119 protein-coding genes and 4 tRNA genes (2 of these 123 cut by a window edge) are annotated in these 114212 nt (G+C 40.3%); 66 read left to right on the plus strand and 57 right to left on the minus strand.

Annotated elements, in window-relative coordinates; all coding sequences use genetic code 11:
- Window positions 1-101 carry the 3' end of a 5'-methylthioadenosine/S-adenosylhomocysteine nucleosidase family protein gene (locus MTP09_RS00280; protein WP_243549563.1) on the plus strand. Its footprint begins 478 nt before the window's first position, so 101 of the gene's 579 nt are visible here — the last part of the coding sequence; its start codon lies off the left edge, out of view; its stop codon occupies window positions 99-101.
- 13 nt (window positions 102-114) lie between these two features.
- Here MTP09_RS00280 and MTP09_RS00285 read toward each other — a convergent pair whose 3' ends face one another.
- Together MTP09_RS00285 and surE are read right to left on the minus strand one after the other, a co-directional pair.
- On the minus strand, window positions 115-1155 hold the full coding sequence (locus MTP09_RS00285; RefSeq protein WP_243549565.1) for a GMP reductase: 1041 nt from the start codon (window positions 1153-1155) through the stop codon (window positions 115-117).
- Window positions 1156-1175: 20 nt separating this feature from the next.
- Window positions 1176-1943: a 5'/3'-nucleotidase SurE gene (gene surE / locus MTP09_RS00290; RefSeq protein ID WP_243549567.1), complete on the minus strand. Its 768-nt coding sequence runs from the start codon at window positions 1941-1943 to the stop codon at window positions 1176-1178.
- A 188-nt stretch (window positions 1944-2131) separates the two neighbouring features.
- Here surE and MTP09_RS00295 point away from each other — a divergent pair, with 188 nt between their 5' ends.
- The 5 genes from MTP09_RS00295 to MTP09_RS00315 all read left to right on the plus strand — a co-directional run bounded on the left by MTP09_RS00295 (window position 2132) and on the right by MTP09_RS00315 (window position 7317).
- A complete protein-coding gene (locus MTP09_RS00295) occupies window positions 2132-4252 on the plus strand; it encodes a carboxy terminal-processing peptidase (protein WP_243549569.1) in 2121 nt (706 codons plus the stop codon).
- Window positions 4253-4587: 335 nt separating this feature from the next.
- Window positions 4588-5916: a 2TM domain-containing protein gene (locus MTP09_RS00300; RefSeq protein ID WP_243549571.1), complete on the plus strand. Its 1329-nt coding sequence runs from the start codon at window positions 4588-4590 to the stop codon at window positions 5914-5916.
- Window positions 5917-5918: 2 nt separating this feature from the next.
- Window positions 5919-6224: a 2TM domain-containing protein gene (locus tag MTP09_RS00305; RefSeq protein ID WP_243549573.1), complete on the plus strand. Its 306-nt coding sequence runs from the start codon at window positions 5919-5921 to the stop codon at window positions 6222-6224.
- Window positions 6208-6492 (plus strand): 2TM domain-containing protein, encoded by a 285-nt coding sequence (locus MTP09_RS00310; protein ID WP_243549575.1) that lies wholly within the window; start codon window positions 6208-6210, stop codon window positions 6490-6492. The genes MTP09_RS00305 and MTP09_RS00310 overlap by 17 nt, the downstream gene beginning before the upstream one ends.
- A 60-nt stretch (window positions 6493-6552) precedes the next feature.
- Window positions 6553-7317 (plus strand): LytR/AlgR family response regulator transcription factor, encoded by a 765-nt coding sequence (locus tag MTP09_RS00315; RefSeq protein ID WP_243549577.1) that lies wholly within the window; start codon window positions 6553-6555, stop codon window positions 7315-7317.
- Window position 7318: 1 nt separating this feature from the next.
- Here the strand turns inward: MTP09_RS00315 and MTP09_RS00320 are convergent, their stop codons facing one another.
- The gene (locus MTP09_RS00320; protein WP_243549579.1) at window positions 7319-8443 is read right to left on the minus strand and encodes a Fic family protein; all 1125 of its coding nucleotides are present in this window, start codon (window positions 8441-8443) and stop codon (window positions 7319-7321) included.
- A 126-nt stretch (window positions 8444-8569) separates the two neighbouring features.
- On the minus strand, window positions 8570-9757 hold the full coding sequence (gene mnmA / locus MTP09_RS00325; RefSeq protein ID WP_243549581.1) for a tRNA 2-thiouridine(34) synthase MnmA: 1188 nt from the start codon (window positions 9755-9757) through the stop codon (window positions 8570-8572).
- A 388-nt stretch (window positions 9758-10145) separates the two neighbouring features.
- On the opposite strand from mnmA, the gene MTP09_RS00330 reads away from it, so the two are divergent.
- The gene (locus MTP09_RS00330) at window positions 10146-10688 is read left to right on the plus strand and encodes a hypothetical protein (protein WP_243549583.1); all 543 of its coding nucleotides are present in this window, start codon (window positions 10146-10148) and stop codon (window positions 10686-10688) included.
- Window positions 10689-10745: 57 nt separating this feature from the next.
- Here MTP09_RS00330 and MTP09_RS00335 read toward each other — a convergent pair whose 3' ends face one another.
- Together MTP09_RS00335 and MTP09_RS00340 are read right to left on the minus strand one after the other, a co-directional pair.
- Entirely contained in the window at window positions 10746-11387 is a 642-nt protein-coding gene (locus MTP09_RS00335) for a hypothetical protein (RefSeq protein WP_243549585.1), read from the minus strand.
- 134 nt (window positions 11388-11521) lie between these two features.
- Window positions 11522-13732, minus strand: coding sequence for a TonB-dependent receptor (locus tag MTP09_RS00340; RefSeq protein WP_317618764.1), 2211 nt, complete (start codon window positions 13730-13732; stop codon window positions 11522-11524).
- A gap of 132 nt (window positions 13733-13864) precedes the next feature.
- Here MTP09_RS00340 and MTP09_RS00345 point away from each other — a divergent pair, with 132 nt between their 5' ends.
- A complete protein-coding gene (locus MTP09_RS00345; RefSeq protein ID WP_243549589.1) occupies window positions 13865-14368 on the plus strand; it encodes a superoxide dismutase family protein in 504 nt (167 codons plus the stop codon).
- Window positions 14369-14698: 330 nt separating this feature from the next.
- On the opposite strand, the gene MTP09_RS00350 is transcribed toward MTP09_RS00345, so the two are convergent.
- Window positions 14699-15631 (minus strand): IS256 family transposase, variant Zn-binding type, encoded by a 933-nt coding sequence (locus MTP09_RS00350; protein WP_456237123.1) that lies wholly within the window; start codon window positions 15629-15631, stop codon window positions 14699-14701.
- A 198-nt stretch (window positions 15632-15829) separates the two neighbouring features.
- Window positions 15830-18349, minus strand: coding sequence for an ATP-dependent Clp protease ATP-binding subunit (locus tag MTP09_RS00360; protein WP_243549591.1), 2520 nt, complete (start codon window positions 18347-18349; stop codon window positions 15830-15832).
- Between the two features lie 160 nt (window positions 18350-18509).
- Here MTP09_RS00360 and MTP09_RS00365 point away from each other — a divergent pair, with 160 nt between their 5' ends.
- Genes MTP09_RS00365 through MTP09_RS00380 form a run of 4 tightly spaced genes read left to right on the plus strand, consistent with a single transcriptional unit; the run spans window position 18510 to window position 21256 of the window.
- Entirely contained in the window at window positions 18510-18728 is a 219-nt protein-coding gene (locus tag MTP09_RS00365) for a uroporphyrinogen decarboxylase (protein WP_243549593.1), read from the plus strand.
- Window positions 18729-18737: 9 nt separating this feature from the next.
- A complete protein-coding gene (locus MTP09_RS00370; RefSeq protein WP_243549595.1) occupies window positions 18738-19835 on the plus strand; it encodes a glycosyltransferase family 4 protein in 1098 nt (365 codons plus the stop codon).
- A gap of 39 nt (window positions 19836-19874) precedes the next feature.
- Window positions 19875-20294 carry a SufE family protein gene (locus tag MTP09_RS00375; RefSeq protein ID WP_243549598.1) on the plus strand — a complete coding sequence of 140 codons (420 nt, stop codon included), beginning with the start codon at window positions 19875-19877 and terminating at the stop codon, window positions 20292-20294.
- Window positions 20291-21256 carry a glycosyltransferase family 9 protein gene (locus MTP09_RS00380; protein WP_243549599.1) on the plus strand — a complete coding sequence of 322 codons (966 nt, stop codon included), beginning with the start codon at window positions 20291-20293 and terminating at the stop codon, window positions 21254-21256. Before MTP09_RS00375 ends, MTP09_RS00380 begins: the two co-directional genes overlap by 4 nt.
- 29 nt (window positions 21257-21285) lie before the next feature.
- Here MTP09_RS00380 and MTP09_RS00385 read toward each other — a convergent pair whose 3' ends face one another.
- From MTP09_RS00385 to MTP09_RS00410, 6 genes are all read right to left on the minus strand, one after another.
- The gene (locus tag MTP09_RS00385; RefSeq protein ID WP_243549601.1) at window positions 21286-22368 is read right to left on the minus strand and encodes a mannose-1-phosphate guanylyltransferase; all 1083 of its coding nucleotides are present in this window, start codon (window positions 22366-22368) and stop codon (window positions 21286-21288) included.
- 2 nt (window positions 22369-22370) lie between these two features.
- Entirely contained in the window at window positions 22371-22961 is a 591-nt protein-coding gene (locus MTP09_RS00390) for a SprT-like domain-containing protein (RefSeq protein WP_243549603.1), read from the minus strand.
- 88 nt (window positions 22962-23049) lie between these two features.
- Window positions 23050-24399, minus strand: coding sequence for a TolC family protein (locus tag MTP09_RS00395; RefSeq protein WP_243549605.1), 1350 nt, complete (start codon window positions 24397-24399; stop codon window positions 23050-23052).
- Window positions 24400-24439: 40 nt separating this feature from the next.
- Entirely contained in the window at window positions 24440-24832 is a 393-nt protein-coding gene (locus MTP09_RS00400; RefSeq protein ID WP_243549607.1) for a hypothetical protein, read from the minus strand.
- A gap of 131 nt (window positions 24833-24963) precedes the next feature.
- Window positions 24964-25164, minus strand: coding sequence for a four helix bundle protein (locus MTP09_RS00405; RefSeq protein ID WP_456237124.1), 201 nt, complete (start codon window positions 25162-25164; stop codon window positions 24964-24966).
- A gap of 253 nt (window positions 25165-25417) precedes the next feature.
- Complete coding sequence (locus MTP09_RS00410; RefSeq protein ID WP_243549609.1) at window positions 25418-26821, minus strand: nucleoside recognition domain-containing protein; 1404 nt, start codon at window positions 26819-26821, stop codon at window positions 25418-25420.
- A gap of 133 nt (window positions 26822-26954) precedes the next feature.
- On the opposite strand from MTP09_RS00410, the gene MTP09_RS00415 reads away from it, so the two are divergent.
- The 3 genes from MTP09_RS00415 (at window position 26955) to MTP09_RS00430 (ending at window position 29771) form a co-directional block, all read left to right on the plus strand.
- A complete protein-coding gene (locus MTP09_RS00415; protein ID WP_243549611.1) occupies window positions 26955-28193 on the plus strand; it encodes an MFS transporter in 1239 nt (412 codons plus the stop codon).
- Between the two features lie 120 nt (window positions 28194-28313).
- On the plus strand, window positions 28314-28652 hold the full coding sequence (locus MTP09_RS00420; protein ID WP_243549613.1) for a DMT family transporter: 339 nt from the start codon (window positions 28314-28316) through the stop codon (window positions 28650-28652).
- Between the two features lie 186 nt (window positions 28653-28838).
- Complete coding sequence (locus MTP09_RS00430) at window positions 28839-29771, plus strand: IS256 family transposase, variant Zn-binding type (protein WP_456237125.1); 933 nt, start codon at window positions 28839-28841, stop codon at window positions 29769-29771.
- A gap of 452 nt (window positions 29772-30223) precedes the next feature.
- Here MTP09_RS00430 and MTP09_RS00435 read toward each other — a convergent pair whose 3' ends face one another.
- The 8 genes from MTP09_RS00435 to MTP09_RS00470 all read right to left on the minus strand — a co-directional run bounded on the left by MTP09_RS00435 (window position 30224) and on the right by MTP09_RS00470 (window position 33707).
- Complete coding sequence (locus tag MTP09_RS00435) at window positions 30224-30418, minus strand: hypothetical protein (protein WP_243549617.1); 195 nt, start codon at window positions 30416-30418, stop codon at window positions 30224-30226.
- A 59-nt stretch (window positions 30419-30477) separates the two neighbouring features.
- Complete coding sequence (locus MTP09_RS00440) at window positions 30478-31977, minus strand: GH3 auxin-responsive promoter family protein (RefSeq protein WP_243549619.1); 1500 nt, start codon at window positions 31975-31977, stop codon at window positions 30478-30480.
- A gap of 55 nt (window positions 31978-32032) precedes the next feature.
- Window positions 32033-32353 (minus strand): hypothetical protein, encoded by a 321-nt coding sequence (locus tag MTP09_RS00445; protein ID WP_243549621.1) that lies wholly within the window; start codon window positions 32351-32353, stop codon window positions 32033-32035.
- 67 nt (window positions 32354-32420) lie between these two features.
- Window positions 32421-32963 carry a hypothetical protein gene (locus tag MTP09_RS00450; RefSeq protein ID WP_243549623.1) on the minus strand — a complete coding sequence of 181 codons (543 nt, stop codon included), beginning with the start codon at window positions 32961-32963 and terminating at the stop codon, window positions 32421-32423.
- A gap of 68 nt (window positions 32964-33031) precedes the next feature.
- Window positions 33032-33394, minus strand: a complete 363-nt coding sequence (locus tag MTP09_RS00455; protein ID WP_243549625.1) for a hypothetical protein — start codon at window positions 33392-33394, stop codon at window positions 33032-33034.
- A gap of 51 nt (window positions 33395-33445) precedes the next feature.
- Window positions 33446-33529 (minus strand) — tRNA-Leu (locus MTP09_RS00460).
- A gap of 14 nt (window positions 33530-33543) precedes the next feature.
- A tRNA-Gly gene (locus MTP09_RS00465) sits at window positions 33544-33616 on the minus strand.
- A 9-nt stretch (window positions 33617-33625) separates the two neighbouring features.
- A tRNA-Leu gene (locus MTP09_RS00470) sits at window positions 33626-33707 on the minus strand.
- Window positions 33708-33840: 133 nt separating this feature from the next.
- Here MTP09_RS00470 and MTP09_RS00475 point away from each other — a divergent pair.
- From MTP09_RS00475 to MTP09_RS00515, 9 genes are all read left to right on the plus strand, one after another.
- Entirely contained in the window at window positions 33841-34218 is a 378-nt protein-coding gene (locus MTP09_RS00475) for a DUF3127 domain-containing protein (RefSeq protein WP_243549627.1), read from the plus strand.
- A 54-nt stretch (window positions 34219-34272) separates the two neighbouring features.
- The gene (gene aat, locus MTP09_RS00480; protein WP_243549629.1) at window positions 34273-34923 is read left to right on the plus strand and encodes a leucyl/phenylalanyl-tRNA--protein transferase; all 651 of its coding nucleotides are present in this window, start codon (window positions 34273-34275) and stop codon (window positions 34921-34923) included.
- Window positions 34913-35797 carry a DMT family transporter gene (locus MTP09_RS00485; RefSeq protein ID WP_243549631.1) on the plus strand — a complete coding sequence of 295 codons (885 nt, stop codon included), beginning with the start codon at window positions 34913-34915 and terminating at the stop codon, window positions 35795-35797. The genes aat and MTP09_RS00485 overlap by 11 nt, the downstream gene beginning before the upstream one ends.
- A 171-nt stretch (window positions 35798-35968) precedes the next feature.
- Window positions 35969-36622, plus strand: a complete 654-nt coding sequence (locus MTP09_RS00490; RefSeq protein ID WP_243549633.1) for a CBS domain-containing protein — start codon at window positions 35969-35971, stop codon at window positions 36620-36622.
- 83 nt (window positions 36623-36705) lie between these two features.
- The gene (locus tag MTP09_RS00495; protein WP_243549635.1) at window positions 36706-37572 is read left to right on the plus strand and encodes an NAD kinase; all 867 of its coding nucleotides are present in this window, start codon (window positions 36706-36708) and stop codon (window positions 37570-37572) included.
- Window positions 37573-37647: 75 nt separating this feature from the next.
- The gene (fbaA, locus tag MTP09_RS00500; RefSeq protein WP_243549637.1) at window positions 37648-38715 is read left to right on the plus strand and encodes a class II fructose-bisphosphate aldolase; all 1068 of its coding nucleotides are present in this window, start codon (window positions 37648-37650) and stop codon (window positions 38713-38715) included.
- A gap of 160 nt (window positions 38716-38875) precedes the next feature.
- Window positions 38876-39727, plus strand: a complete 852-nt coding sequence (gene accD / locus MTP09_RS00505) for an acetyl-CoA carboxylase, carboxyltransferase subunit beta (RefSeq protein WP_243549639.1) — start codon at window positions 38876-38878, stop codon at window positions 39725-39727.
- A 54-nt stretch (window positions 39728-39781) separates the two neighbouring features.
- On the plus strand, window positions 39782-40297 hold the full coding sequence (locus tag MTP09_RS00510; RefSeq protein ID WP_243549641.1) for a DUF6973 domain-containing protein: 516 nt from the start codon (window positions 39782-39784) through the stop codon (window positions 40295-40297).
- Between the two features lie 62 nt (window positions 40298-40359).
- Window positions 40360-40863, plus strand: coding sequence for a DinB family protein (locus MTP09_RS00515; RefSeq protein WP_243549643.1), 504 nt, complete (start codon window positions 40360-40362; stop codon window positions 40861-40863).
- 54 nt (window positions 40864-40917) lie between these two features.
- On the opposite strand, the gene MTP09_RS00520 is transcribed toward MTP09_RS00515, so the two are convergent.
- The gene (locus MTP09_RS00520; RefSeq protein ID WP_243549645.1) at window positions 40918-41427 is read right to left on the minus strand and encodes a porin family protein; all 510 of its coding nucleotides are present in this window, start codon (window positions 41425-41427) and stop codon (window positions 40918-40920) included.
- Window positions 41428-41479: 52 nt separating this feature from the next.
- On the minus strand, window positions 41480-42718 hold the full coding sequence (locus tag MTP09_RS00525) for a PQQ-dependent sugar dehydrogenase (RefSeq protein WP_243549647.1): 1239 nt from the start codon (window positions 42716-42718) through the stop codon (window positions 41480-41482).
- 207 nt (window positions 42719-42925) lie between these two features.
- Here MTP09_RS00525 and dnaB point away from each other — a divergent pair, with 207 nt between their 5' ends.
- The 12 genes from dnaB to MTP09_RS00585 all read left to right on the plus strand — a co-directional run bounded on the left by dnaB (window position 42926) and on the right by MTP09_RS00585 (window position 55247).
- The gene (gene dnaB, locus MTP09_RS00530; RefSeq protein WP_243549649.1) at window positions 42926-44512 is read left to right on the plus strand and encodes a replicative DNA helicase; all 1587 of its coding nucleotides are present in this window, start codon (window positions 42926-42928) and stop codon (window positions 44510-44512) included.
- Between the two features lie 115 nt (window positions 44513-44627).
- Window positions 44628-45110: a ribonuclease HI gene (rnhA, locus tag MTP09_RS00535; protein ID WP_243551690.1), complete on the plus strand. Its 483-nt coding sequence runs from the start codon at window positions 44628-44630 to the stop codon at window positions 45108-45110.
- Window positions 45111-45324: 214 nt separating this feature from the next.
- A complete protein-coding gene (locus tag MTP09_RS00540) occupies window positions 45325-45954 on the plus strand; it encodes an NAD(P)H-dependent oxidoreductase (protein WP_243549651.1) in 630 nt (209 codons plus the stop codon).
- Between the two features lie 26 nt (window positions 45955-45980).
- Window positions 45981-46205, plus strand: coding sequence for a hypothetical protein (locus tag MTP09_RS00545; RefSeq protein WP_243549653.1), 225 nt, complete (start codon window positions 45981-45983; stop codon window positions 46203-46205).
- 362 nt (window positions 46206-46567) lie between these two features.
- Window positions 46568-48166, plus strand: a complete 1599-nt coding sequence (gene nadB / locus MTP09_RS00550; protein ID WP_243549655.1) for an L-aspartate oxidase — start codon at window positions 46568-46570, stop codon at window positions 48164-48166.
- Between the two features lie 45 nt (window positions 48167-48211).
- Complete coding sequence (nadC, locus tag MTP09_RS00555) at window positions 48212-49072, plus strand: carboxylating nicotinate-nucleotide diphosphorylase (RefSeq protein WP_243549657.1); 861 nt, start codon at window positions 48212-48214, stop codon at window positions 49070-49072.
- Window positions 49073-49273: 201 nt separating this feature from the next.
- Window positions 49274-51904, plus strand: coding sequence for a TonB-dependent receptor (locus tag MTP09_RS00560; protein ID WP_243549659.1), 2631 nt, complete (start codon window positions 49274-49276; stop codon window positions 51902-51904).
- An 84-nt stretch (window positions 51905-51988) separates the two neighbouring features.
- On the plus strand, window positions 51989-52426 hold the full coding sequence (locus MTP09_RS00565; RefSeq protein WP_243549661.1) for a hypothetical protein: 438 nt from the start codon (window positions 51989-51991) through the stop codon (window positions 52424-52426).
- Window positions 52427-52559: 133 nt separating this feature from the next.
- Window positions 52560-53552, plus strand: coding sequence for an aspartate-semialdehyde dehydrogenase (locus MTP09_RS00570; RefSeq protein WP_243549663.1), 993 nt, complete (start codon window positions 52560-52562; stop codon window positions 53550-53552).
- A gap of 34 nt (window positions 53553-53586) precedes the next feature.
- A complete protein-coding gene (locus MTP09_RS00575) occupies window positions 53587-53844 on the plus strand; it encodes a hypothetical protein (protein WP_243549665.1) in 258 nt (85 codons plus the stop codon).
- Between the two features lie 39 nt (window positions 53845-53883).
- On the plus strand, window positions 53884-54174 hold the full coding sequence (locus tag MTP09_RS00580) for a PIN domain-containing protein (protein WP_243549667.1): 291 nt from the start codon (window positions 53884-53886) through the stop codon (window positions 54172-54174).
- A gap of 65 nt (window positions 54175-54239) precedes the next feature.
- A complete protein-coding gene (locus MTP09_RS00585; RefSeq protein WP_243549669.1) occupies window positions 54240-55247 on the plus strand; it encodes a cation diffusion facilitator family transporter in 1008 nt (335 codons plus the stop codon).
- A 10-nt stretch (window positions 55248-55257) separates the two neighbouring features.
- Here the strand turns inward: MTP09_RS00585 and MTP09_RS00590 are convergent, their stop codons facing one another.
- The gene (locus tag MTP09_RS00590; RefSeq protein ID WP_243549671.1) at window positions 55258-55701 is read right to left on the minus strand and encodes an exosortase F system-associated membrane protein; all 444 of its coding nucleotides are present in this window, start codon (window positions 55699-55701) and stop codon (window positions 55258-55260) included.
- Window positions 55688-56230 (minus strand): exosortase family protein XrtF, encoded by a 543-nt coding sequence (gene xrtF / locus MTP09_RS00595; protein WP_243549672.1) that lies wholly within the window; start codon window positions 56228-56230, stop codon window positions 55688-55690. The genes MTP09_RS00590 and xrtF overlap by 14 nt, the downstream gene beginning before the upstream one ends.
- Before the next feature lie 51 nt (window positions 56231-56281).
- Here xrtF and MTP09_RS00600 point away from each other — a divergent pair, with 51 nt between their 5' ends.
- The 5 genes from MTP09_RS00600 to MTP09_RS00620 all read left to right on the plus strand — a co-directional run bounded on the left by MTP09_RS00600 (window position 56282) and on the right by MTP09_RS00620 (window position 59790).
- On the plus strand, window positions 56282-57298 hold the full coding sequence (locus tag MTP09_RS00600; RefSeq protein ID WP_243549675.1) for an aminoglycoside phosphotransferase family protein: 1017 nt from the start codon (window positions 56282-56284) through the stop codon (window positions 57296-57298).
- A gap of 11 nt (window positions 57299-57309) precedes the next feature.
- A complete protein-coding gene (locus MTP09_RS00605) occupies window positions 57310-57717 on the plus strand; it encodes a RapZ C-terminal domain-containing protein (RefSeq protein ID WP_243549677.1) in 408 nt (135 codons plus the stop codon).
- A gap of 82 nt (window positions 57718-57799) precedes the next feature.
- Window positions 57800-58513, plus strand: a complete 714-nt coding sequence (locus MTP09_RS00610; RefSeq protein ID WP_243549678.1) for a nucleotidyltransferase family protein — start codon at window positions 57800-57802, stop codon at window positions 58511-58513.
- A 6-nt stretch (window positions 58514-58519) separates the two neighbouring features.
- A complete protein-coding gene (locus MTP09_RS00615) occupies window positions 58520-59278 on the plus strand; it encodes an LOG family protein (RefSeq protein WP_243549680.1) in 759 nt (252 codons plus the stop codon).
- 41 nt (window positions 59279-59319) lie between these two features.
- Window positions 59320-59790 carry a DUF6702 family protein gene (locus tag MTP09_RS00620; protein WP_243549682.1) on the plus strand — a complete coding sequence of 157 codons (471 nt, stop codon included), beginning with the start codon at window positions 59320-59322 and terminating at the stop codon, window positions 59788-59790.
- A gap of 75 nt (window positions 59791-59865) precedes the next feature.
- Here MTP09_RS00620 and MTP09_RS00625 read toward each other — a convergent pair whose 3' ends face one another.
- A complete protein-coding gene (locus tag MTP09_RS00625) occupies window positions 59866-61401 on the minus strand; it encodes a YifB family Mg chelatase-like AAA ATPase (RefSeq protein ID WP_243549684.1) in 1536 nt (511 codons plus the stop codon).
- 131 nt (window positions 61402-61532) lie between these two features.
- Between MTP09_RS00625 and MTP09_RS00630 the strand changes: the two genes are divergently transcribed.
- Window positions 61533-62171, plus strand: coding sequence for an SOS response-associated peptidase (locus MTP09_RS00630; RefSeq protein ID WP_243549686.1), 639 nt, complete (start codon window positions 61533-61535; stop codon window positions 62169-62171).
- 2 nt (window positions 62172-62173) lie between these two features.
- Here MTP09_RS00630 and MTP09_RS00635 read toward each other — a convergent pair whose 3' ends face one another.
- From MTP09_RS00635 to MTP09_RS00700, 14 genes are all read right to left on the minus strand, one after another.
- Entirely contained in the window at window positions 62174-63679 is a 1506-nt protein-coding gene (locus tag MTP09_RS00635; RefSeq protein ID WP_243549688.1) for a class I SAM-dependent DNA methyltransferase, read from the minus strand.
- Window positions 63680-63681: 2 nt separating this feature from the next.
- Complete coding sequence (locus tag MTP09_RS00640; protein WP_243549690.1) at window positions 63682-64146, minus strand: GIY-YIG nuclease family protein; 465 nt, start codon at window positions 64144-64146, stop codon at window positions 63682-63684.
- Window positions 64143-65420, minus strand: coding sequence for a restriction endonuclease subunit S (locus tag MTP09_RS00645; RefSeq protein WP_243549692.1), 1278 nt, complete (start codon window positions 65418-65420; stop codon window positions 64143-64145). The genes MTP09_RS00640 and MTP09_RS00645 overlap by 4 nt, the downstream gene beginning before the upstream one ends.
- 26 nt (window positions 65421-65446) lie before the next feature.
- The gene (locus MTP09_RS00650) at window positions 65447-66325 is read right to left on the minus strand and encodes an RpiB/LacA/LacB family sugar-phosphate isomerase (RefSeq protein ID WP_243549694.1); all 879 of its coding nucleotides are present in this window, start codon (window positions 66323-66325) and stop codon (window positions 65447-65449) included.
- Window positions 66322-67152 (minus strand): CotH kinase family protein, encoded by an 831-nt coding sequence (locus tag MTP09_RS00655; RefSeq protein ID WP_243549696.1) that lies wholly within the window; start codon window positions 67150-67152, stop codon window positions 66322-66324. Before MTP09_RS00655 ends, MTP09_RS00650 begins: the two co-directional genes overlap by 4 nt.
- A gap of 2 nt (window positions 67153-67154) precedes the next feature.
- On the minus strand, window positions 67155-69932 hold the full coding sequence (locus MTP09_RS00660) for a type I restriction endonuclease subunit R (RefSeq protein ID WP_243549698.1): 2778 nt from the start codon (window positions 69930-69932) through the stop codon (window positions 67155-67157).
- Window positions 69933-70001: 69 nt separating this feature from the next.
- Window positions 70002-70133 carry a DUF3871 family protein gene (locus MTP09_RS00665; protein WP_243549700.1) on the minus strand — a complete coding sequence of 44 codons (132 nt, stop codon included), beginning with the start codon at window positions 70131-70133 and terminating at the stop codon, window positions 70002-70004.
- The gene (locus MTP09_RS00670) at window positions 70076-70504 is read right to left on the minus strand and encodes an Arm DNA-binding domain-containing protein (protein WP_263008869.1); all 429 of its coding nucleotides are present in this window, start codon (window positions 70502-70504) and stop codon (window positions 70076-70078) included. The genes MTP09_RS00665 and MTP09_RS00670 overlap by 58 nt, the downstream gene beginning before the upstream one ends.
- Before the next feature lie 205 nt (window positions 70505-70709).
- A tRNA-Val gene (locus MTP09_RS00675) sits at window positions 70710-70784 on the minus strand.
- Between the two features lie 53 nt (window positions 70785-70837).
- Window positions 70838-72076, minus strand: a complete 1239-nt coding sequence (locus MTP09_RS00680) for a bifunctional folylpolyglutamate synthase/dihydrofolate synthase (RefSeq protein ID WP_243549704.1) — start codon at window positions 72074-72076, stop codon at window positions 70838-70840.
- A gap of 255 nt (window positions 72077-72331) precedes the next feature.
- On the minus strand, window positions 72332-73204 hold the full coding sequence (locus MTP09_RS00685; protein ID WP_243549706.1) for a ferric siderophore ABC transporter substrate-binding protein: 873 nt from the start codon (window positions 73202-73204) through the stop codon (window positions 72332-72334).
- Window positions 73205-73603: an ExbD/TolR family protein gene (locus tag MTP09_RS00690; protein WP_243549708.1), complete on the minus strand. Its 399-nt coding sequence runs from the start codon at window positions 73601-73603 to the stop codon at window positions 73205-73207.
- A gap of 152 nt (window positions 73604-73755) precedes the next feature.
- On the minus strand, window positions 73756-74436 hold the full coding sequence (locus tag MTP09_RS00695; RefSeq protein WP_243549709.1) for a MotA/TolQ/ExbB proton channel family protein: 681 nt from the start codon (window positions 74434-74436) through the stop codon (window positions 73756-73758).
- 95 nt (window positions 74437-74531) lie between these two features.
- Window positions 74532-74993: a macro domain-containing protein gene (locus MTP09_RS00700; protein WP_243549711.1), complete on the minus strand. Its 462-nt coding sequence runs from the start codon at window positions 74991-74993 to the stop codon at window positions 74532-74534.
- Between the two features lie 340 nt (window positions 74994-75333).
- On the opposite strand from MTP09_RS00700, the gene MTP09_RS00705 reads away from it, so the two are divergent.
- Window positions 75334-77130: a DUF885 domain-containing protein gene (locus MTP09_RS00705; protein WP_396022228.1), complete on the plus strand. Its 1797-nt coding sequence runs from the start codon at window positions 75334-75336 to the stop codon at window positions 77128-77130.
- Between the two features lie 255 nt (window positions 77131-77385).
- A complete protein-coding gene (locus MTP09_RS00710; protein ID WP_243549712.1) occupies window positions 77386-77745 on the plus strand; it encodes a response regulator in 360 nt (119 codons plus the stop codon).
- On the opposite strand, the gene nth is transcribed toward MTP09_RS00710, so the two are convergent.
- The gene (gene nth / locus MTP09_RS00715) at window positions 77742-78362 is read right to left on the minus strand and encodes an endonuclease III (RefSeq protein ID WP_243549714.1); all 621 of its coding nucleotides are present in this window, start codon (window positions 78360-78362) and stop codon (window positions 77742-77744) included. The genes MTP09_RS00710 and nth overlap by 4 nt on opposite strands.
- Window positions 78363-78394: 32 nt before the next feature.
- Here nth and bcp point away from each other — a divergent pair, with 32 nt between their 5' ends.
- Window positions 78395-78850 (plus strand): thioredoxin-dependent thiol peroxidase, encoded by a 456-nt coding sequence (gene bcp, locus MTP09_RS00720; RefSeq protein ID WP_243549716.1) that lies wholly within the window; start codon window positions 78395-78397, stop codon window positions 78848-78850.
- Between the two features lie 316 nt (window positions 78851-79166).
- Here the strand turns inward: bcp and MTP09_RS00725 are convergent, their stop codons facing one another.
- Entirely contained in the window at window positions 79167-80387 is a 1221-nt protein-coding gene (locus MTP09_RS00725) for an aminotransferase class V-fold PLP-dependent enzyme (RefSeq protein ID WP_243549718.1), read from the minus strand.
- A gap of 430 nt (window positions 80388-80817) precedes the next feature.
- On the opposite strand from MTP09_RS00725, the gene MTP09_RS00730 reads away from it, so the two are divergent.
- Window positions 80818-80946 (plus strand): GxxExxY protein, encoded by a 129-nt coding sequence (locus tag MTP09_RS00730; RefSeq protein WP_243551692.1) that lies wholly within the window; start codon window positions 80818-80820, stop codon window positions 80944-80946.
- 62 nt (window positions 80947-81008) lie between these two features.
- On the opposite strand, the gene MTP09_RS00735 is transcribed toward MTP09_RS00730, so the two are convergent.
- From MTP09_RS00735 to MTP09_RS00745, 3 genes are all read right to left on the minus strand, one after another.
- Window positions 81009-82145 carry a serine hydrolase domain-containing protein gene (locus MTP09_RS00735; RefSeq protein WP_243549720.1) on the minus strand — a complete coding sequence of 379 codons (1137 nt, stop codon included), beginning with the start codon at window positions 82143-82145 and terminating at the stop codon, window positions 81009-81011.
- A gap of 83 nt (window positions 82146-82228) precedes the next feature.
- Entirely contained in the window at window positions 82229-82747 is a 519-nt protein-coding gene (locus MTP09_RS00740; RefSeq protein WP_243549722.1) for a GNAT family N-acetyltransferase, read from the minus strand.
- On the minus strand, window positions 82747-83223 hold the full coding sequence (locus MTP09_RS00745; RefSeq protein ID WP_243549724.1) for a YdeI/OmpD-associated family protein: 477 nt from the start codon (window positions 83221-83223) through the stop codon (window positions 82747-82749). Before MTP09_RS00745 ends, MTP09_RS00740 begins: the two co-directional genes overlap by 1 nt.
- 71 nt (window positions 83224-83294) lie before the next feature.
- Between MTP09_RS00745 and MTP09_RS00750 the strand changes: the two genes are divergently transcribed.
- The 9 genes from MTP09_RS00750 to MTP09_RS00790 all read left to right on the plus strand — a co-directional run bounded on the left by MTP09_RS00750 (window position 83295) and on the right by MTP09_RS00790 (window position 88315).
- Entirely contained in the window at window positions 83295-83729 is a 435-nt protein-coding gene (locus MTP09_RS00750) for an META domain-containing protein (RefSeq protein ID WP_243549726.1), read from the plus strand.
- A 27-nt stretch (window positions 83730-83756) separates the two neighbouring features.
- Complete coding sequence (locus MTP09_RS00755; RefSeq protein ID WP_243549728.1) at window positions 83757-84029, plus strand: SemiSWEET family sugar transporter; 273 nt, start codon at window positions 83757-83759, stop codon at window positions 84027-84029.
- Between the two features lie 58 nt (window positions 84030-84087).
- Window positions 84088-85305 carry a GTPase HflX gene (hflX, locus tag MTP09_RS00760; protein ID WP_243549730.1) on the plus strand — a complete coding sequence of 406 codons (1218 nt, stop codon included), beginning with the start codon at window positions 84088-84090 and terminating at the stop codon, window positions 85303-85305.
- A gap of 89 nt (window positions 85306-85394) precedes the next feature.
- A complete protein-coding gene (locus MTP09_RS00765) occupies window positions 85395-85619 on the plus strand; it encodes a UPF0175 family protein (RefSeq protein ID WP_243549732.1) in 225 nt (74 codons plus the stop codon).
- Window positions 85612-85803: a hypothetical protein gene (locus tag MTP09_RS00770; protein ID WP_243549734.1), complete on the plus strand. Its 192-nt coding sequence runs from the start codon at window positions 85612-85614 to the stop codon at window positions 85801-85803. Before MTP09_RS00765 ends, MTP09_RS00770 begins: the two co-directional genes overlap by 8 nt.
- Before the next feature lie 42 nt (window positions 85804-85845).
- Window positions 85846-86070: a DUF3368 domain-containing protein gene (locus tag MTP09_RS00775; RefSeq protein WP_243549736.1), complete on the plus strand. Its 225-nt coding sequence runs from the start codon at window positions 85846-85848 to the stop codon at window positions 86068-86070.
- Between the two features lie 44 nt (window positions 86071-86114).
- Entirely contained in the window at window positions 86115-86834 is a 720-nt protein-coding gene (locus MTP09_RS00780) for a DNA alkylation repair protein (RefSeq protein ID WP_243549738.1), read from the plus strand.
- The gene (locus MTP09_RS00785) at window positions 86834-87160 is read left to right on the plus strand and encodes a DUF6122 family protein (RefSeq protein WP_243549740.1); all 327 of its coding nucleotides are present in this window, start codon (window positions 86834-86836) and stop codon (window positions 87158-87160) included. Before MTP09_RS00780 ends, MTP09_RS00785 begins: the two co-directional genes overlap by 1 nt.
- 78 nt (window positions 87161-87238) lie before the next feature.
- Window positions 87239-88315 (plus strand): calcium:proton antiporter, encoded by a 1077-nt coding sequence (locus tag MTP09_RS00790; protein ID WP_243549742.1) that lies wholly within the window; start codon window positions 87239-87241, stop codon window positions 88313-88315.
- Between the two features lie 3 nt (window positions 88316-88318).
- Here the strand turns inward: MTP09_RS00790 and MTP09_RS00795 are convergent, their stop codons facing one another.
- Together MTP09_RS00795 and MTP09_RS00800 are read right to left on the minus strand one after the other, a co-directional pair.
- Window positions 88319-88702 (minus strand): group III truncated hemoglobin, encoded by a 384-nt coding sequence (locus MTP09_RS00795; RefSeq protein WP_243549744.1) that lies wholly within the window; start codon window positions 88700-88702, stop codon window positions 88319-88321.
- A gap of 53 nt (window positions 88703-88755) precedes the next feature.
- Window positions 88756-91305 (minus strand): DUF5686 family protein, encoded by a 2550-nt coding sequence (locus MTP09_RS00800; RefSeq protein WP_243549746.1) that lies wholly within the window; start codon window positions 91303-91305, stop codon window positions 88756-88758.
- A 136-nt stretch (window positions 91306-91441) separates the two neighbouring features.
- Here MTP09_RS00800 and scpA point away from each other — a divergent pair, with 136 nt between their 5' ends.
- Complete coding sequence (gene scpA, locus MTP09_RS00805) at window positions 91442-93559, plus strand: methylmalonyl-CoA mutase (protein ID WP_243549748.1); 2118 nt, start codon at window positions 91442-91444, stop codon at window positions 93557-93559.
- Window positions 93560-93623: 64 nt separating this feature from the next.
- On the opposite strand, the gene MTP09_RS00810 is transcribed toward scpA, so the two are convergent.
- From MTP09_RS00810 to MTP09_RS00820, 3 genes are all read right to left on the minus strand, one after another.
- Complete coding sequence (locus MTP09_RS00810) at window positions 93624-94277, minus strand: 50S ribosomal protein L25/general stress protein Ctc (RefSeq protein ID WP_243549750.1); 654 nt, start codon at window positions 94275-94277, stop codon at window positions 93624-93626.
- A 111-nt stretch (window positions 94278-94388) separates the two neighbouring features.
- Window positions 94389-95327 (minus strand): ribose-phosphate pyrophosphokinase, encoded by a 939-nt coding sequence (locus tag MTP09_RS00815; protein WP_243551693.1) that lies wholly within the window; start codon window positions 95325-95327, stop codon window positions 94389-94391.
- Window positions 95328-95398: 71 nt separating this feature from the next.
- Entirely contained in the window at window positions 95399-97084 is a 1686-nt protein-coding gene (locus tag MTP09_RS00820; protein WP_243549752.1) for a DUF6909 family protein, read from the minus strand.
- 211 nt (window positions 97085-97295) lie between these two features.
- On the opposite strand from MTP09_RS00820, the gene MTP09_RS00825 reads away from it, so the two are divergent.
- Both MTP09_RS00825 and MTP09_RS00830 read left to right on the plus strand, forming a co-directional pair.
- Window positions 97296-99494, plus strand: a complete 2199-nt coding sequence (locus MTP09_RS00825) for a glutamine synthetase III family protein (protein ID WP_243549754.1) — start codon at window positions 97296-97298, stop codon at window positions 99492-99494.
- Between the two features lie 320 nt (window positions 99495-99814).
- Window positions 99815-100507 (plus strand): C40 family peptidase, encoded by a 693-nt coding sequence (locus tag MTP09_RS00830; protein WP_243549756.1) that lies wholly within the window; start codon window positions 99815-99817, stop codon window positions 100505-100507.
- Between the two features lie 123 nt (window positions 100508-100630).
- Here MTP09_RS00830 and rodA read toward each other — a convergent pair whose 3' ends face one another.
- Genes rodA through MTP09_RS00855 form a run of 5 tightly spaced genes read right to left on the minus strand, consistent with a single transcriptional unit; the run spans window position 100631 to window position 106336 of the window.
- Complete coding sequence (gene rodA, locus MTP09_RS00835) at window positions 100631-101860, minus strand: rod shape-determining protein RodA (protein WP_243549758.1); 1230 nt, start codon at window positions 101858-101860, stop codon at window positions 100631-100633.
- Window positions 101857-103875 (minus strand): penicillin-binding transpeptidase domain-containing protein, encoded by a 2019-nt coding sequence (locus MTP09_RS00840; RefSeq protein WP_243549760.1) that lies wholly within the window; start codon window positions 103873-103875, stop codon window positions 101857-101859. Before MTP09_RS00840 ends, rodA begins: the two co-directional genes overlap by 4 nt.
- 51 nt (window positions 103876-103926) lie before the next feature.
- Complete coding sequence (locus tag MTP09_RS00845) at window positions 103927-104433, minus strand: rod shape-determining protein MreD (protein ID WP_243549762.1); 507 nt, start codon at window positions 104431-104433, stop codon at window positions 103927-103929.
- Entirely contained in the window at window positions 104430-105281 is an 852-nt protein-coding gene (gene mreC, locus MTP09_RS00850) for a rod shape-determining protein MreC (RefSeq protein WP_243549764.1), read from the minus strand. The genes MTP09_RS00845 and mreC overlap by 4 nt, the downstream gene beginning before the upstream one ends.
- Window positions 105282-105310: 29 nt before the next feature.
- Window positions 105311-106336 carry a rod shape-determining protein gene (locus MTP09_RS00855; RefSeq protein ID WP_243549766.1) on the minus strand — a complete coding sequence of 342 codons (1026 nt, stop codon included), beginning with the start codon at window positions 106334-106336 and terminating at the stop codon, window positions 105311-105313.
- Between the two features lie 206 nt (window positions 106337-106542).
- Here MTP09_RS00855 and MTP09_RS00860 point away from each other — a divergent pair, with 206 nt between their 5' ends.
- From MTP09_RS00860 to hemE, 7 genes are all read left to right on the plus strand, one after another.
- Window positions 106543-106752, plus strand: a complete 210-nt coding sequence (locus MTP09_RS00860; protein WP_243549768.1) for a hypothetical protein — start codon at window positions 106543-106545, stop codon at window positions 106750-106752.
- Window positions 106712-106831, plus strand: coding sequence for a T9SS type A sorting domain-containing protein (locus MTP09_RS14480; protein WP_396022229.1), 120 nt, complete (start codon window positions 106712-106714; stop codon window positions 106829-106831). The genes MTP09_RS00860 and MTP09_RS14480 overlap by 41 nt, the downstream gene beginning before the upstream one ends.
- A gap of 37 nt (window positions 106832-106868) precedes the next feature.
- Window positions 106869-107243 carry a hypothetical protein gene (locus tag MTP09_RS00865; RefSeq protein ID WP_243549770.1) on the plus strand — a complete coding sequence of 125 codons (375 nt, stop codon included), beginning with the start codon at window positions 106869-106871 and terminating at the stop codon, window positions 107241-107243.
- Between the two features lie 158 nt (window positions 107244-107401).
- Window positions 107402-108676 carry a glutamyl-tRNA reductase gene (gene hemA, locus MTP09_RS00870; RefSeq protein WP_243549771.1) on the plus strand — a complete coding sequence of 425 codons (1275 nt, stop codon included), beginning with the start codon at window positions 107402-107404 and terminating at the stop codon, window positions 108674-108676.
- A complete protein-coding gene (hemC, locus tag MTP09_RS00875) occupies window positions 108663-109574 on the plus strand; it encodes a hydroxymethylbilane synthase (protein ID WP_243549773.1) in 912 nt (303 codons plus the stop codon). Before hemA ends, hemC begins: the two co-directional genes overlap by 14 nt.
- Window positions 109575-109599: 25 nt before the next feature.
- Window positions 109600-110283, plus strand: coding sequence for a uroporphyrinogen-III synthase (locus MTP09_RS00880; RefSeq protein ID WP_243549775.1), 684 nt, complete (start codon window positions 109600-109602; stop codon window positions 110281-110283).
- Between the two features lie 17 nt (window positions 110284-110300).
- Complete coding sequence (hemE, locus tag MTP09_RS00885) at window positions 110301-111329, plus strand: uroporphyrinogen decarboxylase (RefSeq protein ID WP_243549777.1); 1029 nt, start codon at window positions 110301-110303, stop codon at window positions 111327-111329.
- A 174-nt stretch (window positions 111330-111503) separates the two neighbouring features.
- On the opposite strand, the gene MTP09_RS00890 is transcribed toward hemE, so the two are convergent.
- The gene (locus MTP09_RS00890) at window positions 111504-113045 is read right to left on the minus strand and encodes a glycine--tRNA ligase (protein ID WP_243549779.1); all 1542 of its coding nucleotides are present in this window, start codon (window positions 113043-113045) and stop codon (window positions 111504-111506) included.
- Window positions 113046-113438: 393 nt separating this feature from the next.
- Here MTP09_RS00890 and MTP09_RS00895 point away from each other — a divergent pair, with 393 nt between their 5' ends.
- On the plus strand, window positions 113439-114212 hold the 5' portion of the coding sequence (locus MTP09_RS00895; RefSeq protein ID WP_243549781.1) for a quinone-dependent dihydroorotate dehydrogenase. 234 nt of this gene lie beyond the right edge of the window; only the first 774 of its 1008 coding nucleotides appear in the window; the start codon lies at window positions 113439-113441; its stop codon lies beyond the right edge, outside the window.

Below are 114212 nucleotides of genomic sequence, written 5' to 3' on the forward strand. Positions count from 1 at the left end.
AATACATTTCCGACGGCGCCGATGATTCCGCCGCAAACGATTGGACAGAAGAAGTAAAAAAAGCCGCCAAAAAACTGAGGGAAGTTTTGGCGGCTATCTGAATCGTTTTAGCTTTTAGTCCTTAAAAATCTGGTTCTCCTGCTCCGCAACGCGAATAAAAGTTGTGCGTTTTGAAAGTTCGCGTAATTGCGATGCGCCTACATAGGTGCATGTAGAGCGAACGCCGCCCAGAATATCTTTTACCGTGTCGGAAACGGCACCTTTATAAGGAACTTTCACCGTTTTTCCTTCCGAAGCGCGGTATTCGGCAACGCCGCCTGAATGTTTGTCCATCGCGGTTTGTGAACTCATTCCATAGAAAAGTCGAAACCTTTTACCATTTTCTTCCATAATTTCGCCGCCGCTTTCGTCGTGACCGGCAAACATTCCGCCCAACATCACAAAATCTGCTCCTCCTCCGAAAGCTTTCGCCACATCGCCAGGAATTTTACAGCCACCGTCGGAAATGATATGTCCGCCAAGTCCGTGTGCTGCGTCGGCACATTCGATGATCGCCGAAAGTTGCGGATAACCAACTCCTGTTTTGATTCTCGTTGTGCAAACCGAACCAGGACCGATTCCGACTTTCACAATGTCTGCTCCGGCTAAAATCAGTTCTTCCACCATTTCTCCGGTCACGACGTTTCCTGCAATAATGGTTTTATCGGGAAAAGTTTTTCTCGCTTTTGAAACAAAATCCACAAAATGCTCGGAATAGCCGTTAGCAACATCGATACACAGAAACTGAATTTTCGGATGTTTCTGCATAATCAGCTTTATTTTCTCGTCATCAGCTTTTCCTGTTCCTGTGCTTAATGCGATGTATTCGTAAATAGAATCGTCCTGGTTTTTCAGAAACTCGCTCCATTCCTCAATCGAATAATGTTTGTGGATCGCGGTCATAATTTTCACCTTGGCAAGAGCTTCCGCCATTTCGAAAGTTCCGACTGTGTCCATATTTGCAGCGATGATGGGAACTCCGCTCCATTTTTTCTGCGAGTTTCTAAAGGTGAAGGTCCGCTCCAAACTTACCTGCGCTCTCGATTTCAGGGTAGAGCGTTTCGGGCGGATCATCACGTCTTTAAAACCAAGTTTCAGTTCTGTTTCAATTCTCATTTTGTCAAATTTATGTTGAATTAAAATTGCATTACGGTTTCAAGTTCCTTTAAATATTCGTGCGCCGTCAAATCAAACTTCACGGGGACAATCGAGATATAACCTTCTGCAAGTGCGGTTTCATCGGCATCCTCGCTTTTGTCCATATTGTTGAAATATCCGGTTAACCAGTAATATTTTTTACCGTGGGGATTAATGCGCTCATCGAAATTTTCTTCCCATTTTGCGTTCGCCTGCTTGCAGACTTTCACTCCTTTAATCTCATCTTTGGCGAGTTTCGGGATGTTCACATTCAGCACAACTCCTTTAGGTAAAGGATTTTCGAGAACTTTTCTTACAATACTTTGGATATAGTCTTTCGCCTGAAGAAAATCGGCATCCCATGAAAAATCGAGCAGCGAGAAGCCAATTGCCTGCAAACCTTCGACTCCAGCTTCAACAGCGGCACTCATGGTTCCCGAGTAAATGACATTAATGGAAGAGTTTGCACCATGGTTAATTCCAGAAACGACCAAATCGGGTTTTCTTGGAAGGATTTTGTCTAAGGCAAATTTCACGCAATCAACCGGAGTTCCCGAAAGCGAGAAATCTTTCTGCGGTCCCTCTAAACCGATTTCCTCAAAAGTTAAAGTTTGGTTGATGGTGATGGCGTGACCTTTTCCTGATTGTGGCGAATTGGGGGCAACTACTACGACTTCACCGATTTCATTCATAAATTCTACTAAGTTTCGTATTCCTGGCGCGGTAATTCCGTCGTCATTGGTGACTAAGATCAAAGGTCTCTGCATAACTTGTATTTGTTTAGTATTTCAGAAATTTTCAGCTGAAACAATTTTTTGGTTAAAAAGAACTGTTTTCTACAAAAATACTTAAAAAAATAGTGGTTAAATATAAATAAGGTATTAATTTTGATATTCTGTAAAGTCCTGTAACAAAACGGCAATATTTTTAACAAATCGGTTATTATCAACTTAGCATGTTCAAGAAATTTAAACTCAATACCCTTTTACTTTTCATTCCGCTGACCAGTTTGGTGTTTTGCTTCAACTCGCCAAAAAATGATGATGAGAAGATGTCGACTATTATGGTGAGTGTGAAAAATACACTTTCTTATCTTCATTATTCGCCTAAAGCCATTAACGACGCATATTCACAAGAAGTTTACAAACATTATTTTGAAATGGTGGATGCTTCGAAAAGATATTTTATGCAGTCGGATATGGATGAATTTGCCAAACACAAAACCAAACTCGACGATTATTTGAACAGGGGCGACCTGACTTTTTATAAACTGACCATCGACCGACTTTATCAAAGAGTAGATGAAATCGACAAAATCACACAGGATATCCTGAGCAAACCCATCAATCTCGATGAGGAAGAAACCCTGATTCTGGAACCAAAGCTCAGAAAAAATGCGACTACGAAAGCGGAACTTGCCAATGAATGGAAAAAATACATCAAGTATAATATCCTGCAGGAAATGGAGTCGATGTCGGCTAAAGAAGAGGCTCAGAAAAAGAAGAAAGACTCGGTGCAGAAATTTGGTTTGAAGGACACCATCAAACTTGAAATCTTGAATCCAGAACAGAAAAGAATCAAGGCAACGGATGAAGTTAAAGACCTTATTGGCGATACTTTCCGCAGATTCAAGAAGAGAAACAAAATGGATTGGTTCACAGTCCACATGAATGCCTATACCGAGGTTTTTGATCCGCACACGAACTATTACTCACCAAAAAATAAGGAAGATTTCGACACCCAATTCAAAGGAAAAGTAATCGGAATCGGTGCAATCATCCAGGAGAAAAGAGGATACCTTTATCTCGGTCCTTTAACAATCGGTGCTCCTGCGTGGAAATCCAAACAGCTAACAGAAGGCGACAAAATCCTGAAAGTACGGTCAAAACCAAATGAAGACGCGGTAAACGTTGTGGGAATGCTTTCGGACGAGGCGGTTCGACTGATCCGCGGTGAGAAGGGAACCAAAGTTACCTTGACCGTTGAGAAAAAAGACAAGACCATCAAAGAAGTGACAATGATTCGTGAAGAAGTGGCGATTGAAGATACCTTTGCGAGAAGCATCATCGTAAACTCTGCGGATGGGAAAAAGTATGGCTTTATCAACTTGCCAAGTTTTAATGCAGATTTTGAAGATCCAAAAGGCAGAAATGCTTCCGACGATATCAAGAATGAAATCCTGAAACTGAAACCGCAAGGAGTTCAGGGAATTATCCTCGACCTTAGAAATAATGGTGGCGGAAGCTTGACCGAAGTGGGCGACATCATGGGACTTTTCATGAATGCAGGTCCTTTTGTTCAGGTTAAAGACGGAAACGGGAAGATCAACACACTGAAAAATAAGAACAATTCACCGATTTGGACAGGTCCTGTTGTGATTATGCAGAACGAGCTTTCGGCTTCGGCTTCTGAAATTTTGGCGGGAGCAATGCAGGATTACGGAAGAGGCGTAGTGATCGGTTCGCCGCAAAGTTTCGGTAAAGGAACGGTGCAGACTTTCGTAGATTTAAACAGATTTTTGAGCACCAACGACGATTTCGGTTCGCTGAAACTGACCATTCAGAAATTCTACCGAGTAACAGGTGAATCCACCCAAAGAAAAGGAATCCAGTCCGATATTCAGATGAAGGACTTCTTTACCTATGCGGAAGTTGGCGAGCGATATGACGATTACGCTTTAGCGTGGGACAAAATTCCTGCGGTTGCGTACCAACCGATGAACTATTTCTCCGTAGCCGCGTTGCAGAAAGGAGTTGAAGCCCGACTTCAGAACAACAAGAATTACCAGTTGATGCAGGAATCAGCACAGTGGAAGGAAAAACTCGACAAAGAAGAAAGCATTTCGCTGAACCAGCAAAAATTCAACGAGGTGATGAAAACCAGAAAAGCGCAGATCGAGAAATTCAAGGCACTGGATAAATTCAACAACGGACTGAAATTTACGCTGAATCCAGATGAGGTGATCCGCGAGAAAAACGACGAGGCATTCACCAAGAAAACCCAGAACTGGACAAAAAACCTGCAGAAAGATCTTTACCTTCAGGAAGCAGTAAACGTTATTTCGGGAATGAAATAAAGACGAACTACACTATTAAATAGCAAAACCATCGAAAATTTTCGGTGGTTTTTTGGTTTGTAGGCCACGAATTCACGAATAAAAATTTGAACTAAAAACAGCGATAATACTCTTTTGGTTCAGGAAAGTTTCAAAATAGTTTGAAGTTTCTTGCTTTTATTACATTCAAATTTTTGAAAGCTATTAATGAATATATTGCATATTCGTGCATTTGTGGCAAATAATCTCTGCTCCATTTGTCATTAATTCCCATTCAGTTTCAAAAATTAACCGTTCAGCAGATTTTTATTTTAATTAAATTTAATCCCGAATATCTTTGTTCACGAATTTAAGCCATGACCAAAAAAGAAATCATATCGCTGCTTTGGGTTTCCCTGATTACGGGAGTGTTCTTTTTCACCTTTTTTACAGGTGACAAGACAATCCAGAATCTCATTCTCAGCATTCTCGTTGCTTCGCTGTACAGTTTAGTGATCGGTGGCGGAAACGGTGTGGTCAATAATCTTTTGAGCAGAAAATTTTCCTGGATTGAGCACACCAGAACCAGGGCGGTTCTCGGCGTAATCGCGGTTCTTTTTGTAAACGCGGCTTTGGTTCTGCTGTGCAATTACGTGAATTTCGTCCTAATCCAAAATGTTCCATTTTCCAAGTTCTTCTCGGGTTCGGTTGGGTTTGTCAATTGGTTGATGATTAATATTGCGTTACTAATCTCAGCTTTCCTGCATGCCAAAAGTTTTATGAGTGAATGGAAGAAGGCATCGAAGAAAGAGGTGGTAGAACAGAAGCTGATCGCGAAATCCGCAAACGCACAGTTCGAATCATTGAAAAATCAACTCGACCCGCACTTTCTGTTTAACTCTTTGAATGTTTTGAGTTCTTTAATTGATGAAAATCCAAATCAGGCACAAAGGTTTACTTCCTCAATGTCAAAGATTTACAGATACGTTCTGGAGCAAAAGGATAAAGAATTGGTTACGGTGGAAGAAGAGCTTGATTTTGCCAAAACATACTGCGAATTACTAAAAACACGATTTGAGGACAGCGTGGATTTTGAATTCAATGTCAATGAAAATGACAGAAAATCATTTGTGGTTCCGCTTTCGCTTCAGCTGTTATTAGAAAACTGCATCAAACATAATTTTGCAACATCGGCGAAGCCGCTGAAAATAAAGATCTATTCTGAAAACGGAAACCTGATTATCGAAAACAACCTGCAACAAAGGGAACAGGTGAAAGAAAGCGCCGGAATCGGACTTTCGAATATCGTACAACGGTATGCGCTGCTCACAAAACACAATGTATATGTTGAAAAATCCGACGCGTTTTTCAAGGTAAAAATACCAATGTTAACACAAAAAATTACACCAATGACAACAACCAACGACAACGAAAAAGCAGCTTATGACAAAGCTGTAAAGAGAGTGGACGAATTGAAAGGATTCTACGGAAACCTAATCTCATACTGTATTTTCATCCCTTTTCTTATCTTTATCAACCTGAGAACTGTTCCGGAATACCAATGGTTTTGGTGGCCGCTTTTCGGGTGGGGAATCGGTGTGGTTTCTCACGCCGTTAAAGTGTTCGGAATTGGTAGCGACTGGGAAGAAAGACAAATCAGAAATTATATGAAAAAAGAAGAGGAAAACAATAAAAAATGGAAATAATTATGGAAAATAACATCAACAACGACGAGTTGCTTTATAAAAAAGCGCAGAAAAGAGTAAAAGAAATTTCAAATTTTTATTGGTTTGTTGCAGGTTACATTATGGTTGCTTTTATCTTGCTTTATAAAGATTATAGCAATAATATTTTTAATTTCAAGACCGAGTACATTGTTTTTATGTTGATTCTACAGGGAATTTTTCTTCTTGGCTATGGAATTTACCTTTTTGTTCCCAAGCTTCACAATTGGGAAGAGCGAAAAACAAAAGAGTTAATGGAAAAATATAAAAAAAATGGAAGACAACATTAAATACTTGCAAGCCAAAAAAAGAGTAAAGCAAATCAAGGGATTTTATATTCACGCAATGGTTTACGTCGTAGTCAACGCTTTTATCCTATTACTAAAATTCCAAAAACACGGGAGTATCGAGGTTCACGATTGGGGGATCGGACTTTGGGGAATTGGTTTAGCGATCCATGGACTTTATGTTTTTCTGCCCAACTTCATCCTCGGAAGAAACTGGGAGGAAAGAAAAATCCGTGAGCTGATGGAAAAAGAAAGAAAAAGTAATCACTAAAATTCCCCTTCTCTGAAGCGGTGGCAAAATTTTGTAAGAAATTTTGACGGGTTAGTTAATATGAAACTTGAAACAACAATGAGAATTAAGACCATCATCATCGAAGACGAAAAACCAGCAGCAAGAAAACTCGAACGACTTTTGAGTTTATTCACTGATTTAGAATTGGTTGCGACGATTAATTCTGTGGAAGAGGGAATTACATGGTTTTCTCAAAATGAAGCACCTGACCTGATTTTTTCTGACATCGTTTTAGGTGACGGTTTGTCTTTCGAGATTTTTGAGAAAGTGCCGACAAAGAGCTTTATCATTTACACCACGGCTTTTGACCAGTACACTTTGAAGGCATTTAAGCTCAACTCCATCGACTATCTTCTGAAACCAATTATGGAAGATGACCTTAAGAAAGCCATTGAAAAATACAAGAGTTTCTTGCCTTCGGAACGCTCACATAATTCAATGGAAATCAAATCTTTAATTAAAAATGAAAGACAGAAGCTGTCGAGAATTTTGGTAAAGATTGGCTATAACCTAAAAATTGTGCAGACCGATGAGGTTTCCTGCTTCTTTAGTGAAAACAAGATCGTTTACCTTCAAACCAAAGAAAGGACTTTTCCCACCGATTTTACTTTGGATGAGCTGCAGGAAGTTCTTGATGAAATGAAGTTCTTCCGCGTAAACCGACAGTTCATCATCAGTTCCGAATTTATCAAGAACATCCACACTTCACCGTATTACAAAGTGGAGCTGGAATTCCAACCTGCGGAAGAAATCACGGTGAGCAGGGATCGAGTGAAGGATTTTAAGGATTGGTTGTCGCGCTAAATTATTTTTTGAAAAGATCAATATACTCTTGAAACGCATATATTTTCCCGCGTTGTCCACCTGTGATTTCACTTATGATTCCGAGATTTTCGAGAATTGCAATCTGTTTGTACGCCGAACCGTAAGATTTCTCGATAAGCTTTTCAACTTTGTGAGCGTTGGTCAAAGGATTGATATAAAGTTCAGCAACGATTTTACGAGCATCATCTGTCTTACCTTTGTAACTGTTCAGTTTTTCTTCAATCTCTTTCTGAAGATTTAAGATTCCATCAAAAGTTTCCACCCCAATTCTTGCTGTTTGGATGACGCCAACCAAGAAAAATTTCAACCATTGTTTCAAATCGTTTTCTTTTCTTACTTTCATTAGGTTTTCATAATAAAGACTTCGGTGTTTCTCAAAGAAATCCGACAAATACAGAATAGGTTGCCTTATGATATCCTTGCTTACGAGATAAACGGGAATAAGCAAGCGGCCAATACGTCCGTTTCCGTCCAGAAAAGGGTGAATCGTTTCAAACTGATAATGAATAATTGCCACCTTTAATAAGTCAGGTAAAATATTAAATTCATCATTAGCAAATTTTTCCAAATCAGACATTAATTCGTGAACTGAAGTATGTACAGGCGGCACAAAAACCGCATCATCAATTGTTGCTCCACCAATCCAGTTTTGACTTTTTCGGTATTCTCCTGGAAGTTTGTGTTCGCCACGAACTCCAGAAATTAGAGTTTTATGCGTATTCTTAATCAATCGAGAAGAAATTGGCAAATGTTCCAAATCCCCAACAGCTGCTTTCATCGCAGTAATATAATTCTGAACTTCTTCCCAATCATCACGTTTGTCCAGTGTCAAATCTTCTTTTTGTAAAAAAGCTTCTTCAATATTGGTTTGTGTACCTTCAATCTTTGTGGATTGTGTCGCTTCTTTTACAATATGCATACTGATAAACAAATCGATATTTGCATAGTGAGAATAAGTGTCTAATCTTCCCAACTCTCGATCTGCTTTGCTTAGAAGAGAAAGAATTTCAGGATCATTAATCATCCACTCACGATTAATAAGATTGGGCTGAAAACTTTTGTAATAGCCTTGATTGATATATTGTCCAGATTTGAAATTTTCCATCAATAAAAAATGGAGTTATTTCATAAATGTACAATAATTTTTAAACAAGAAATGTATTATTTAATAAAAACAGCAAAAAACTTAAATAAGGAATTTCTTATTTAAGTTTTGTTAAATAAGAGAAGTTTACGAAATCACCCCACTTCCCAATAATTCCTCACCATCGTACCAAGCGGCAAACTGTCCTTCTGCAATCGCGGATTGCGGATTTTCAAACTCGATGAAAAATCCTTCGTCAAACTGATAAAGAGTCGCTTCTTCCAAAGGTTGTCGGTAACGGATTCGTGCTTTGACCTTCATTGACTCTCCGTTTTTCAACCGTAAATCTGCACGAACCCAGTGAACTTCCGAATTCTCGATCTTTAAAGCTTTTCTGAAAAGTCCGGGGAAATTTTTGCCTTCGCCAACGTAGAGAATGTTGTTTTCCATATCACGATGGATGATGAAGCAGCTTTCTTTGTGACCGCCAATTCCCAAACCTTTGCTTTGACCAATCGTGAAATAGTGCGCTCCGGGATGTTTTCCGATTACTTTTCCATCGGATTTTTGGTAAGATATCTTTTTTGAAAGGAATTCAAGTTCTTTCAATTTTGTTGAAAAAGATGGTTTTTCTTGATGAAATTGTGCGAAATCTTCAAAAATTTCTACAATTTCGCCTTCTTTTGGTTCAAGCTGCTGCTGAAGAAATGTCGGCAAACTCACCTTTCCGATAAAGCATAATCCTTGTGAATCTTTTTTATCTGCGGTTACTAATCCGATTTCTTTGGCGATTTCGCGAACTTCAGGTTTTGTGAGTTCACCGATCGGGAACAGCGATTTCGACAATTGTTCCTGGTTCAGCTGACAAAGGAAATAACTTTGATCTTTGTTATTGTATTTTCCTGCCAAAAGATGGAAGAATTCTTTTCCGTTTTCATCGGTGGTAGAATCCACTCTTGCGTAATGTCCGGTTGCGACTTTATCTGCACCCAGAGAAAGTGCGGTCTTCAGAAAAACGTCAAATTTTACTTCGCGGTTGCAGAGGACGTCAGGATTTGGAGTTCTTCCTTTTTCGTATTCGGCAAACATGTAGTCCACAATTTTTTCTTTGTAGAGCTCGCTCATATCGATCACCTGGAAAGGAATTCCCAATTTCTGGGCGACCATTAAAGCATCGTTGCTGTCCTCGATCCACGGACATTCGTCTTCCAAAGTAACCGATGCATCGTTCCAATTTCGCATAAAGAGCGCGACCACATCGTGTCCCTGCTTTTTTAAAAGATAGGCGGCAACACTGGAATCTACTCCGCCCGATAAACCTACTACTATTTTCATTTGAATGCTACGCTTTCGTCAAGGGAAAGTTTCACCCCGCAAAATTACAACTATTAATTCTAAAATGCTGGGCATTTGTATCTTTGTATATCTTTACTAAGCGGTAGCGCCTTTGTTTATCATTTAATTGGAGCAATAAGAATTAATTAAACTTTGTCTGGCTTTGCGAATATTATTTCTCGCAAAGTCCGCAAAGAATTTTTTACTAAATGACTTCATTTTTTAGGAGCGCAAAGGCATTTCATTTAGCAATGACAGACAACGCCATTAGGAAAGCCCATAATTAGAGATGATAATATTAATTCTAAATCCGCAACAGATTCTAAAAGTTTCATTATGAAATAAATGGTATAAATTTGCCACATAGAAAAACCTAAAATTCAGTACGATGAAAAAAATAGTCTTCCTTTCGCTGATGTTCACTGGCTTTTGCGCATTTTCACAAATCGGAACCAGATTACCTTCCGCGCAAATCGGTGATTCCAAATGGACTTTCGGCGGTTACGCAGGTTTAGGCGGTGCATTCGGAAGCGGTGGAGGTGGAACTACGCTCTACATTACTCCAAGATTTGGGTATAAAGTAACCGAGGATTTCGAAGCTGGAATAGCAGGAAATTTTTCATGGAGCAATTCGCGTTATTATTCTTCGACAATGGTCGGAGTCGGTCCATTCGCCAATTACTATTTTTCCAGAAGCTTCTTTTTGAGCGGGATGTTTCAGGAATATTTCATCAACCAAAAAGACAAAGTTAATGATGTGAAATACTCAGGAAACGAGTCTGCACTTTATCTCGGCGGTGGTTATATGCAAAGGTTGGGCGAAAGAACCTATATGCAGATCGGCGGAATGTACAATGTTCTGTATAACAGAGACAAATCGGTTTTCGCTGGCGGATTTATTCCACACGTCGGAATTGTTTACGGACTTTAACACCAATAAAAAAATCTCCCGAAAGAGGGAGATTTTTTGTTGAACTAAATTTTTAGTTTAAGGTTTTTGTGCTAAGAAATATTCAGCTTCTCCTTTTCCCCAGTTAGGATCCAGCGAAGATTTTGCCTTGTAAACCTTGAACTGGTAAAGTGATTTCTGGAAGAGTTCCAAACCTCTGGATTTGCTTCCACCAAATTGTTCCGGAGTGAAGTAGGTGTCTTCAGCTTTCATTAATGTAATTCTCGGATTTTCGGCATCCAGTTTCTCGGCTTTGCTTAGTGCGTCTGCAGCGAGCATTCCTTCGCTCATAAATCGCTGTTGAGGATTGACCATCATTTTCAAACCGTGAATCATTTTCTGAAGGATCAGAATTTCCGCATTGTCTTTGCTGAGTTCAGAAGCTTTGTCTAAAGACTTCTGTGCTTCGTCCGCAATCGGATCGAGTTCCGCAGTTTTACCGGACTGCATTGCCATTCGACCTTTCTGGATGCTTGCAAAAGCTGCATAATAATAAGGAAGCCACTGTGTTTTTTCTTTGTCGCCGATTCTGGTGAAATCGTTGGCGAGCGCTGTAAATTCGTCGGCGGAAAGATGACTTTCAACTTTGCCGATTTTTTCGGTCATTGTTTTTTCGTAAGCGGTTTGTGCAAAAGCTGTAACTCCGATGAACAGCAGGATTGCTAAGAATAATTTTTGCATTGTCTTAAATTTTTTAGTTTTTGTTTTTTGATGAATCAAAGGTATTTCAAGAATCCGTAGTTTGAAATTATTTTTTTCTGAAAGGTTAATTTTTGTTCCCGAATCGTCATCACTTCTGTCCTCAATCTTATGACTTATAAATTGTTGTTGATCGCATCATTCGTTTTATCGACACCGAAACTGATGAAAGCACCGATGAATACAAACGTATTAACAGGTGGAACCACCGCAGAACTTCTCAAACCGTCGTTGGAAAAATTGTAGCCGTACACATTTTTGTTTCCGAGAATGTTTGAAACGCTTAACACAAGAACCGTAAACGCCTTGGAATCTTTCTTCCCAATATTTGGCAGATAATTCAAACTGAAATTCAGTCCGCTGTAATCCTTCAAAGTTCCTTCGTGGCGGATAATGTTGGTTTGGTTTTGTGAAACAATGTCGTAATAAGGCCGTCCTGAAGCGTAAGTATAGGAAAGGTTAAAGCCGGTTTTCCACTCGGTCACAAACTTTTTAGCGACTACAGAAAGCGTATGTTTCGCCGCAAAGTTGGGAACCAAACTCACCGGGTAATTCATAAAATCCCTTTTAGAATCGAGGTAAGAATAAGAAATCCAATAGTCGATATTTTTAAAGGTTTTTCGGTCTCGCCAGAAAATTTCGGCACCTTTTGCAAATCCGTTTCCATCGTTGTTAATGGCAGTTTGAACGTACTGATTCCCTACAGTTTTAATGAGTTTGCTGTAATCTTTGTAAAAAATTTCGGCTCTCAGATTTCGACCTTCAATGTTTTGCTGCAACTGGAAAACATAGTGTTCCGCCCGCTGAAAACTTAGTGGAGCATCAGAATTCAGATATTTGCTTTCTGGGTTTTGGTAGAAAATTCCGTAAGCTAAAGATCCGGTCAAATTCTTTGTGAATCGGTATCCTAACGCAAACCGCGGTGCAAAATTCGTTTGGTGCAGGTAAGAAGAATTTTCAGCCCTTAAACCCAATTTCGCAGAAAAATTATTGCTGAATCCCAAATCAGTTTCCGCAAAAAAAGAGGAGATCAAATCGTTATGGTCCTGACCGAAGTTGTTGGTATCATGCGAATTGTTAAATTCCATTCCGCCACGAACAGCACTAATTTTCCCTAATTTTCTTTCTAAAACCGTCTTCAAATTGAAGTAGTTTCCTTTGGTATCAAAATCAGTTTGCGGCGTTTCGGTTTCATTTTTTATCGTGGCAAAATTCAGTTTCGAATCGTTGAAAGAAATCGTGGTTCCCGCGTTCAGAAGGTAGCTTCCCAACTTTTGTTTAAAAGAGAGGTTGTGAAACTGGTTTGAAGCGTTCAAATCCACTTTGGTTTTGTCGTATTCGGGTTCCAAACTTTGGGATTTTACTGCCATTTGGTTGGTGTCGAAACTGCCGTAATATTTGAACATTCCGCCTGATTTCGTTTTCATTCTGAAGTTCACGTCCCCACCGAAACCTTGTGCCGGTTTGCTGAAATCGGTATTGTATTTAAGGATTTTCTGAACCAGACCGAGGTTGAAATAGCCCAAACTCGCTCCGTACGAATAGGTTTTACTGTCGGATAATTTCTGGTAATTCGCACTCGCAAAAAGCGGAGAAATGCCGAAATCGTAAGAAGTTGTTGCGGGCAAATCCACGCTTTCTAAAAGCAGAACTCCCGACAACGCCTGTCCGTAAAGTGCCGAATAACCTCCACTCGAAAAAATATTTCCTTTGAATAATGAAGTGTTGAAGCGGTCTCTACCCGCAATTCCGGGAACGGAATTGGTGAAATAGTTATTGATCAAACTTCCGTCTATAAAGATTTTCGTTTCCGCACCTGTTCCTCCGCGGATAAAAAGCCCTTCGTTTTCGCCAACTTTCTGCACTCCAGGAAGATAATTTAAGGCGGAAGAAATCTGTCCATCCGCTCCTGCTGTCGTGTAAATATCGATGGGTGTCAAAAGAACGGTCGCCCGTTTTCTGTCGCTTGCCTCGATGGAACCGGCGGTGATGGTCACTGCGTCGATTTCTGAGATCTGTTCCTTTAATTCAGAATTTATAGAAAGATTTTCATTGCCGACAGAAATTGACTTTTCTATTTCAACAAATCTAGGATTTGTAAAAACCAGGATGTGGTTTCCTTTTTCTGACGTTTGGAAGGAATAATTTCCTGCTTCATCGGTTGTAGCGCCGTCGTAGGTATCTTTTAAAGTAACTGAAATATCTTTCATCCCTTTATTTTTAAACGTAACTTTACCGGAAATTGTAATTTGAGCATTGAGCCATAATCCTGAAAGGACAAGGAGCAGAAAAAAACTTTTTGATAAATAATGAGTTTTCATGAGCATAATTTGATGGAACAAAAATATTACGGAACGGGATTTGCTGAAAATATTTTGAGCCGAACCGTATTTTTTTCTGTCTGAACTGCAATTATGGTTTCGGAGCCGCAGAATAAACCAACATTAAAATAATAAATTATGAAAATCGCAACATTTTCTCTGTTTGCATGCAGCGCAATTATTGCTGTATCGTGTACCACCACCAAAAACTACGCAATCGATGCGAAAAGCGGAACCAACACACAGGGAACCGCTAAGTTCACCCAAACCGGAAAAACGGTTGAACTCGACCTGAACGTTTACAAACTCACTCCCGGAATTCACGCGGTTCACATTCACGAAAAAGGAGACTGCTCAACTGCTGATGCAAGTTCTGCTGGTGGACACTGGAATCCGACCGGTCACAACCACGGAAGATGGGGAACCGATTCTTACCATAAAGGTGATATCGGTAACTTAGCTGCCGATAAGGACGGAACTGCAAGAAAAATCTTTAAGACCGACCAATGGTGTATTGGCTGTAAAGATGAAAGCAAAAATATTCTTGGCAAATCTTTAATTATTCACGCTGCAGAAGATGACTTCAAAACTCAGCCAACCGGAAATGCGGGCGGAAGAGTAGGCTGCGTGGAAATTAAATAAACACTACGTTTTCTGAGAAGATCGGAATTCCCCTCCTTTGGAGGGGTGTCTTCGAGGAACGAGAAGACGGGGTGGTTTTATAGCCCATCACAATTTTCTTCAGAATTAGACAGCAATTGAAAAACAAAGGTAATGTGGTCAAAAATAGTTGGTGTTTTTTTAAAAAATAATTTGTAATATTCGGCTGTTGGTTGGAAGAGGAAGCGAGCCATGCAGAGGTGCAACTCGCCAGCAATACAACTGACGCTGTAAACGATAGTTTAGAGGGATGGTTTCGACCATCCTTTTTAATAAATTATCGGAACAGCCAAATGGCTAAAAAACCTTTCATCACTTCTGGTTTTTATAGAAAAGATACCATTGAATGAATTTTTTGCGCCTACTTTTAGTAAGTCCTCTATGAATATTCAGATTGCCTTTCAGATGTCCGAAGAAGGATTCCAGACCATTGGTGGTTTTCGGTATCTTAGGATTCTGTAGAAAGGTGAACATATTTGGAAGCGCCTTTTTGATCACTGAAAAACTTCGCCTCACCATCTTGTGAGTATACCAATACCTTCCTGTTTCCTCATTGTAAGATTTTTCATTGATAAACTCTTTGTGCTGCTCGAACCAATCCACAAGCTCCCGTATCCAATATTGCTTTTTTGACTCGCAGTCGATAAAGTGAAGTTTACACGCAATCTCTCGGAGCTCGAATCCTGCCCTTGTTTTAGGATGTGCGGAAAGCCATATCTTGCACATTCTCTGGATATGCACCAGGCATCTCTGCATCGGAACTTTCGGGCATACCTTTCTAATAGCCTTAATCAGGGATTTATCTCCGTCGCACGTAATCCCACCAATTTTTACACCCAAATCAAGAATATTTTGAAGATCTTCCCTAAGTTCTTCAAAGTGTTCACCATCGGTTATTCTGTAAAGTTGGGTTTGTTTGAAGACATCGTCCCTAAAAACGACAAGACAGATTTCATTGGAAAAATATGTGGCGTCAATCAAAAGATAGACTTCCTTGTTCTGACTGTAACTCAGCTGTGGAGCCTTTGCCAGCATAAGGTTAAAATATCGTTGGAGCGTACTGATCAAATATCCGGATTCAATTGAAATCTGCTCGTAAGTTTGTCGACCTATGATCCACTTCCTGAACCAAATCTCTTTATTTTTTAAACTTACGGATTTGTTTTCAAGCGTAAAGTAAATCCCGCAGTTCTTACACTTGAACCGCCTCTTGCCTTTCTGTTTTCCCCACGAAATGGTATCCAAACTTCCACAACACCAACAACGATTTTTTTTGATTTTTCAGACATAAAAAAAATTTATTGAAACAAAGTTCAATAAACTTTTGTAATCGCATCTAATAATCGGTATTACAAAGAATTTTACCAACTATTTTTGACTATTAAATCAAAACAAAAAAACCTTGTCAAAATCGACAAGGTTTTTCTGTATCTGAAATCGCGATTATTTCGCCGTTTCTTTCTTTTTCACACTTGCTCCTTCCAAAGCATCTTTGGCTTCGTTCAGTTGCAGCACGATGGTCTCGCCTTCTGAAAGCTGCTTGTTGACCAGCATTTCCGCAAGCAGATCTTCGATATACTTTTGGATAGCTCGTTTTAGTGGTCTCGCTCCGAAGTCTTTGTCCCAACCTTTTTCAGCGATAAAGTTTTTCGCATCCTCGGTAAGTTCCACTTTGTAGTCGAGTTTTTCCAGACGCTTATACAACTTGTTGAGTTCCAGATCGATGATTTTCGAGATGTCGTCTTTTTCCAAACTGTTGAAAATCACGATATCGTCGATTCTGTTCAGGAATTCCGGTGCGAAAGCTTTCTTCAGTGCATTTTCGATGGTGCTTCTTGCACGTGCATCCGAAGTCGATTTTTTCGCAGTGGTTCCGAATCCTACTCCGTCGCCGAAATCTTTCAAATCTCTCGTTCCGATGTTGGAAGTAAGGATGACGATCGTATTTCTAAAGTCGATTTTCCTGCCTAAAGAATCGGTTACGAAACCTTCGTCCAAAATCTGCAATAAGATATTGAAAACATCAGGGTGAGCTTTTTCGATTTCGTCTAAAAGTACAACGGCATAAGGTTTTCTGCGAACAGCTTCCGTCAATTGACCGCCTTCTTCGTAACCAACGTATCCTGGAGGAGCTCCTACCAATCTCGAAACGGCAAATTTTTCCATATATTCGCTCATATCGATTCTGATCAAAGCGTCGTCGGAATCGAAAAGTTCTCGGGCCATTACTTTGGCGAGCTCGGTTTTCCCGACACCCGTTGTTCCAAGGAAGATGAACGTTCCGATTGGTCGGTTTGGATCTTTCAGTCCGGCTCTATTTCGTTGGATCGCTTTCACGACTTTTTTCACGGCTTCTTCCTGTCCGATCACTTTTCCGTTCAGCATCGTGTCCATTTGAGCCAACTTGTCGAGTTCGTTTTTGCCGACTTTGGTTACAGGGATTCCACTCATCATAGAAACCACTTCCGCAACATTTTCTTCGGTTACGGTTTCTTTCTTTTCCTTCACATTTTTATCCCAGGTTTCCTGAGCAAGGTTCAGCTCGATTTGCAGTCTTTCCTCTTCATCTTTCAGTTTTCGGGCTTCAAGATAATCCTGCGCCTTTACTGCTTTCTGTTTCTGTTCCTTGATTTCCTCGATTTTCTTTTCGTGGTCGATGATTTCGGTCGGAACTTTCATGTTTTTGATATACACTCTCGATCCAGCTTCGTCCATCGCGTCGATGGCTTTGTCTGGTAGAAAACGGTCTGTAATATATCTCGACGTCAAATTCACACACGCCGCAATCGCTTCATCGGTGTAAATGACGTTGTGATGGTCTTCGTATTTGTCTTTAATCTGATTTAAAATCTGGATGGTTTCTTCCACGGAAGTCGGTTCCACCATCACTTTTTGGAAACGTCTTTCGAGCGCGCCGTCTTTCTCGATATACTGTCGATATTCGTCCAAAGTGGTTGCACCGATGCATTGGATTTCTCCTCTCGCCAAAGCAGGTTTAAACATATTTGATGCATCGAGACTTCCCGTTGAACTTCCTGCTCCCACAATCGTGTGCAACTCATCGATGAAGAGGATTACGTCGCGGTTTTTCTCAAGTTCGGTCATAATCGCCTTCATTCTTTCTTCGAACTGACCTCGGTATTTCGTACCAGCAACCAAACTCGCCAAATCAAGCGTGATCACCCGTTTTCCGAAGAGCACGCGCGAAACTTTTTTCTGGTGAATTCTCAGCGCCAAACCTTCAGCAATTGCAGATTTACCAACTCCAGGTTCACCGATAAGTAACGGATTGTTTTTCTTTCTTCTCGATAAGATTTGGGAAACTCTTTCAATTTCCTGCTCTCTTCCGATTACAGGGTCAAGTTTTCCGTCTCTTGCCAAAGAAGTGAGGTCTCTTCCAAAATTATCTAAAGTCGGCGTTTTGCTTTTTCCTGTTCCGATATTTCCCGTTGGTTTACGCATCTGTCCGTACTCCTCTCTTTCCTCGTCATCGTCGTAGGCGCTCATTTTCGGATTTTGCCCCGAATTTTTCAGCATCGTTTGGTATTCCTTCGTCACTCTTTCGTAGTCGATATCGTAGGAACCGAGAATATTGGTGGTGGGATCTTCGGATTTGTAAAGAATTCCGAGAAGAAGATGCACCGTGTTGATTTCCGAACCTTGGTACTGTCTGCACTCGAGTTCGGAGCGTTTCACTGCCTGATCCGCCATCTTGGTAAACGAAATCTTGTCGCTTTCGGCATTGAAAGGGTTCAAACTTGCAACTGCCATCGTTTCGATTTTTCTTCTGATTTGCGTTAAATCTGCTCCCAGATTTTGCAGGATGTCGCGTGCGGAATTTTCTGTTCTAATAATTCCTAAAAGGAAATGCTCGGTATTCAGGAATTCGCTCTGCAAACGTCTTGCCTCATTTTTACTTTGTTTGAACACCTGGTCCAAACCGTTGGAGAATTTATGATCCATAATCTTGTCTCAATCTGTTTTTAAAGGTAAAGAAAAAAATTCTTTAGCCATAATCAAAGTTACAAATACTTTACCAAAAATAAATAATGACTTTATGGCAGAAATGATTTCTTCAATTCACTGAAAATGATTAGGTTTGTCACCCCAAATTTTTAAAGCAATGAGTCCTGAAATTACCAACTACATCGGCTATGGCGCATCATTCTTCGTAGTGCTGAGTTTTGTGCTGAAAGACATTAAGAAAATCAGAATCGTAAATTTAATTGGCTGTATTCTCTTCGTAATCTACGGTGTTTACAGTGATTATTTGTGGCCGATCATTATTCCCAATGCAATTCTCTGCGTAATTCAGGCGTATCATTTGCTGAAAAAAGACTAATTTTCAGCAATGAAAGTTTTGGTAAGCGTTTTCAATAATTTATATACAGACCAACGTGTAGAAAAGGTTTGCAGAACTTTATCCGAAAACGGTTACGAGATCGAACTCATCGGAAACGATTGGGGCGGCTTGCCAGAAATGCAGCGACCGTACCCTTTTTCGCGGATTTTGTTAAAGTCAAAATCGCTGAAACTCGCCTATCCCGAATTTAACTGGAAACTGTATTTTGAGCTTTTAAAGAGGGCCGACAAAAACACCGTTCTTCTTTCCAATGACTTGGATACGCTTTTGGCGAACCGACTTGTTTCAAGGAAACTTAGGATTCCACTAGTTTTCGACAGTCACGAGATTTTCACGGAAATGCCTGCAATCAATGGGCGCTTTACCCAGAAAATCTGGCGGCTTCTTCAAAAAGCTATCGTTCCCAAACTGGAATTTGTGATGACGGCGAGTGAAAGCTACGCCGATTGGTTTGCTAAAACCTACGGAATTGAAAGACCGATCGTCGTTCAGAATTTTCCGTTAAGAATTGAAAACCCGCAAAACTACTCCGAAATTAATTCGAACAAAGTCATTCTTTATCAAGGTGTGATCAATCCATCCCGTGGTTTGGACAAGATGATTCCTGCAATGCAGCATATTGAAAATGCCGAATTCTGGATTTGCGGAGACGGTCCCAAAAAAGAGGAATATGTTGCTTTAACTAAAACTTTAGGTCTGGAAGAAAAAGTGAAATTTCTCGGAAAATTGTTACCCGAAAAACTCCGCGAAATTACCAAGAAAGCGGATGTTGGTTTAAGCATCGAAGAAAACAACGGGCTCAGTTACTACTACTCGATGCCGAACAAAGTTTCGGATTATATTCAGCAGAGAGTTCCCGTCGTGGTTTCGGATTTTCCCGAAATGGGAAAAGTAATCGAACGTTTCGAGGTAGGCGAAAAAATCGGGAACCATTCGGAACTCGTCGAAAAAATCGGCATCGTCTTGCGCAACGGTAAAAAGTTTTATGAGGACCACCTTAACAAAGCTGCATCCGAACTTTGCTGGGAAAAAGAGGAACCAAAAATTACAGCGCTTTTCAAAAAGGTCGTGCAGAAGAATTTCTAAGGCCGAATTCCTTACCTTTGTAAAAATGAAATTTCAGCGATGACCATCAAAGAAAAACAGCAGGAACTTGTTGACGAATTTTCCTTTCTTGACGACTGGGAACAGAAATACGAATACATTATCGACCTCGGAAAAGAACTGAAAGGACTTCCCGATGACAAAAAAACGGAAGCCAACCTCATCAAAGGTTGTCAGTCGCAGGTTTGGATCGACGCCGAGTTCAAGGACGGCAAACTCTTCTTCAACGCCGATTCCGACGGAATTCTCCCGAAAGGAATAGTTTCGCTTCTGGTTTCGGTGTACAGCGGTCATTCCACCCAGGAAATTTTGGATTCGGACTTTAAGTTTATCGAAGAAATCGGGTTGCAGGAATTTCTGTCGCCTTCTAGAGCCAATGGTTTAATGGCGATGACCAAGCAGATCAAGTTTTACGCAGTAGCATTTCAAATCAAAAAGTGACGAGAATTTTAGCATACCGATTTTCAGCTTTCGGAGATGTTGCCATGACAGTTCCTGTGATTACTGAGTTTCTGGAGCAGAATCCCAATGTCGAAATCGTGATGGTTTCCCGAAAAAATTTCAAAGACCTTTTCGAAGGAATTCCAAACCTTGTTTTCAAAGGAATCAATCTGGATGACTACAAAGGAGTTTTCGGAATGCGAAAATTATCGAAAGAGTTGATGGATGAATTTGATTTTAAACACGTTGCAGATCTACACGACGTCATCAGAACAAAAATCCTCGACAGGATTTTCACCAGAAAAGGATTCAAAGTTTCAAAAATCGATAAGGGAAAGGATGAAAAAGAACACCTTACCGACATCTGGAATCTCGAGAAAACGCAACTGAAAAAGAATACCGAACGCTACGCCGAGGTGTTCCGCGGATTGGGATTTAATCTAGAACTTTCGCACCACTACCGCGAGAAAAGCAAGGAAAAATCAGGAATCGGAATCGCTCCTTTCGCCCAACACAAGGGAAAAATGCTTCCTTTGGAAAAAACTTTCGAAGTCGCCAAAATTCTTTCCCAACAACATAAAATCTATTTTTTCGGCGGAGGTAAGAACGAGGTTGAAACCCTCAACAACTGGGAAAGCCAAATCCCAAATTCTGAAAACCTCGCAGGAAAACTGACCTTAAAACAGGAACTCGAAAAAATTTCGCACCTCGAACTGATGATCTCGATGGATTCAGCGAACATGCATTTGGCGAGTTTGGTAGGAACACGCTGTGTTTCAGTTTGGGGATCGACGCATCCTTTTGCGGGATTCCTCGGTTATGGGCAAAGCGAAAATGATGTCGTGCAAATCAAGGATTTAACTTGCAGACCTTGCTCAGTATTTGGCGATAAGGAATGTTTCCGGGGCGACTGGGCGTGCTTGGAAGAGATTGAGGTGCAGAAGGTTATCAAAAAAATATAAAATCCATTCGCGCGGAATGGATTTTTTTGTTACATAAATTTGTCGCCCTTTTTTAGCGTTCTTAAATCCTGAACATATTCTTTGATAAGTTGGTCGTTGTCGCGCGGACAGATCAACAATGCTTTATCGGTATCGACGATGATAAAGTTTTTGAGACCATCGATAATCGCCGCTTTGTTTCGGCTTTTCAGTCGCACAATATTTCCTTTGGAGTTGTAGGTCAAGATATGTTTTGACTTGATGGCATTTTTGTCCTCGTCTTTTTCGGCATTTTCATAAACGGAAGTCCAGGTTCCCAAATCGCTCCATCCCAGATCCGAAGGAATTACGTAAACGTTTTTCGCCTTTTCCAAAATTCCGTTGTCGATCGAGATTTTGTTCACTTTAGGATAGATCAGATCAATACACGCTGATTCACCTTTCGCATTGTACTTGCAGCTTTGGAAGTGTTGCGACATTTCCTCAAGATAAAGTTCAAATGCTGCAAGAATCGATTTCACATTCCAGATAAAGATTCCCGCGTTCCACAGGAAGTCGCCGCTTTCAAGAAAAGTTTTCGCGATTTCGAGGTCGGGTTTTTCGGTAAAGGTTTTTACTTTATAGTATTCAGAATTCTTTTTCTCCACAAACTGAATGTAGCCGTAACCAGTATCGGGACGCGTCGGCTTAATTCCCAAAGTGATGAGGTAGTCGTTTTTTTCTGCAAGGTTGAAGCCGAGCTCCACTTTTCGCAGGAAGATGTTTTCCTTTAAAATCAAATGATCCGCGGGAAGCACAATCATATTTGCATCGGGATTAAGGTCAGCGATTTTTTTAGCCATATAAATATTGCAGGCCGCCGTATTCTTCATCATCGGTTCGCCCACGATATTTTCGGGTCTCAGTTGCGGAAGCTGCTGTTCGGTGAGCGAAACGTATTCTCTGTTGGTAATCACGAAAATATTTTCCGCGGGTACGATTTTGTTGATTCTGTCAAAAGTTTGCTGGATCATCGTTCGTCCCGTCCCTAAAATATCCTGAAACTGCTTTGGGTATTTTTGGGTACTCATCGGCCAGAATCTGCTGCCGATTCCTCCTGCCATAATCACGCAGTAATTATTTGATTTTGTCATTGCTAAGTCAATTTTTCTACTCTTGCCAATGGTTTGAAAATATACGCTTTTCCATTGTCGAGGTTTTTGCAAAGATAATTTATTTTGCGCTTTTCCTTTATGACGAAAGTCTGCTTCCTATAGATAAATCGGTCACCAATTTCCAGGTCATCAACATAAGATGTTTCGTCATCCACATTTTCGATATGGAAATATTTCACCAGATCAGGACTTGCCATAAAGTTTGCTTTCGGTGATCTTGAAAATTTTAGGATAATGGGTCTTAAATCTTCGCTGTAAATGGCTATGCTTTCCAAAAGCATTTCGCGGAAGGTGTGTTTCCACTCTGCACCGTGAGGTGCGATTCTTCTGCCAAAATTTTCCAATGCGAGAAGATGCGCAAGTTCGTGGGTGAGGACAAAAAAGAAAAGTTGCGGCTGCAAAGTAGCATTAATCGTAATCTTGTGAGATTTGTCGGGCATTCTTCGGTAGTCGCCTAATTTGGAATTGCGTTCTCTTGTGATCTTGATGTGGATATAGTGTTCGCCAAACCATTTCCTCAAAAAAGGCAGCGCATTTTCGGGCAAAAATCTTTCTAACTGTGTAATCGACATACTTTAAAAACTACCCCGTCTTCTGAACTTCGTCCAGAATCCACCCCTTCAGAGAAGGGGAATCTGCGGTGGCGACAGACAAATTCTGCTATAAAGATAAGGGAATTCCCGCATAGAAATTCAGCAGCTTCAAGCTGAACAGGTAATTGTATTTTGCCTGTGCAACGGAACCTTGAGCATTGGCGAAATTATTTCGGGCAATGTTGAGGTCGTAAATCGTGGTTCGTCCCGCCTCATAACTTTTCTCTGCAAAATCCAGGGCGAGCTTCGAACTTTTTTCGGCTTCTATTGCGGCGAGATATGCTTCGTAATTGCTTTCGGCGTCGAACTGTGCTTTCTGGACATTCTGAAGAACTTCCTGCTTTTGCTGCAGCAAAGTGGTTTTGGCAATTTCTTCGTTAATTTTTGACTGTTCCACATTGAGCCGCGTAATTCCCTTGTTAAAGATCGGGATGCGTGCCGACAAACCTAGTTGTTGCCCGAAATTGTCTTTGTATTGCTTGAAGAAACCGCTTTCCTTGATCGGCTGTCCGTTGATATCAACTCCCGCCGTATTGGTCACCAATGAGTTGAAGTAGGAAGTTCCGACTCCCGCATTTGCAGAAACTGTTGGCCAAAAAGCAGTTTTGGTGATTTCGGTTTGCGCTTCTGCAGATTTTATTCTGCTTTCTGCGGCCTTTATTTGAGGTTGGTTTTCGTATGCTTTGTTAATCACATTTTCAGCGGAAACCAAAGGTGCGTCTAAAATATCTTTCAACGGAACATCCTGAATATCAAAGTTTTTGTAATTTGGAAGTTGAAGAAGCATTGCCAGTGAAAACAGGTTTCGATTGGTGTTGATCTGCGCGGTTTTCAGGTTCTGTTTTTCTCGGGCTAAAGCGGATTCTGCTTCTGCTAAAATTGTCTTTGCGGTAGTCCCGACTTCGGTGGTGATCTTTGCTCTTTGGTAAAGTTTGTCGGCGTTCTGGAGTGCGCTTTCAGAAATTTTTTCAATTTCCCGGTTCAGTAAAACGGAGAGGTATTGCTGTGCGATTTGTAGCGAGATATCGTTTTTCACCCGTTCCAAATCAAACTGGCTCGCTTCGACGTCGTATTCAGTTTTACGGATGCTTTTCTCAAGCCGACCATTATTATAAACTAAAATGTCGGCTACCACGCTTGAGCTGTTGGTGAAATTATCGTTTCGGTTGGAGTTTCCGAACACGTCTCTTCCCTGTCCGAAGTTTGCGTTATTGTTGATATTTCCCGAAACCGACGGAAGGTATTCGCGTTTCGCAATTTTCAGGTTCAAGTCCTGATTTTTTGTCGAAAATTGGTTTTGGATGACCTGCAGATTATTTTCTACCGCGTAATTCACACACTCCTGAAGCGACCATTTCTTCTGTGAAAATGCGAATGTAGCAATAAAGCTCAGCAATAAAATGGCTTGCTTTTTCATTAAGAATTTTAATGAATAAGACGGAATTTTGTCAAAAATGTTACAGCGAGTTTTTCAGTTCGCCAATTCTCGACATGATGGGCATTGAGAAAATACCGCTTTTCTGGAGGTAGGTTTCGTAGAAAGTTTTGGCTTTCTCGGCAAAATCTCGATTTGGATTTTCTTTATTTTTAAAGTAAAAAAGATGACCTAAAAGTTCAAAATACGGGATGTGATGGGCAGAATCTTTTTGCTCGACCAGGTTGATAATTTCATCCGAGGATTTTGAACTCAGTTCTTCGAAATTCATTTTAAAGGTATCGTTCATATTGGTCTCGAAGATTCTTTGCTGCTCTTCGGGAAGTGTTGCTTCATTTTTCCCTAAAAGCAAAGTTGCAAGCATTTCGGAAAACTGTTTTACGATACGGATGATGTAGTCTTTGTCGTGGATCATTATTTTTTTGTTTCAAGTTTAAGGTTTCAAGTTCAGTGCGTGCAGGGTGCAAGGTGCGATTGGTGTAGGTTGCAATGGTTGCAGTGGTTGCAATGGTTGCAGTGGATGCGGAGTCGTAAAAGATTGTTAGTTTATGTTCGCCAGTTGTTTTTAACGTATTCAATAAAGTTGTGGATTTGGACGCTTAGTGAAATGTATTTTTCATTCAATTCGTCGAACCTTGCGGTCTCTAAATCAGGATAAACTCGCATAATCTTCTTGATGTGATTAGAAGTTTCGTCGCAACTGGAGTGAGACATCCGGAGAAATCTTAGAAAATCCTGTTTATACATTCTTCTTCCATAACCTTCTATAATATTTGAGTTGACAGAATCAGCGAGCGCCTTAACTGACTTCCCAATTCGTGAAGCTCATATTTGGGTAAAACAAATGAGATTTGGTGTGCTTCTGCGAACAACTCAAAAGAGACATTATAAATTTCCAGTTTATGATAACTCATATTTCAAATCTTTTATCAAAATTATTAGTTCAAATTTTCAACAACGAGTTGTAACAATTGCAACTACTGCAACAATTGCAACCAAATTAGGCGAAAAACAAATACGCCAAAATCACCGAAGTAATAATTCCCACCAAGTCTGCAAGTAGCATTGCGGTTACGGTATATCGGGTGTTTTTCACAGCGACTGCCCCGAAATAAACGGCGATAACGTAGAAAGTAGTGTCAGAACTTCCCTGAAGAACTGCGGCCAATCTTCCCTGGAAACTGTCGGCACCGAAGGTTTGCATCGTATCGACCATCATTCCTCTTGCTCCGGAACCTGAAAGTGGCTTGATCAGCGCGGTCGGTAATCCGTCAACAAAACGGGTGTCGAAACCTACAACCGCTGCAACCCATTTCATTCCGTCGATGATGACGTCGAAAACTCCCGAAGTTCTCAGCAATGAGATTGCGATCAACATTCCGACAAGATAAGGGATGATTTTCACGCAGGTCCAGAAACCTTCTTTCGCCCCTTCAATAAAGGCGTCAAAAACATTGATTTTTTTGTAGATCGCTCCCAAAACGATGGCAAAAAAGATGAGAAGAATAATTCCGTTACTCAGCAATTTACTGAAATCGTCGAGACCTTCTTTCGACAAACTCACCAGATAAACCACGAGCAAACCGATAATCGCAGAAATACCCCCGAGATAAGCGATCACGACTGGCTGAAACAGGTTGATTTTTTGGTAAAGTGAAACGATAATCATCGCCGCCATCGTCGCTGCAAACGTCGCGATCATACACGGAAGAAAAATATCGGTTGGTGTTTGCGAACCCATCGAAGCGCGGATCGCAATAATGGAAACGGGAATCAACGTCAATCCACCTGCGTGCAGACACAGAAACATAATTTGCGAATTACTTGCGCGGTCTTTGTCTGGATTTAAGGTTTGTAAGCTTTCCATCGCTTTCAGTCCGAAAGGAGTTGCAGCATTGTCGAGCCCCAGTAAATTGGCGGAAAAATTCAGGAGCATGTGTCCGAAAGATGGGTGGTTCTTGGGAATTTCAGGAAACAGCTTCGAAAAAAACGGCTGAATCAGTCGCGACAATAAATTAATTCCGCCCGCTTTTTCAGCAATTCCCATGAATCCCATGAAGAGCGTCATAATCCCGATCAAGCCAAGACAGATTTTCACCGCGGTTTCCGAAGTTCCAATCACACCGTCGGTTTCCTGAACTCGGTACACCTTCACCGCAGATCTCGCAGAATCGGTTTTGTAATGAATTCTGTTATCGTCGAAAGTCGGTTTTACAAGAAGTGCATTTTTGATTTCGGGGTTCAGTTCGGAGATGTTTTTAGTGGCAATCTGTACGGTGTCGCCACTTTTCCCGACGACCATATCGTTGTAGATGGCTTTGTAATTATCAGAGAATAAATACTTTACACTTGCTACAATAATTGCGATGATGATGAACGCGCTCCAGATTCTGCTTAAAACCATTGACTAAAAAAATTTAGTAAATGTAGTAAAAAGTTTGTTTTTTATAGCCGGGCAAAGCATTCAAGATTTCTTTTGGGTAAATGTTTCCTAAAAATCTTCTTTAAAGTTATTTGTTATCAGCTATTTTTGCAAAATGTTTTCGCTGGAGCCGATTCAAACTTTAAAGATCAAAGAATTCAGAAATCTGATGACGGGCAGGTTTTTCCTTGTTTTGTCTTTCAGGATGTTGGCAACTTTGATGGGATGGTGGATTTACCAGCTGACACACGATCCTTTTGCAATTGGATTGATCGGATTGTCGGAAGTGATTCCCGCAGTTTCTACCGCGCTTTATGCGGGACACGTGATCGACAATACCGAAAAGAAAAGATTGTTGCTGATCTGTAATTACGCCTACGTTTTTCTGATTGGTCTTTTGGCGATTCCTGCATTTTATGGGAATAATTTGCTGCATTTAGACAACCGGCACATTACCTATTTTATTTACGCCATCATCTTTTTCACCGGTTTTTGTCGCGCTTTTTTAGGGCCAATAATTCCATCGATGATTCCGCGGATTGTGCCCCGCGAAACTTTGCCCAATGCCATTACGCTCAATCAGGCAACTTTCCTCACCGCTTCGGTTACAGGTCACGCTTTGGGAGGATTTATGATTCACTGGATCGATATTTCGGGGACTGTTCTGGTCGTGGTGGGAATGATGGTTTTGGCCTCCCTTTTCTTTTGGAATTTAAACCAACACCATTCGGAAAATACGCACAAAGAAGTGAAAGTAATGCAGAGCATGAAAGAGGGAATCAGCTATATTTACAGGACGAAAGAAATTTTGGGCGCGCTCTGTCTTGATATGTTTGCTGTTCTTTTTGGTGGTGCGGTGGCGATGATCCCGGTTTACGCGACCGATATTCTGAAGGTCGGTTCCGAAGGTTTCGGTTTGCTGAATGCCGCTTCAGATATTGGCTCTATGTGCATTATCGCGTTCCTCGCATTCGTTCCATTAAGGAAAAATCAGGGAAAAATACTGCTGTTTGCGGTTGCGGGATTTGGGTTGTGCATCATCGGTTTCGGGCTTTCAAAACTGTACTGGCTTTCTTTTGGATTATTAATGTTAAGCGGAATGTTGGATGGGATTTCCGTCGTGATCCGCGGAACCATTGTGCAGTTGAAAACTCCTGAATATATTCGGGGAAGAGTATTGAGCGTGAATTCCATTTTCATCATGTCGAGCAACGAAATGGGACAGTTTGAAAGTGGTGTCGCTGCAAAACTTCTCGGCGTGGTGCGTTCGGTGGTTTTCGGTGGAACGATGACTTTGCTCGTTGCGTTGATTGTAGGAACTACGGTGCCGAAGCTGCGGAAGATGAACTATTAGAAGTGAATTTCTTCGAGTGAATTTCTTCGAGTGAATTTCTTCGAGTGAATTTCTTCGAGTGAATTTTTTTTTAAGAACTTGAAACTTAAAACCTCAAACATAAAACTTCAAACCTCTGCTATGAACTGGATTATCCTCATTGTTGCCGGACTTTTTGAAACCGGATTTGCTACCTGCCTCGGAAAAGCGCAGGAAACCTCTGGAAAAGAAAGTCTTTTTTGGTGGGCTGGATTTGTGGTCGCGCTGTTTATCAGTATGTTTCTGATGTATAAGTCGATTTCGTACGGAAGCAATCCGATTCCGATTGGGACTGCTTATGCGGTTTGGACGGGGATTGGCGCGGTTGGCGGAGTGATGGCGGGAATTTTCTTTTTCAATGAGCCCGTCACTTTCTGGCGGATGTTTTTTGTGTTCACGCTGATTGCTTCTGTGGTGGGATTGAAGATGGTGTCGAATTAATTTTAATTGCAAAACTCCTATCACGGAAAGTATTTATAAATATGATTTAATAGTCAAAAATAGTTGGTAAAATTCTTTGTAATACCGATTATTAGATGCGATTACAAAAGTTTATTGAACTTTGTTTCAATAAATTTTTTTTATGTCTGAAAATTCAAAAAAAATCGTTGTTGGTGTTGTGGAAGTTTGGATACCATTTCGTGGGGAAAACAGAAAGGCAAGAGGCGGTTCAAGTGTAAGAACTGCGGGATTTACTTTACGCTTGAAAACAAATCCGTAAGTTTAAAAAATAAAGAGATTTGGTTCAGGAAGTGGATCATAGGTCGACAAACTTACGAGCAGATTTCAATTGAATCCGGATATTCGATCAGTACGCTCCAACGATATTTTAACCTTATGCTGGCAAAGGCTCCACAGCTGAGTTACAGTCAGAACAAGGAAGTCTATCTTTTGATTGACGCCACATATTTTTCCAATGAAATCTGTCTTGTCGTTTTTAGGGACGATGTCTTCAAACAAACCCAGCTTTACAGAATAACCGATGGCGAACACTTTGAAGAACTTAGGGAAGATCTTCAAAATATTCTTGATTTGGGTGTAAAAATTGGTGGGATTACGTGCGACGGAGATAAATCCCTGATTAAGGCTATTAGAAAGGTATGCCCGAAAGTTCCGATGCAGAGATGCCTGGTGCATATCCAGAGAATGTGCAAGATATGGCTTTCCGCACATCCTAAAACAAGAGCAGGTTTCGAACTTAGAGAGATCGCGTGTAAACTTCACTTTATCGACTGCGAGTCAAAAAAGCAATATTGGATACGGGAGCTTGTGGATTGGTTCGAGCAGCACAAAGAGTTTATCAATGAAAAATCTTACAATGAGGAAACAGGAAGGTATTGGTATACTCACAAGATGGTGAGGCGAAGTTTTTCAGTGATCAAAAAGGCGCTTCCAAATATGTTCACCTTTCTACAGAATCCTAAGATACCGAAAACCACCAATGGTCTGGAATCCTTCTTCGGACATCTGAAAGGCAATCTGAATATTCATAGAGGACTTACTAAAAGTAGGCGCAAAAAATTCATTCAATGGTATCTTTTCTATAAAAACCAGAAGTGATGAAAGGTTTTTTAGCCATTTGGCTGTTCCGATAATTTATTAAAAAGGATGGTCGAAACCATCCCTCTAAACTATCGTTTACAGCGTCAGTTGTATTGCTGGCGAGTTGCACCTCTGCATGGCTCGCTTCCTCTTCCAACCAACAGCCGAATATTACAAATTATTTTTTAAAAAAACACCAACTATTTTTGACCACATTACCATAAATATCCTTTCGGTGTAAAATCCGCGCAAATTCAATCGTATTATTTTCTATGAAGTCTCCAATTCTGTAATCGCCGAGTTTAATTCTGTAAGCGAATTTGAAGTTTCTTATTTTTTCAGATTTTTGATTTCTGTATAATTGTTGCAGTTTTCTACAAAATCGATGCAATCTTTCAAAGACAATTTTACAGAATCATCTAATTTGATTTTTAATAAATCTTTTTCAAACGATTTAAGGAAAATGGTTTTCATTCCAGGATATTCAGTATTTGCTCTTTGGAAACGGTTTTTGTTCGATCAATACCTTTCATTAGTTTTGTAAATGCGAGGTTTTCCTTTTCATCATCTGTAAGGACTTTGAAGCGAAGTTTAAGTTTTTCGAATAAACTTTTCAAGAGTTTTAAATCTTCTTTATTTTCTGTTTGTACTATAATTGTTTCCATACTTTATCTTAAAAAAAATCTTGTTGAAAGTTACAATTTTATATTGAATGGGATATGAATCAATTTCTAAATTCTTCCAAGAAATCCCCAATCTTCCTGTCATTCGCCAATCTCGGGATTTTGTTTTGTCCGCCGAGTTTTCCTTCGGATTTTGCATATTCCTGAAAAGCGTTTTTCTTTAATTTTGTAATGATTAAAGGTTGAAGAACGTTTCCGGAAATCAGGTCATCGTAATAGGTGTTGCGTTTCCGCATTTCTTCGTCGAGGTTTTTTCTGAATGCTTCAATATTTTCCGGTTCCTTTTCAAACTCGATGAACCATTCGTGGTAAGGAAGTCCTTCTGTGGGATTTACCTGTGGCGCCAAATGAAACTCGGTAATCTGTGCCGGAAATTTTTCAACGGTCGCCTTCATCGATTCCTCCACTTCGATGGCGATTACGTGTTCGCCGAAAGCGGAGGTGAAATGCTTCGTCCTTCCCGAAACCAAAATCCGATAAGGATTCTTTGAGATAAATCTCACGACATCTCCAATAGAATAAGCCCAAAGTCCTGAATTTGTAGTCAAGATCAGTGCATAGTCTTTATTGAGCTCGACATCTTTTAAAGTCAATCGTTTCGCTTCCGGTTTTTCGTATTCTTCCAAAGGAACAAACTCGTAGAAAATCCCGTGATTGGTCAAAAGCAGCAAACCTTCTTTCTGATAATCGTCCTGAAAGGCAAAAAAGCCCTCACTTGCCGGGAAAGTCTGCGCGGTATCTATTTGCTTTCCGAGAAGTTCGTTCATTTTCTCACGGTATGGTTCATAATTGACACCGCCAGTAATGATGAGTTGAAGATTTGGGAAGAGTTCCGTGATTTTCTTTCCGTTTCTTTCGATCAGTTTTTCAAAATACATAATCAACCAAGGCGGAATTCCCGAAATCAGGGTCATATTTTGCTTTTCGGTTTCTTTTACGATTTCGTCCACCTTTTTTTCCCAATCGTCGATGAGGTTGGTTTTCAAGCTCGGCAACCGGTTTTTCTGTAAGTAATTCGGGATATGGTGCGCAACAATTCCTGAAAGTCGGCCTGTCTTAATCCCGTTGATTTCCTCAAGTTCCGGACTTCCCTGTAAAAAAATCATCTTACCGTTGACAAAGTCAGCATTGTTCTTTTTGTCGATATAGTGGAAAATCGCACTTTGTGCCGCCGCAATCTGATACGGCATTCCTTCCTTAGAAATCGGGATGTATTTCGTGCCGGAAGTGGTTCCCGAAGTTTTCGCAAAATATTCGGGAGTGTCTGTCCAAAGGATATTTCGCTGCCCTTTCTTGATTTTCTCGATATACGGTTTCAGATCCTCGTAATCTGCGATGGGAACTGTTTTCTGAAAATCTGCCACAGATTGGATTTCTTCAAATCGATAGGTTCTTCCAAATAAGGTCTTCTCAGCTTTTTTTATTAATGATAATAGGAGCCGCTCCTGGTCTTCGACGGCGTTTTGCTTAAAGAGTTCAGTTTCTTTAACGTGTTTTTTTGCCCAAACCAAAGCAATCTTTTTCTTGAGGAAATTCAGCATGAAGCAAAATTAAATAAAAAACCGGCGATAATGATTTGCCGGTTATGAATTGAATCTATTTTTTCTTGAAAATCGAGTTCCAAACCTGTTTCGGTGTTTTCGGCTTTGGAGGTCGCTCTCCATTTGGTCCCGGTGGAGGAGCGGGTGGTTCCTTCAATCGGCCGTCTTTGGTAAACGGATGCGGTGGATGCGGTGGATGTTGTGGATGAGCCCGATGTTTCCTTGCTTTTGCATGATGTGGCGGAGCAGGTGGCTTTTGCAGCTTCCCAGATTTAGTGAACGGCGACTCCGGTTTTGGCGGAGCGGGCGGTCTTTGCTGTGCAGTGGTAAATCCGATTCCGAAGTAAAAGATTGCTGCGGTTAATAAACTTTTCATAATGTTTTTTGTGATTGATGTAACCAAATCAAAAACCGTACACAAAATGAAAAGATTTTGTTTGGATTTAGAAATTATAGCGGTACCCTAAACCAAAACTCAGGAAAAAAGAACGGCTGTAATAGTTTTGAATTGAGGGATCTTCGTTATAAACGGTATTGAAGTACATATTAAACTTTAAGTTCCCAAATGCCTGTTGCCTTCCTTCACGGTCGAGGTTGTAAATCGCTTTTCCACCAAGCAACGGACCAGAGCCGGTAGTCTTGAAAAAGTTACTGCTGTTGTAAATATACGGCGTGGACAATGCGAAATAGCTGTATCCCAACATTTCCTCGACAAAAAAATCTTCCGAAATATTTTCGCGGTGGGTAAGAAATGCATCAAACACATGCATCGTTGGCGATCCGATACTTCCGAAATAGTTTTCCCGACCGTACTTTACGTTACTGAATAAAATACTGTAATCCAAGCCGATCCCAAACCTAATGGGCGTCATCAGGTTTCCACCAAATCCAAATCCGTAGAAAGTCTGCAAATCTTTGGCGAAAGTATTGTTTCCCAACGGTTTCATAATAATTGCTTTTGCATCGGCATTAGAAACCACATCCATAATGTTCTTTTTTTTCTGACCGAAATAAAGTAAGGGAAAACAAAAAAACAAAATTCTTATCAATTTCATTACTGCAAAATGATTTCGTTTAAGACAATGTAGGTAATCTCATTTGGAATGATTATTTTGTAGGCATCCGCTGAAATTTGACATCCCGGCTTTGAAGCTGAAAATGATTTGATTTTTTTGTTGAGTTTCAACGATGAAACTGATGAGTCTTTCGGCCCCGATACCACGAAACTGCCTGAACTTTCAGGCCGAGCTTCTCCAATTACAAAATTATTGTTGATGATGCTTATGAAGACTTCGTCCAAGTTGCTCCCTACGATCTTACCTTCCACATAAATTCGGGAATTGTTTTCATTGGCGCGGTCGCATCCGACAAACACAGTGAGAAAAAGAAAAAAGCAAAAAATAACGGAATATTTCATATAGCAGTAAATAAAAACCCTCTGTAATCCGAAGTTACAGAGGGTTTTAAGTACCTCGGACGGGACTTGAACCCGTACGTCCTTGCGGACACAGGATTTTAAGTCCTGCGTGTCTACCAGTTCCACCACCAAGGCAGGTAGATAAGTTGAGCGAAAAACGGGATTCGAACCCGCGACCCCGACCTTGGCAAGGTCGTGCTCTACCAGCTGAGCTATTTTCGCAATAAAAAGTGCGGATGAAGGGACTCGAACCCCCACGCCTCACGGCACCAGATCCTAAGTCTGGCGTGGCTACCAATTACACCACATCCGCTAATGAACACTGTTCTTTTTTTGGTGAGTGCAAATATAAAAACTTTTTTCATTTCAGACAAAGAAAAATTCGAAAAACTCAATTTTAATATATGTGATGATTTTACTACTTTTACATTCTTAACAATTTTGAAATGGAATTACAAGGAACAGTAAAGAAAATATCTGATATCCAGACATTTGCAAGCGGATTTCAGAAAAGAGAAATGGTGCTCACTACGGAGGAACAGTATCCGCAACCGATCAATATCGAATTTCTTCAGGAAAAAGGAGAGTTGCTTAATGGGCTGAAAGAAGGCGACAAAGTAAAGGTAGGAATCAATTTGAGAGGAAGAGAATGGACTTCCCCACAAGGCGAGGTGAAATATTTCAATTCCATTATCGGATGGAGAATTGAAAAACTCGACGGTGCCGCAGATTTCAACGAGCCGGTGGAAGCAAAACCTGCCGCAACACAACCTGTAGAAAACAAAAACGTCTTCGAAGAGGAAGACGACGATTTACCTTTTTAATAATCGGAAACCAATCTAAAATCCTGCTGCTCAAGTAGGATTTCTTTTGTAAAAATGGTACGGCTCGATCCCAAAGAAATTTCTTTCCCAGATCCCGAACTGCTCGAATCCCCATCCGGTTTGATGGCGATTGGTGGCGATGTTTTGCCCGACAGATTGTGGTTCGCCTATCAAAACGGTCTGTTTCCGTGGTTTAATGAGGGGGAAGAAATCTTGTGGTGGTGTCCGGATCCGCGATTCGTGCTTTTTCCAAATGAGTTGAAGGTTTCCAAATCAATGAAGAAAATTCTGCGCGACGGCGTTTTTACTTTCACCGAAAACAAATGCTTTCGACAAGTAATGGAGGAATGCAAAAGCGTTTTCAGAAAAGGACAGGACGGAACCTGGATTTCCACACAACTGATCGATTCGTTTGTTGTTCTTCATAAAAACGGAGTTGCAAAAAGTTTTGAGGTTTGGCAAAATGGCGAATTGGTCGGCGGTTTTTATGGAGTACAGGTCGGCAATGTTTTTTGCGGCGAAAGCATGTTCTCCAAAGTGAGCAATGCGTCCAAAGCTGGATTTATCAACTTCGTAACGAACCATCCGGAAATTGAGCTGATCGACTGTCAGATTCACACCGAGCATCTGGAATCACTTGGCGCGGAGCTGATTCCGAAAAAAAAATATTTAGAAATTTTGAAAAAACAAAACAATGAATCCTGAAAAAGAAAAATGGGTTCTTTTAGTGGTTCTGTCCATTATTTGGGGTTCGTCCTTCATCCTTATCAAGAAATCTCTCGAACATTTCAATCCTTATGAAGTCGGCGCTTTGCGGGTGCTGATCGCAGGAATAATTTTGATGCCACTCGCAGTAATGAACATCAAAAAGTTTCCGAAAAAACATTTGAAGTGGCTCGTTTTAGCTGCATTGACCGGAAACTTCATCCCGATGTTTCTTTTTCCTATTGCCGAAACCAAAGTCAGCAGCAGTATCGCGGGAATCATCAACTCGATGATGCCGATTTTCGTGATTATCGTCGGTTCACTCGTCTGGAAGTTTCAAACCACGAAAAGACAGCTCATCGGTGTTGCCATCAGTTTTTTTGGAGCGTGTGTTTTGGCGTTGTCGGGAGCGGGAACAGGTGAGCTCAAAGTGATTCCAATTCTGCTACTGCTTTTGGCGACACTGTGTTACGCAATCAGCACCACGACAGTGAAATCTAAGCTCAATGATATTCCTGCAAAAATTCTTTCAGGGTTTGTATTCTCTTTTGTCTTGATGCTTCCTTCACTGATTTCGCTGGTTTTTGCGGGATTCTTCAATGATTTTAAAGCCGACAGAAATCTTTTGGTGGGATTGGGATTTGTGAGCTTGCTCTCGATTTTCGGGACAGGTTTGGCGATGATGCTGAATTACCGATTGCTCAATATTTCGACGCCGCTTTTTGCCTCGACGGTTACTTTACTAATGCCAGTTGTCGCAGTAATTTGGGGCGTTTTGGATGGCGAGAAACTCACACTGTTACAGACCTTTGGCGGAATCATCATTATCGCGGGACTCATTTTTCTGCGGTCGAAACCAACTGTTCCAAAATAAAAAAACTGCCCAGTCCTAAAACAGTGCAGTTTGAAATAAATCTAATAAAAAGTAAAAATGAAAGGCAACAAAGATATGGAAAAGAATTTCTATTTTGCAAATTTTTTCTCATAATTTCAAATTATTTTCATTGTCCCCGTTTGTCAGACATAAATTTCCTAAATTTGGCTAATGTTTATCAAAGATTATATTTCCAAAGATTACCCCGCTTTCAACATCAGCGATTCCATTGACGAAGCCAACGAGATTGCAAAAGAGTTCGGCTACTCACACGTTTTTGTGAAGAAGAAGGGAATTTATCAGGGAGCAGTGAGCCAGTCTTTTCTGGAAGAAAGTCCTGAAGGAAGTTTGGCTTCGCTCGCCATTCATTTCGAAAAATTTGCGATTCTCGATGACGGAAATATTTTAGACACGATCAAACTCTTCCATACCTTTAACACAAACGTAGTTCCTGTCATCACCAAAGATGAAAAATACAGGGGTTATCTTTCCTGCGACGATATTTTCAACGAGTTTTCGAAGTACCCGCTTTTTTCCGAAAACGGTGCGTTGCTCGTCGTTCAGATTAATGAGAAGAATTACTCGATGACCGAAATCTGCAAAATCGTGGAGTCCAACAATGCCAAAATCTACGGATGTTACATCAGTTTGATTGCGGAAGGCGACATTCAGGTGACGCTGAAAATCAGTAGCGAAAACCTGAGCTCCATTGACGAGACTTTTGAAAGATACGGCTACAACGTCGTCCACAAATTTTACGACGACGAGAAGGAGGAACTGTTGAAAGACCGTTTCGGATTCTTCCAAAAATATTTAGAGGTCTAAAACAAGTTTGCTAAAAATATTATAAATAAAACCTTATCGCAATTGCATTTTTTAAGAATTGATAAAATCGTAAATCATCATTAATGAAAGCCGCCATTTACACCCAGAAAAACGACCTCGATACTTTTCTGTATCTGAGCAAATTCGTTTCCGAGCTCGAGAAACGGGGAGTTCAGGCAGTGTTGTTTGAGGAAATGGCGAATGCGATGCAGTTCTCCAAAATTTTCGAGACCTTTTCCAATAAAGATGACTTAAAGGAAAAGAAAGTCGATTTGTTTTTCACTTTTGGTGGCGACGGAACGATTGTAAACTCACTGCTGTATGTGCAGGATCTGGAAATTCCCGTGGTCGGAGTGAACACCGGTCGTCTCGGTTTTCTGGCAAGTTTTTCAAGAGAAGGCGTCTTCTTTGAATTGGATGATATTGTAAAAGGTGACGTAAAAATCAGCAAACGATCTGTAATTGAAGTGGTTGCGCCAAAAGAGGGAATGCTTTTTCCGTATGCGCTGAACGATATTTCGGTTTCCCGAAAAGAAACGACCGCAATGATCACCGTCGATTCCTATATAAATGGTGAATTCTTGAATATTTTTTGGGGAGATGGTGTCATCATTTCCACACCGACTGGTTCCACTGCATATTCCTTAAGTTGCGGAGGTCCGATCATTACGCCAAATAATGAAAATTTCGTCATCACGCCGATTGCTCCGCATAATTTGAACGTTCGACCTTTAATTGTAAACGACGATGTCGAAATTCGCTTTAAGGTAAAGAGCCGCGTTCCACAATATTCGCTTTCGCTCGATTCACGCCTGTTCCACATGGACACTGATGTTGAAGTAATCTTGCGAAAAGCAGATTTCCAGATTTCCCTGATTCACCCAAATAATCTGAGTTTTTACGAAACCATCCGACAAAAACTTCTTTGGGGAAATGACAAGCGGAACTAAAGGGAATTCGACCAAAATTCCTTATCTTTACGTTTCTAAAAAAGTAAAAAATAAACTCTTAAAAAAACATCGATTATGAGCAGAAAGTTTCCGGCAGGTGTTGCCACAGGACAAATGGTTACTGATATTTTTCAGTATGCAAAAGAAAATAAGTTTGCGCTTCCGGCAGTGAATGTGATCGGGTCGAGCAATGTAAACGCCACCATGGAAACCGCAGCAAAACTCAACTCACCGGTGATCATCCAGTTTTCTAACGGAGGTGCGGCGTTTAACGGCGGGAAAGGTTTGAGCAATGACGGACAAAAAGCGGCAATCCTTGGCGGAATCGCAGGTGCAAAACACATTCACACTTTGGCTGAAGCGTATGGAGCGACGGTAATCCTCCACACCGACCACTGCGCGAAGAAACTTCTTCCGTGGATCGACGGTTTGATGGATGCCAACGAAGAATTCTTCGCTCAAACAGGAAAATCCCTTTATTCATCGCACATGCTTGATCTTTCTGAGGAATCGATCGAAGAAAATATGGACATTTCCTGCAAGTATTTCGAAAGAATGGCGAAAATGGGAATGACTTTAGAAATTGAACTGGGCGTAACCGGCGGTGAAGAAGACGGTGTTGACAACACGGGAGTTGATTCCTCCAAACTTTACACACAACCCGATGAGGTTGCTTATGCTTACGAAAGATTAAAAGCGATTTCTCCAAACTTCACGATTGCAGCAGCTTTCGGAAACGTGCACGGTGTTTACAAACCAGGAAACGTAAAACTTACTCCGAAAATTTTGGATAACTCGCAGAAATTTGTGGAGCAGAAATTCGGTCTTGCTGCGAAACCAATCAACTTCGTATTCCACGGCGGATCTGGTTCTTCATTGGAAGAAATCCGTGAAGCGATCGATTACGGCGTGATCAAGATGAATATCGATACCGACCTGCAGTTTGCCTATACCGAAGGAATTAGAGATTACATGTCGGAAAAATCTGCATACCTGCAATCCCAAATCGGAAATCCTGAAGGGGACGACAAACCAAACAAGAAATATTACGACCCGAGAGTTTGGGTGAGAAAAGGAGAGGAAACTTTCGGAAAACGTTTGGTTCAGGCGTTTGAAGACCTTAACAATATCAACACGCTGTAAAAAGCTGTGAAATGTTTTAAAAAGAAATTTTCTTCTCGGAGAAGATTTCTTTTTTTAACTTTGAAACCGAAATCATTTAGAGCTCCAATTATCAAGATCAATATTAACTTGGAATCTGAAACTTGGAACTTGAAACTCGAAACTTGAAACAAATTTTACCATGGCATTTGACTGGTTCAAAAGAAAAGCACAAAATATCACGACTTCAACCGAGGACAAGAAAGATGTTCCAAAAGGACTTTGGCATCAAACTCCAACCGGGAAGATCATCGAGCACGAAGAACTGAAGGCAAACAACTACGTTTCTCCGGAAGACGGTTTCCACGTGAGAATCGGCAGTAACGAGTTTTACTCCATTCTTTTCGACGACAACAAATACACCGAGCTCGACGCGGGTGTTGAAAGTGTCGATATGCTGAACTTTAAAGATACCAAGTCCTACACCGACCGATTGAAAGAAGTGAAGCAGAAAACCAAACTGAACGACTCTATCAGAAACGCGGTCGGAAAAGTAAACGGAACCGAGATGGTGATTTCCTGTATGGATTTCGCTTTTATCGGTGGTTCGCTCGGTTCGGTAATGGGCGAAAAAATCCGAAGAGCCGTAGATTACTGTATCAAAAACAAACTTCCGTACATGATCATCTGTCAATCGGGTGGAGCGAGAATGCAGGAAGCGACCTATTCACTGATGCAGCTGGCAAAAGTGCAGTCGAAACTGGCGCAACTCTCGGAAGCGGGATTGCTTTACATCGCGTATCTGTGCGACCCGACTTTCGGAGGAATTACCGCATCGTTTGCAATGACTGCAGATATCATTATGGCGGAACCTGGAGCTTTGATCGGTTTTGCAGGACCGAGAGTAATCCGCGAAACCATCGGTAAAGATTTGCCGGAAGGTTTCCAAACTTCGGAATTCCTTCAGGAAAAAGGTTTCGTAGATTTCATCGTGAAAAGAACCGAAATCAAACAAAAGGTTTCACAAACTGTGACGCTGCTTACCAACGCATAAAATCATTTGTAACAAATACTGAAAAATCTCACCTAATTGGGTGAGATTTCTTTTATGAGAAGAATAACGGTCATATTACTGAACACACTCAGAACTTTGAGTTTCGAAAAGCTGCTGAAGCTTGCCAAACTTGCGGTTCCGCATCCACTGTTTTCAATCCTCGGATTTTACGCGACTGTGAAAAGTTTTGTGGTAGCGCAAAAATACTTTCCAAAAACCAACTCCAACAACGGGATCGGAAACGCGTTCCGACATGCATTGTGGACGGGACTGATCATGATGTACGGCTGCAAAATTTCATCACCAAAAAAAGCGCTGAGTTTTTGTAAAAGGATGACCGACCTTCACGAAGAACTTTTCCCAAACGAGCCATTGGAAAAGAAAATGGATCTGCATAACAACCAAGTCGGAATGGATCTTTTTATGGAAATGCTGCAAGGAATCCACCGCCAGTTTTTTGAAACTAACTTTTTAGTTGACAAGATTCTAGAGAAGACAAAAACCGCGAAAATCCTCGAAAACTTAGATGACGATTTCGGGAATGACCTGGTTTATCTTAAGACAGATTAAAGTTTGTTAAAGTTGATTATTACTGCTGTTTTTTGGACTAAATTTGAATAAAAATTTACCCAATGATCAAGCAAGGACTTTTAAACGAATTCAATTACGAAGCTGAAAACACACGAAAATTGCTAAAGGCAATTCCCGATTCGGCGCTGGATTACCGTCCGCAACCGCATCTGTGGTCAGTTGCACAACTCGCTTCACACATTGCCAACATTTACACCTGGTTCGACGGGACCTTTAATTACGATACTTTCGATATCGGAAATCTCGAAAGGGTAGAGTATGATTTGACGAGCGCTGCAGATATTCTCGCCAAATTTGAAGGCCATTATCAGGAAGCTAAAAAAGTTCTGGAGAATTCCGACGAATCTACTTATATGAACGATTGGAAAATGGTTGCAGGAGAAAACGTGCTGATTCCCGCTTCACCGAAAATTGCGATGGTTAGAGGGTTTTTGTTCAACCACCTTTACCATCACCGTGGTGAATTGGTGGCGCATCTTCGCGCAGCTGGTTATCCTGTTCCGGGACTTTACGGGCCGACTTATGAAGATTCACAGAAAAGATAAAAAGAAAAAACCATCGAAAAGATGGTTTTTCCGTTTAAATATTTCCCCAAAAAATTATTTTGAGATATCGAATGAAGCACCAACCGCTACATTGAATTGGTTGTGCAAGAATTCGTAATTGGAGATATTTTGCTTATACTTTGCAATCGGGAACTGGATTTCTGTGAACAGTCCGAAACCTTTGTCAAAGAAATATCTTGCTCCAACGTGACCACCAAAATTCTTAAGACCTAAGTCCAGTCCTGGGTAAATATCAACATTGTTTGGCAATCCGATCACTTTTCCGAGGTGAGCGCTTGCTCTTGCTTTTACGTCGAATCTTTGATCAGCAGATGGTTTGTCAACATTTGGTAATTCTTTAAATCCTAAAATATAACCACCGACTGCACCGATTGAGAAACTTTCTCCCAAACCATAATCCAAAGATACCTGGATTCCTGTTCCCCATTTCTGGAAGTTTGCACCAACTTGTGCCTTTAAATCTCCTGCTCCTTTGAAAGCGTCTGTTTGTGCATTTGCCATTCCGAAGAAAGCAACCATAGAAGCCAAAAATAATTTTTTCATAATTTCTTATTTTAATTTTTAGGGTGCAAAGATAGATTTTATAGAACAAATGCTATTTTGCAGATATTTTATAGAGTTTACCGCTGTCAGAAACGGCGTAAAGGTTTCCGTCCTGTCCGTTCAAAATATCACGGATTCTGTCGTTTTGGTCTTCAAGTAGCCATTCTTCGCCAACAACTTTATTATTTTTAATAATGAGTCGAATAATTTTCTGTCCGCTAAGGCAACCCAGAAACAGATTGTTTTTCCATTCAGAAATAGTTCCGGTATAGAAATCCATTCCGCTCATCGAAATGGATGGATCCCAATAGTAAACCGGTTGTTCAGTTCCAGTTTTTTGTGTGGTTCCGTTATTGATTTTTTTGCCGCTGTACTCGATTCCATAAGTCACATCGCCCCATCCGTAATTTTTTCCGGGTTGAATGAGGTTGAGTTCGTCACCACCTTTCGGTCCCATTTCGGCTTCCCAAAGCTGGCCTTTTTCATCCATCGCCAAACCTTGCGGATTTCGGTGTCCGGTGGAAAAGATTTCTGGTTTCCATCCTGAAACGGTTTGATTTCCCGGAGCTGGTTTTCCATCTTTGGTGATTTTTAAAACTTTACCGAGGTAGGAATCCTGTTTTTGCGCAAAAGGTCTTGTTTTCAAATCAGAGCGTTCACCGGTACTTACAAAAAGATTTCCGTCGTGATCAAAAACGAGTCGGCTTCCGTAATGTAATCTTCCGTCGTAACTTGGTGTCGCGCGGAAAATTACTGTCGGGTTTTCAATTTTTTTCTCATCTGCAGAAAGTTTTCCTTTTGCCACCGCAGTGTGATTCCCTCCAGAAACGGGTTCTGAAAAACTCCAGAAAATCATTCGGTTATTTTTAAAATCAGGATCGAGAGCGACATCTAAAAGTCCACCTTGTCCTCTTGCATCAACTTTTGGGAAACCTTCTATTTTAGTAATGGTTTTTCCATCTGCGGAAACGATATTCATAAAACCAGATTTTTCGGTAATCAAAAATCTACCATCTGATAAATTGGTAATTCCCCACGGTTTCCCCAGATTGGTATTGATGACTTCCACTTTAGAAGGACTTGCAGTTTTCACCCCCTGAATTCTTGTCTGTCCAGAAAATACAGGTTTATATTCAGGCGAATTGGGGTTTGAGGTTTCCGGATTCGGGAGCGACCCGGTTTCTGTTGGTACCGTTTCAGTTTTGTTGTTTTGTGATTTTGAGTTTCCGCCGCAGGACATCAAAAGAATTGCCATTAATAACGAAAAACTTCTGCCGATATAGTATTTCATAAAAGGGATTTCTCTGATTTACAGCAACAATTGTTCCTTATGAATGAAAATTTGATGTCGAATTTCATTAAAGTAAATCTTATCAAAATATTTAGGATGACTTACCAACATTCTAAACAATTGGCTTTAAAAAAGATAGCCCAAGTTCAACAATTTTTGTTAATTACTAAAATATTCCGAGCTGATAAATTTTTTTACCTTTGTCACATGGCTCAGAAGGATACATTATCGTCATTAATACACGGTAATTTTGCAAAGGAACTTTCAATCTCCGACGGCAAAATGCCGCCCAACGCAGTAGATTTTGAAAAACTCGTCATAGGAACTTTTTTGATCGACAAAAAAGGACTCGATCACTCTATCGATTTATTGACACCTGAAGTTTTTTACGATCCGCGACATCAGGAAATTTTCCGGGCGATCCTGAAACTGTTTGAAGGAAACCACCCTGTAGATTTGATGACTGTAATCCAGGAATTGAAAAAAACAGAACGCCTCGGTTTTGCGGGAGGTGATCACTATATCATCGATTTGACGATGGGCGTTTCTTCGAGTGCGCATATCGAATACCACGTTCGTGTGATTCTTGAAAAATTCATTTTGAGATGTCTGATTAATGTTTCCGCAAATGTAATCGACAGCTCCTACAAAGAATCCACCGACGTTTTCGAACTTCTCGATAAAGCGGAACAAAGCTTTTTCGAAATCACCAACGGAACCATCAAGAAAGGTTTTGATACGGCAAACTCTCTGGTAAAGCAAGCCATTGACACCATTAAATCTTTAAAAGACAAGGAAGGACTTTCGGGAATTCCATCGGGATTTCGAGATATCGACAAAGAAACCGGTGGTTGGCAAAACTCCGACCTGATCATCATCGCGGCTCGTCCGGCGATGGGAAAAACAGCATTCCTACTTTCCATGGCGAGAAATATCGCGGTGCAGCACAAAATTCCATTGGCGTTATTTTCTCTGGAAATGGCTTCCGTTCAGTTGATTACGAGAATGATCGCCTCTGAAACCGGGATCTCTTCAGAAAAATTAAGAAAGGGACAGATGAGTGATGAAGAATGGCAACGACTCTTCTCAAACGTTTCCGAACTTGAAAATGCACCTTTATATATTGACGAAACCCCGTCGCTTTCCGTTTTCGATTTTCGGGCAAAATGCCGTAGATTGGTGATGCAGCACGGCGTGAAAATCATTATGGTCGATTATCTGCAGCTGATGACCGCCAATTCCGGAAAAGGTGGAGCAGGAAACCGAGAGCAGGAAATTGCTATGATTTCACGCTCATTAAAAGCGATCGCAAAAGAACTGAATGTCCCTGTAATTGCTCTTTCCCAGCTTTCAAGAAGTGTGGAAACCAGACCTGGAAAAAGGCCGCAACTTTCCGACCTTCGGGAATCCGGAGCGATTGAGCAGGATGCGGATATCGTTTCATTTATTTTCCGTCCTGAATATTACAAGATTCCAACTTGGGATAATGATGAAGACGGCATGGAAACTTCTACTGAAAACCAGGCGGAACTCATCATCGCAAAACACCGAAACGGTGCAACTGCCGATGTGAGAATGTCTTTCTATAAAAACATCGCAAAATTTGCCGACCTCGATTTGTTTGGAAGCGGGTATGGATATCAACCTTCAAACTTCGGACAGCAGGAGGAACCAAGCGGTTTCGAAAGAATCAAAACGACCATCGATCCGGGAGCTGCGTTTGATTTGCCAAACCAGAATCTTTCCGGCTCATCAATGAACGATTTGGATGACGACGATGATTTTATGTACTAATCCCTAATTTACCAATCTAACAATTTACCAATTTACCAATGTAACAATTTACCAATCTGATTGATAGATAGTACATTTCTAAATTGTTACATTGTTACATTTATTCATTGTTATATTGAAAATAGAAATCTTCACCGACGGAGCTTGCAGCGGAAATCCCGGAAAAGGCGGTTACGGAATTCTGATGCGCGTTCCCGAAAAGAATTATCAGAAAACGTATTCTAAAGGTTTCCGGAAAACCACCAACAACCGGATGGAGCTTCTCGCGGTAATTGTCGCATTAGAAAAACTGAAATCCTCAGAAAACGAAATCCACATTTTTACGGACAGCAAATATGTTTCTGAAGCCATTAACCAAAAATGGATTTTCGGCTGGGTGAAAAAAGGGTTCGCAAAACAAAAAAATCCTGATTTGTGGAAAAGATTTTATCCTCTATTTAAACTTCACCACCCTACTTTCCACTGGGTGAAAGGTCACGCCGGACATCCTGAAAACGAAATCTGCGACCAACTTGCGGTGAAAGCATCACAATCCGAAAACCTGGAAATTGATGAATTTTTTGAAAATCCCAGTGATGGCGGATTATTTGATAAGTAACCTATGCATTAAGTAAAAGATTTTCAATTATTTAGCTTATGATTTAGAGGGCAAAGGTGACGAATAAATTCGTTTTGAAGCTTTCGCTTAATCAAATTCACTTGCGAATCCGTTTTATTCCAAAACAGCAAAACTCAAATTCAAAATTCCGTATTTCATATTTTATATTCCGTATTTCGTATTTCGACATTCGTTCTTTTCTTATCTTTGTTAGATGAATTACATTGAATCTTTAGAGAAGCGGTACTCCGTAAAAAAATTTGATTCTACGAAAAAGGTGGAACCCGAGGTTTTGGAAAATATTCTGGAAGCAGGGCGGCTTTCTGCAAGTTCGCTTGGTTTGCAGCCGTATAAAATTTATGTGATTGAGAATCCCGAAATCCTAAAACGGCTTCAGGACGCATTTTATAATCCATCGCAGATCACGACCTGTTCGCACCTGATCGTCATCTCTGCAAAACGCGATATCGAGGAGCAGTATATCGACGGATATTTCCGCCACATCAGCGACGTGAGAAATGTGACGATGCATACTTTGGAGGGTTTCCGAAACAGCATCATGAGTTTCCGCGACAATATCGAGAAAGAAAATTTGCTCCACTGGAACGAGAAGCAGGCGTATATTGTTTTGGCCAACCTGATGTTTGCGGCTGCACTGGAAAACGTGGACTCATCGCCGATGGAAGGTTTCCGCCCAGAAGTGATTGTAGAAACTTTGGGACTCGACGAAGCAAAGGAAAAAGTGAGCGTAACGCTGGCTTTAGGTTACCGCTCGGAAGACGATCCATTCCAGCAGATGAAGAAAGTGCGCAAACCGGGCGACAAACTTTTTAAGTATATTTAAAGTTGAATAAAAAACGAAATCACAAGATGAATGCAATTAGAAAAATCGTTGAGGTAAAAAACCACGAGTTAAAAATCAAACATCCTGATAGTTTCGACTCCGAATATGCTGAAGTGATTATTTTTCCGAAGGAGGAAGAAAGTAAATTTGATATTTCGGATGAAGAGAAGCAAGTAATTCTCGGCAGGATCAAGAACTCGGACCCGACGAAATTCAGACCTTGGAGAGAACTCCGCGAAAAGTATCTGTAATGTTTACCATTCTCCTTTCCGAAGAAGCGTAGCTTGATTTAGACGATGTAATGGATTTCTACTCCAATATTTCTGTCGAACTCGGAATTCACTTTATGTCCAATCTTGATTATTGTTTGCTTCAGATGGAGACGATGCCCTACTTTCAGAAACGCTACCAACAAATCAGGATTAGAAAGATAAGAAAGTTCCCCGTCTTGTTACATTTTGTTCTTTCTGAAACTACAAAAACAGTAATTATTTTTGAAATTCGGTTTGCAAAAGAAGACCCCGAAAAAAGAATAAAGCTTTAATATTAAACCCTTACAATAGTTTGCATTCGTCAAACTTCAAACTTTAAACCTCAAACTTCATATCCTTCAATGATAAAAGCAGACGTACTCGTAATCGGTTCTGGAATTTCCGGACTTTCTTATGCGATTAAGATTTCAGAAAAAATGCCGGATGCCAAAATAATCATCGTCACCAAAGCCGATGAAGACGAAAGCAACACCAAATATGCTCAAGGCGGACTCGCTGTAGTAACCGATTTCGATAAAGACAATTTCCAGAAACATATCGACGACACGATGAGAGCCGGTGACGGTGAAAACAATCTGGACGTCGTGAAAATGGTCATCGAAGAAGGTCCCGATCGATTCCGCGAACTGGTGGAATGGGGAACGCATTTTGACCAGGAAAAAGACGGCGACTTCAAACTCGGACGCGAAGGTGGACACACCGAAAACAGAATCGTTCACCACAAAGACATCACCGGTGCCGAAATCGAAAGAGCACTGCTGGAAACCGTGAAGAAATCGCCGAATATCGAAATGATGGCGCATCATTACGTTATCGACCTGATTACGCAGCACCACGTTCCGAACAAAGTTTTCGACCTGGAAAAAATCGACTGTTACGGCGCCTATATCCTCGACGAAAAAAACAAGAAGATTAAAAAAATTACCGCCAAAATCACCCTCGTTGCAACGGGAGGTGCAGGTCACGTTTACAAAAATACCACCAATCCGATCATCGCGACGGGAGACGGAATCGCCTTCGTACACAGAGCGCGCGGAAAAGTTTCGAATATGCAGTATTACCAGTTTCACCCCACAGCTTTGTTTTCGAAAAGAGACGGGATGCTGTTTCTGATTTCTGAAGCGGTTCGTGGCGACGGTGCAAAACTTCGCTTGAAAAACGGCGAAAAATTCATGCACAAATATGATGAGCGCGAGGAACTGGCTTCAAGAGATATTGTAGCGAGAGCGATCGATAATGAACTTAAAATCAGTGGAGACGATTATGTCGGACTTGATTGCCGCGAAATGGATCACGAGAAATTCGTCGAACATTTTCCGAACATTTACCAAAAATGTCTGGATGAAGGGATCGATCCGTTCACCCAAATGATTCCGGTAGTTCCCGCGTGTCATTATCTGATGGGCGGAATCGAGATTGATATGGACGGACAAAGTTCCATCAAAAACCTGTTTGCAGTAGGCGAATGCACGAATTCCGGACTTCACGGTGCAAATCGTTTAGCATCGAATTCTTTGCTGGAAGGATTGGTTTTCGGACACAATGCGGCAATGAAAACGGTAGAATTGCTTCGAATCAACGACTTTAATTTCGATGATTTAAAGGCGGTTCCCGAATGGAACGAGGAGGGAATGAAGATGATGGACGAAATGGTGATGGTAAGTTATCTTCGCCGGCAATTACAGGAAATGATGAGTGATTTGGTAGCGATTGTCCGCAGCAATTCCCGACTGGAACTCGCCAAAAAGAAACAGCGTGAAATTTACGAGGCGGTAACCGAGCTTTACAATTACTCGATTCTTTCGCCACAACTTTCAGAGCTTAGAAATTTGGTTAACGTGTCGTACCTCATCATCAAACACTCACTGCAAATGAAGGAAAACAAAGGTAGTTTTTATAATAAAGATTTGGCTCAAAAGCCATTGACAATCAACGAATAAACCAATTAAATATCTCAATCCTCAAACTCCAAACCTCACACCTCTATGAACCGACCTTCTTACGTAACCGACAAAGCTTTAAAAGAATTTATAAAATCTGCCCTCGAAGAAGATATTCAGGATGGCGACCATTCCACACTCTCAACGATACCAAAGGATCTGCAGCAGAAGGCAAAACTATTGGTGAAGGAAAACTGTATTCTTGCCGGAGTTGAGTTGGCCGAAATTATTTTCAAAACCTTTGATAAAAACCTTAAAGTGGAGGTATTCATTAAAGACGGCGAAACCGCAAAAGTGGGCGACATCGCTTTCTATGTGGAAGGAAGCGCCCGTTCGATTCTTTCGACAGAACGACTCGTATTGAATTGTATGCAGCGCATGAGCGGAATTGCGACGATGACTCACGATTGGGATTCGCGTTTGGTAGGGACAAAAACCAAACTTTTGGACACCAGAAAAACGACACCCAATTTCAGAATCTGCGAGAAATGGGCAGTTGCAATCGGTGGTGGAACCAACCACCGATACGGACTTTATGACATGATTATGCTGAAGGACAACCATATCGATTACAACGGGAGCATTACCAACGCGGTAAAGATGGCGAAGGATTATGTGAAGAAACTCAAGAAACCATTAAGAATTGAGGTTGAAACCAGAAACCTCGCCGAAGTAGAAGAAGCAATTAAGTCGGGAGCAGACCGAATCATGCTTGACAACATGGATGTTCCGACGATGAAAAAAGCGGTTGCGCTCATCAAAGGAAAAGCAGAATCCGAAGCTTCCGGAGGAATAACTAGAGAAATGCTGAAAGATGTGGCTTCGACTGGAGTAGATTTTATTTCTGCAGGTGCTTTGACCCATTCCGCGGAGAATATTGATCTGAGTTTGAAGGCAGTAAAGTAATTTGTGAATCACATAATTATCTTGATGGGTTAATGCAAATTACTTAACAGATCAAAATTTTTTTAACAAAAAGCTTACTATTTAAGAGACTGATTTCTAATGCTTTAACCAAATATTAACAAAATTTTAATAATTAACAATTTGTTAATATTGCTTTGATTTATTAGGATTATTTTTGCAACAAATTAGAAATTATATCCTATGAAAAGTAATTCAGTAAAAAAATCTGTCTTTACAGTAATTCTTACGCTTTCTACAGCAAGTGTGTATTTTGCACAGCAAAAAAAGGACACGATCAGCAGAGAAACCGATATTGAGGCGGTAGTACTTACAGGTGTTGCAGATATTGCAAAAGACAGAAAGACTCCGGTTGCTGTTTCTACCATAAAAGAAGCGCAAATTGTAGAGCGACTTGGTAACCAAGAATTTCCTGAGATTTTAGCAACTACTCCTTCGATCTATGCTACAAAAGGTGGCGGTGGTTTTGGAGACGGTCGTATGAACGTAAGAGGTTTTGACACCAACAACACTGCGGTAATGATTAACGGTGTACCTGTAAACGATATGGAAGGCGGAACTGTTTATTGGTCAAACTGGGCAGGTTTATCGGATGTAACTTCTGCATTGCAGGTTCAGAGAGGTCTTGGTTCTTCTAAATTAGCGATTGCGTCAGTAGGTGGTACCATTAACGTAATTACAAGAGCTGCCGACAAAAAAGAGGAGAAAAATGTTTCTGTAACAGTCGGAAATAATGGTTATCTAAAATCGATGTTCTCTTATAATACAGGAAAAAATGCTAAAGGATGGGCTGCTTCGTTCTTAATGTCAAGAACAGCTGGTGCGATGTACATCGACGGTTCTGATTTCGAAGGGTACAACTATTACATGGCTTTAGGGTATCAACCAAATAAGACACACGATTTCCAATTTACTTTCACCGGTGCTCCGCAGTGGCACATGCAAAACTACCAAAGTAGCATCGCTACCTACATCAAATACGGCAACGGTGTTGATGAGCCAAACAGAAGATACAACTCTAACTGGGGTTACCTGAATGGTGAGAAAATGTCACAATCTGTAAATTATTATAGCAAACCTGTAATGTCTCTGAACTGGGATTGGACAATGAGCGAGAAATCCAAGTTGTCTTCTGTACTTTACGCTTCTTGGGGTAGAGGTGGAGGAACCGGAGTTTTGGGATCGATCAATGGAAAAAATATCAATGCGCTTCCAAAAACAGCTGATGGGTTGATCAGATTTGACGATATCTACAACTGGAACCAAGGTGTAAATGTTGCTGACTTCGGTGCTGTAAACAAGACACCAGGAATTGCAACCAGAACAAACGGATTAGTAAGAAGAGCACACGTAAACTCTCACGACTGGTACGGATTCTTGACCAACTTCCAGCATAAAATCAACCAGGAGTGGAATTTCTCAGTTGGTCTTGACGGAAGGTATTACTATGGATATCACCCAGGTGTAATCACCGATTTCTGGGGTAACAGAGAATACCGTGAAAACCTGAACATGAATCAGCAACCGTATTATTCGGTAACACAGGCATACAATGCGGCACCGTCTGCAAATCCATTTGCAAAAGCAATTAAAGATAAATCGCAGATTGCAAGTAGAAATTATGATGGTGAAGTAATGTGGTTGGGAACTTTCGGGCAGGTTGAATATTCAAATGACATCATTTCTGCATTTGTTCAGGGATCAGTTTCTGAGCAGTGGTTCCAAAGAATCGACAACTGGATTGTTGATGGTGTTACTAAACAGCAAGGTCAGGTGGTGAATACCAAAACAGGATTTAAAGACCTGCTTGGATTCAACGTAAAAGGAGGTTTGAACTATAACCTTGACAGCAAGAACAATGTTTTTGTAAATGCAGGTTACTACTCAAAACAGCCAAACAATTATGCGGTTTATCCTAACAATTCACAGGTACTTAACCCAAGATTGACCAACGAGAAAATCGCATCAGTAGAAGCGGGTTATGGATTTAGAAGTTCTGCTTTCAGAGCGAATGTTAACCTATACTACACTACCTGGAAAGACAGATTTACCAGAGTTTCCGGAATTAATATTCCTGTAACTGGTAATGGAACAGCAATCAACGCCTACGCAAACCTTCTTGGAGTACAGGAAGTACACATGGGAGCAGAATTCGAAGGAACACTTAAAGTGACAGACTATCTTGATTTCAACGGAATGTTCTCCATCGGTGACTGGAAGTATAAAAACAATCCAATTGGGGAATTGTTTGACAATAATAACAATCCTTTAACAGATGTTCCCAATGCAACGCAAAACCAAGTTACTCTTGCGTTGGATGGAGTAAAAGTTTCTGATGCTGCGCAGACTACGGCTGCATTAGGATTCACTTTGAAGCCGGTAAAACCATTAAGCATCTTCAGTACTTGGAGATATAATGACAACCTTTACGGAGTTTTCAATATTGATAACAACTTTATCATCAAACCAGATGGTACGGTTCCAAATAACGCAAAGAGAGGTGCTTTAAAAATGCCAAGTTACAATCTGTTTGATGCAGGTCTGTCTTACGCCTTCGACTTAGGAAATGCACAGAAGCTTATCCTAACCGGTAACGTTTATAACGTCTTTGATACAGTTTATATTTCAGACGGAAAATCTTCAACGCACATCAAAGATCTGTCAGACTTTACTGCAACACCGACACAAACAGCGCAACAGCAATATGATGCTTACCAGGCAAATCTAAAAACTTGGAAAGGTATCGACCAAAACAACACCGTTTATTTCGGCTCCGGTCGAACTTGGGCGGCAACAGTTTCTTACCGATTCTAATCCCAATTAATATTAACACTACCCAAAATCCCGACCTTTCGTCGGGATTTTTTATCTTTGCAGTTAATCATTAAAAAATTAAAAATGGATTTCAATTTGATGCTCAATGCGCACCGTGGATTCGCCTACCTGATTCTTCTAACGACAGCAATCTTTATTGTCGCATTACTTTTGACAATGTTTGGCTACTCCGGAAAGATCACTAAACTCTTAAGAAAATCAACACTTTTCACGATGATTTTCTTCCACGTTCAGGCGCTGATTGGTTTGATAATGTTGTTTTTCTTTTCTCCCGGATTTAAAGCGGCAAAAGAAGCAGGAATATTAATGAAAGATGCTGTTTCAAGAAATACTTACGTGGAACATCCAACCGCAATGGTTATCGCGGCGGTTTTGCTGACCATCCTTAACAAGAAATTCAAAACCAGCGACAAACTCCAAATGGGTTGGGTAATCATGGCGGTAATCGCTTTGCCATTAATGCTTTGGGCATTCCAGTGGAGCCGACTTTTTGGAGCGTAAAAAATTCAGTTTGAAAATTTGAAATCGTTTGAAAAAGTTTGAGTCCAAAAAAAACATTCAAACTAAATCAAATAATCTCAAACACTATCAAACGATATCAAATATAACTAGGATATCAATCGAAATTTACCAGATGAAAATAGCAGTTGTAGGCGCCACCGGAATGGTGGGACAGGTAATGCTGAAAGTATTGGAGGAAAGAAATTTCCCAGTAACAGAACTAATTCCAGTCGCATCCGAAAAATCGGTCGGCAAGAAAGTTTCCTTCAAAGGAAGTGAATTCGAAATCGTTTCGATGCAGACGGCAATCGATATGAAACCGCAAATCGCGATATTTTCTGCGGGTGGAACAACCTCGTTGGAGTTTGCCCCGAAATTTGCAGAAGCGGGAACCACAGTGATCGACAATTCCTCTGCTTGGAGAATGGAACCCGATAAGAAATTGGTCGTTCCTGAAATCAATGCCGGAGTTCTGACAAATTCAGATAAAATCATTGCAAACCCCAATTGTTCCACGATTCAGTTGGTCATGGTGCTTCATCCATTAAACACGAAATATGATCTGAAGCGGGTGATTGTCTCCACCTACCAATCGGTTACTGGAACCGGGAAAAATGCAGTCGATCAGTTGAATGCAGAAATCGTTGGAAACGAGGACGTAGCGAAAGTATATCCCTACGAAATCTTCAAAAATGCGTTGCCCCAATGTGACGTTTTTTCTGACGACGACTATACCAAGGAAGAGCTCAAACTCATGAAGGAACCCAAGAAAATCATGGATGACGACACTTTCAACTTAACGGCGACTGCGGTTCGTGTTCCTGTTCAGGGTGGACATTCCGAAAGTGTGAATATCGAGTTTGAAAACGAATTCGATTTAGACGAGGTGAAGAAAATCCTTGCCGAAACTCCCGGAGTAGTGGTAATGGACGACGTGAAAAACAATATCTACCCAATGCCGCTCTATTCCGAAGGAAAGGATGAAGTTTTTGTAGGCAGAATCAGAAGAGACCTGTCACAACCAAAAACGCTAAACCTCTGGATTGTTGCCGACAACCTGAGAAAAGGTGCCGCAACGAATGCGGTACAGATTGCGGAATATCTGGTTGCCAATCAATTGGTTTAGAAATTGTTGTGTGAATTTATCTAAATTTTTAGAATTGGAAACTATAGAAATGAATATCATCAATGATTATTTTCTACTTTTAGAAAAGTTAAGTTCCGCTGGAAAGCTGGAACTTATTGAACGTCTCGTAAAATCCATAAAAAGGGAAAAATCTTCGGAAGGACCAACCGATGAAATTCTTAAAACCGAACCGGAAAATCTGACGAAGGAAGAACGAAAAAAACTTTTTGAAGCAGCATGTGGATCTTGGGAGTCCGAGAAAATCTTCAGACGAAATCATCAAGGAAATTAGGGATAGCCACAGATTCAGAGACAAGAAAATATCTTTATAATGAGTTATCTTTTAGACACCAATATTTGCGTTCACTATTTAAGAAACAAGTTTGATATTGCGAAAAAGTTAAATGAAATAGGTTTTGAAAATCTTTCAATCTCCGAAATAACTGTTTTTGAGCTTTGTTTCGGTGCAGAAAAAAGTGAAAATCCTGCTAAAACTTACCAAGGTGTCGATAATCTGATAAAAAGTTTAAATATTATTCCCATCAGAACGCTCATCACCGAAAACATCAAAGACTTCAAAAACATCCGAAACCTCAAAACAGATAACTGGATCCAAAGATAAACCCGCAATTTGCGGGTTTTTTTATTATTAGACGCTTCGAACAATTTATTTAAAACTTTCAAACTGTGACAGCAGAAAATCAAAATCCCTCGAAATCAAACTTTTCCTTTCAGCGAAATGTCGCAATTGTCGGGATCATCCTCTTCATCAGTAAATTAATCGCTTGGCATTTGACCAATTCCGACGCGGTGTTTTCTGATGCGATGGAAAGTATTGTGAATATCATCGCCGCTTTCATGGGACTTTACTCATTATACCTCGCGGCAAAACCGAAAGACGAAGACCATCCGTACGGACACGGAAAAGTGGAATTCGTAACTTCCGGAATCGAGGGCGCGTTGATTATTTTTGCCGGTGTCATCATCATCGTCGAAGCGGCGGATTCACTCCTACACGGTAACGAACCCAAAAAGCTCGACTGGGGAATCCTGATTGTGGCGGCAACTGCGGTCATTAATTATGTGATGGGTTATATTTCCATTAAGAAAGGGATTCGTGAAAACTCACAAGTTCTCCAAAGTTCTGGGAAACATCTGCAAAGTGATACCTTTACTACTTTGGGCGTGGTGATCAGTTTGATCCTGGTTTATTTTACCAAAATGTATTGGATTGACGCAGCTGTAGCACTTGTTTTCGGCGGATATATCATCTTCATCGGCTACAAAATTATCAGAACGGCACTGAGCGGAATTATGGATGAAGCCGACCTGGAAATGATTTCACGGCTTGCAAAATTTCTTGAGGAAAACCGCAAACCCGAGTGGATCGACATCCACAACATGAGGATCCAGCAACACGGAAGCGGCCTCCATATCGATGCACACCTCACTTTACCGTGGTATTATGAACTGAGAAAAGCCCACGAAGAAATGGAGAAAGTTTACCGGCTGATCGGCGAAAATACCGACAGAAGCGTCGAGTTCAATTTCCATTTGGATGACTGCAAACCCTTTTCCTGCGAAATTTGCCAGCTCTTTGATTGCCCGGTTCGGGAAAAACCTTTCGTAAAAAAAATCGAGTGGAATACCGCCAGTATTTCGCAGGTTCAAAAACATGATCTTTCGACAGAATAGCGCTGAAAAATTATGACAATTTCTGTCTTTTGAGGATTGCTTTACGGTAATAAAAAATCGGAATTATCAAAAGCAAGATAAGCGGTTGAATAACAAACCTCCTCATATAAAAGGAAAATAGATAGCCGATTTCGAACTTGGTATGAAGGCAATAGAGATAAAGCGTCAATGTTATCGCAAATACGATGAGCATTAATACAACCGCCTGAATAGTCCACTGTTTATTCTTAAAGATAAATTGTACAATGACTGCGGAAAAGAACAGGTTGAGTGCAAATCTGAAAAAATGGCTTACGATTAATGTTCCCCATTCAAACCCCGGAAAAGCGGCATTCTTATTTGATCTGTGAAAAAATTCCAGAAAAGGATCATAAAAAATTTTGTCTTCTAACATTCTCACGGAAATCAAGCCGAAAATCCCGAGAATTACCAGAAACCAATTAAGGATTTTCATCGCCCAAATTTTTTAATGCAAAAAACTTCACCCAGATCAGCCAAAGCAAAACTACGCTCCCGTAAATAATCGCTGGAAAAAAATAATCGTGCGCAATTTTTCCGTATTGGGGGTGCTTCAGCAGAACAATATTAAGACCTGTAATCCTTAACACATTCATCAGGTGTAGAAAAATAATTCCTGCAAAAGCAAAAACGAAAGTCTTAAATCCTTTGTAAAAAGCGAATACGAACGAAAGGAATAAAATAATAACCGACACTGCGTTGCAACCTTCCACCATTCGGGAAACATATTTTCCGCCCACATGGAACCAAGCGGTTTCCTCTTCTGGTTTTCCAGGAATAAGCTGACTTGCAAAACCCGCCTGATTTTGGCAAAAAACCACCTGATTTCCAACCCATTCGGAAACAGTATCGATCCCTTGATTTCTAAAACCGTTCAGATAAAACTGGTATCCCAAAACCAGCGCCACGTAGATGAGGACGAAGCGCAGGAGGATTTTCAGGACCGGTTTAAAATCTTGGAACATCCTGCAAATATAAACTTTTAAAAAAATCTATTTCACTATATTTGTACAAGTATGACCACTGAGAACGCCAAACTTTTTTTTGAGGAATTTTCCGTTTCTAAAGCGGAAGTTTTTTTTCAGTTGCCACAAAGCGGCTCGTCGAGAATCAATTTCGTGGCAGAAAGTTCCGCAAGAAAATACATTGTCACAGCTAACGAAAATCTTGCTGAGAATGAAAGCTTTTTTTATTTCTCTGAAGTTTTTTCCGGTTTAAATCTGAACACGCCAAAAATATTCAGGATTTCAAGTGACCGTAAAACTTATGTGCAGGAATTTTTAGGCGGTCATACACTTTCGGAGATTATTGAAAAGGAAGGTCTTTCTCTCAAAACTAAGAATTTAGTTAAAAAAACTTTGGAGCGGCTTTCTGAACTTCAAACTAAAACAAAAGACAAGATTGACTGGTCGAAAACCTTCGAATATGAACGTTACGACGAGTTCCCAATAACCAACGATCTTTTCTATTTCAAAAGTTTTATTGCCGATGTGCTCGAGTTACCGTACCACAAATCGACTTTATTGAAAGAGTTTAAGAAGCTCACCCAAATAATCGAAAAGCTGGAGCCGAAAGGTTTGATGATCCGCGACTTTCAGGCGAGAAATATCATGGTAAATGATAAAGATGTTTTTTTCATCGATTACCAGTCGGCGATGGAAGGTCCGCTGATGTACGATGTGGTTTCGTTTCTGTTTCAGGCAAAAGCTAATTTTCCCGAGGACTTTAGAAATGACATGCTCGAGCACTACTTTTCTTTGTGGAACGATGACCAAAGAGTTATTCAACTAAAAGAATCGTTGAACTACATCAAGTTGATCCGTTTTATGCAGGTTTTAGGAGCTTACGGATTCCGCGGAATTATTCAGCGGAAGAAACATTTCATCGCAAGTATCGATCAGGGAATTAGAAACCTTTGTCAATTGTCTGAGTCTTGGGAAGAAATGGCTCGATTTCCAGAATTAAAAAAATTAATTGCCAAACTCCAATCGAAAGAGACGACGGAAAAAATCTCCCAAATCATTAATAATTAATGCAATATGCAATGAGCTTAACTATCGAAATACACAGTTTTTCCTACAAGAAAGGAGGAATCCCAAAAGACAATTCCGGAAACGGAGGCGGTTTCTGCTTCGACTGTCGCGGAATTCTGAATCCTGGAAGAGTTGAAGAATACAAACTGCAAACCGGTTGCGATATCGGCGTTCAGGAATATCTGGAAAAAAATACCGAAATGCCAAAATTTTTGGAACTGGTGAAAAGTATCGTTTCCATCAACATAGACAATTATCTTTCACGCGGTTTCGAACACCTTCAGATCAACTTCGGCTGCACCGGTGGACAACACCGTTCGGTTTACGCCGCAGAAAAAACCGCAGCTTTTATCCGTGAAAAGTATCCGGACGTTACTGTAAAGCTTACGCACGACGAACAACCGCATTTAAATAATTAATAATGAAGAATTAATAATGAAAAATTTCAAAAACCCGATTCATCATTATTAATTTTTAATTATTCATTTTTCATTAAAAAATATGAAGGCATTAATATTCGCAGCCGGAAAAGGCACCCGATTGAAACCCTTTACCGATCATCATCCGAAAGCGCTTGCGTTGGTGAACGAAGTTCCGCTATTGCAAAGGAACATCAAATACCTTCAAAGTTTTGGGATCAATGATTTTGTGATCAACGTGCATCATTTCGGGGGACAGATTGTAGAATTTTTGAAGAAAAATGACAATTTCGGTGCGAAAATTGAAATTTCCGATGAAAGCCAAGAACTTCTCGAAACTGGTGGTGGATTGGTATTTGCTAGAAAATTCCTCGATTTTGATGAAGACTTCATCATTATGAATGCCGATATTCTCACCGACCTTGACCTGAATTTATTCATAAAATACCATTTAGAAAAAAAAGATTTTGCTACTTTAGCGGTTTCCGACCGAAAAAGTTCGCGGAAACTTCTCTTTGACGTGAAGATGATCCTAAAAGGTTGGCTCAATGTGGAAACCGGTGAACAGCGGCTTGCGGAATTCAACAAGGGATTCAAACCATTGGCTTTCAGCGGAATCCATTGTGTGAATCCCGAAATTTTTAGAAAAATAAAAAGGACCGGGAAATTCTCGATCATGGAAGAGTATCTAGATTTGATGAGGATGGAAAAAATTCACGGTTACGAACACTCCGCGCAACTGATCGATGTAGGAAGGCCTGAATCGGTGCTGGAAGCGGAGAAAATCTTTAAGTAAAAAATTATGGCAAAAATAAAACGAGGGAAAGGAACAACGAAAGCGGTTGCCGGAGATTTGCTTGAAATTGATCAAAAAATTCAAAGGTCGTTTAAGGAAAAAACCTGGGACGAAACGATTACGAAAGACAGCTGGATGGTTTTCAAAATCATGGCTGAATTTGTGGATGGTTATGAACGACTCGCCAAAATCGGACCTTGTGTTTCCATTTTCGGATCGGCACGTTTAAAGAAAACCGATGCTTACTATCAAGTTGCGGTAGATATCGCTGAGAAGATTACTGAAATCGGTTTCGGCGTGATCACAGGAGGCGGTCCCGGAATTATGGAGGCCGGAAACAAAGGCGCAAAAAAAGGCGGCGGAAAATCAATCGGTTTGAATATCGAGCTTCCTTTTGAGCAGCATTTCAATCCGTTTATCGACAAAGGTTACAGCATGGATTTCGATTACTTTTTTGTACGAAAAGTAATGTTTGTAAAGTATTCGCAGGGATTCATCGTTATGCCGGGAGGTTTCGGAACACTGGACGAACTGATGGAGGCAATCACATTAATCCAGACCAACAAAATCGGTCGGTTTCCGATTGTTTTGGTGGGCTCTAAATTTTGGAGCGGGTTGCTTGATTGGTTCAAGGACACCCTTCTTGCCAACGGAATGATTTCTGAGGAGGATCTGAACCTTTACCGAGTGGTAGATACTGCCGAAGATGCAGTTGCGCACATCAAAGCTTTCTACGATAAATACACGGTGAATGTAAACTTCTAATTGGCATCATATTTGAGAATAATCTTATACAAATTAAAGAGATGAAAAAATTTTTACATATCATAGGAATTTTAACATTGATCATAATGATGAGTTTTTCAGTAGCAGATTTTTATTCTTCGATGACGAAAGTGGATTATGTGGAAGGAAGCAAAACGCTGAAGTTTACCACAAAGATGAATACTTCACATATTTCCGACGCGATTAAGATCAACCCAAACACCGCCGGATTCGAAGCTGAAGTGAAAAAATACGTGAACAATAACTTTGACCTCTATGTCAATGGAAACACGAAGGTGCTCACTTTTACAGGGAGCCAGGTCAATGGTGAATCCGTGTGGGTTTATTTTGAATCAGGCGGAGTAACCGACATCAGTACCATCAAGATTAAGAATACGATTCTTTTGGGCGCGTTTCCGAAACAGATTAATTTGGTGAACATCGCTTATAAAGGAAATCAGAAAACGATGAACTTCCAGCGAGGAAAGGAAGTGAACGAGGTGAGTTTTTAAGTAACAATACAAAAATAATGAATCCGTCTTGGCAACAAGGCGGATTTTTTCGTTGGTAGGTTTTCGGGAACGCTTTTACACATTCCAAAATTCACGGTCGAGACTTCGGTATTGAATTGCCTCTGAAATATGTGCAGAATTTAGGTTCTCGGCGGCTTCGAGATCGGCGATGGTTCTCGCCACTTTCAGAATACGGTCATAAGCTCTTGCGGAAAGATTTAACTTTTCCATCGCATTTTTGATGAGGTTCTGGGAATCTTCGGTGAGTTCGCAATACTTTTCGATATCTTTCGGTCCCATTTGAGCATTATAATGAATTTCTGAATCTGCATATCTCTGAGTCTGAATTTCTCTCGCTCTCAAAACTCGTTTCCTGATTTCATCGCTGGTTTCGCCCTTTCTTTTATCGGTCAAATGTTCGAACTCAACTTTTTGAACCTCAATGTGAATATCAATTCTGTCGAGAAGCGGTCCGGAAAGTTTGTTCATGTACCGCTGCATTTCAATTTGTGAGGAAGTATTATTGGGATCGTCGGGGAAATATCCGCTCGGACTTGGATTCATACTTGCGACCAACATAAAACTTGCGGGATAGTTCACGGTAAATTTTGCTCTGGAAATCGTGACTTCGCGATCTTCCAAAGGTTGCCGCATTACTTCGAGAACGGTTCTTTTAAATTCCGGCATTTCATCCAAAAACAAAACGCCGTTGTGCGCCAAGGAAATTTCCCCCGGTTGCGGATAACTTCCGCCGCCAACCAATGCAACATCTGAAATCGTGTGATGTGGACTGCGAAAAGGACGAACCGTCATCAATGAAGTTTCTGCACCGATTTTTCCAGCTACGGAATGAATCTTTGTCGTTTCTAATGCTTCCCTTAAAGTTAACGGTGGCAAAATACTGGGAACCCTTTTTGCCAACATTGTTTTTCCACTTCCGGGAGGTCCGATCAGGATGATGTTGTGACCTCCTGCTGCTGCGACTTCCATCGCTCGTTTCGCAGTTTCTTGTCCTTTAACTTCAGAAAAATCGTTGGGAAAATAATTGATTTTGTCTTGGAATTCCTTTCTCGTATCGATTTCGGTTCTTTGTAAAGGAACTCCGTCATTAAAGAAATCGATCACCTCCTGAATATTTTCTACACCATAAACTTCAAGCTGATCGACGATGGCTGCTTCGCGAACATTCTGTTTAGGCAAGATAATTCCTTTAAATCCTTCTTCTCTCGCTTTGATCGCGATGGGTAGAACTCCTTTTATCGGAAGCAAACCTCCATCCAGAGAAAGCTCCCCCATAATAATATAATCGCTAATGTTTTCCGCCTTGATTTGTTCGGAAGCAACCAGAATTCCCAAAGCAATGCTCAAATCATACGCCGTCCCTTCTTTTCTGATGTCTGCTGGAGCCATATTGATTGTCACCTTTTTCCCGGGAATTTTGAAACCTTGATTTTTCAGCGCGGCAGAAATTCGGTAACTGCTCTCTTTGATTGCGCTATCGGGAAGTCCCACCACATGATAGCCAACTCCGGAAGTATCGACATTGACTTCGATTGTGATGGTTTGCGCAGAAACCCCGTGAATGGCACTCCCGTAAATTTTGACTAACATGGCACTGTGTTTTGAGTAAAATTAGGGAAAAATAGTGAAATTACTAACAAAATTTTTTTTGCAATTTTTTTTTGCAAATACACAAAACCGCTAAATATTAATTTTTGTAATTTTAACTCTTAAACAATTTTATGTGCAATTACATTTCATTACTTTCTGAAGCCCAAGAACTAGAAGAATATTTTGATGCTGAATATATTGGTGAGCCTTACCACAAAGAATTTAGAATAAATGGCTTTGCCAATCCCAAAGTTCCAATTATCTTAGATAGTGATACTGACCACATTATTGCTGCTGAATGGGGATTAATACCTTTCTGGAGTAAGAACAGGGATTTTCAAAAGAAAACTTTGAATGCAAGAATAGAGACTGCTGAAGAACTTAAAAGTTATAAAAACTCTGTGAATAACAGGTGTTTAATACTAGTCAATGGTTTTCATGAGTGGAAATGGTTAGATGAAAAAGGTAAGAATAAGGAACAGTATTTAATTAAAGTAAAAGATCAACCTATTTTTGCTATTGGTGGACTTTACAATATTTGGACAGATCCAGAATCTGGAAAAGATATACCTACTGTAACTGTTGTAACTACAGAAGCCAATGAGTTAATGGCTGAAATACACAACACTAAACACAGAATGCCTATTTTATTGAATAAACAGGTGCAATACAGATGGTTAGACGATATACCAATTCAAGATTTTGCATTTCCTAATTATGAGGCTGAATTAGAAGCAACTAATTTAACTCAGCAGAACAGCCTTTTTTAGAATCAAATCTTATTCAAAATTTCTTTAAATCCTAAAAGTGCAGATTCAACATTTTCTATTATATCTCCTGCCAATTCCTCAGGTTCAGGAAGATTTTCAAGGTCTGTAAGTGATTTGTCTTTCAGCCAGGTAATATCCAAAGAGGTTTTATCTCTTGCCATAATTTCATCATAAGAAAACTTTCTCCATCTTCCTTCTGGATTTTTTTCAGGATGGTAGGTTTCAGATCTTTTGAATCTGTTTTCTGGATTGTAGCATTTTACAAAATCTTCTAAATCTTCACTTCTGAGTGGATTTTTCTTTAAAGTATGATGCACATTTGTCCTGTAGTCATAAAACCAGATTTCCTGTGTATGATGTTCTTTACTTGCAGGTTTTGCATCCCAGAAAATAACATTGGCTTTTACTCCATTAGCATAAAATATTCCTGTTGGTAGTCTTAAAATGGTATGAACATCAGCAGTTTCCATCAATTTTTTTCTAACAGTTTCTCCGGCACCACCTTCAAATAATACATTATCTGGAACTACTACTGCTGCTTTTCCTGTAGTCTTAAGCATGGATTTTATATGCTGAACAAAATTTAACTGCTTATTGCTGGTAGTAACCCAGAAATCCTGTCTGTTATAGGTCAAATCATCTTTTTCCTGTTCTCCTTCTTCATTGGTAAAGGTCATGCTACTTTTTTTACCAAAAGGTGGATTTGCCAATACATAATCATACATTTCTCCTGAAGGAGCTACAAGACTGTCATTGGAAGAAATAGGTGAATCTGAATTAATATCTCCCACATTGTGCAGGAATAGGTTCATCAGTGCCAATCTTCTGGTATTGGCAACAATTTCATTACCATAAAAAGTTTTGAATTTCAGAAATTCTGCCTGTTCCTTATCTAATTTCTTTTCTGAAATATAATCATAAGCAGCCAAAAAGAAACCTCCTGTTCCACATGCAGGGTCTGCAATGGTTTTCATAGGTTCTGGCTGAACACATTGTACCATTACTTTTATTAAAGCTCTAGGTGTAAAATACTGTCCTGCTCCACTTTTGGTGTCTTCTGCATTTTTCTCCAAAAGTCCTTCATAAATATCTCCCTTGTCTTTTACTCCCATCATTACCCAATTTTCACCATCAATCATTTTGATTAATCTGTAAAGTTTGGATGGGTCCTGAATTTTATTCTGGCTTTTGGTATAAATCTGTCCCAACATTCCTTTTTCTGTGGAAAGGGTTCTGAGTAACTGAACATAAAAACTTTCCAGTTCTGCACCACTTTTGGAAATAAGGCTTTGCCAGTTACAGATTTCACCATTTTCTATTTCCTTGCCTGAAGTATCTTTTATTTTAGGAAAATCTATTTTCTTGTTGTAGGGTGGTTTGCTGTATTCATCTGCCATTTTCAGGAAAAGGAGATAGGTAATCTGCTCCAGGTAATCTCCATAACTTACACCATCATCTCTGAGGGTATTACAAAATGACCAAATTTTTGATATTACTTCACTGCTCATGATTATTTCCTTTTCTTTCTCTTATTAAAAAACTTTGTGTCAGGATACCTATCCTGTAACCACTCTTCAAACTCTTTTCTGCCTATGTCCATTGCTATAAAAGAAAATTCTAACTCTTCTTTCATTTTATCTGTAAGTAAAGATTCAAGTTCTGCGCAATACCCATTTTTACTATGTGCCTTGGTGTATAATTTATGGGTTGAAAAATGATGCTCCCCAAAACTTCTTCTAAATGAATGATTTTTGGTGTTCAACATATCATTAATTCTTTTTTTTAAACATCCACTTTCACCAACATAACCTAACTCACCATTAATGAAGAAACAGTAAACACCTGCCTCATTTTCTTCACAGGCATTTCTTCGCATTGTGATTTTTCTTCGGTTACTTTTTTCAAACAAAAAATCTCTAAGTGAAGAAAAATATTCTTCTCTAATTTCATCTGTAATTATTTGCCTGTGCTTCATAGTAATTTCCCTTCAAATGCTTTCTTTAAAATACTCTGCCTTAAAACTTCTGCCTGTTCCAAAGATTGGTTTATGGCTTCTTCCAGTTTATCTGCAACTGAAAACCTGGATTCTATTTCTGAAACAATTTCCTCTTGTACAGACAGAGGAGCTAATGGTAAAGGATAAGTTTTTAATTTTGTTCCATTAATATTGGATTGATTAACTCCAAATGTTTTAACTGAATCACCATATTCTCTTGCAGAGGCTGAATTAAGATAAAAAGTTAAGTATTTTGGATTAAGTATTTGTATATCATAATTTATCCTGATTAAGTAACCAGCAAATATTGCAGGTCTTTCTCCTTTGTAAATAGCAGTTTTACCAACTAATTCTGAGCTATTAGTTCTATTAAAAAGGACATCATTTTTCTTTAGAAGATATTTTTCTATTTCAGAATCTGTATCAGTATATACCAAATCCTCCCAGTCAAATTTGCCATTTTGTATGTTTCCCATCCTTAGCACAGGGATTTTCCCAAATTTCTTTGATTTTTCTGAAGAACCATATTCCACATTCTTGACAACATCTCCCAACTTCACCCATTTCCAACCCTCTGGAAGTCTGTTCTCTCCATATTCTAATTTAGGTTCTGCAACCTGTTGTATATTTTCCAGTTTTTCCTGGGTTAGTTTTCCTTCAAAGGCAGATTTTAAAACACTTTGTCTGTAGATTTTTATTTGCTTTTGGGCTGTTTTCAGGTTTTGTATGCTGTTGTCCAGTTCAGAAAAAAGTTCTTCTATTTTTTGTACTATGGCTTGTTGTTCTGGAAGTGGGGGAATTGGAATTTCAACTTCTTTTAAAACAGTTTGACTTATGTTCATTTGTGTTGCTCCTTTTCCCAATGAATTTAGATAAGCTCTTTTATAAAACAAAAAATAGAAAAGGTATTTATTAAACATAAATTCCTTCAAATTCTTTGTAAAGGCAATAGCCTGATTAGTAGCCAAGGGAATTTTATTAATTCCAAGCTTTCCTATGCTTCCATAAAGTGCAATAAGAATATTACCTGAAGGAACTATTTTTGCAGAACTATTTTTTAAACCAAGTTCTGTTATTTTTGTTTTGCTGCTTGAGATAAAATTGTCATTTAAATCACCAATAATTAACCAAGGAATATCACCTCCTTCATAATAATCCCTATTTGTTGATTTTGGAGTTCCACCTGAACCCCATTCAGATATTTCCTTTAATTTATTTACTTCCCAATGTTTAGGTAAACTTTTTTTCTCCATACTTCAATTAAAAAAAATTGGAACTGTTAAGGTTCCAATGTTTCTGCAAATTCCGAGAATTTCTGGTAATCTTCCTTCAGAATTTTTTCCTCAATTTTTTCAATATAATTCGATTCCTCTACTTTGAAAGGTATGTCTTCTTGTTTTTCTAAACTTTTCAGGTGGTTCAGCAGTTTTTCCTGTTTGGTGTTTTTTTCAGGTTTGTTGAAAAGCATAATATAGTTGCCTTTATGGTTTTTCGAAATCTGCTCTTTTGCAAATCCCTCAAGAGAATCTACGATGCTTCTGAACTCATAAATATGCTGCTTCACTAAATCTTCATTACTGTTAAAATCTACAAGCTGTGCAGCCATAATATTCCCATTTTTACTGATAAAGGAGACATTTTCTTTGGCAATAAGTGAGGGGATGAGTTTGGGATCCAGGTTATAATCTACATCTACTTTTTCGTAAATGGCTGATTTCTTCACATAACTTTTTACCTCATTATAAAAGTTTGTTTTCTTAAACTCTGGTTCAGCCATACTGATAAACTTCTGGAAAAGTTTTTCAAAGGTATTTTTGTTGAGTTCTCCTGAATAAGGTTTTGGAGCTTCAAACTGAAAAAGTCCCTGCGCATATTTGCTTAGGTAAGTGATGTATTCCTGCTTAAACTGATGGTTTGAATCAAAAAGTTTGTTTTCAACGAAATCATTATTGGCAATTGAAATTTGTTTTTTGATGGAGTTCAAAGAAAATTTCACCAGTTTTTCAAAAGAGGAACCTGCTAGTTTTTCAGCAATTTTGATCTTGTTTTCTGAATATTTTAAAAAGATATGTTTTTCAGAAACTCCCAACAATCCCAAACTAATCTTCTCGGAAGTAGTGGAATTGGTCTCTAAATAGATGATGGATAAGAAGTTCATTTTTTAGGTTTTAAAGGTAGTCTGGAGTTAACAGTGTTAATCAAAGATTGCATACGCAAATCTGAAAGAAGGAATTTTTCAATTCTATCTTTTAAGGTCTTATTAATCTTCCAACTCTCTGGAATGTTATGGAAAACATCATTTAAAACTTCTTTTAAGTTCACTTGGGAAAGCAAATTTATGAAATCTTTTGATATCTGCAACTGCTTGTTTTGGGGAATTCTTGATACTATTTGCTTAAATAAATCACTGCTAATCAGTTTATTATTTGCAGAGCATGGTAAAGTACCGCTAAAAATTCCAATCCTGTCAAATCCTCCAAAAATTGCACCATGATCAATAGGAACAAATCTTATTTTGCCATATTTTTGGTATGCAATAAGGTTATAATTTTCCTGTTTTCTGTCTGTATTTTCAACCCATAAATCAAAAATCGCAATGTGAATCAGGTCTTCAGGATTTTCAATTTGATTGAATAGAGTTTTGGTGCTGTAATTATTTATTTCAGATACTAATGATGCTTCTGCAATTTCTTTTGAACCCCAAGCAGTAACATTTCTTTTCCAACTTTTACTGTAACTAATTTTCTTGTCAATAATATTGGGTGGAATTTCTATGATTGCCTGTTCTGCGTGAGGCAACTTTAGTTTTTTCAGAATTTCTACAGCAACCATTTCATAAACAAGGAGGCATAACTCATCAGTTCTTAATGAATTCAGATATTTGGCAAAATAATTTGAGCCATCATTTGCCTGTACAAATAGAGGGCAATGTCCATCTGTATCAACCTGCTTAATCAAGTATTCTGCTGAGAGTTTTGGTATCATAACTACGCAACTAATACCTCATTAAGTTCATTAATAATCTCCTCAGTTTCTTCTCCAAATAATTGCCACATCTTACCTAAACCACCATATTCATTAAATGGAGTAAGGTCAAAATCTTCTCTGTCAATATGGAAACTGTTGGAAATATAGTCCTTCATCATTTTGAGCCAGGAAATCTGTTCTTCAGAAAACCTGTTGTGCTGACCTTCATTTTTCTTGAAAATCCATTTCTGGAATTTTTGGTCAACTGTTTTATCAAAAGGAGTGAGGGTTTCATCCAATCCTGCAATTTTTCTAACTAATGAAACCATTGCAGTAAGTTCATTTCTTGGTGAACCTTCTGATTTCTGTAATTTCTGGTAAGCTTCCCAAATCTTAAATGGAGCCAAAGTTGGCTGTTCCAGGATTAACTTATCATACAGTTCCTTAATCATTTTGTAGGTAAGTTCCCTTCTTCTGTAGGGCTGTGCATAAAAAAGTTCAAGTGCAGTGATTTCATCTTTATTTTTTTCTATCCATTCTTTGAAAGCATTAATTTTAGATTCTGCATCTTCTTTATGGTCTTTTACCCAACCAATATTGGTGGTTTCATCTATGTTGATGTTATCAATTATTTGGTCATATTTTTTTCTTACATCAACAATATAATCCCTTAACTCTGGTGAATGGAAAATAATTACTGAATTATCTATCAGTTCTTCATGTCTTTTCTTTATCTCTGCATCTATCTTATCTGGTGACTCTCCAATTAATTCTTCTTTGACCTGTTTTTCAATATTTTCTTTGGTGTCTGGGTCATGTGCATTGAGTAGTGCCTTTACCACTTGAGAAATATTCTTACCTTCAGCAAGTTCTGCAAACTTGCTTTTCTCACTCGCGTTAATCTGCTTATCCAGTCTGATTAACCTGTTGGCTAATGTAGATAGCAGTTCCTCTGAAGAATTATTGCCAATTGCAATATTATTCAGAATATCTTTCAGTGCCATTCCAGGTTTCTTTTCTAATGGTCTGGAATCTGTTTTATGAGAATTTTCAACGCCAATAGCATCTACAATTACAAAATGGTCTTTGGTGGTTTTCGCAGATGGTGTTACTTTCCTTAAATCATCCAAAGCAATAGTTCTTGTTCCTCTGCCTTTCATCTGTTCATAGTAACTGCTGCTTCTTACATCTCTCATAAACAGGAGAATTTCCAAAGGTTTTATGTCTGTTCCTGTAGCAATCATATCTACAGTGACTGCAATTCTTGGATAATAGTTATTTCTGAACTGGCTTAGAACTGATTTTGGGTCTTCTTCACTCCTGTAAGTTACTTTTTTACAAAACCTGTTTTCTTCACCAAATTCTTCCCTGACAATATCTATGATATCTTCTGCATGGCTGTCAGTTTTTGCAAAAATCAGAGTTTTAGGGATTTCAAAATCACCATTTTTATCTATTCTGTCAGGGAACATTGCAGGAACATTTTCTTTAAAAGCTCTGATTACTGTCCTTATCTGACTTGGGTTTACAATATCTTTATCTAGCTGATTTCCTGTATATTCCACATCTTCATCAATAGTTTCCCAGAATTTTCTTCTGGTCAGCCTTTCCCTCATATCTACATTTTCTCCAAATGAAATTTTACTGCCTTCTTTTGTAATTTTAGTTTCAATTGTAAACACATTGTAAGGCACTAAAACTCCATCTACTACAGCTTTTTCATATCCATAATCTGAAACTACATTTTGGTTAAAATACCCAAAAGTTCTTTTTTCAGGTGTAGCAGTTAGACCAACTTGAAATGCATCAAAATAATCTAAAACCTGTTTCCAAAGGTTATAAATACTTCTGTGGCACTCATCTATAACAATAAAATCAAAATATTCTGGTGGGATTTTCTCACTGTAAACTACAGGTAAAGGATCTTTACCAAACATGAATTCATTTGGATTTTTTTCCTCTGCACTTTCATCAAGCTCAGTACCTTTCAGAATTGAATACATCCTCTGAATAGTAGAAATATATACTTGGCTATCATCCGGAATAAAACTGCTTTTCAACAATGTCACTCCATAGAGTTCAGTGAATTTTCTGTTGTCATCATTGGGCTCATAAGTCATGAACTCTTGTTCTGCCTGTATTCCCAAGTTTCTGGTATCTACTAAAAAGAGAATTCTTTTTGCTTTTGAGTATTTTAGTAACCTATAGATAAATGTAATAGCAGTAAAAGTTTTTCCTGAACCTGTTGCCATTTGTATTAAAGCTTTAGGTTTTGCTTCTTTAAAAGATTTTTCAAGATTATTGATTGCATTAATCTGACAATCTCTTAAACCTACTGGAGAAAGGTCAGGTAAATCATGTAATTTTGTCCTTAAGCTTTTTTTGGAAAGCCATTCCTGCAAAGTTTCAGGTCTATAAAAAGAAAAAATTTCTCTTCCTCTTGGTTTTGGATCCAGATGATTGGTAAATCTTGTGATAGTTCCTGTGCTTTCAAAAACAAAAGGGAGCATTTCATTATTACAGTATTTCAGTTTTGCAGTAGCATAATCTGTAGACTGTTCTTCTACACCAATAAGCCTGTAACCTTCATCTTCTTTTTTTGCCTCAATAACTCCTACAGGTTTCCTGTTGATAAAAAGCACATAATCTGCGGGACCTACATCAGTTTGATATTCTCTTACAGCAACTCCTAAACCAGCATTAAGGTTTATATTCTTCTTGCCTTGTATAATCCATCCTGAAGCTCTTAAAAGGGCATCAATTTTATCTCTTGCAATTTGTTCAGGATTTTGGTTCACAGAAAATGGTTATTAGACAAAAATAGTTAAAATTGTTGAATAAAAAACAGCCCCAAAGTGGGGCTGCAATTAACTCAAAAACCAATGATAATCTGAATTACCATTGAGAGTTTTCTGAATACCCTTTGAGAATTCCAAAGCATTCAGATTTCTGTCAAGGAAAGTATCAATGAAAGATGATTTATTTGCCTGTGTGAACAATTTAAATACATCCCAAAGATTGATTCTTCCATCTTCTTTTCTGCAAAAATTCTAATGGATTTATCATCTTTAATGGTTTCTCCTTTGTATTGCCTGTAAATGTCCTCCACATTGAAATCTCTACCTTGAACCTTTAGAAATAAAAAAGCCTGATTAATTTCTTGTTTAATCAGGCTCAGTTGAGTATTAATTTGTGTATTGTCTGTATTAAAAGGAAATGCTTTCTGTTTTTGTGCATTCCAATTTTCAGGATTTATAAAAAGTCCTGTAGAGAACTCCTTTCTTAAATAATCTAATGTAATTCTACAGGTTAATGGACATAGATTATTAGAATTCATTTTTGATTTTCTTATATAAAATAGAATTTTCATTTTACTAGGATTAATCGTGGTTTGAATGGGACACCTGAAAAATAAATGGGACACCTAAAAGGACACCTCAAAAGGCATACTTTTAGGAAATTCAGTAAAATCTGTAGATTTTTTAAGAAAAGTTTGAATTACTCGTAAACCCTTATAAATAGGGTAGAATACAAACAAAAAACTTCAGATTTCTCTGAAGTTTTTCTCTTGAAAGTGGGTCCTGAGGGATTCGAACCCCCGACCCTCTGGGTGTAAACCAGATGCTCTGAACCAACTGAGCTAAGAACCCTTTCCCGTTATTTGATTTCTCAAATTTTGGTTCGGCAAATATACAAGGTTTTTTTATTTCTGCAAATTTTTTTCTAAAAATTCTCCCACTACAAAGTTGCTGCCGCCGATAAATATCATTTCACCTTTCTTAATATTCTGTTTTGCAGCGAGATAACCCGACTGCACATCGTCGAAGATTTTGTAAATTATTTTCGATTTTTTTAGCAAATCTTCGTAATCGGAGGGATGTCGGCCGCGATTGATCGCGGGTTTCACAAAATAAAACGTCGAGTTGGAAGGAAGGATTCTCAAAACCTCGTCGATTTTTTTGTCTTTCACGAATCCCAAAACGATGTGTTTGGCTTTCGGAATTTCGTTGAGTTGAGAAAAAACCATTTCTAATCCCGCCTGATTGTGTGCGGTATCGCAGATAATGAGCGGATCTTTTGAAAACTCAAACCAGCGGCCGATGAAGCCGGTGTTTTTGTGAACATTCAGAAGTCCTTCTTTTAAATGACTATCGGCGATCTCTACTCCGATTTTCCGCAGTTCCTCGACGATCGCCACTACAACGCGGATGTTTTTTTCCTGATAATTTCCTTTGAGATCAGATTTTAAGTTGGTCTTTATTAAAGTGGCATCAATAAAAGTGGTATTTCTTTCCTTCGCGGTTGCTTCAATGATTTGCTTCACCATCTCGTTTTCATCTCCTGAAATGATCGGAATATTTTCTTTGATAATCCCAGCTTTTTCCTTTGCAATTTCCTCAATCGTGTTTCCTAAAATATTCTGGTGGTCGAGCTGCACGTTGGTAATCGCAGAAACCAAAGGTTTGATGATGTTGGTAGAATCTAACCTGCCGCCTAAACCGACTTCAATGATGGCGAAATCAACTTTTTGCTGTCGGAAGTATTCAAAAGCCATCACGGTCGTAAATTCAAAAAAAGAGGGACGGATTTCTTCGGGAATATTTCTGAGTTTTTGGATGAATTCATAGACAAACTCTTTGTCACAGTTTTCTCCGTTTATTTTGATTCTTTCGGTGAAATCGATGAGGTGCGGAGAGTTGTAAAGTCCAGTTTTATAACCGGATTCCTGCAAAACCGACGCGAGCATATTGCTTGTGGAACCTTTTCCGTTGGTTCCGCCGATGTGGATGGTTCTGATCTCGTTTTGCGGGTTCCCGAAATACTCACAGAGTTTGGTAATGTTCTGAAGTCCCGGTTTATAAGCTTTCTGCCCGTCGACCTGGTAATTCGGCATCTGCACGAAAAGCCATTGGATTGCTTCCTGATATTGTTCTGAAGTCATAGAGCAAAATTAAATCTAAAAGAATTGACAACAAAATTTTGTTTTATATCGCTCGCTGAATTAGCAATGACAGCCAAAGAAAATCCTGATTAATTGATCAGTGTAGATTTTTTCCAAAGTACCAGTAAATATTCTATTGTATTCCGAATGTGGAAGAAATCGTGAACTGCGCCCCGACCTGAGTGGAGCTCTTTTTGTGAGGAGGAACGACGAACAAAAAAGCGGGAACGGAGGGCGGAAAAAGGCGCCCAAATATTAAAAAGTAATCCTGTAAGTTCCTGTAGATGAGGTATTTGCTTTTTCGGCTTTCACGTATCTTTTCACCCATTCCACGGAAGTCGAAACCACACAATTGTCGGAAACGCCGCCTAATCGCCGCGCAGAAACCACGTTTCCGGCTTTGTCCACGGTATAGCCGATACTGATAGTTCCGCTTGCAGTGCAGTTGTGCGACGGTTGTGCGCCGCCTCGACCCATCGTTCCGGGAATGAAGCCGATCAAGTTCCTGTCAACACCGATTTTGCTGTCTCCATTGGAATCGCCACCGAGCGGATCACCTGCATTTCCGGTAGTTCCGCTGGTTCCCTGAGTTCCGGTTTTGGTACCTCTTCCTTTGATGAGGTTGCCTATCGCGGCAGTTCCTTTTCCGTCGCCTGTTCCGGTGTTGGAATTGGGGGTGGTTGCTTTGGAAGTGGCAGTTTTGGTTGTCGTAGTTTTAGTGGGAGTTGCTTTTGCGGTGGTTTTGGTTTCGCTTACTTTTTCAACTTTCGGTGCGGAAACTTTGGTATTGCTTCCGGTAATGATTTTTTCTTTGGCAGGTTTTGCGGGTTCGGTTACAAGTTCGGGATTTGCTTCCACGACTTTTTCCTGTACCGGTTCGGGAACGGTGATGTCGGCGGTTGCTGCCAAACTACCTTCCTGGTTTGCAGGTTCTTCCGGATCAGCACCGTTTTGGTTGTCGCCGAAATTAATGAGCATCGTTGTAATCTGCTCTGGTTTGTGGATGGTTTGCGTGAAGGTGTAGAAAAACATCAGCAGAAAAAGCAACAGCGCGACCAGAAAAGTGATGACTGCACTTTTCGTTTTGTCTTTTTTCTCGTTTCTAATATGCTGAGCTGCGTATTCCATTTATTCTGTCTGTGTCGTTGCAATCGCCAGATTGTATTTATGAGTTTCCGCAATTCCCATCACAAAAACCACATCTTTGTGTTTGGTGTTTTCGTCTGCACGGATGGTGAACGACGGGTTGCTCTCGTTTTTCAATGCGTTGACCAGATAATTTTCCAGCTGGTCTTTAGCAATTTCTTTATCGTTTACAAAATACTTGCCGTCTTCTTTGATGGTCACTGTTGACGGATCCTGAACGCTCGGATTCGAGGCGTCGGCTTTCGGAAGCTTCACGTCGATCGCGCTTTGCGAAATTGCAGAACTGGTGATCATAAAGAAGATCAGCAGCAGGAAGATAATGTCCGTCATAGATGCCATACTGAATTCGGCGTTGACTCTGTTTCTGCGTTTTAGTTCCATTGCAAAATTTTGTTTCAAGTTCCAAGTTCCAAGTTTGTGGCAAAAATTCACCATTGACTTCCGAAGGAAAATTCACCATTCACATTTGTTTTCTTGGCCCTTTTTCCTTGGCTCTTGGTCCTGTTTCTTTTCCCCTGTTTCTTGTTTCTTCTTTAAAGCGGTTTATTCAAAGTATCCAAAAATTCATTCACGTGCGTTTGGATTTTCAGAACCAGTCGGTCCACATTCGTAACCAAAAGGTTGTAAAAAAAGTAGGCGGGAATTCCCACAAATAGTCCGACTGCGGTTGTCGCCATCGCCGTGTAGATTCCCGACGCTAGAAGTTTTGGACTCACCGCACCTGTAACATTTGAGATTTCAAAAAACGCCATAATCATTCCGACCACCGTTCCCAAAAATCCCAACATTGGAGCCGCTCCCGATGCGGAAGCCAAAATGTTCAGGTTTTTTTCGAGTTTGGAAACCTCCAGTTGTCCCTGGTTCTGCATCGCATTCGAGATATCGGAAATAGGTCGCCCGATTCTTGCCAAACCTTTCTCGATCATCCTTGCTTCGGGCGAGTCGATGGTTTTGCAGTAATCTACTGCGGTCTGGATTTTACCTTCCTGCACGAAATCTTTAATATTTTCTAAGAAATTTGGGGTTTCCTTGGATGCTCTCTTGATGAAGAAATACCGTTCCAGGAAAATATAGAGCGCCACAATCCCGGTAAGGAAAATCGCGACCATAATCGTGTTTCCGATGATTCCGCCGCTGAAGAGGATTTCCCAAAGAGAGAAGACGTGTTTTTCGGTTGTGGTATTTACAACCTGAGTCGGTGTCTGTAAAAACATTTTTTAGTTTTTGGTATTAAAAATTAACGGCAAAATTACCTTAATATTATCGAATTTAAGGGAGATTATTCAATAAAGTTTGTGTCGGGAAATGATCAGTCTTCCTCGATTACAATTTCGTCCTGCTTGAAATTGCATTTCAGTTTGAAGGGAATCGGCTCGTCGGAACCTGTGTAGAAATCGTCGATATTTCCTTTCCAGGAAAGCTGCAGCTCGCCGTTTTCATCATTTTCAAAGGTGAGTTCGCTGTCGTAAAGATAGGCGTCTTCATCATCGAAAACGTCAACATCGGTATAGGTTTCTTCTTCCGAATCATTGATTGTGAAAGTCTTTCCTGCAATCTCGGCATCATCAATCGGGAAATCGAAAACGTTCAGCGAGATTTGCGGAAAGTTGTAATGCAGCGAGTCGTCATCCACGTGATCCAGCGAATCATCGGTGATGACCTCTACCTCGAGAAAATGTTGCTTATTGCTGTAAACCGCTTTGCAGTAAGTGCTTTTGATGTTGTATTTAAGGGTTTCTTCGGGGTGATAGATTTTTAAAATCCCTTTCATTTCTTCAGAAAAAAGTGTGTTAAATGTTTGATAATTAAACTGGTTGAACAAAGATAGAAAATAGATTGAAAGTGAAAAATTTTTTTGGTTTTTTTTCGTTTCAACGTTCGCTGCGTAAAGTGAACACATTGAATTTCTAAAACCACAAAAGGAGCAAAAGACTTATTCTTAAAAATTGTGTTTTAAGAGCAGCGCATTATCTGCATAGTAGAAACAAAAGAAAAAAGCGAAGATTTTTTTTGAACTTTTACTTGTTTTTTTTTTTGTTAAGATTATGATGCATAAGAACAAACCGATATCTCGAAACTTTATTTTAATTTAGCACTTCAAAATTTCTACAATGAGAAACACTGCTCTGAAAAATATCGTTATTCTGTTTGTTGCCGTGCTTTTTGTGATGGGCTGTAAGAAATCTGATTCGCCGCTCACCAAGGTAACACCTGTGGAACTGGATTCGATCGCGTCAAACTATTACGAACAATACCTGAAACTTTATCCGCTCGAAGCTACTGCTCAAGGTGATTTGAGGTATAATGACCAGTTGCCGATCAATATTGACAAGGATTTTATTTCGGGTGAAATCAGCTTTTACAATTCTGTTCAGAACCAGCTGAAAAAGGTGGACTACAAATCACTCAGCGACGACCAGAAAACGGTTTACGACGTTTTAGACTATAATTTAAAGGATAAGATCGAGCGCTATGCTTATCATCCTGAATATATTCCGTTCACGCAGTTTGGCGGTTTGCCTCTGGATTTTCCTTTGTTGGGAAGCGGAAAGGGAAGTCAGCCCTTTAAAACCGAAAAAGATTATGACGACTGGCTGAAAAGAGTTGAAAAATTCCCAGACTGGATGGATGCCGCGATTGAAAACTTCCGCGAGGGAATGAAGGCGCAATATGTTTTGCCAAAGAAACTGGTGGTGAAAATGATTCCCCAAATGAAGGCGGATGAAATCACAACTGCCGATTTCGAGAAAAATATTTTCTACGGACCGATCAAGAATTTCCCCAAAAACTTTACTGCCGCTCAAAAAGATAAGTTCAAGGTTTTGTATAAAGACATGATTTCCAAGAAGATTATTCCGAGTTATACGAAAATGGGTAATTTCCTTGAGACCGAATATCTCCCGAAAGCGAGAGAATCCGATGGAATTAATGCCTTACCAAAAGGAAACGAGGTCTATAAATACTACGTGAACAGCTGGACTACCACAGGAAAAACCCCTGAAGAAATCAACCAAATTGGATTGCAGCAGGTTGCAGGTTTAAGGAATGAAATGGAAAAAGTGAAACAGCAGGTTGGTTTCAACGGAACTTTGGAACAGTTTATTACTCACGTAAAAGAAGATCCGAAGGCGATGCCCTACAAAACCAGCAAAGAAGTTTTGGATGCGTTTAATGCGATTCTCAAGAAAATTACGCCCACTTTGAAAACGATGTTTACGGTGACGCCGAAAACGCCTTTCGAAATCCGCCAAACGGAGAAATTCCGTGAAGCGACCGCAAGTGCGGAATACGTGGTAGGAACTCCCGACGGAAAAAGACCAGGGATTTTCTACATTCCGCTCCCAAATCCTCAGAAATTTAATGTAACCTCTGGAATGGAGTCGCTGTTTCTGCACGAGGCAATTCCCGGCCATCATTATCAGATTTCCCTGCAACAGGAAAATACCGCGCTTCCTAAATTTATGCGTTTCGGCTGGTTCGGTGCGTACGGTGAAGGTTGGGCTTTGTATTGCGAATCGCTCGGAAAAGAATTCGGACTATACACCGATCCTTACCAAAAAATGGGATCTCTGAGCGATGAAATGTTGCGCGCAGTGCGACTTGTTGTCGATACCGGAATCCACACAGGAAAAATGACGAGGGAAGAAGCCATCCAATACTTTATGAGCAATATTGCCTATGACGAAGCTGCCGCAACTGCCGAGATCGAGCGTTATATGGCGATGCCGGGACAAGCGTTGAGCTACAAAATCGGTGCGCTGAAAATTCGTGAGCTCCGCGACAAGTATCAGAAACAGCTGGGATCGAAATTCAGTTTGGCAAAATTCCATGACGAACTTTTGAATCAGGGATGCCTTCCTTTGGATGTTCTTGACCGAAAAATGGAAAACTGGGCGAAAAGGCAGTAACGGTTTTTTTTAAGCTTTTATACGATCTGTTTCCTTTTGATAATAAAAAATTATCATAGGTTTTATTTTTAAATATTAACCAAATTTAATTTATGGTTAAAATATTGTCAACAACTTCGCAAAATTTTGTTGGTTGTATAAGTTTTTTCATTACCTTTACTCTCGTTAAAAACCAACACAATTCGAACATATGTTAGAAGTTTGAATTTGTGGAGGTATGCAATTGTTTTCTTGAAAAACAAGACAAAAAAAACTATGGAAATATTGGTGATTGATGACAACAGAGAAATCTGTGAGCTCATTCGAAACATTCTGCTCGCTGAAGATTACTCGGTGCAGTCGTGCTGTACTCCGGAGGAATTTGAGGACGCGCTTAGAGACGACAAACCGCAGCTCATCATTACCGATATGCTGATGTCGGGTTTCGACGGGCGTACTTTGGCGAAAAGCATCAAGGCAAATCCCAACACTTCCCATATTAAAATTATGCTGATGTCTGCTCATCCCGATGCCGCGAATTTCTGGGAGACAACCAGAGTGGATGCATTTCTCGCAAAACCTTTCGAAATTGATGATTTGGTTGAGAAGGTTGATCATTTATTGCGAACCAGTTAGCGGTCGAAAAGCATTTTGGTAAGAAAATCTTTTTCGCCGTTTCCCCTTGCTGGTGAATATTCCCGTCCGTAAAAAATAATCTGCAGATGTACCTTGTTCCAAGTGTGTTCGGGGAAAAGTTTCTTGGCGTCATTTTCAGTTTGCACCACATTTTTTCCCTCTGTAAGTTTCCATTGCTTCATTAGTCGGTGAATGTGCGTATCGACGGGAAATGCAGGGAATCCAAACGCCTGACTCATCACGACCGATGCAGTTTTATGACCAACTCCGGGAAGCGCTTCCAGTTCTTCGAAAGTTTGTGGTACAATTCCGTCGTGCCTTTCGAGAAGCAGTTCCGACATTCTTTTCAGATTTTTTGCTTTCTGGTTGGTTAAGCCGATTTCCTTGATCAGTTCGCGGATTTCCTCAAATTCAAGTTGCGCCATTTTTTCGGGAGTGTCTGCAGCTTCGAAAAGTTTTGGGGTGATCTGGTTCACTTTCTTGTCGGTGGTTTGAGCAGAAAGCGCCACTGCGACGAGTAGGGTAAACGGATCTTTGTGGTCAAGCGGAATCGGAGTTTCGGGATACAGTTTTTCCAGCTCCTGAAGAATAATTTCCGCTCTTTGTTTTTTGGTCATTTTAAAAGTAACTTTACACAAAATTAAGAAATATGCTTAAAGTCGGCGACCAACTCCCGGAATTCGAATTGCTCAACCAAGATGGAGAACCTGTGAAATCATCGAAATTTATAGGTAAGAAATTAGTGGTTTTCTTTTATCCGAAAGCAAACACACCCACCTGTACCGTTGAAGCGTGCAATCTCAACGACCATATTTCGAAACTGAAGAAGGAGGGATTTCAGTTGGTTGGGATTTCAGCGGATTCGGTAAAAAGACAGAAAGGTTTCCACGAAAAGTTTGGATTCAGGTACGACTTGCTCTCGGATGAAAACCACGATGTCTTAAATAAATTCGGAGTGTGGCAGGAAAAGAAAACTTTCGGCAAAACCTATATGGGAATCGTTCGCACTACTTTTCTTTTTGATGAAAACGGAATTTGCACGAGAGTTATTTCTGATGTGAAATCAAAGATAGCCGCAGAACAAATTTTGGAAAATGTACACTGATTTTATGTGCCACGAATGCACGAATAATTTTTTGTGAATTAACTCCGTCGAATCTTCGATTTCGTGGCAAATCATTCTGCGCAACCACCGAAATCTGCGAGAATAATAAACCGCAAAGAATTATTTGAATTTTTCTTTTTCTTAAGATGGCAAAGTCTAATCCGCTAAAGCGAATTGATGAACCAGTCGCTTATTCAGCGGATCTATCCGTAATCTTTGACTAACTCAAATTTGCGTGTTGAAAGAAAATCTTTGCGGTAATTCTTAGAAAACCATTCTTACATTGACTCCGTCGAATCTTCGATTTCGTGGCAACCTATGAAAGCATTCTTTTCGCTTTTCTCACACCTTCCGCCAAAACATCAATTTCCTCAAAAGTATTATATACCGCAAAACTCGCCCGAACCGTTCCCGCAATATTGAAGAAATTCATAATCGGCTGCGTGCAGTGGTGACCTGTTCGCACGGCGATTCCCAATTTGTCGAGAATCATCCCTACATCAGACGAAATCCCAATTCCTTCAAGGTTAAAGGAAACAACGCCCGTTCTTTTTGCTTTTTCGCCGTAGATTCTCAAACCCTCAATTTCCAGTAGTTTTTGTTGGGCATAATCCAACAAGGCGTTTTCGTGGTGCTGAATCTGTTCCTGTCCGATCTTTTCCATAAAATCAACTGCAGCTCCCAACGCGATATTTCCGCCAACGTTCGGAGTTCCTGCTTCAAACTTAAAAGGCAGATCTGCATAAGTCGTTTTTTCGAAAGTACAGGTTGCAATCATTTCTCCGCCGCCATGGAAGGGTTGGATTTTTCTTAGGATTTCTTCCTTTCCATACAGAATCCCAGTTCCCATCGGTGCATACATTTTGTGTCCCGAGAACACGAAGAAATCACAATCCATTTTTTGGACGTCGATTTTCATGTGGGGAACCGACTGCGCTCCGTCGATCACGACCAAAGCGTCGGAATTTTTTCTGACTTTCGAAATAATCTCTTCAATCGGATTCACCACTCCCAAAGCGTTGGAAACCTGGTTCACAGAAACAATTTTGGTTTTTTCGTTCAGGTTTTTATCTAGAAAGTCGAGTTGCAGAATTCCGTTTTCGTCCATTGGGATTACCTTCAGTTTCGCACCAGTTCTTTCGCAGAGCATTTGCCAAGGAACGATGTTCGAGTGGTGTTCCAAATGAGAGATGATGATTTCGTCGTTTTTTTTAACCAAATTCGTCAAAGAGTAGGCGATGAGGTTCAAACCTTCGGTTGTTCCTTTGGTAAAGATAATCTCGTAATCATTTTTGGCATTGACAAACCTTTGGATTTTTCTTCTGGAAACTTCCATTTCCTCTGTTGCCAACTGGCTCAAAGTATGGATTCCGCGGTGAACATTGGCGTTGATTTCTGTGTAATATTTCATCCAGCTTTCAAAAACCGAAACAGGTTTCTGCGATGTCGCTCCATTGTCGAGGTAGATCAGAGGTTTTCCGTTGACGGTTTGGTTGAGGATTGGGAATTGGCTGCGAATATTTTGTAGGTCGAACATTTCTCTTATTTAGAATGGTTCAAATTTACAAAATTAAAAATTGAATTGCCATTGTTGTTTTTGGTTTTGAAATAACAAAGGAAGTTGGACGATGATACTTTGTTTTTATTGTAATATTTACCGCAAAGATTTACACCTATACTTATATATTAAGGAGGCAAAGTTCTATTCGCAGCCGCGAATTGATGAAGCGTGGAAAGAGCACGCTTCATAAAATCTGCTTGCAGATTAATTCGTTGCTAACTTAATAGTGGGAAGTATAGCATATAAATCTTTGCGATTATTTTAAATGTCTTAATTTTAGATTTGAAAAATACTTATTCAGAATGCCTCAAAATTATCTTTAAAAAATAAATGACAGAAAACGAACTTTCATATCTGATAATTGGAGCAGCAATCGAGGTTCATAGAAAATAAAGCGGTAACGGAAGTGCATTCGATTGATTTTCTGTGTGTTAAAACCTATCTGAAATTGTCAGGAATGAAATTGGGACTTCTCATCAATTTCAACACTCCACTTCTTAAAGATGGGATTCATCGAATCGTCAATAATCTGTAAACTTCTTAATTTCTTCAGTTAGAAAAAAGAGTAATTTCTACCGCAAAAATTTTTTTACATCATCAATAATTCTTCCCCACCTCATCAACAATAAATCCCACCTGAACTGGTCTTCCTTTTGCGTCTTTCGGCTGGTTTTTGTAGGTTCCTGTTCGCACGATGACCATTTGTTTTTCGGGAACGACGATGATGTACTGTCCATAAAGTCCCCAAAAATAGTAGTGTTTCACCACCGCATCATTGTTGATCCAAAGTCCCATTCCGTAAGCTCCGTTTGAAAGCTTGGTCGGAGTTTGCATCGCAGTCAGGAAGTTTGGATTGATCACCTGGCTTTCGCCCGATTTTCCGTTATCGAGGAACAGTTGCCCAAGTTTTGCAAAGTCCCGCGAGTTCGACTGGATGCAGCAAAAAGTTTTCTCCATTCCGTTGTCGTCTTTGGTCCACTCTGCGTTTTGCTCCATTCCGAGCGGTTTCCAGAGTTTTTCTGAAGCATATTCGGCGATGGGTTTGTTCACGGCTTTTCGCAACGCAAAACCCAAAAGTTGGGTACTTCCGCTTTGGTATTCGAATTTCGTTCCCGGTTTTTCCTTGAAACCGCAAAGGAAAACAGCTTCTGCCAAAGATTTTCCGTAGTACGCTTTCGCATTGGGAAGGAAAGGGTTTTTGTAGTTTTCGTCCCAGTTCAGTCCAGCTTCCATAGCCGCCAAATCGACGAGTTTCAGGTCTTTCCCGAAATCAACATTTTTATAGTTCTCGTAGAAATCAGAATATTTTTCATCAATGGACTTTATTTTTTCATCCTCAATCGCTTTTCCTGTAAGCAGCACAGTTACCGCTTTCGCCATTGAAAACGAGTTGGTTTTGGAGTTCTGGTTGTATCCGTCCCAATATTCTTCATGCAAAAGTTTTCCGTTTTTAATAATGATGAACGACGCCGTTTTTGACTTTTTTAAATCTTCAACTAAATCTTTCGGTAAAGATTTTTTGTTGTACAGTGAATCCTTTTCCCAAGGTTTCGGATTTCCTTTGACGATAAGGTTTGAAGGGAAATATTTCCCGTCATCGATCGTTGATCCCGTTTCCCCACGAAGATACGTTTCACGGATTCCCTTAAATAGATAATCGTATCTGAAAGTGTAAGCAAGTGCGATCAGCAAAGCGATTGTAGCAAGAAAACCCTTTAGAAGTTTTATGGTCATTCAACATTAATTTTAAACAAATATAGCATTAAAAACAAATGCGTAAACAATTACTTTACGTAAATACTGTGACCTTAATGCTATTAAAGATTTTCGGTTTCATAGTAAAGAAGCTCCTCTTCATCGTTTGGTAATCGGACAGTTTTTTGAAATTTCAGTCCGAGCTTTTCGATGAGTTTCTGTGAAGAGATATTTGCTTTTGTGGTAATGGCGGAAATCTTTTTTAAGCCAAACTCTTTGAATCCGATTTCCATCAGTTTTGACGCCGATTCATAACCGTAACCTTTTCCCTCAAATTCCGGCAGAAAAGAAAAACCGATATCGTGAACTTCCAATCCATCACGCTCGAAAATTCCTACGCCGCCGATTTTTTTGTTGCCATCTTTCAGAACGATGAGGTAGTTTCCAAAGCCAAGTTTTTCAAGTTGAGGAAGAAATTTTTCTGTGATATACTTTTCCGCATCGTGCACGGTTCGGATTTTTCGGTCTCCGATAAACTCAATAAACTTCGGCGAGTTGTAGAGCTCATAGATAAATTCTGCGTCGTCGGTTGACATGGGTTGCAGCAAAAGCCGTTCGGTTTCGATGGTCTGTTTTTTCATTAAATTCCTTTTTTTCCGGCGAGAATCATCTCGATCATTTTCACTTTTCTGTTTTCTCGGGTTTCAGGTTTCTTGGCTTCCTCGATCCAGCGGATGTATTCCTTTCGGTGGGTGTAGCTCATCGCGTCGAAAAGTTCTTTTGCGTCTGTGTTTTCATTAAAAACAATCTTCACGTCATCAGGAATGGTGACAATTCTTTCCTCTTTGTCTTCCCAAAGTTTCACTGAAACGGTGTCTCCGAAAGATTTTCCTAACTTTTTTCTCGCTTCCTGGGTTAAACCTAAAATATGACAATCAAAATTCATTTTTGCCAAACTTCCGCGGTATTCCACTTTACCGTCGAAAACGGCCTTGATTTTAACATGTCCTTTTTTCCCGAAGATTTCCGGTACTGAGAATGGGAATTCCACAAAAGCGGCATTCATGGTTCCGTTTTGTAAAATTACGGCTTCGAATGAAAAATAATCCTGTGTCATCTCTAACTGATTTCGATTTCAAAATTAATGATTATGGCACAGAAATGGGTGGAAGTTCAAAAATTTATTTTATGAAAAAAGCATTTTCAGTGATCGTGTTTTTGATTGGGATTTTCTTTCTACAAAACTGTTCAACTAATAATTTAGTTTCAGAAGAAATCAACCGACAATGGATGCTGATCGAGTTCCAGAATTTCAGCAGAGACTTGATGGTGAAAAACCGCGCGCAGATTGATTTGGCTTCAACGAAAACCACTCCCAATCAATACGGTGCAGAGATGGGATGCAATAAAATGTTCTTCACCGCAAAATTTTATTCAAATGGTACGGTAAAATTTTCTGATGTCGGAAGTACGATGATGTACTGCGAAAACAATATGGAACTGGAATCCGCTTTCGGAAAGGAATTACCCAAAATGACGAAATACAAAATTGACGGCCATCATCTTACGCTCAGTGATAATTCAGGAAATACCATGAAATTTGTCGCAGCAGATTGGGATTAAGCTTATTACTTTTAATTTACTACTTTTATGATCAGCCCCGAAGTTATTGGCTTTATTGCAGGAGGACTTTCTGCTTCAGTTTTTGTTCCTCAAATTATGAAGATTATCAAAGAAAAATCTGCTGAAGAACTTTCTCTTTTAACATGTGTTATTGGAGCTGTAAGTGGCGGTTTGTGGTTATGGTACGGAATTATTAATAATCACATCTCGATGATTGTTACGAATATTGTTGGAGTTTTGGCCGGATTACTTCTGGTAGTTCTGAAAGTTGTTTTTAACGGAAACGCTGCCAAATCTTAATTCAAATAGTTAAATTTGCAAGGATGCGATTTATTTGATCGCAAAACCCGTATAAAATATGCTCGAAAAGAAAGACCATCAATACGAAAAAGCCGTTTTAGTCGGCTTAATTACCCAAAATCAGGACGAAGAAAAACTCAAGGAATACCTCGACGAACTTGAATTCCTCGCATTCACAGCGGGAGCGACCGTAGAAAAAAGGTTCACGCAGAAAATGACGCAACCCGACTCCAAAACTTTTGTCGGAAGCGGAAAAGCCGAGGAAATCAGAAACTATATCAAGGAAAATGAAATTTCCACCGTGATTTTTGATGACGAACTTTCGCCATCGCAACTGAAAAATCTCGAAAAGGAAATGGAGGTGAAAATCCTCGACAGAACCAACCTGATTCTCGATATTTTCGCACAGCGCGCCCAAACTTCATACGCAAGAACGCAGGTGGAACTCGCGCAATACGAATACCTGCTTCCGCGACTGACCCGAATGTGGACCCACCTTGAAAGACAACGCGGTGGAATCGGAATGAGAGGTCCCGGTGAAACCGAAATCGAAACTGACCGACGAATTATCCGCGACAGAATTTCATTGTTAAAGGAAAAACTGAAAACCATCGACAAGCAGATGTCCACACAAAGACAAAACCGCGGAAAGATGGTGCGTGTCGCTTTGGTTGGTTACACCAACGTCGGGAAATCTACACTGATGAACGCAATTTCTAAATCCGAGGTTTTTGCCGAGAACAAACTTTTTGCGACTTTGGACACGACGGTGAGGAAAGTCGTGATCGGGAATTTGCCGTTTCTGCTGACCGACACCGTTGGATTCATCAGGAAGTTGCCAACTCAGTTGGTAGAAAGCTTTAAATCAACATTGGATGAAGTGCGAGAAGCGGATCTGCTCATTCACGTTGTCGATATTTCCCACGAAAGTTTTGAGGACCACATCAATTCTGTGAACCAGATTTTAATGGAAATCGGCGCACACCAAAAACCGATGATTATGGTTTTCAATAAAATAGACGCTTTTGCCTACGAGAAAAAGGAGGAGGACGATTTGACTCCTGAAACGCGAAAGAATATTTCTCTCGCCGAATGGAAAAAGACCTGGATGTCGAAATCTAAATTCCCGACGGTTTTCATTTCCGCTTTAACCAAGGAAAATTTTCCCGAAATGAAAAAGCTGATTTACGATGAGGTTCTGAAAATCCACATTTCACGGTTTCCGTACAACGATTTTCTGTTTGAATACCACGACGACGAGGAAGGGGAAATTTGAGAATTTGAGAATTTGGAAAAGACGCTACAAAACTTCAATTGTCAAAGGCATAAAAATTTCTTTACCTTTGATTACAAATAATTTAGAAAATGTCACTTACCATAAAAATCCCCAAAGAACTCGAAACTGAAGAGAAAAACCTTCTTGTCCTGTTTGCCTCATTTCTGTACGAAAAGGGAAAATTATCTTTAGGTCAAGCGGCAAAAATGGCAGGTTTACCGAAAAGAAAATTCATGGAGAATCTTGGAAAATTGGGAGTTTCTGTCTTTAATTTTCCTGTAGAAGATTTGGAAAAAGAATTAGGAAATGTCTAAGATTGTAATTTCGGATACAAGCTGCCTAGTCTTGCTTTCGAAAATTAATGAGTTAGATGTTGTGGAAAAATTATTTTCTGAAATCATAACTACCAATGAAGTTGCAGATGAGTTTGGCGAAATTTTGCCTCCGTTTATTAAGGTTTTTTCTGTAACTAAAGATCAAAAAGATAAGGTATTATAATATAACATTGACGACGGAGAGTCCAGTGCGATTGCTGTGGCGTTGGAACATAAAGACTCTTTGATTATTATCGACGATTTTAAAGCCAGAAAGGTTGCGCAGCAATTTTCATTAAAAATTATCGGAACCTTGGGAATCATTTTGGAGGCGAAACGCCAAAATATAATCCCGAAAGTAAGTCCTATTTTGAACAAAATAAAAGAAACGAATTTCAGGATTTCCGAGCAATTGGAGTCCGAAATTTGGAGACTGGCGGATGAGCTGTAGAGGCGCGATTCATCGCGTGTCAAAATTTATCTAAAACCAAAAAGATGAGCGTTGTTCTTGCTGACATAAAATCCGCTCTGCAGGATTTGGCATTACCCGAAAAAAAAGAATTCTTCCCTCGGTTTTTCAAGGCGGGAAAAGGCGAATATGCGGTAGGTGACCAGTTCATCGGAGTGACCGTTCCCGACCAGAGAAAAGTGGTAAAAGAGTTCTGGAACAAAATCTCGATGGAGGAACTGGGCGAACTGCTTTCCTCGAAATTTCACGAACACCGACATTCCGCGCTTCTGATGTTGGTTACAAAGTTTGAAAAATCCAAAGACAAAAAGGAAAAAGCAGACATCGTCAAATTTTACCTTAAAAACAAAAAACACATCAACAACTGGGATTTGGTCGATAATTCCTCCTACAAAATTTTGGGAAGATACTGTTTTGAAAATGAGGACGATACGATCTTGAGAAAACTCTCGGATGAAGAAAACCTTTGGTCAAAAAGAATGGCGATTGTTTCCACAATGTACCATGCAAAAAAAGGAAAGTTCGAACTGCTGAAAGAACTCGCCCAGAAAAACCTCCTCCACGAACACGATTTGATGCATAAAGCAAACGGTTGGCTTCTCCGCGAAATGGGCGAGAAAAACGAGGACGAACTTCTCGGTTTCCTGAAAGCTCATTATCGGAAAATGCCGCGAACTTCACTTCGGTACGCGATCGAAAAGCTGGATGAGGAACTGAGACAGGATTTTCTAAAAGGAAGAATTTGATGGAAAATTTCTTGTTTTTAAAGGAGGTCGTCCACTATTTTCTGCATCTGGTTTTTCCGGTTTTTATTGCCAAAATTTTCTTTAAAGACAATTGGAAGAAAGCTTATTTTCTGATGCTTGCAACGATGCTTGTGGATCTGGACCATATTTTTGCCAATCCGCTTTTTGATCCGAACCGTAATAGCATTGGTTTTCACCCGCTCCATACTTATCCGATGATTGCGCTTTATTTTCTGGGAATGATTTTCCTCAAATCAAATTACAGAATCATCGCAATCGGTTTGTTTTTCCACATGGTTACCGATTTTCAGGATTTTTACCTTTAGAAAATTCTGTTAAAAAATTATTAATAAAACCAATAATATTTAGGTTTTTAATAGATTTTCTGTATTTTTGTGGCGCTTATGAAATTAAAACAATACCTGCACTGGACCATTATTCTTCCTATAATTTCCTCAGTTTTCTATCTCGGTGGATTTCTGGAAATGGGAACTGTAGGAAATATTTTGGGCGCAATCCTTTTGTTCGGGAGTGTTTTAGCGGCAGTTCACCACGCAGAAGTTGTGGCGCACAAAGTCGGCGAACCTTATGGAACCATTATTTTGGCGATCTGTATCACGATTCTCGAGGTGGGGCTGATTATTTCCTTCATGCTTTCCGGTGGTGAAGGTGCGATGACTTATGCGCGAGATACGGTATTTGCTGCGGTAATGTTAATTCTCAACGGAATTCTCGGAGTCTGCATCTGGGTTGGAAGCAGAAAATATAAGGAGCAGTTTTTCATCACCAATTCCGCGACTTCATATCTTGTGAGTTTGGTGGCGATCCTGGTTCTCACGCTAATTCTTCCGAATTACACTTCAAGTATTCGCGGTCCGTTTTATTCCGATGCGCAGCTGGTATTTGTTTCTTTGGCTTGTCTAATGATTTATGGAAGTTTTCTGATGTTTCAGACGGTTCGTCACCGAAACTATTTCGTGGTCGAGGAAGCCGATCACACCACTCATGAAGCCGATCCGCCGACTATAAAAAAGACCATTCTCAGTCTCGTTTTGTTGATGATTTGTTTGGCCGTTGTAATTTTTATGGCAAAAGGACTTTCACCAGTTATCGAGGATTTCGTGGAAGGAATCGGCGCGCCGAGAGCTTTGGTCGGCGTGATTATCGCGACCGTGGTTTTGCTCCCCGAAGGTTTGGCGGCGATCCGTGCTGCGAGAAACAACCAGATTCAGACCTCCATCAATTTGGGACTCGGTTCCGCTTTGGCGAGTGTGGGTTTAACGATTCCTGCGGTTTCCGTGGTGTGTATTCTGTTCGACATCCCTTTCGTTTTGGGACTCGACATGAAATCGGTGATTCTGCTCGCACTTTCCGTTTTCACAGTAATGCTCTCACTCAGCCGCGGAAAGACCAATCATCTGTACGGCACCGTGTTGCTCGTGAATCTTGCGGCGTATATTTTTACGGTGATTGTTCCGTAGATCTTAAGAAAGTCTTCTGGCAACCTCCATTTTGTGGCCCATCAAAGCTGCGATATTGTTGGCTTTATAAATCGCCATATCCGCCATTTCACCGGTAAAGTTTTCCTCCACGGTTTCAGTCCAAAGTTTTACCCAGTGTGCAAAATGGTGCTTCTCCAGTGGAACCTGCGCATTGATCGGCAAATGCACCGCCATCGGATTTCCCTTATACGAAATCTGGCCGAAAAGCAGCGTTTCCCAAAAAGAATACATTTTCGGCAGGTGATGGCTCCAGTCGGTTTTTGCCACGTCGTTGAAGAAGAAACCGATCGTGTCGTCGTTCTGCACTTTTCCGTAAAACAGATTCACCAGTTTTTCGATATCCTCTCTTGATTCCAGCTTTTTCATACTGCAAAATTAGGGAATTTAAAGAGAGTCGATTTATGATCGGGGTCACTTCATTATAGTCTGATTTGCACAGAAAATTTCACCCGAAATTTTTTTGGCGCTTCGTGAAATGGAGTAGGTTGCAGATGCGTCAAACGATGAATAAAATCAATTCTTAGAAATCTGAAAATATTTGAAACTCCATAACCGAACTCTATGAACGGCTTGTTTCTCAAACTGTTCTGCATAAAGTTATTTCCCGCCGTTGCATCCACAAAATCAGGATTCAAATCGCCGATTAAATAATTGAAAGTCACGTGGTTTCGCCAGTTTAGCTTCTTAATAAGCGGTATACTGTTGGTAATGAGCCCCTCAAGGTTTTGCGTGTATTGCAGCGATGCATATTTGTTACTGGTGAATTCAAAGAAACGCATGGTGTTGAAGGCATACCTGTTATAAAATGCGAAGGAATTTCCCAGGTGGTTTTCCAGTAGCGGATATGGGATCTTGTCGGGAATAATACCTCCTGTTAAGGAATATTCACCCCTACCAAAAATTCCCATTGGAATGGTTTGCTGAATATTCAAGCTGAATTTATTATAATCAAAATCACTTCCAAGAACTCCCTTAATTCCTCTTGTATAGCGGAAAGTGACGACCGGATTATAAACGTTGTCCTTTAGGTTCAGCTGCTTGTTGTTTCTGGTTTGCAGAATTCTTCTTCCCGGTCTCCAAATCGTTTCTGAGATAATTTCGGAAGTTCTGAAGTCATGCATATCATTGATACCGTCTTCTGAAAACGAAAAAGGAAAAAGGGGATCAAAATTGAAATGTCTGAATGTGATTTTCTGAGTCAGAGATTTAAATATATCCGTCTGAATATAAGCTTGATAAGTGTCCTGCCAAAACGGACGACGCAACTTCATTCTTCCGTTTTTCTTCATCGTATCAAAAATATTGTTGCGCCTGTTTGAAAAATCCTCATACATAAAAGCTACCTGTCCCAAATCGTGTGAATAACTTACTCCTGCCTGTGTCCAAGGTTCCCGACTGAAAATATAGTCTGCATTGGCTCCAAACTTCAATTTAGAATCTTTGAAACCGTACCCCAAGTAACCACCGAAAATCCATTTGCGGCTGAAATCCTGGTTGGTTCGGAATCCTGCTCTCAATCTAAATCCTTCGTGGTCATTATAACAGATCGTTTGAAGGTACGGACCGATACTAATCTTACCCGCTTTATAGTAACCGTTGGAAATTACATCGATGATATCCAGATAAGTTCTTACAGAAGGAAGCTTTTTTGCCTGATCGATCATTCCGTACATTTTCTTTTCTGCGGTGGTGAGCGAGTCGTATCGGTTTTTATTCCAAAATGCTTCGTCTTTTTCTGTTGCGCTGTCCAAAACGGTGATTTCTTTGTCAAATTTTGTGGCTTCGATGGGCTTGTTAACCTGGATGTTTTTTGCAGATGAATAGTATTTCAAAAAGATACCGACACTTTCTTTTCCAGGTTTTGCGGTTTCTACAAAAACTCTTGTCTTGGCAGGAAACCAGCTCTCGTCACTAGAAAGATAATTCATTTCCTGCTGAATTCGAAGGTTGTTGATGAAGTTAAGATTAGCACCGGGCATTACTTTCGCGTCGGTTCGGTACAGTGCGTAATCGCCGTGTGCAATTAGCATCGTTCCTACGAAAGCGAGATCGGAGCTTCTTTTGGGTCTAAAGTTGATCCTGTAGTAACCAAGGTTGTCAATTTGCTCATTTCGGTCCACAAGCTCATAGTCATAAAGCAATTTGAAATTGTCGTTGACAGGCGAAAGGAAATCTTTGCCGAGAATTCTGATGTAGTTTTGGTAAAAATTATATTTAATGAAAGTTGAAGTCAAAAGCTGTGAAAACATACTCCCATCCTCAATGCCGATTCCTTCAACTTTGGTTTTTTTGATGATTTCCGCGGTGCTGAGCGGATTTTTTCTGAAGTAAAAGTCAGAGAGATTTTCGGAGATGAAAATGGGCATTACCGGTTTCCCGTCTTCACCAGAAACATCTTTAGTCGCCTCCATAATTCCACGAAAGTCTTTGAAAACTTTTCTTTTCTCCAGTTTTTTTCCGAAGTTGCTCATGGAAATTTCCATTCTGCTGTAGTTTTCATACGAGTAAGTCTCCAGCTTTTCGGGATTGTTTTTCGGTTTGTTAGCAACGACTTTCTCTAATATTTCCCATGCCGGATTATCGTATTTTTTCTTTTTTCTGATGACAACTCCATCAATATTTTTTGTTCTTGTTCGGTCCTTTTTCTGTGGAATTGGAGCAATGCTGACGTTTAATTCGTCTCCAGCATAATCGCGGAAAAAGATACTTTTCGGTACAAACTCATCAAATTTCACAACCAATGAATCTGGTTGATTCTCGTAACGAAGCTCGTAAAATCCATCAAAATCGGTTGTGGTAGTATTTTTTATGCCTTCAGATGAAACAATGTAAACGGGGACGAAAGCCATTGCCTCGCCGTTTTGGGCGTTAATGATTTTTCCTTTTATGATTTTGCTTTGTGAAAAGAAAAGAACCGAAAGGAGCAAAAAGCTCAGAATAAATATCCTGTGAAGTCGGAACTTCGGCATAGTTAAAAGTTTTAATCAAAATTATTCAATTTTTTCTTGTTGATGATTATTTGGTGAGTTTTTTTTAAGCGTCATTATTGAAAGCGGAATCAATCTCGAAAAATTCATAACTTTACCTCATTGTAAATTCAATAGAATGCGCCATAAAATCCAAAATCAAAATCCTAATTTTACCTTAAATTTTGAGGAAAAACTCCCTTACTTTTTTGAGAAAGACGGATTGGAAATGAAGTCTTCCTATACCGAAAGCGATTCCAAAGTTCTTAAAGAAAAAGAATATTCAGCAGGAATTGCGCCTTATTTGCGCGGTCCATATTCCACGATGTATGTTCAAAAACCGTGGACGATTCGACAGTATGCGGGATTTTCAACCGCTGAGGAATCCAACGCTTTTTATAGAAGAAATTTAGCGGCAGGACAAAAAGGACTTTCAGTGGCGTTTGATTTAGCGACTCACCGCGGTTACGATTCAGATCATCCACGAGTTGTGGGAGATGTAGGAAAAGCTGGTGTTGCGATTGATTCCGTGGAAGACATGAAGATTCTCTTCGACCAGATTCCTTTGGATGAAATTTCCGTTTCAATGACGATGAATGGTGCTGTTTTGCCGATTTTGTCTTTCTACATCGTTGCTGCGGAAGAGCAGGGAGTTTCTCAGGATAAACTTTCGGGTACAATCCAGAACGATATTCTGAAAGAGTTTATGGTGAGAAATACCTACATTTATCCGCCTACTCCTTCGATGAAAATCATTGCCGATATTTTTGAATACACTTCCAGAAATATCCCGAAATTCAATTCCATCTCGATTTCAGGTTATCACATGCAGGAGGCGGGAGCAACTCCCGTTTTGGAAATGGCCTATACTTTAGCCGACGGTTTGGAGTATGTGCGAACGGGAATTAAAGCGGGAATGAACATCGACGATTTCGCACCGCGACTGTCTTTTTTCTGGGCAATCGGAATGAACCACTTTATGGAGATCGCCAAAATGAGGGCGGCAAGATTTATCTGGGCAAATCTCTTGACACAATTCAATCCGCAAAATCAAAAATCGTTGGCGTTAAGGACGCATTCGCAAACCTCGGGATGGTCCTTAACAGAACAGGAACCGTTTAACAACATTACGCGAACCGCGATTGAGGCGCTGTCTTCAGCTTTGGGCGGAACGCAGTCTCTCCACACAAATGCTTTGGATGAAGCGATTGCACTTCCAACCGACTACTCTGCGAAAATTGCTAGAAACACGCAGATTATCCTTCAACAGGAAAGTGGAATCTGCGATGTGGTGGATCCGATGGGAGGAAGTCATCTGGTGGAAACTTTAACGCAACAGATGATCGACGAGGCCATGAAATTCATCAATGAAGTAGAGGAAGAAGGCGGAATGACGAAAGCGATTGAAGCAGGAATTCCCAAAATGAGGATCGAGGAAGCTGCCGCAAAAAAACAAGCAAAAATCGACAGCGGTGAGGAATTCATTGTAGGAGTAAATTCCTTTAAGTCCAACCAAAAACAGATGGAGCTTGAAATTCTCGATATCGATAATTCCGAGGTTCGCAGAAAACAGATCGAGCGATTGAATTCCATTAAAGCTGAAAGGGATTCCGAAAAAGTTTCGGAAATCCTCAACACCTTACGCGAAGCCGCAAAAACCGGAAAAGGAAACCTCCTGGAAATCTGCATCGAAGCAGCGAGAAGAAGGGTAACGTTGGGAGAAATGAGCGACGCGATGGAGGAAAGTTTCGGCAGATACAAAGCAAATATCAGAACCATACAGGGAGTTTACGCTATGAATGCAGGGAAAAACGAATATTTCGAAAAAGCGGTTTCATTAAACCAAAAATTTGAGGAACACGAAGGAAGAAGACCAAGAATTATGGTCGCAAAAATGGGGCAGGATGGTCACGACCGTGGTGCTAAAGTTGTGGCAACCGCTTTTGCCGATATGGGATTCGACGTCGATGTGGCTCCACTTTTCCAAACCCCTGAAGAAGTCGCGAAACAGGCGGTGGAAAACGACATTCACATTCTAGGTGTTTCTTCTTTGGCTGCAGGTCACAAAACTTTGGTTCCGCAAGTGGTGGAAGAACTGAAAAAACTTGGTGCAGAAGACATCACGATTGTTGTAGGCGGCGTAATTCCGCAGCAGGATTATGATTTCCTTTATGCAAATGGGGCGGATTTCATCTTCGGACCAGGAACGAATCTGCCGAAATCGGCGTGCGAGATATTGGAAAAGTTCTTAATTTGAGAATTTACATCAAAAAATCCCGACCATTACTGATCGGGATTTCTTCAAATTATTCTTGTAGAAATTATTCTGCAGAAGTTGCTTCCGCTGCAGGTGCATCACCTTCAGCCGGTGCTGCTGCTTCACCTTCTACTTCTTCCTCATCATCTTCAGCTGCTGCACCACCTTTCATTGCAGTTCTAGACATCTTCACAGCTGCAACAACTGCGTTGTCTGGATGCATGAAAGTGAAACCATCAGTTTTGATATCTCCAACATAAAGCTTGTTTCCAATCTTCAACGGAGTTACGTCAATCACGATTTCATCCGGCAAGTTTGCAGGGATCGCTTTCAATTTCAGTTTTCTGAAAGACTGACGAAGAACACCACCCGCAACAACACCTTTTGCACGACCTGTGATTCTTACAGGAACCTCCATGATAACCGCTTTGTCATCTGCAAGCTGGTAAAAATCCGCGTGAAGGATCTTGTCGGTAATTGGGTGAAACTGGATGTCCTGAAGTACGGCAGGAATTGTTTTTCCGTCAACCTCAATAGATACCGTGTGTGCTTCAGGAGTATAAACCAACCCTTTGAAAGATTTTTCTGTAGCAGAAAAGTTCAGGGTTTCATTTCCTCCGTAAACAACACAAGGAACTAATTCAGCATCACGTAAAGCTTTGGTAGACTTTTTGCCCACGCTTTCTCTTTTTGTACCTTGAATTGTAATAGATTTCATTGTATAAAATGTTAAAAAATTTTAGGGTGCAAAGATAATGATTATTTTGAAAATATGAAAGGTCCTCCGAAAACGAAGGGACTTTGTAAATTAAGTGAAAACGATTGATTATCAAATAATAAATTTATCGCTGATCGACTTATGTTCGTGTACCATTCTCATTACATCCGCAAAAAGTTCGGCGCAGGAAAGCACCTTGATTTTTGATGAAAGCTCTGTCTTGACAGGAATGGTGTCGGTTACGATCACTTCAGATATTTTAGAGTTTTCGATGTTTTCATAAGCTTTTCCTGAAAGGACGGCATGAGTTGCCATCGCACGCACAGATTTTGCTCCGTTCGCTATTAGGATATCCGCTGCTTTGCAAAGTGTTCCCGCGGTGTCTATCATATCGTCGATCAGGATTACGTTTCTGCCCTTCACATCACCAATCAGGAACATTTCTTCCACCACGTTGGCTTTTTTTCTTTCCTTGTAACATATTACCACTTCTGCTCCGAGGTGGCTTGCATAGTTTTTTGCCCTCTTTGCACCTCCCATATCTGGAGAAGCGATAGTAAGGTTGTCTAAATCCTGCGAATGGATAAAGTCAATAAAAATGGTGGATGCATACAGGTGATCCACAGGAATTTCGAAAAAGCCCTGGATTTGGTCCGCGTGAAGATCCATTGTCATCACTCTCGTCGCACCTGCTGCAGTTAAAAGATTTGCGACCAATTTTGCTCCGATCGGTGCTCTTGGCTGATCTTTTCTGTCCTGTCTTGCCAAACCATAATAGGGGAGTACAACGGTGATGCTTTTTGCGGATGCTCTTTTAGAAGCGTCAATCATCAGCAAAAGCTCCAAAAGATTATCTGCGGGCGGAAATGTAGAACCGATAAGAAACACCCTACCTCCTCTTACCGATTGGTCAAGAACGGGTTCAAACTCTCCGTCGCTAAATTCCTGAAAATTAATCTTTCCTAATTCCTGCCCATAATGTTGGGCGATTTTTTCTGCTAAAGCTTTACTTGTCCTTGTTGAAAATAAGTAGCTTGCCTGATCCATTATTTTTACTTTTTTTTAGATGATATGTTTAAAAATAAAACCACACGAAATCATCCGAGTGGTTTTTACTTTGCTTATTTTGTAGTTGCGGTTTTTGCGCTGTCCAAAATTCTTTCAAGAATTCTAAGTGTGATGAGATAGGTCGGTTTTACACCAGTTAATCCAAGTCCGCCCGAAGAAAGTGTGGATCCCGTTTCCAGCGGATTATCCGAAGCGTAATAGGCATACATTACAAAAAGGTCTTCAGAAATATGGTGTCGGATTTTCGAAGCCACCTGGATTGCTTTTTGGTAATGAGCTCCTTCCATTTCGAGCCCGATTGCTTTCCAGGAAGTGTCCATAAAATATCTCAAAATATCCTTGTTCTGAAGCGATGTTCCTAAAACCGTGATCATTCCACCTTCGAACGCTTTTAATTCATCATCCTGAAAATCATCGAGTTTCAGTGCGTTTTCAAAAGGATAGTTATCTGCGGTTCCCTCAAAAACGTGTGAGGTTGGAATCATAATGTCTCCTTTTTCTCCCATTAAAATTCCTGCTTTACCCATGATGGAAATCGACTTCACCTTCATCGTATAAACTTCACCGTTGTATTCGTAAGGTCTCAGAAGCTCGTCCATGATTTCATACGCCTGTTCACCAAACGCGTAGTCGAACACCATCACCACGTCGTCTCCAGAAAATTTCTTTCCTGCGAATGGCGTGTTCTTTAAGTCGGTTTTCGACAGGTCGATAAACTGCACATCGATATTGCTTCCGCTTTGGTCGTCGATGTAGATCAGTCCTGCTTTTTGCGAGTGTTCCAGAACTTTTTCCTGAAGTGCTTTCTTGTTCGAAATCTCTTCGTAGAGTTTATAGTCAACTGTTTTTGTGGCTTTCTTTCCAAGTGCATCGTTTCCGTAAAGCATATTTTTCACAGAATGCATATTCGCGGAAATAATATGAAGAGGCCGCATCTGCAGATTGTTTTCGGCAAGGACTTCTTTTACCTTTTGTGCCCACTTTTCACCGAAGAAATGGTGACCTACTCTTTCGCGAAGAATCGCGGAGAAATGAACTTCCCGCTCACGGATTTTCTTATCGTCGTTAAAGCTTTCGTTTCCTAAGTTATAGATGATTTTGAAAAGGCGGTCCGGATTCTTGTCGTCACCGAAGTTGTTGTACGCTTCAAGTGTCTCGTCAAAAGTTCTTCCCAAAAGTGAGGAAAGGTGGATCAGTGCGACTTCCTTTTCTTTTCTGCTTAGTTTCTTTTCTCCTTTTGCCACTTCCTCGATAATTTTCCAGGCGCGAGTCGGCTTGTCGTTTTCGTCGGAAACAAAAGCGAGATTTCGAATTTTGTCTGCCTCAATATATAAAAAGGTGAGGTGGGTAAGAATGTCGTAAATTTCAGAACGGCCGAGAAGAACCTCGATATTCATCTGGTGCTCGTCGATTCGGTAACAGTTTCTTCTTCTCTTTTTCGGGACGATTACTTCGAAGCTGCCTTTTTCAAAACCTTCGTCGGAAGTGAGGTGGATGAAGGAGCATTCCTCGATTCCTTCCGGAAGACGGTCGAGAACGTACAGCAAACCATTGAGTTCAATCTTGTTGTGAACACCCATGGTTCCGTAGATTTCGGGGTTGATGGTCATGAGTAGGGAACGAAGACTTTCGCCTGAAATTCCCGATGGTTTGAAAAATCCGCGATAGAATAAGTGACGCATGGAAACATAAAGACGCTCGATCGCTTCAGTAGTTTCTCTTGCCCGTGAATTTACCATAGTATATCTTTTGGCAAAGATAATACATATCTCGCAATTTTTTGGTTGAAAATAGGGATTGAAAATATTTTCTATTTCGAATAAAGCCCTTAAATCAAGCTAGGATTTTTAGCTCAAAAATAAATTTTATTAAAACACCCTTAATTTTTTGGGGGTTGAATCAATTTAATTACATTTTTTTATAAATTTGCCCCAATAAAACCATATTAAAATGTCAAATTTAAGATTTAAAGCATTAGAAACGCTGTCTTTTAAAGATTTTAGAAAAGACAACGCGATTGAAGTTCCCGCAAAATTATCGGAACTGTTCTGCCAAAATGTTTTCTCGGAAGAAACAATGAGGTCTTACTTAACCAAGGAAGCATTTACCTCCATTCAGAACGCGATCAAGAAGGGCACGAAAATCCAGCGTGACGTTGCGGACCAAATTGCGGTGGCGATGAAAGACTGGGCTTTAAGCAAAGGCGTGACTCACTACACGCACTGGTTTCAGCCATTGACAGGAACAACCGCGGAAAAGCACGACTCGTTTTTCACCCCGTTTGAAAGTGACCGCGCCATCGAAAGATTTTCTGGCGGAATGCTTATTCAGCAGGAACCCGATGCGTCATCTTTTCCAAATGGCGGGATCAGAAATACCTTTGAAGCAAGAGGTTACACAGCATGGGATCCGACTTCGCCTGCATTTATCTTGGGAACGACTTTGTGTATTCCTTCCATCTTCATTTCATATACGGGTGAAACGTTGGATTATAAAGCACCTCTTTTAAGGGCGTTAAGCGCTTTAGATGACGCTGCAACAGAAATCTGTAAGGCTTATTTTGATAAAAACGTGACCAAAGTAACTCCGACTTTAGGATGGGAACAGGAATATTTCCTGGTGGATTCCGCGTTGTATCAGTCGAGACCTGACTTGGTGATCACGGGAAAAACTTTGTTGGGACATTCACCTGCAAAAGGACAGCAATTGGATGACCATTATTTCGGCTCGATTCCAACGAGGGTAATGAACTTCATGAAAGAGTTGGAGATCAAATGTATGCACCTCGGAATTCCCGTTACGACGCGCCACAACGAAGTTGCACCCAACCAATTTGAGTTGGCTCCGATGTTTGAGGAAGTGAATGTTGCGGTGGATCACAATTCATTATTAATGGATTTGATGGCGAGAGTTGCGCACAAACACCACTTCCATATCCTTTTTCACGAAAAACCTTTCGCAGGCGTGAACGGAAGTGGAAAACACAATAACTGGAGTTTGGCAACCGATACTGGCGAAAACCTTTTAAGTCCTGGAAAAAATCCAAAGAAAAACCTACAGTTCCTTACTTTCTTTGTAAATACATTAAAAGCGGTTCACGACTACGCAGATTTACTTAGAGCAAGTATTGCATCGGCGAGTAACGATTACCGTTTAGGAGCGAACGAAGCGCCACCTGCGATTATTTCTGCGTTTATCGGATCCCAACTTTTTGGAGTTTTGGAGGAGCTTGAAAAAGTGACCGACGGAAAACTTTCCCCGGAAGAAAAAACGGAACTCAAATTGAACGTGGTTGGAAAAATCCCTGAAATTCTGCTCGACAATACCGACAGAAACAGAACTTCTCCTTTCGCTTTTACAGGAAATAAATTCGAAATCAGAGCGGTAGGTTCTTCGGCAAACTGTGCAGAAGTGATGACGGTGATGAACGCGATTGCTGCGAAACAGCTGAGAGATTTCAAAAAAGAAGTAGATGCGCTGATCGAAAGCGGACTTAAAAAAGACGAGGCGATCTTCAATGTATTGAGAGAGTACATCAAGGATTCGAAAAATATTATGTTTGAAGGCGACGGTTATTCTGACGATTGGGCGAAAGAAGCTGCAAAACGCGGACTCAAAAACCTGAAAACCACTCCTGAAGCTTTGAAACAGGAGCTCGACAAAAAATTCATTGCACTTTATGAAGATCTCGGAATTTACACCCATCGTGAAATTGAGGCACGAAATGAAATCAAGCTCGAGAAATATTCGACTGTAGTTTCCATTGAGGCAAAAGTTTTGGCAGATATTGCAAGAAACCATATCATTCCTTGTGCACTAAATTACCAAAACCGACTGATCGATAATGTGCGTGGCTTGAAAGACATCTTTGGCGAAAAGGAATTCAAGAGCTTGGCAAAAGAGCAGATGAGTATGATTGTTGAAATTTCAGGCCATATCTCGGTAATGAAGGTTGAAGTTGAAAATCTCTTGGCAGCAATTAAGAAAGCCAAAGCGATTACCGATTCCCAAAAAATGGCGGAAGCATTTTGTAACGATGTGCGACCATTATTTGACAAAATCCGCAAAGCTTCAGACTCACTCGAAATGCTTGTGGACGATGAACTTTGGCCGATGACGAAATACAGGGAGCTTTTGTTTACGAGATAAGAGCAAAAATAACCTACCATTGAAAGTCCAGGAAATGTCTCCTGGATTTTTTTTGGTCCCATCAACATTATAGTCTAATCCGATAATGTTAATCGATGAGAATTATAAATGTTAAGAAATCTTAATAAAAAAGAAAACGCAACCCCTTTAAATAAAAGGATTGCGCCTTGTTTTCCTTTAACATTCCGAAAAGAACTGTTAAAATGTGTTAAATTATAGCTTCCAAAAGAGTGAAATCACCCCCTATATAGCGTGTAATATCTAATTTTGTCTTGCTTTTTTAATTAAAATATTACTATTTAACACGGATAATCAAATATATGAAGAAAAGAGTTTTATCGTATGCAGTTGCCATAATCGCTACATTCTCCCTACAGTCTTGTGTTACGAACTACGTAGTTTCAGCTCCGACAACTTACCAAGAAGAATACAAATCAAATGCCAAACTCGCTTCCCTTGAAAATAAAAAATTAGAGGATGCAAAAACTCAACTTCTAAATAGCTTCGCAAGCGCGAAAGCCGCTGCAGCAAAGAGTTTGGAAAACGCCGCAAAAAATGCGGAAATCGCTAAAACAATAAGATTCACCAAAAAAATCGACGAAATCCTTACCGAAGCAGAATCCTATCTCGGAACTCCTTACAGATATGGAGGAATGACCAGAAGAGGAATTGACTGCTCCGCGTTTGTACTTTCAGTTTTCGGTGCTGCTGCAGGAATGAACTTGCCAAGAGTTGCCGCTGCACAAGCACAGGAAGGCGACAGAGTTGAAAAATCTGACCTTCAGAAAGGTGACTTGATTTTCTTCGCACACAAAGGAGGAAGCAGAATTTCCCACGTAGGAATTGTTGAAAACGTTACCGAAGAAGGTGAAATTAAATTCATCCACGCTGCGACTTCAAGAGGTGTAATGATCTCTTCGCTGAATGATTCTTATTGGGGACCGAAATACCGTTTTGCAAAAAGAGTGATCACTCCTGAAACCGTTGAGGCGCAATTAGCAAGCAACAACTAAGATAATAGATAATTGATCAGGAAACGCCACCTTAATTGGGTGGCGTTTTTTGTGTCTGCTGTTTTTAAGGATGATTAGTGATATAAGATCAATCTTAATTAAGGTGAGAAATATTGTCGGTCTTTACACCAAACTGTTTCTGTCGGCGTAATTGAGTTTAAAAAAAATAAAGGTCATTACCGAGAACGCAAGGAGTGAACTTCCACCGTAACTGAAAAACGGCAACGGAATACCTACCGTCGGAAATAGTCCCATCACCATTCCCAGATTAATAGAAAAGTGCATCAGCAGAATCGACGCAAAACAATAGCCGAAAACACGGTTAAATACTGATTTCTGCCTTTCAGAAAGATAATAAATTCTCCCGATAAAGATCGCGTAACAGATCACGAGAAGCGAGCTTCCGAGAAATCCCCATTCTTCTCCCACGGTACAGAAAATATAGTCGGTGCTTTGCTCGGGAACAAATTTTCCCTGAGTTACCGAACCTTCACGATAACCTTTACCAAAGAAACCTCCTGAACCGATCGCGGTTTTCGAATAAAGCAAATTGTAACCCGACGTATCGCGGAAAGCTCTTTCTCCTTTATATAAAACCTCGATCCTTTCGCGTTGGTGTTTTGGGAGCTTTTCTAAAATCTTTGGCGTTCCGTATGCTAATCCGCTCAATACAGCGACGATTGCGACGATCGATGCAACAGAAACCACGTTCCAATGGATTCGGTAATAATTAAAGAAAATGATAATCGCGGTAATTGCAAGAATCCCATAAATCACATAAAGCGGCTCAATTGCAATCGACAACAGGAAAACTCCCGCGAAAATAAATCCAACCCCGAAAAACCAGCCCGACAAACCTTCGCGATAAAGCGCAATAAAGAACGCCGTAAAAACCAAGAGCGAGCCCACGTCGGGAATGGCAAGAACAACTACCGCAGGAACCCCGATGATTGCTAATGACGACCAAAGTGATTTCCTATATTTCAGATTAAAATCGGGTCCAGAAACATAGTTCGCAAGCATCAAAGCGGTACCGATTTTAGCGAATTCCACGGGTTGCAAACTTACGGGTCCGAATTTGTACCAGTTTTTTTGTCCTAGTATTTCTGTTCCGAAAGGGAAAAGTCCGACAAGCAGCAGGATTCCAAAAATATAAAAGATTCCCGCCATATTTTCGAAAAACTTATTCCGCATAAAGAAGATAATGATTCCCACAAACATGGAAACGCCGAACCAGATTGCCTGTCTTGTTCCGCTTGCGGGTTCCACACTGTAAATGTTTGCAACGGCAAAAGCACACAGCAAAAAATACAGGGTGAGTCCTAATTTGTCAATTCCTTGTGCCCACTTCATTTCTTTGGAGTATTGTTTTTAAGCCGAAATTTAATCGAGTCTCTTTTGTAAATCAGCCGCGACCGCAGCTCTTCATTTTTAATGATTCTGATGCTGTCTTCCAGTTGCTGGATTTTCACTGAATCTCTGTTGGGTTCCTTATAAAGTCCTTTTCTCTTTAGATCAACAACCCATTGCCTTTTGTATTCCGGCATAAAACTCGCGTTCACCATCTTTTTATAGAGGTGTTCCCGTTTCAAATCGCCGAGAAGGTATTTTTCCGCGATTACCGTTGCAGCTGGACCTGCCCAAGTTGCTCCAAAACCGGCGTGTTCCATTACGGCTGCGACAACGATTTTGGGATTTTCGGCGGGAGCCGCCAAAACAAAGATGGAATTGTCTTTCCCTTGTGGAACCTGCGCAGTTCCTGTTTTTGCAAGCATCGTGAAGTCATTGGACTTCAATCCTCGAGCGGTCCCCGCCAAAACCACTCTTTCCATTCCTTTGATAATGGGATCAAAATGTTTCGGATGAACCAGGGTTTTATGTTTCACTTTAAATCTCGGATCAGGATTCGGTTTTCCGTCGATCGACTTTACGATGTGCGGAGTGTAATACCAACCTTTGTTTACAATCGCTGCAGTTGCGTTTGCCATTTGCAAAGGTGTGAGCAAAACATCGCCTTGTCCCATTCCGTTGAAGATCGAACCGTTCATCGTGTAGTCATTGCTCCAATTTTTCTTTCCGCCACTTCTTTTTTCGTAGAAAGCTCCTGATGGAATCCTCCCTTTTGAACCGACTGCCAAGTCATTATTTAAGAATTCGCCGACGCCGAAGCTGCTCATGATTTTTTTCCACTCGTCAACACCTCGGCTTGGATCGCCTGGATATTTGTTCATAATCGCGATAAAAGCGTGAGAAAAATAACAGTTACTCGAAACCTGGATTGCAGGAACCAGCGGATCTGCTCCACCGTGACCTTTAATTCTTAAACCTTTATAATAAAATCCGCCACCACAAGGAAAAATGGTATTTTCGTCCATCACACCCATCTGCATAGCGGCAGCTGCTGTAAGAAGTTTGAAAGTCGAACCTGGAGGATATGCTGCCTGAACCGATCGGTCGAAAGTCGGGCGGTTGTTATAAATCGTATCCATTTGAAGACGATAGAGGTTTCTGGTTTTATCGGGACCTGTGAAAAGATTGGGGTCGATATCGGGACCGGTCGCCATTACCAAAATTTCACCATTCGTAGGATCGAGAGCGACAATCGCACCTTGTTTGTTGACCATCATTTCCTCCGCCATTCGCTGCAAATCGTAATCGATGGTTAAAGTGATGTCTTTCCCGGTAATCACGTCTTTATCCAAAGTTCCGTTTTTGTAGGAACCGATGTTTCTCAGCTTGATGTCTTTCTGAATATACTTCACGCCTTTAATTCCGCGGAGCTCCTTTTCATAAGATCGTTCCACTCCCGATTTCCCGATAAAGTCACCCGGTAAATAATACACAGAATCTTTTTTGATGTCGCGGTCATTCACTTCATTGGTATAGCCAAGAAGATTTCCGGAAGTAGAAACTTCATACTGTCTTTGCGGACGGGAAACAATGCTGAATGCGGGATATTTAAAGATAATCTCCTGAATCCTGGCGATTTCTTCACGACTTAGATTTTTCATAAAAGTCATAGGAGTCAGTTTCGAATAATATTTTTCCTTTTTAATGGCCTTGATTCGGTTGATGAAGTCAGGTTTTGAAATCTTCATCAGATGGCAAAAATCGATCGTGTCGAAATCGGGGCGCATCAAAGCTTCGGTGTAGGAAATTTCGTAAGCGGGCTGGTTTCCCACCATAATTCTTCCGTTGCGGTCGAAAATAACTCCACGTTGTGGAATCACGTATTCGGTCTTAATGGAAGTGTTTGCCGCGTTCAGTGCATATCTGTCGGTAAAAAGCTGCAGATAAGCAAGCCGCGCAATAAAGATTGCAGCGAGCACAGCTAAAATAACCGATACTTTCAGATATTGTGACTTCATAATTTTTTATGGCCATTAAAGGTCATTAACGTAAAACAATCTGGCTGATTTTCAGATTCTTTGCTTGATTCTGAATGCTAAAGCGTACATCAGGATAAATATAAACGAAATCGCGCTTGTTGCCAAAACATTAATAAAGATTTCAAAGAATCGGCTGAATTTGAAGAACTCGATGTACTGCACCAGCAGCTGGTGAAAGAATATACTCGAGCCGATAAATAGCAGAAACTGGGTCCACTGCAAACTTTGAAACGAAAAGAAATCCGTGGAAGTATCCGTAGATGTTCTGAAAATTACCGTTCGGAAGTATGCGATCGCTGTCGTTGCAAAAGCGTTGATTCCCCATGTGTAAAGGAATGCGTCGATTCCCAAACCAAGCAGAAAACTCAATGCCAGAAACTGAAACTTATTCCTGAAAAACGGATAAAACATTACAAATACAGGATAAAGAACAGGAGTGAATTTGCCGAAAAGCGTAATTCTGTTCAGCACAAAAATCTGCAGCGCGATAAGCAGCACGATCATAATGATGTCGGTAAAAAGTGTTCTGCTTATCATTTTTCTCTCTTTATCGTTGCTTGTAAGGTGTCTTGAATTCTTTCTACTTCAGCTTTTTTCAGATTCTTCACGACATATACTTTGTTCAGTGTTCCCATTTTTTCGCTGAGTTCAACTGAAATATCCCAGAAACCAGTTTTACTGTCCACTTGGTAACCGGCAACTTTTCCGATCATCACTCCTCTTGGGAAAATCGCTGATTTTCCGTCGGTTACGACCGTGTCTCCAACCTGAAGCGGAACATATTTCGGCACATCCGATAAGTGCATTGTTCTGGAATCGTCGCCTCGCCAAGTCAGTGTTCCAAAATAGCCCGACTTTTTCAGTGCGGCATTAATTTTAATTTTATCCAAACTCAGGATCGACTGCACCAAAGAATAGGAATCCGTCGTATTAATCACGATTCCCGCGATTCCGTTTGGCGCCATCACTCCCATTTTTGGGAATACTCCGTCGCGTCTTCCGCGGTTGATAGTGAAGTAGTTGTCTTTTCGGTTGATGCTGTTGAAAACAATTTCGCCATCCACGAAAGTGTAGATTTGCCCACCACCGATCGTGTCGTGTACTTTTCTAAATTCTGGGATTTCTGTGGTACCTTTTCCGTACACCTGCTCCATCAGAACTTTATTCTGGGCAACAAGCTGGTCATTGATCTGCTTGAGTTTTAGGTAAGAAGCACCTTCGTCGATGTACCCAGAAACCCACGAGTTAAAGGCGGCGCTTTGTGCGGCAATCCACGACTGCTGCATTGAGTTTCTGCTGAAAATCAATACCAAAGCTATGAGCTGCAGAAATATAAAGAAGACGAATAAACCGTTCTTCGAAAATAATCTCAGCAAAAATCCCATCAGAAAATGTCGTAAAAGTGTTGTTTAAATTATTTGATCAGGAAGTTGAATTTGTCCATGTTTTTCAAGGCGATCCCTGTTCCGCGAACTACCGCTCTTAATGGATCTTCTGCAACGAAAACTGGGAGTCCTGTTTTTTTGTGGAGTCGGTCGGCAAGTCCGCGAAGTAGCGCGCCTCCTCCTGCAAGGTAAATTCCTGTCTTGTAAATATCTGCTGCCAATTCCGGCGGAGTCAGAGAAAGTGTTTCCATCACCGCATCTTCAATTCTGATGATGGATTTATCCAGAGCTCGTGCAATTTCTTTGTAGTTCACCATAATTTCTTTTGGCTTACCGGTGATCAGGTCACGTCCCTGAACTGGGATGTCTTCAATCTCCACATCCAACTCTTCGATTGCGGAACCCACTTCGATTTTTACTCTTTCTGCGGTTCTCTCACCGATGTATAGGTTGTGGTGCGTTCTCAAATAATAAGCGATGTCGCTCGTGAAAACGTCGCCCGCAATTTTTACGGATTTGTCGCACACGATTCCTCCCAAAGCGACTACGGCGATTTCTGTCGTTCCACCGCCTATGTCGATAATCATATTTCCTTCGGGTTTCTGCACGTCGATTCCAACACCGATTGCAGCCGCCATTGGTTCATAAATCAGTCGAACTTCTTTTGCATTTACTTTCTGGGCAGAATCTCTAACCGCGCGTTTTTCAACTTCGGTAATTCCCGATGGAATACAGATTACGATTTTTAAAGTAGGTTGGAAAAGTTTTCCTTTGATGCCCGGAATTTGTTTGATGAATTCCTTGATCATGTGTTCAGACGCATGGAAATCAGCGATAACACCGTCTTTCAAAGGTCTGATTGTTTTGATGTCTTCGTGGGTTTTCCCCTGCATATGTTTGGCTTTCTCTCCAACTGCGATTGGTTTTCCTGAAGATCTTTCGATTGCCACGATCGATGGTTGGTCGATCACAATTTTGTTATTATGTATAATTAGCGTGTTTGCTGTTCCCAAGTCAATCGCAATATCCTGCGTGAACATATCAAATAACCCCATTTTTTTGCTGATTTTTTTAAAGTGTACAAAGATATAAATTTAGAACCGTTCCCGAAATTTACCCTCCAACAAATTCCGTTAAATTTTTATTAAAGTTCCAGCTTATTGAAAAAACACCAATGATTAACAATTTGTTATTAAATGTCGAAAAAACTTTGCAAATCAACATAATATTTTTAAATTTACAATCAACTAAATAAAATATTATGAAAACAAAATTACAAATTAGTCTGATTGCCACTTTTACTTTGTGGCTTTGCTTCTACGCACAAGCACAAACTCCTGCAAAAGCCATTATTGCAGATCCGCCGCAAGTTAATAGATCATATTGTTCTACAGAAGCGTATATGACGCCTGCCAATATTGTAATTATGAATGACACGACTGGAGAAGATAACAACACAAAATTTAAATAATGGTAATTACATCATAAAGATTAACGTTGATGGTGAAATAATAAGTAAACGAATTATAATTAACAATAAAAATTATTGATATGAGAGTTTTTAGATTTATCGTTATAATAATGCTTATGGCTAGTTTTGTCATTAGCTGTACTAGAGCTTCGGAAGAAACGAAAGCTCCAGATCCCGACCTGTTAACTGGCGTTTATTCTTTAAGGGAATTTTCGCCTGGATTTGGACCGACAGAATCATTTAATCCAAATGATGTGATATGGACCTTTACAATAGAAAAAACATTGAAGGTACAGATTAACAATCCTGTTCCAAGCAACTCGCAAATTCCTTATACCACAAATACAACCACAACTTATGATTTATCGGGAAATACGGTAAAAATTAAGGAAGTTGTTTATCAAATTAAAAAGGAAGGTCTCAAAGTAACTTTGGATGCAGGTTTGGTTTCCGACGGAAAGCGGATTATTTTTGACAAGATTGAAATATGATCTTCTCGAAAACTTTACTAAAACGCGATATCTCAATATGGCGTTTTTTGTTGTAAGAATGGTTGTTAAATATCATTAATCACCCGAATTCACTGACAATCCTCATATTTCTGAAACTTCGCCAATTCATTTAAAAACCTTAAATTTGCGGTTGCTTTATGAATACGGACAAAAACATCCACAAAACCGCCAATTTCGCCGTTCTCAGCATCAGTTACGAAAAAGCCGATGCCGAAACCAGGGGGAAATTTGCATTTTTTGACGGGAATGTGAAAAAGTTTGTCAACGAGATTCATAACCAAAATCTTGGCGACGCGTTCGTGGTTTCTACCTGCAACCGAACCGAGATTTACACCACCACTCCCAATTATCTGCTGATTGCCGAACTTTACTGTAAAACCATCGGCGTCGGATTGACTGAATTTATGCAGTACGCGAACATCCTGAAACACGAGGATGCACTGAACCATCTCTTCCGCGTTTCTGCAGGTTTGGAAAGCCAGATTATCGGCGACTTCGAAATTATTGGGCAGATCAAAAATGCTTACCACCGTTTCAAAAAAGAGAAAAAAAACTCTAACCCTTTTCTCGAAAGAGCCATCAATTCGGCGATTCAGATCTCTAAAAGAATTAAAAACGAGACGGGAATTTCCAACGGAGCAGCTTCGGTTTCTTATGCGGCGGTTCACTACATCCTAAAAAACCAGCAGCAGATTTCCGACAAAAACATCCTCCTTCTCGGAGTGGGTGAAATTGGTCAGAACACTGTGGAAAATCTGGTAAAGCACGTTTACAAACCAAAAGTAAAGGTTGCCAACAGAAGCCAAGACAAAGCAGAAAAAATCGCTGAGAAATATAAAATTCCCCACATCGAGTTTGAAAACCTGCACGACGAACTGAAGCAGACCGATATCCTGATCGTGGCAACTGGAGCGCAGCATCCCATCATTAACCAAACCCATTTCCCGAACGGGAAGGAAACTTTGGTGATCGATCTTTCGATTCCGAATAATGTGGAGAAAAACATTACCGAAAACGAAAACGTAAAATTGGTCGATGTGGATGAACTCTCGCTTCACATCAGCGAAACGATGATTCAGCGGCAGAAGGAAATTCCGAAAGCGGAAGAGATTATCAAAGAAATGACGAAAGATTTCCTGGAGTGGGAAAAGAAAAGAAAATTGGCACCCAACATTCACCATTTCAAGGCAGTGCTGAAAAATATGGAGCGCAACGAAATGCACAATATCCACAAAAAGCACCGCTATATCGATGTGAACGATATGGAACTTTCTGATAAAATGATTCAGAAAATAACCAACCGTTTCGCAAAGTACATCATCGATAATCCGTGGAAAGCCGAGGAAATCAGTAAGTTAATGCACGAAATTTTGGTGGAACAACCTAATAATGAGTTCAATGAGAAACGTTAGAATCGGTACCAGAAATTCGCCGCTCGCACTTTGGCAGGCGCGTGAAGTTGCAAGAAATCTCCAGAACCGAAACATCACCACAGAAATTACGCCGATCGTTTCAACGGGAGATAAGAATCTCTCGCAACCACTTTATTCATTGGGGATTACTGGAGTTTTCACCAAAGATTTAGACATTGCTTTACTTAATAATGAAGTGGACATTGCAGTTCATTCCTTGAAAGATATTCCGACCCAACTTCCGCAAAATATTGAAATTTTTGCCGTATTGAAAAGAGATTTTCCGCAAGATGTTTTGGTAAGGAAACCCGATTCACAAACGCTGGAACTGAAAGATCTGAAAATTGCCACAAGTTCTCTGCGAAGAAGAGCATTCTGGTCAAAAGAATTTCCCAATACGGAATTTTCTGACATCCGTGGAAATGTTCAGACGCGACTGAAAAAGCTGGAAGAGCAGGATTTCGATGCCACACTTTTTTCTTTAGCAGCGATTGAAAGAATGGGTTTAAATATTGATTATGAGCAACTTCCGATGATGATTTCGGCTCCCGCTCAAGGAGTTGTCGCAATCAACGGAAGAAGTGATGATGAAAAAATGAAGGAGCTGTTTAAGGACATTAACCACAAACCAACCCAAATCTGTATCGAGATTGAAAGGGAATTTCTCGCAACTTTGGAAGGTGGCTGTACCGCTCCAATTGGTGCTTTTGCGGAAATCAACGAAAAGAATGAGATCCGATTCCGCGGAAGATTATGCTCGCTCGACGGAAGAAACTGTATCGAAACCGACGAAATTTTCGTTTATAAAGAAGGTGAAAACTATGGCAGAAAGTTCGCCGAAGAAATCATCAGAAATGGTGGTGGCGAACTGATGGAACAAATAAAGAAACAACTGTAAACGCGCTCAATCGCGGCTAAAAATAATGAAGATTCTTTTCACAAAAAAAGTCAGCAAACTGATGATTTCCAAAAAATTAGGGAGTCATTTTTCTTATGACTTTGTGGATGTGATCAAAATCAATCCGCTGAAAGTGAAACCTTTTGACTTAATGGATTACTCACTGATTTTTACCAGTGTGAATGCGGTTCAGGCGTTTTTCGAAAATGGCTTTAAACCCAACGAAAATTTCGTTGACAGAAATTACAATAAGATTTACGCGGTTGGTTTGCAGACCAAAAAGGAACTTCGCAAAAACGGATTCGGAACTTTCAAGGTGGCGAAACACGCGAAAGAACTTTCGGAATTCATCATTAAAAATAACAGTAAGGAAAAATTCCTGCACTTCTGCGGAAACCTTGCACTGAATGTGCTGAACAAAGCTTTGCCGCTGCAAAACATCACCTACCGGAAAATTCCCGTATACGAAACACAACTGCTTTACCCACAGATTTCAGGGGATTACGACGCGGTTTGTTTTTTCAGTCCGAGCGGAGTACGGAGTTTTACAAAATACAATTCACTGGAAAACTACACTATTTTTTCCATCGGCGAAACGACCGAAAGCGAAATACGAAAATTTACCCAAAAAAATATAATCACCAGTACCGAAAGTAACCTGGATGATTTGCTCAGTTTGATTGCCGCACAAAACGATGGCAACAGCTGAAAGTAAAAATGAAAATTATGATTAAGAACGACCTGTATTTAAAGGCATTGAGAGGAGAAACCGTAGAACGACCACCAGTTTGGATGATGAGACAGGCAGGAAGATATTTGCCTGAATTCATGGCACTTCGCGATAAATACGATTTCTTCACGCGCTGTCAAACTCCAGAATTAGCTGCAGAAATTACGGTACAGCCAATTCGAAGATTTCCTTTGGATGCGGCGATTCTGTTTTCCGATATTTTGGTGGTTCCGCAAGCGATGGGAATCGACTTCAAAATGGTGGAATCGGTTGGACCGTGGCTCGAAACGCCGATCCGCACGATGGAGCAGGTGCAGCAAATTGAAGTTCCCAATGTGGAAGATACTTTGAGTTACGTTTTCGATGCGATCGAACTTACTTTACTGAAACTCGACAACGAAATTCCTCTGATCGGTTTCGCGGGTTCACCGTGGACAATCCTTTGCTACTGCGTGGAAGGGAAAGGTTCGAAGGCATTCGATATCGCGAAATCTTTCTGTTTCCGAAATCCTGAAGCGGCACATTTATTATTGCAGAAAATTACCGACACCACGATTGCCTATTTGAAAAGAAAAGTGGAAAAGGGAGTTTCTGCGGTGCAGGTTTTCGATTCTTGGGGCGGAATGCTTTCTCCTGAAGATTACCAGGAATTCTCGTGGAAATACATCAACCAGATTGTTGAGGCGCTTAGTCCATTAACTCACGTCGTGGTTTTCGGGAAAGGATGTTGGTTCGCCTTGGAGGAAATGACTTTGTCGAAAGTTTCCGCATTAGGTGTTGACTGGACGATCCGCCCGGAATTTGCACGCGTTCTAACGAATCACACGATGACTTTGCAGGGGAATTTTGATCCCGCAAGATTAAATTCCACTCCTGAAACCATCAAAAAAATGGTGAACGAAATGATCGAAAGATTTGGTAAAGACCGTTATATCGCGAATCTTGGTCACGGAATTTTGCCGAACATTCCTCTGGAAAATGCCGAAGCTTTCATCCGCGCCGTTGTGGACTGGAAACCGAATTAACATACTTACGATAAGAAAAAAGTTTCGGACAAAATCCGAAACTTTTTTTATTCTTACAATGAAACGCCTTTTAGAAGCGCTATTTTTCTGAAGAAAATTTTCCGCCCTTTAGGGATGGGGTAAAGAAAATTTTCGATTCCGAAACTTTTTTTATGCCTTAATTTCAATGTATTTCTAAATCTTCGCCAACAGATTTCTGAAATTCGTTTTCTCGTCGATAATTCTGCGCAGCTCCGAAACAGGTACTCTTTCCTGCTGCATCGTGTCGCGGTCTCTCAAAGTTACCGTGTTGTCGGTGAGTGAATCGTGGTCAACCGTGATGCAGAAAGGAGTTCCGATCGCATCCTGTCTTCGGTAGCGTTTTCCGATGCTGTCTTTATCTTCGTAAATAATGTTGAAATCGTATTTAAGCTGGTTGAAGATTTTCTCGCCAAATTCGCCGAGTCCGTCTTTCTTCATCAATGGAAGAATCGCCGCTTTCACAGGAGCCAATGCGTGTGGAAGCGAAAGTACCGTTCTCTCTGATCCGTCTTCCAAAACCTCGTCTTTCAGGCAATTCGAGAAAATCGCGAGGAACAATCTGTCTAAACCAACGGAAGTTTCCACCACATACGGAGTGTAGTTCTCATTTCTTTCGTTATCGAAATACTGAAGTTTTCTACCTGAATATTTTTCGTGCGCCGCCAAATCGAAATCGGTTCTGGAGTGGATTCCTTCCAATTCTTTAAAACCGAACGGAAATTTGAACTCGATATCTGCAGCTGCGTTTGCGTAATGCGCCAATTTTTCGTGATCGTGGAATTTATAGTTTTCTGAACCTAATCCTAAAGCCAAATGCCAGTTCAGACGCTTATGTTTCCATTCCTCATAGAAACCGAGCTCCGTTCCGGGCGGAACAAAAAACTGCATTTCCATCTGTTCGAATTCGCGCATTCTGAAGATGAACTGTCGCGCAACAATCTCATTTCTAAATGCTTTCCCAATCTGAGCGATTCCAAATGGAAGCTTATGGCGTGAAGTTTTCTGAACATTTAAGAAATTCACAAAAATTCCCTGCGCAGTTTCCGGACGAAGGAAAAGATCCGTCGCATTTTCGGAAGCCGCACCGAGTTTGGTTCCGAACATTAAATTAAATTGACGAACATCGGTCCAGTTTTTCGAACCGGTATCCGGATCGGCGATTTCAAGTTCTTCGATCAATGCCTTTACATCTGCCAAATCGTTGTTTTCCAATGATTTTGCCATTCTTTTCAGGATCACCGACTGCTTTTCGCGGTATTCCAAAACTCTCGGATTGGTCGATTCAAACTGTTGCTTATCGAACGCATCACCAAATCTTTTCTCCGCTTTCTCGATTTCTTTCTGGGCTTTGTCTTCCAGTTTCGCACAGTAATCTTCCAGCAAAACATCAGCACGGAAACGTTTTTTAGAGTCCTTGTTGTCGATCAGCGGATCATTGAACGCGTCAACGTGGCCGGAAGCTTTCCAAATTGTAGGGTGCATAAAAATCGCAGAATCGATTCCCACAATATTGTCGTTCAGCTGTACCATTGCTTTCCACCAGTACTGCTTGATGTTGTTTTTCAGCTCGGCTCCGTTTTGCCCGTAATCGTAAACCGCCGAAAGTCCGTCATAAATCTCGGAGCTCGGGAAAATAAAACCATACTCTTTCGCATGCGAAATCACCTTTTTGAAAACATCTTCCTGCTTTGCCATTGTATTTTTTGAATTTGTGCAAAAATAGGGAATTTTAGGGGAACTTTCTTCATTTTTAGGAGCTTGAAAGTTTTCGCTTCTCCGAAAACTCAGTCCGGCTTTCCGCTGTATCTTTTGCGGTGGTTGAGTGCAGCGAAAACCACCGCAAAAGGATGCCGCTTCAATCCGGGCTACAAGTTCAGGCAGTTTGTCTTTCCACATCTTTGAAAATTTTTCAAGTGATTTGATACATGTCTTTTGTAAATATTAATAGGAGCGAGCTTTAGCCCGCTTACATATGAACACGACAATTGGCTTTAGCCAAAATATACATTTTCATCATTCAATAAATCCAAATTTCGAATTATTATTCAGTCAGGTAAAAACATTAAATTTGCAAAACCCCATTTTCCAATGTACCAATCCCTAATCCGCCCCTTACTTTTCAAACTCGATCCAGAAAAAGCCCACTATCTTACTTTTTTCTTTCTAAAGAATTTTGGTTGGCTTTCAAAAACTTTTCTCCCAAAACCGATTGAAGATCAAAGGTTGGAACGGGAAGTTTTCGGACTGAAATTTAAAAATCCAGTTGGTCTCGCTGCAGGTCTGGATAAAAATGCTGTGGCGTTCCAGGAATTTGCCGACCTCGGTTTTGGCTTTGTCGAAATCGGGACTTTAACACCGAAACCGCAACCGGGAAACGACAAAAAACGCCTGTTCCGACTCATCGAAGATTCGGCGATTATCAACAGAATGGGTTTTAATAATGAAGGAGTCGATACCGCAGTTGAAAGGTTAAGGAAAAACAAAGGCGTTCTCATCGGCGGAAATATCGGTAAAAATAAAGTGACTCCCAATGAAGACGCGGTTAATGATTATAAAATCTGCTTCGAGAAACTTTTTGATTATGTGGACTATTTCGTGGTGAATGTCTCGTCGCCAAACACGCCGAATCTGCGCGAACTTCAGGACAAAGAACCTTTAACGAGACTTTTAGGTGAACTCCAGAAAATGAATTTGGAAAAACCAAAACAAAAACCCATCCTTCTGAAAATCGCACCCGACTTAACCAACAATCAGCTGCTCGACATCATCGAAATTGTGAAGGATACCAAAATTGCAGGTGTAATCGCAACAAACACCACACTTTCACGTGAAGGTTTGAAATCTGAAAACCAAAAAGAAACA

The sequence above is a fragment of the Chryseobacterium suipulveris genome (assembly GCF_022811685.1).
GTDB lineage: Bacteria > Bacteroidota > Bacteroidia > Flavobacteriales > Weeksellaceae > Kaistella > Kaistella suipulveris.

Excerpts from the sequence above, each read along its gene's own strand:
- MTP09_RS00510 (WP_243549641.1), top strand. The coding sequence starts at position 39,782 with ATGAGAAGAATAACGGTCATATTACTGAACACACTCAGAACTTTGAGT.
- MTP09_RS00735 (WP_243549720.1), bottom strand. The coding sequence starts at position 82,145 with ATGACCATAAAACTTCTAAAGGGTTTTCTTGCTACAATCGCTTTGCTG.
- MTP09_RS00790 (WP_243549742.1), top strand. The coding sequence starts at position 87,239 with ATGAAATTAAAACAATACCTGCACTGGACCATTATTCTTCCTATAATT.
- MTP09_RS00285 (WP_243549565.1), bottom strand. The coding sequence starts at position 1,155 with ATGAGAATTGAAACAGAACTGAAACTTGGTTTTAAAGACGTGATGATC.
- MTP09_RS00845 (WP_243549762.1), bottom strand. The coding sequence starts at position 104,433 with ATGATAAGCAGAACACTTTTTACCGACATCATTATGATCGTGCTGCTT.
- mnmA (WP_243549581.1), bottom strand. The coding sequence starts at position 9,757 with ATGAAAATAGTAGTAGGTTTATCGGGCGGAGTAGATTCCAGTGTTGCC.
- fbaA (WP_243549637.1), top strand. The coding sequence starts at position 37,648 with ATGAGCAGAAAGTTTCCGGCAGGTGTTGCCACAGGACAAATGGTTACT.
- MTP09_RS00475 (WP_243549627.1), top strand. The coding sequence starts at position 33,841 with ATGGAATTACAAGGAACAGTAAAGAAAATATCTGATATCCAGACATTT.
- MTP09_RS00810 (WP_243549750.1), bottom strand. The coding sequence starts at position 94,277 with ATGAAATCTATTACAATTCAAGGTACAAAAAGAGAAAGCGTGGGCAAA.
- MTP09_RS00420 (WP_243549613.1), top strand. The coding sequence starts at position 28,314 with ATGAACTGGATTATCCTCATTGTTGCCGGACTTTTTGAAACCGGATTT.
- accD (WP_243549639.1), top strand. The coding sequence starts at position 38,876 with ATGGCATTTGACTGGTTCAAAAGAAAAGCACAAAATATCACGACTTCA.
- MTP09_RS00740 (WP_243549722.1), bottom strand. The coding sequence starts at position 82,747 with ATGAAAAAACAGACCATCGAAACCGAACGGCTTTTGCTGCAACCCATG.
- MTP09_RS00620 (WP_243549682.1), top strand. The coding sequence starts at position 59,320 with ATGAAAAAATTTTTACATATCATAGGAATTTTAACATTGATCATAATG.
- MTP09_RS00545 (WP_243549653.1), top strand. The coding sequence starts at position 45,981 with ATGAATGCAATTAGAAAAATCGTTGAGGTAAAAAACCACGAGTTAAAA.
- MTP09_RS00645 (WP_243549692.1), bottom strand. The coding sequence starts at position 65,420 with ATGGAGAAAAAAAGTTTACCTAAACATTGGGAAGTAAATAAATTAAAG.
- MTP09_RS00880 (WP_243549775.1), top strand. The coding sequence starts at position 109,600 with ATGAAGATTCTTTTCACAAAAAAAGTCAGCAAACTGATGATTTCCAAA.
- MTP09_RS00640 (WP_243549690.1), bottom strand. The coding sequence starts at position 64,146 with ATGAAGCACAGGCAAATAATTACAGATGAAATTAGAGAAGAATATTTT.
- MTP09_RS00520 (WP_243549645.1), bottom strand. The coding sequence starts at position 41,427 with ATGAAAAAATTATTTTTGGCTTCTATGGTTGCTTTCTTCGGAATGGCA.
- MTP09_RS00630 (WP_243549686.1), top strand. The coding sequence starts at position 61,533 with ATGTGCAATTACATTTCATTACTTTCTGAAGCCCAAGAACTAGAAGAA.
- MTP09_RS00650 (WP_243549694.1), bottom strand. The coding sequence starts at position 66,325 with ATGAACTTCTTATCCATCATCTATTTAGAGACCAATTCCACTACTTCC.
- MTP09_RS00770 (WP_243549734.1), top strand. The coding sequence starts at position 85,612 with ATGTCTAAGATTGTAATTTCGGATACAAGCTGCCTAGTCTTGCTTTCG.
- MTP09_RS00525 (WP_243549647.1), bottom strand. The coding sequence starts at position 42,718 with ATGAAATACTATATCGGCAGAAGTTTTTCGTTATTAATGGCAATTCTT.
- MTP09_RS00560 (WP_243549659.1), top strand. The coding sequence starts at position 49,274 with ATGAAAAGTAATTCAGTAAAAAAATCTGTCTTTACAGTAATTCTTACG.
- MTP09_RS14480 (WP_396022229.1), top strand. The coding sequence starts at position 106,712 with ATGACACGACTGGAGAAGATAACAACACAAAATTTAAATAATGGTAAT.
- hflX (WP_243549730.1), top strand. The coding sequence starts at position 84,088 with ATGCTCGAAAAGAAAGACCATCAATACGAAAAAGCCGTTTTAGTCGGC.
- MTP09_RS00890 (WP_243549779.1), bottom strand. The coding sequence starts at position 113,045 with ATGGCAAAGCAGGAAGATGTTTTCAAAAAGGTGATTTCGCATGCGAAA.
- MTP09_RS00820 (WP_243549752.1), bottom strand. The coding sequence starts at position 97,084 with ATGGTAAATTCACGGGCAAGAGAAACTACTGAAGCGATCGAGCGTCTT.
- MTP09_RS00610 (WP_243549678.1), top strand. The coding sequence starts at position 57,800 with ATGAAGGCATTAATATTCGCAGCCGGAAAAGGCACCCGATTGAAACCC.
- MTP09_RS00785 (WP_243549740.1), top strand. The coding sequence starts at position 86,834 with ATGGAAAATTTCTTGTTTTTAAAGGAGGTCGTCCACTATTTTCTGCAT.
- nadC (WP_243549657.1), top strand. The coding sequence starts at position 48,212 with ATGAACCGACCTTCTTACGTAACCGACAAAGCTTTAAAAGAATTTATA.
- aat (WP_243549629.1), top strand. The coding sequence starts at position 34,273 with ATGGTACGGCTCGATCCCAAAGAAATTTCTTTCCCAGATCCCGAACTG.
- MTP09_RS00490 (WP_243549633.1), top strand. The coding sequence starts at position 35,969 with ATGTTTATCAAAGATTATATTTCCAAAGATTACCCCGCTTTCAACATC.
- xrtF (WP_243549672.1), bottom strand. The coding sequence starts at position 56,230 with ATGTTCCAAGATTTTAAACCGGTCCTGAAAATCCTCCTGCGCTTCGTC.
- MTP09_RS00385 (WP_243549601.1), bottom strand. The coding sequence starts at position 22,368 with ATGACAAAATCAAATAATTACTGCGTGATTATGGCAGGAGGAATCGGC.
- MTP09_RS00485 (WP_243549631.1), top strand. The coding sequence starts at position 34,913 with ATGAATCCTGAAAAAGAAAAATGGGTTCTTTTAGTGGTTCTGTCCATT.
- MTP09_RS00710 (WP_243549712.1), top strand. The coding sequence starts at position 77,386 with ATGGAAATATTGGTGATTGATGACAACAGAGAAATCTGTGAGCTCATT.
- MTP09_RS00680 (WP_243549704.1), bottom strand. The coding sequence starts at position 72,076 with ATGACTTCAGAACAATATCAGGAAGCAATCCAATGGCTTTTCGTGCAG.
- surE (WP_243549567.1), bottom strand. The coding sequence starts at position 1,943 with ATGCAGAGACCTTTGATCTTAGTCACCAATGACGACGGAATTACCGCG.
- MTP09_RS00375 (WP_243549598.1), top strand. The coding sequence starts at position 19,875 with ATGACCATCAAAGAAAAACAGCAGGAACTTGTTGACGAATTTTCCTTT.
- MTP09_RS00360 (WP_243549591.1), bottom strand. The coding sequence starts at position 18,349 with ATGGATCATAAATTCTCCAACGGTTTGGACCAGGTGTTCAAACAAAGT.
- MTP09_RS00755 (WP_243549728.1), top strand. The coding sequence starts at position 83,757 with ATGATCAGCCCCGAAGTTATTGGCTTTATTGCAGGAGGACTTTCTGCT.
- MTP09_RS00540 (WP_243549651.1), top strand. The coding sequence starts at position 45,325 with ATGAATTACATTGAATCTTTAGAGAAGCGGTACTCCGTAAAAAAATTT.
- MTP09_RS00565 (WP_243549661.1), top strand. The coding sequence starts at position 51,989 with ATGGATTTCAATTTGATGCTCAATGCGCACCGTGGATTCGCCTACCTG.
- MTP09_RS00415 (WP_243549611.1), top strand. The coding sequence starts at position 26,955 with ATGTTTTCGCTGGAGCCGATTCAAACTTTAAAGATCAAAGAATTCAGA.
- MTP09_RS00860 (WP_243549768.1), top strand. The coding sequence starts at position 106,543 with ATGAAAACAAAATTACAAATTAGTCTGATTGCCACTTTTACTTTGTGG.
- MTP09_RS00625 (WP_243549684.1), bottom strand. The coding sequence starts at position 61,401 with ATGTTAGTCAAAATTTACGGGAGTGCCATTCACGGGGTTTCTGCGCAA.
- MTP09_RS00410 (WP_243549609.1), bottom strand. The coding sequence starts at position 26,821 with ATGGTTTTAAGCAGAATCTGGAGCGCGTTCATCATCATCGCAATTATT.
- nadB (WP_243549655.1), top strand. The coding sequence starts at position 46,568 with ATGATAAAAGCAGACGTACTCGTAATCGGTTCTGGAATTTCCGGACTT.
- MTP09_RS00690 (WP_243549708.1), bottom strand. The coding sequence starts at position 73,603 with ATGGAACTAAAACGCAGAAACAGAGTCAACGCCGAATTCAGTATGGCA.
- MTP09_RS00695 (WP_243549709.1), bottom strand. The coding sequence starts at position 74,436 with ATGTTTTTACAGACACCGACTCAGGTTGTAAATACCACAACCGAAAAA.
- MTP09_RS00445 (WP_243549621.1), bottom strand. The coding sequence starts at position 32,353 with ATGAAAAGTTTATTAACCGCAGCAATCTTTTACTTCGGAATCGGATTT.
- MTP09_RS00670 (WP_263008869.1), bottom strand. The coding sequence starts at position 70,504 with ATGAAAATTCTATTTTATATAAGAAAATCAAAAATGAATTCTAATAAT.
- MTP09_RS00395 (WP_243549605.1), bottom strand. The coding sequence starts at position 24,399 with ATGAAAAAGCAAGCCATTTTATTGCTGAGCTTTATTGCTACATTCGCA.
- MTP09_RS00615 (WP_243549680.1), top strand. The coding sequence starts at position 58,520 with ATGGCAAAAATAAAACGAGGGAAAGGAACAACGAAAGCGGTTGCCGGA.
- MTP09_RS00840 (WP_243549760.1), bottom strand. The coding sequence starts at position 103,875 with ATGAAGTCACAATATCTGAAAGTATCGGTTATTTTAGCTGTGCTCGCT.
- MTP09_RS00725 (WP_243549718.1), bottom strand. The coding sequence starts at position 80,387 with ATGTTCGACCTACAAAATATTCGCAGCCAATTCCCAATCCTCAACCAA.
- MTP09_RS00600 (WP_243549675.1), top strand. The coding sequence starts at position 56,282 with ATGACCACTGAGAACGCCAAACTTTTTTTTGAGGAATTTTCCGTTTCT.
- MTP09_RS00855 (WP_243549766.1), bottom strand. The coding sequence starts at position 106,336 with ATGGGGTTATTTGATATGTTCACGCAGGATATTGCGATTGACTTGGGA.
- MTP09_RS00745 (WP_243549724.1), bottom strand. The coding sequence starts at position 83,223 with ATGACACAGGATTATTTTTCATTCGAAGCCGTAATTTTACAAAACGGA.
- MTP09_RS00450 (WP_243549623.1), bottom strand. The coding sequence starts at position 32,963 with ATGGATGTGGTTTCTAATGCCGATGCAAAAGCAATTATTATGAAACCG.
- MTP09_RS00865 (WP_243549770.1), top strand. The coding sequence starts at position 106,869 with ATGGCTAGTTTTGTCATTAGCTGTACTAGAGCTTCGGAAGAAACGAAA.
- MTP09_RS00515 (WP_243549643.1), top strand. The coding sequence starts at position 40,360 with ATGATCAAGCAAGGACTTTTAAACGAATTCAATTACGAAGCTGAAAAC.
- MTP09_RS00800 (WP_243549746.1), bottom strand. The coding sequence starts at position 91,305 with ATGCCGAAGTTCCGACTTCACAGGATATTTATTCTGAGCTTTTTGCTC.
- mreC (WP_243549764.1), bottom strand. The coding sequence starts at position 105,281 with ATGGGATTTTTGCTGAGATTATTTTCGAAGAACGGTTTATTCGTCTTC.
- MTP09_RS00605 (WP_243549677.1), top strand. The coding sequence starts at position 57,310 with ATGAGCTTAACTATCGAAATACACAGTTTTTCCTACAAGAAAGGAGGA.
- MTP09_RS00455 (WP_243549625.1), bottom strand. The coding sequence starts at position 33,394 with ATGAAATATTCCGTTATTTTTTGCTTTTTTCTTTTTCTCACTGTGTTT.
- MTP09_RS00570 (WP_243549663.1), top strand. The coding sequence starts at position 52,560 with ATGAAAATAGCAGTTGTAGGCGCCACCGGAATGGTGGGACAGGTAATG.
- MTP09_RS00300 (WP_243549571.1), top strand. The coding sequence starts at position 4,588 with ATGACCAAAAAAGAAATCATATCGCTGCTTTGGGTTTCCCTGATTACG.
- MTP09_RS00435 (WP_243549617.1), bottom strand. The coding sequence starts at position 30,418 with ATGGAAACAATTATAGTACAAACAGAAAATAAAGAAGATTTAAAACTC.
- MTP09_RS00340 (WP_317618764.1), bottom strand. The coding sequence starts at position 13,732 with ATGCTCATGAAAACTCATTATTTATCAAAAAGTTTTTTTCTGCTCCTT.
- MTP09_RS00320 (WP_243549579.1), bottom strand. The coding sequence starts at position 8,443 with ATGGAAAATTTCAAATCTGGACAATATATCAATCAAGGCTATTACAAA.
- MTP09_RS00780 (WP_243549738.1), top strand. The coding sequence starts at position 86,115 with ATGAGCGTTGTTCTTGCTGACATAAAATCCGCTCTGCAGGATTTGGCA.
- MTP09_RS00390 (WP_243549603.1), bottom strand. The coding sequence starts at position 22,961 with ATGTCGATTACACAGTTAGAAAGATTTTTGCCCGAAAATGCGCTGCCT.
- MTP09_RS00495 (WP_243549635.1), top strand. The coding sequence starts at position 36,706 with ATGAAAGCCGCCATTTACACCCAGAAAAACGACCTCGATACTTTTCTG.
- MTP09_RS00315 (WP_243549577.1), top strand. The coding sequence starts at position 6,553 with ATGAAACTTGAAACAACAATGAGAATTAAGACCATCATCATCGAAGAC.
- MTP09_RS00305 (WP_243549573.1), top strand. The coding sequence starts at position 5,919 with ATGGAAAATAACATCAACAACGACGAGTTGCTTTATAAAAAAGCGCAG.
- MTP09_RS00655 (WP_243549696.1), bottom strand. The coding sequence starts at position 67,152 with ATGATACCAAAACTCTCAGCAGAATACTTGATTAAGCAGGTTGATACA.
- MTP09_RS00440 (WP_243549619.1), bottom strand. The coding sequence starts at position 31,977 with ATGCTGAATTTCCTCAAGAAAAAGATTGCTTTGGTTTGGGCAAAAAAA.
- MTP09_RS00335 (WP_243549585.1), bottom strand. The coding sequence starts at position 11,387 with ATGCAAAAATTATTCTTAGCAATCCTGCTGTTCATCGGAGTTACAGCT.
- MTP09_RS00700 (WP_243549711.1), bottom strand. The coding sequence starts at position 74,993 with ATGAAAGGGATTTTAAAAATCTATCACCCCGAAGAAACCCTTAAATAC.
- hemC (WP_243549773.1), top strand. The coding sequence starts at position 108,663 with ATGAGAAACGTTAGAATCGGTACCAGAAATTCGCCGCTCGCACTTTGG.
- MTP09_RS00405 (WP_456237124.1), bottom strand. The coding sequence starts at position 25,164 with ATGTATAAACAGGATTTTCTAAGATTTCTCCGGATGTCTCACTCCAGT.
- MTP09_RS00685 (WP_243549706.1), bottom strand. The coding sequence starts at position 73,204 with ATGGAATACGCAGCTCAGCATATTAGAAACGAGAAAAAAGACAAAACG.
- rodA (WP_243549758.1), bottom strand. The coding sequence starts at position 101,860 with ATGAAGTGGGCACAAGGAATTGACAAATTAGGACTCACCCTGTATTTT.
- scpA (WP_243549748.1), top strand. The coding sequence starts at position 91,442 with ATGCGCCATAAAATCCAAAATCAAAATCCTAATTTTACCTTAAATTTT.
- MTP09_RS00825 (WP_243549754.1), top strand. The coding sequence starts at position 97,296 with ATGTCAAATTTAAGATTTAAAGCATTAGAAACGCTGTCTTTTAAAGAT.
- MTP09_RS00765 (WP_243549732.1), top strand. The coding sequence starts at position 85,395 with ATGTCACTTACCATAAAAATCCCCAAAGAACTCGAAACTGAAGAGAAA.
- hemE (WP_243549777.1), top strand. The coding sequence starts at position 110,301 with ATGATTAAGAACGACCTGTATTTAAAGGCATTGAGAGGAGAAACCGTA.
- dnaB (WP_243549649.1), top strand. The coding sequence starts at position 42,926 with ATGGCTCAGAAGGATACATTATCGTCATTAATACACGGTAATTTTGCA.
- MTP09_RS00330 (WP_243549583.1), top strand. The coding sequence starts at position 10,146 with ATGAAAAAAATAGTCTTCCTTTCGCTGATGTTCACTGGCTTTTGCGCA.
- MTP09_RS00580 (WP_243549667.1), top strand. The coding sequence starts at position 53,884 with ATGAGTTATCTTTTAGACACCAATATTTGCGTTCACTATTTAAGAAAC.
- MTP09_RS00750 (WP_243549726.1), top strand. The coding sequence starts at position 83,295 with ATGAAAAAAGCATTTTCAGTGATCGTGTTTTTGATTGGGATTTTCTTT.
- MTP09_RS00635 (WP_243549688.1), bottom strand. The coding sequence starts at position 63,679 with ATGAGCAGTGAAGTAATATCAAAAATTTGGTCATTTTGTAATACCCTC.
- bcp (WP_243549716.1), top strand. The coding sequence starts at position 78,395 with ATGCTTAAAGTCGGCGACCAACTCCCGGAATTCGAATTGCTCAACCAA.
- MTP09_RS00400 (WP_243549607.1), bottom strand. The coding sequence starts at position 24,832 with ATGATCCACGACAAAGACTACATCATCCGTATCGTAAAACAGTTTTCC.
- MTP09_RS00830 (WP_243549756.1), top strand. The coding sequence starts at position 99,815 with ATGAAGAAAAGAGTTTTATCGTATGCAGTTGCCATAATCGCTACATTC.
- MTP09_RS00295 (WP_243549569.1), top strand. The coding sequence starts at position 2,132 with ATGTTCAAGAAATTTAAACTCAATACCCTTTTACTTTTCATTCCGCTG.
- MTP09_RS00345 (WP_243549589.1), top strand. The coding sequence starts at position 13,865 with ATGAAAATCGCAACATTTTCTCTGTTTGCATGCAGCGCAATTATTGCT.
- MTP09_RS00365 (WP_243549593.1), top strand. The coding sequence starts at position 18,510 with ATGAGTCCTGAAATTACCAACTACATCGGCTATGGCGCATCATTCTTC.
- MTP09_RS00370 (WP_243549595.1), top strand. The coding sequence starts at position 18,738 with ATGAAAGTTTTGGTAAGCGTTTTCAATAATTTATATACAGACCAACGT.
- hemA (WP_243549771.1), top strand. The coding sequence starts at position 107,402 with ATGAATACGGACAAAAACATCCACAAAACCGCCAATTTCGCCGTTCTC.
- MTP09_RS00310 (WP_243549575.1), top strand. The coding sequence starts at position 6,208 with ATGGAAGACAACATTAAATACTTGCAAGCCAAAAAAAGAGTAAAGCAA.
- MTP09_RS00705 (WP_396022228.1), top strand. The coding sequence starts at position 75,334 with ATGAGAAACACTGCTCTGAAAAATATCGTTATTCTGTTTGTTGCCGTG.
- nth (WP_243549714.1), bottom strand. The coding sequence starts at position 78,362 with ATGACCAAAAAACAAAGAGCGGAAATTATTCTTCAGGAGCTGGAAAAA.
- MTP09_RS00795 (WP_243549744.1), bottom strand. The coding sequence starts at position 88,702 with ATGAAAAAGCTGGAATCAAGAGAGGATATCGAAAAACTGGTGAATCTG.
- MTP09_RS00590 (WP_243549671.1), bottom strand. The coding sequence starts at position 55,701 with ATGAAAATCCTTAATTGGTTTCTGGTAATTCTCGGGATTTTCGGCTTG.